The 92,200-nt window shown below is 68.8% G+C and carries 101 protein-coding genes and 1 tRNA gene; 61 read left to right on the top strand and 41 right to left on the bottom strand.

Annotated features, from left to right (window positions below; genetic code table 11):
* Positions 1-898: L,D-transpeptidase (locus AC3EO7_RS33215; RefSeq protein ID WP_435593354.1), on the top strand; the 898-nt coding region annotated here is incomplete at its 5' end.
* A gap of 24 nt (positions 899-922) precedes the next feature.
* Here the strand turns inward: AC3EO7_RS33215 and mscL are convergent.
* Together mscL and AC3EO7_RS33205 are read right to left on the bottom strand one after the other, a co-directional pair.
* On the bottom strand, positions 923-1,384 hold the full coding sequence (gene mscL, locus AC3EO7_RS33210; protein WP_431966965.1) for a large conductance mechanosensitive channel protein MscL: 462 nt from the start codon (positions 1,382-1,384) through the stop codon (positions 923-925).
* 207 nt (positions 1,385-1,591) lie between these two features.
* On the bottom strand, positions 1,592-2,326 hold the full coding sequence (locus AC3EO7_RS33205; RefSeq protein WP_431966963.1) for an SDR family NAD(P)-dependent oxidoreductase: 735 nt from the start codon (positions 2,324-2,326) through the stop codon (positions 1,592-1,594).
* Between the two features lie 97 nt (positions 2,327-2,423).
* Between AC3EO7_RS33205 and AC3EO7_RS33200 the strand changes: the two genes are divergently transcribed.
* The 6 genes from AC3EO7_RS33200 (at position 2,424) to AC3EO7_RS33175 (ending at position 10,131) form a co-directional block, all read left to right on the top strand.
* Positions 2,424-3,245: an alpha/beta fold hydrolase gene (locus AC3EO7_RS33200; protein ID WP_431966961.1), complete on the top strand. Its 822-nt coding sequence runs from the start codon at positions 2,424-2,426 to the stop codon at positions 3,243-3,245.
* Between the two features lie 125 nt (positions 3,246-3,370).
* Entirely contained in the window at positions 3,371-4,783 is a 1,413-nt protein-coding gene (gene mshA, locus AC3EO7_RS33195) for a D-inositol-3-phosphate glycosyltransferase (RefSeq protein ID WP_431966959.1), read from the top strand.
* A complete protein-coding gene (locus AC3EO7_RS33190; RefSeq protein WP_431966957.1) occupies positions 4,780-5,283 on the top strand; it encodes a type III secretion system chaperone family protein in 504 nt (167 codons plus the stop codon). Before mshA ends, AC3EO7_RS33190 begins: the two co-directional genes overlap by 4 nt.
* 779 nt (positions 5,284-6,062) lie before the next feature.
* On the top strand, positions 6,063-6,956 hold the full coding sequence (locus AC3EO7_RS33185) for an ROK family protein (protein WP_431966955.1): 894 nt from the start codon (positions 6,063-6,065) through the stop codon (positions 6,954-6,956).
* Between the two features lie 43 nt (positions 6,957-6,999).
* The gene (locus tag AC3EO7_RS33180) at positions 7,000-7,737 is read left to right on the top strand and encodes a phosphoglyceromutase (protein WP_431966953.1); all 738 of its coding nucleotides are present in this window, start codon (positions 7,000-7,002) and stop codon (positions 7,735-7,737) included.
* A gap of 342 nt (positions 7,738-8,079) precedes the next feature.
* Positions 8,080-10,131, top strand: a complete 2,052-nt coding sequence (locus AC3EO7_RS33175) for a CocE/NonD family hydrolase (protein ID WP_431966951.1) — start codon at positions 8,080-8,082, stop codon at positions 10,129-10,131.
* 61 nt (positions 10,132-10,192) lie between these two features.
* Here AC3EO7_RS33175 and AC3EO7_RS33170 read toward each other — a convergent pair whose 3' ends face one another.
* On the bottom strand, positions 10,193-10,852 hold the full coding sequence (locus AC3EO7_RS33170; RefSeq protein ID WP_435593353.1) for an NADPH-dependent F420 reductase: 660 nt from the start codon (positions 10,850-10,852) through the stop codon (positions 10,193-10,195).
* Positions 10,853-10,941: 89 nt separating this feature from the next.
* Between AC3EO7_RS33170 and AC3EO7_RS33165 the strand changes: the two genes are divergently transcribed.
* The 3 genes from AC3EO7_RS33165 to AC3EO7_RS33155 all read left to right on the top strand — a co-directional run bounded on the left by AC3EO7_RS33165 (position 10,942) and on the right by AC3EO7_RS33155 (position 13,586).
* A complete protein-coding gene (locus AC3EO7_RS33165) occupies positions 10,942-11,484 on the top strand; it encodes a winged helix-turn-helix transcriptional regulator (protein ID WP_431966947.1) in 543 nt (180 codons plus the stop codon).
* 180 nt (positions 11,485-11,664) lie between these two features.
* A complete protein-coding gene (locus AC3EO7_RS33160; protein WP_431966945.1) occupies positions 11,665-12,900 on the top strand; it encodes a sensor histidine kinase in 1,236 nt (411 codons plus the stop codon).
* Positions 12,897-13,586: a winged helix-turn-helix domain-containing protein gene (locus AC3EO7_RS33155; RefSeq protein WP_431958626.1), complete on the top strand. Its 690-nt coding sequence runs from the start codon at positions 12,897-12,899 to the stop codon at positions 13,584-13,586. The genes AC3EO7_RS33160 and AC3EO7_RS33155 overlap by 4 nt, the downstream gene beginning before the upstream one ends.
* 264 nt (positions 13,587-13,850) lie before the next feature.
* On the opposite strand, the gene AC3EO7_RS33150 is transcribed toward AC3EO7_RS33155, so the two are convergent.
* The 4 genes from AC3EO7_RS33150 to AC3EO7_RS33135 form a co-directional block, all read right to left on the bottom strand.
* Positions 13,851-14,183, bottom strand: coding sequence for a hypothetical protein (locus AC3EO7_RS33150; protein WP_431966943.1), 333 nt, complete (start codon positions 14,181-14,183; stop codon positions 13,851-13,853).
* A 130-nt stretch (positions 14,184-14,313) separates the two neighbouring features.
* Positions 14,314-14,763: a hypothetical protein gene (locus AC3EO7_RS33145; protein WP_435593352.1), complete on the bottom strand. Its 450-nt coding sequence runs from the start codon at positions 14,761-14,763 to the stop codon at positions 14,314-14,316.
* Positions 14,764-14,879: 116 nt separating this feature from the next.
* Complete coding sequence (locus AC3EO7_RS33140; RefSeq protein WP_435593351.1) at positions 14,880-15,359, bottom strand: hypothetical protein; 480 nt, start codon at positions 15,357-15,359, stop codon at positions 14,880-14,882.
* 119 nt (positions 15,360-15,478) lie between these two features.
* Positions 15,479-16,354 carry a DUF3109 family protein gene (locus tag AC3EO7_RS33135; protein WP_435593350.1) on the bottom strand — a complete coding sequence of 292 codons (876 nt, stop codon included), beginning with the start codon at positions 16,352-16,354 and terminating at the stop codon, positions 15,479-15,481.
* A gap of 65 nt (positions 16,355-16,419) precedes the next feature.
* Here AC3EO7_RS33135 and AC3EO7_RS33130 point away from each other — a divergent pair, with 65 nt between their 5' ends.
* From AC3EO7_RS33130 to AC3EO7_RS33090, 9 genes are all read left to right on the top strand, one after another.
* Positions 16,420-17,451, top strand: a complete 1,032-nt coding sequence (locus tag AC3EO7_RS33130) for a Ppx/GppA family phosphatase (RefSeq protein WP_431966935.1) — start codon at positions 16,420-16,422, stop codon at positions 17,449-17,451.
* Between the two features lie 114 nt (positions 17,452-17,565).
* Positions 17,566-19,200, top strand: a complete 1,635-nt coding sequence (locus AC3EO7_RS33125; RefSeq protein ID WP_435593349.1) for a hypothetical protein — start codon at positions 17,566-17,568, stop codon at positions 19,198-19,200.
* Positions 19,201-19,341: 141 nt separating this feature from the next.
* Entirely contained in the window at positions 19,342-20,217 is an 876-nt protein-coding gene (locus tag AC3EO7_RS33120) for a sugar phosphate isomerase/epimerase family protein (protein WP_431967420.1), read from the top strand.
* A gap of 115 nt (positions 20,218-20,332) precedes the next feature.
* Entirely contained in the window at positions 20,333-21,220 is an 888-nt protein-coding gene (locus AC3EO7_RS33115) for a thioesterase family protein (RefSeq protein ID WP_431966931.1), read from the top strand.
* Positions 21,221-21,243: 23 nt separating this feature from the next.
* Positions 21,244-22,065: a pyrroline-5-carboxylate reductase gene (gene proC / locus AC3EO7_RS33110; RefSeq protein WP_431966929.1), complete on the top strand. Its 822-nt coding sequence runs from the start codon at positions 21,244-21,246 to the stop codon at positions 22,063-22,065.
* A 190-nt stretch (positions 22,066-22,255) separates the two neighbouring features.
* Positions 22,256-22,546, top strand: coding sequence for a helix-turn-helix domain-containing protein (locus tag AC3EO7_RS33105; RefSeq protein ID WP_431967418.1), 291 nt, complete (start codon positions 22,256-22,258; stop codon positions 22,544-22,546).
* Between the two features lie 244 nt (positions 22,547-22,790).
* On the top strand, positions 22,791-22,892 hold the full coding sequence (locus AC3EO7_RS33100) for a 30S ribosomal protein bS22 (RefSeq protein ID WP_003402602.1): 102 nt from the start codon (positions 22,791-22,793) through the stop codon (positions 22,890-22,892).
* A gap of 283 nt (positions 22,893-23,175) precedes the next feature.
* The gene (locus AC3EO7_RS33095) at positions 23,176-24,207 is read left to right on the top strand and encodes an NAD-dependent epimerase/dehydratase family protein (RefSeq protein WP_431967416.1); all 1,032 of its coding nucleotides are present in this window, start codon (positions 23,176-23,178) and stop codon (positions 24,205-24,207) included.
* The gene (locus AC3EO7_RS33090) at positions 24,204-25,232 is read left to right on the top strand and encodes a lysophospholipid acyltransferase family protein (RefSeq protein ID WP_431966927.1); all 1,029 of its coding nucleotides are present in this window, start codon (positions 24,204-24,206) and stop codon (positions 25,230-25,232) included. The genes AC3EO7_RS33095 and AC3EO7_RS33090 overlap by 4 nt, the downstream gene beginning before the upstream one ends.
* A 34-nt stretch (positions 25,233-25,266) precedes the next feature.
* Here the strand turns inward: AC3EO7_RS33090 and AC3EO7_RS33085 are convergent, their stop codons facing one another.
* Positions 25,267-26,271: an HAD family hydrolase gene (locus tag AC3EO7_RS33085; RefSeq protein WP_431966925.1), complete on the bottom strand. Its 1,005-nt coding sequence runs from the start codon at positions 26,269-26,271 to the stop codon at positions 25,267-25,269.
* 129 nt (positions 26,272-26,400) lie between these two features.
* Between AC3EO7_RS33085 and AC3EO7_RS33080 the strand changes: the two genes are divergently transcribed.
* From AC3EO7_RS33080 to AC3EO7_RS33060, 5 genes are all read left to right on the top strand, one after another.
* Complete coding sequence (locus AC3EO7_RS33080) at positions 26,401-26,685, top strand: glutaredoxin family protein (protein ID WP_431966923.1); 285 nt, start codon at positions 26,401-26,403, stop codon at positions 26,683-26,685.
* Between the two features lie 237 nt (positions 26,686-26,922).
* Positions 26,923-27,753 (top strand): redox-sensing transcriptional repressor Rex, encoded by an 831-nt coding sequence (locus AC3EO7_RS33075; protein ID WP_431966921.1) that lies wholly within the window; start codon positions 26,923-26,925, stop codon positions 27,751-27,753.
* Between the two features lie 135 nt (positions 27,754-27,888).
* The gene (locus AC3EO7_RS33070) at positions 27,889-29,301 is read left to right on the top strand and encodes a glutamyl-tRNA reductase (RefSeq protein ID WP_431966919.1); all 1,413 of its coding nucleotides are present in this window, start codon (positions 27,889-27,891) and stop codon (positions 29,299-29,301) included.
* Complete coding sequence (gene hemC / locus AC3EO7_RS33065; RefSeq protein WP_435593348.1) at positions 29,298-30,395, top strand: hydroxymethylbilane synthase; 1,098 nt, start codon at positions 29,298-29,300, stop codon at positions 30,393-30,395. The genes AC3EO7_RS33070 and hemC overlap by 4 nt, the downstream gene beginning before the upstream one ends.
* Positions 30,392-31,954, top strand: a complete 1,563-nt coding sequence (locus tag AC3EO7_RS33060) for a bifunctional uroporphyrinogen-III C-methyltransferase/uroporphyrinogen-III synthase (RefSeq protein WP_431966915.1) — start codon at positions 30,392-30,394, stop codon at positions 31,952-31,954. Before hemC ends, AC3EO7_RS33060 begins: the two co-directional genes overlap by 4 nt.
* Before the next feature lie 200 nt (positions 31,955-32,154).
* Here AC3EO7_RS33060 and AC3EO7_RS33055 read toward each other — a convergent pair whose 3' ends face one another.
* From AC3EO7_RS33055 to AC3EO7_RS33045, 3 genes are all read right to left on the bottom strand, one after another.
* Positions 32,155-32,466, bottom strand: a complete 312-nt coding sequence (locus tag AC3EO7_RS33055; RefSeq protein ID WP_431966913.1) for a hypothetical protein — start codon at positions 32,464-32,466, stop codon at positions 32,155-32,157.
* Positions 32,467-32,574: 108 nt separating this feature from the next.
* Positions 32,575-32,856, bottom strand: a complete 282-nt coding sequence (locus AC3EO7_RS33050) for a hypothetical protein (RefSeq protein WP_431966911.1) — start codon at positions 32,854-32,856, stop codon at positions 32,575-32,577.
* Between the two features lie 193 nt (positions 32,857-33,049).
* Positions 33,050-33,844: a tetratricopeptide repeat protein gene (locus tag AC3EO7_RS33045; RefSeq protein WP_431966909.1), complete on the bottom strand. Its 795-nt coding sequence runs from the start codon at positions 33,842-33,844 to the stop codon at positions 33,050-33,052.
* Between the two features lie 217 nt (positions 33,845-34,061).
* Here AC3EO7_RS33045 and hemB point away from each other — a divergent pair, with 217 nt between their 5' ends.
* The 6 genes from hemB (at position 34,062) to AC3EO7_RS33015 (ending at position 37,465) form a co-directional block, all read left to right on the top strand.
* On the top strand, positions 34,062-35,039 hold the full coding sequence (gene hemB / locus AC3EO7_RS33040; protein WP_431966907.1) for a porphobilinogen synthase: 978 nt from the start codon (positions 34,062-34,064) through the stop codon (positions 35,037-35,039).
* Positions 35,036-35,566, top strand: coding sequence for a hypothetical protein (locus AC3EO7_RS33035; protein ID WP_431966905.1), 531 nt, complete (start codon positions 35,036-35,038; stop codon positions 35,564-35,566). The genes hemB and AC3EO7_RS33035 overlap by 4 nt, the downstream gene beginning before the upstream one ends.
* Positions 35,567-35,907: 341 nt before the next feature.
* On the top strand, positions 35,908-36,591 hold the full coding sequence (locus AC3EO7_RS33030) for a hypothetical protein (protein ID WP_435593347.1): 684 nt from the start codon (positions 35,908-35,910) through the stop codon (positions 36,589-36,591).
* A complete protein-coding gene (locus AC3EO7_RS33025) occupies positions 36,588-36,836 on the top strand; it encodes a hypothetical protein (RefSeq protein ID WP_431966901.1) in 249 nt (82 codons plus the stop codon). Before AC3EO7_RS33030 ends, AC3EO7_RS33025 begins: the two co-directional genes overlap by 4 nt.
* Before the next feature lie 62 nt (positions 36,837-36,898).
* Complete coding sequence (locus AC3EO7_RS33020) at positions 36,899-37,150, top strand: hypothetical protein (RefSeq protein ID WP_435593346.1); 252 nt, start codon at positions 36,899-36,901, stop codon at positions 37,148-37,150.
* Positions 37,151-37,246: 96 nt separating this feature from the next.
* The gene (locus AC3EO7_RS33015; RefSeq protein ID WP_431966897.1) at positions 37,247-37,465 is read left to right on the top strand and encodes a hypothetical protein; all 219 of its coding nucleotides are present in this window, start codon (positions 37,247-37,249) and stop codon (positions 37,463-37,465) included.
* An 86-nt stretch (positions 37,466-37,551) separates the two neighbouring features.
* Here AC3EO7_RS33015 and AC3EO7_RS33010 read toward each other — a convergent pair whose 3' ends face one another.
* Entirely contained in the window at positions 37,552-37,944 is a 393-nt protein-coding gene (locus tag AC3EO7_RS33010; RefSeq protein ID WP_431966895.1) for a hypothetical protein, read from the bottom strand.
* A 167-nt stretch (positions 37,945-38,111) separates the two neighbouring features.
* Here AC3EO7_RS33010 and hemL point away from each other — a divergent pair, with 167 nt between their 5' ends.
* The 6 genes from hemL to ccsB all read left to right on the top strand — a co-directional run bounded on the left by hemL (position 38,112) and on the right by ccsB (position 45,098).
* Entirely contained in the window at positions 38,112-39,449 is a 1,338-nt protein-coding gene (hemL, locus tag AC3EO7_RS33005) for a glutamate-1-semialdehyde 2,1-aminomutase (RefSeq protein WP_431966893.1), read from the top strand.
* 824 nt (positions 39,450-40,273) lie between these two features.
* On the top strand, positions 40,274-40,954 hold the full coding sequence (locus AC3EO7_RS33000) for a histidine phosphatase family protein (RefSeq protein WP_435593357.1): 681 nt from the start codon (positions 40,274-40,276) through the stop codon (positions 40,952-40,954).
* Positions 40,951-41,610 carry a TlpA disulfide reductase family protein gene (locus AC3EO7_RS32995; protein ID WP_431966891.1) on the top strand — a complete coding sequence of 220 codons (660 nt, stop codon included), beginning with the start codon at positions 40,951-40,953 and terminating at the stop codon, positions 41,608-41,610. The genes AC3EO7_RS33000 and AC3EO7_RS32995 overlap by 4 nt, the downstream gene beginning before the upstream one ends.
* A 31-nt stretch (positions 41,611-41,641) precedes the next feature.
* Positions 41,642-42,463, top strand: coding sequence for a cytochrome c biogenesis CcdA family protein (locus AC3EO7_RS32990; protein ID WP_431966889.1), 822 nt, complete (start codon positions 41,642-41,644; stop codon positions 42,461-42,463).
* Positions 42,460-44,130, top strand: coding sequence for a cytochrome c biogenesis protein ResB (resB, locus tag AC3EO7_RS32985; RefSeq protein ID WP_431966886.1), 1,671 nt, complete (start codon positions 42,460-42,462; stop codon positions 44,128-44,130). The genes AC3EO7_RS32990 and resB overlap by 4 nt, the downstream gene beginning before the upstream one ends.
* Before the next feature lie 2 nt (positions 44,131-44,132).
* The gene (ccsB, locus tag AC3EO7_RS32980; protein ID WP_431966884.1) at positions 44,133-45,098 is read left to right on the top strand and encodes a c-type cytochrome biogenesis protein CcsB; all 966 of its coding nucleotides are present in this window, start codon (positions 44,133-44,135) and stop codon (positions 45,096-45,098) included.
* An 18-nt stretch (positions 45,099-45,116) separates the two neighbouring features.
* Here the strand turns inward: ccsB and AC3EO7_RS32975 are convergent, their stop codons facing one another.
* The 7 genes from AC3EO7_RS32975 to AC3EO7_RS32945 all read right to left on the bottom strand — a co-directional run bounded on the left by AC3EO7_RS32975 (position 45,117) and on the right by AC3EO7_RS32945 (position 50,374).
* Complete coding sequence (locus AC3EO7_RS32975) at positions 45,117-46,313, bottom strand: tyrosine-type recombinase/integrase (RefSeq protein ID WP_435593345.1); 1,197 nt, start codon at positions 46,311-46,313, stop codon at positions 45,117-45,119.
* A gap of 2 nt (positions 46,314-46,315) precedes the next feature.
* Entirely contained in the window at positions 46,316-46,525 is a 210-nt protein-coding gene (locus AC3EO7_RS32970; RefSeq protein ID WP_435593344.1) for a helix-turn-helix transcriptional regulator, read from the bottom strand.
* Positions 46,522-47,361, bottom strand: a complete 840-nt coding sequence (locus AC3EO7_RS32965) for a helix-turn-helix domain-containing protein (RefSeq protein WP_435593343.1) — start codon at positions 47,359-47,361, stop codon at positions 46,522-46,524. Before AC3EO7_RS32965 ends, AC3EO7_RS32970 begins: the two co-directional genes overlap by 4 nt.
* Position 47,362: 1 nt before the next feature.
* On the bottom strand, positions 47,363-48,106 hold the full coding sequence (locus AC3EO7_RS32960; protein ID WP_435593342.1) for a hypothetical protein: 744 nt from the start codon (positions 48,104-48,106) through the stop codon (positions 47,363-47,365).
* On the bottom strand, positions 48,103-49,200 hold the full coding sequence (locus AC3EO7_RS32955) for a hypothetical protein (protein ID WP_435593341.1): 1,098 nt from the start codon (positions 49,198-49,200) through the stop codon (positions 48,103-48,105). The genes AC3EO7_RS32960 and AC3EO7_RS32955 overlap by 4 nt, the downstream gene beginning before the upstream one ends.
* A gap of 164 nt (positions 49,201-49,364) precedes the next feature.
* Positions 49,365-50,093, bottom strand: a complete 729-nt coding sequence (locus AC3EO7_RS32950) for a helix-turn-helix domain-containing protein (protein WP_435593340.1) — start codon at positions 50,091-50,093, stop codon at positions 49,365-49,367.
* Complete coding sequence (locus tag AC3EO7_RS32945) at positions 50,090-50,374, bottom strand: hypothetical protein (protein WP_435593339.1); 285 nt, start codon at positions 50,372-50,374, stop codon at positions 50,090-50,092. The genes AC3EO7_RS32950 and AC3EO7_RS32945 overlap by 4 nt, the downstream gene beginning before the upstream one ends.
* 215 nt (positions 50,375-50,589) lie before the next feature.
* Here AC3EO7_RS32945 and AC3EO7_RS32940 point away from each other — a divergent pair, with 215 nt between their 5' ends.
* From AC3EO7_RS32940 to AC3EO7_RS32905, 8 genes are all read left to right on the top strand, one after another.
* On the top strand, positions 50,590-51,423 hold the full coding sequence (locus tag AC3EO7_RS32940) for a sigma-70 family RNA polymerase sigma factor (RefSeq protein WP_488186303.1): 834 nt from the start codon (positions 50,590-50,592) through the stop codon (positions 51,421-51,423).
* Positions 51,417-52,238 carry a hypothetical protein gene (locus tag AC3EO7_RS32935; RefSeq protein WP_435593337.1) on the top strand — a complete coding sequence of 274 codons (822 nt, stop codon included), beginning with the start codon at positions 51,417-51,419 and terminating at the stop codon, positions 52,236-52,238. The genes AC3EO7_RS32940 and AC3EO7_RS32935 overlap by 7 nt, the downstream gene beginning before the upstream one ends.
* A gap of 651 nt (positions 52,239-52,889) precedes the next feature.
* Entirely contained in the window at positions 52,890-53,231 is a 342-nt protein-coding gene (locus AC3EO7_RS32930) for a hypothetical protein (protein ID WP_435593336.1), read from the top strand.
* Positions 53,232-53,234: 3 nt separating this feature from the next.
* Positions 53,235-53,615: a hypothetical protein gene (locus AC3EO7_RS32925; protein ID WP_435593335.1), complete on the top strand. Its 381-nt coding sequence runs from the start codon at positions 53,235-53,237 to the stop codon at positions 53,613-53,615.
* A 771-nt stretch (positions 53,616-54,386) separates the two neighbouring features.
* A complete protein-coding gene (locus tag AC3EO7_RS32920) occupies positions 54,387-55,283 on the top strand; it encodes an MspA family porin (RefSeq protein ID WP_431966882.1) in 897 nt (298 codons plus the stop codon).
* Positions 55,284-55,475: 192 nt separating this feature from the next.
* The gene (gene purN, locus AC3EO7_RS32915; protein WP_431966880.1) at positions 55,476-56,084 is read left to right on the top strand and encodes a phosphoribosylglycinamide formyltransferase; all 609 of its coding nucleotides are present in this window, start codon (positions 55,476-55,478) and stop codon (positions 56,082-56,084) included.
* 87 nt (positions 56,085-56,171) lie between these two features.
* Positions 56,172-56,426 carry a hypothetical protein gene (locus AC3EO7_RS32910; RefSeq protein WP_435593334.1) on the top strand — a complete coding sequence of 85 codons (255 nt, stop codon included), beginning with the start codon at positions 56,172-56,174 and terminating at the stop codon, positions 56,424-56,426.
* A gap of 464 nt (positions 56,427-56,890) precedes the next feature.
* A complete protein-coding gene (locus AC3EO7_RS32905) occupies positions 56,891-57,604 on the top strand; it encodes a hypothetical protein (RefSeq protein WP_431966876.1) in 714 nt (237 codons plus the stop codon).
* A gap of 75 nt (positions 57,605-57,679) precedes the next feature.
* On the opposite strand, the gene AC3EO7_RS32900 is transcribed toward AC3EO7_RS32905, so the two are convergent.
* Both AC3EO7_RS32900 and AC3EO7_RS32895 read right to left on the bottom strand, forming a co-directional pair.
* A complete protein-coding gene (locus AC3EO7_RS32900) occupies positions 57,680-57,880 on the bottom strand; it encodes a hypothetical protein (protein ID WP_431966874.1) in 201 nt (66 codons plus the stop codon).
* A 118-nt stretch (positions 57,881-57,998) separates the two neighbouring features.
* Entirely contained in the window at positions 57,999-58,211 is a 213-nt protein-coding gene (locus tag AC3EO7_RS32895) for a BldC family transcriptional regulator (RefSeq protein WP_067792165.1), read from the bottom strand.
* A 183-nt stretch (positions 58,212-58,394) separates the two neighbouring features.
* Here AC3EO7_RS32895 and AC3EO7_RS32890 point away from each other — a divergent pair, with 183 nt between their 5' ends.
* From AC3EO7_RS32890 to AC3EO7_RS32870, 5 genes are all read left to right on the top strand, one after another.
* Positions 58,395-58,742 carry a DUF4229 domain-containing protein gene (locus AC3EO7_RS32890; RefSeq protein WP_431966871.1) on the top strand — a complete coding sequence of 116 codons (348 nt, stop codon included), beginning with the start codon at positions 58,395-58,397 and terminating at the stop codon, positions 58,740-58,742.
* Positions 58,739-59,824: an L-cysteine desulfhydrase Cds1 gene (gene cds1, locus AC3EO7_RS32885; RefSeq protein ID WP_431966869.1), complete on the top strand. Its 1,086-nt coding sequence runs from the start codon at positions 58,739-58,741 to the stop codon at positions 59,822-59,824. Before AC3EO7_RS32890 ends, cds1 begins: the two co-directional genes overlap by 4 nt.
* A 109-nt stretch (positions 59,825-59,933) precedes the next feature.
* Positions 59,934-60,152 (top strand): helix-turn-helix domain-containing protein, encoded by a 219-nt coding sequence (locus tag AC3EO7_RS32880; protein WP_431966867.1) that lies wholly within the window; start codon positions 59,934-59,936, stop codon positions 60,150-60,152.
* Positions 60,152-60,730 carry a Clp protease N-terminal domain-containing protein gene (locus AC3EO7_RS32875; RefSeq protein WP_431966865.1) on the top strand — a complete coding sequence of 193 codons (579 nt, stop codon included), beginning with the start codon at positions 60,152-60,154 and terminating at the stop codon, positions 60,728-60,730. Before AC3EO7_RS32880 ends, AC3EO7_RS32875 begins: the two co-directional genes overlap by 1 nt.
* 59 nt (positions 60,731-60,789) lie before the next feature.
* Positions 60,790-61,182, top strand: coding sequence for a phage holin family protein (locus AC3EO7_RS32870; protein WP_431966863.1), 393 nt, complete (start codon positions 60,790-60,792; stop codon positions 61,180-61,182).
* An 8-nt stretch (positions 61,183-61,190) separates the two neighbouring features.
* On the opposite strand, the gene AC3EO7_RS32865 is transcribed toward AC3EO7_RS32870, so the two are convergent.
* Both AC3EO7_RS32865 and AC3EO7_RS32860 read right to left on the bottom strand, forming a co-directional pair.
* Positions 61,191-62,060, bottom strand: coding sequence for a 1,4-dihydroxy-2-naphthoate polyprenyltransferase (locus AC3EO7_RS32865; RefSeq protein WP_431966861.1), 870 nt, complete (start codon positions 62,058-62,060; stop codon positions 61,191-61,193).
* Between the two features lie 50 nt (positions 62,061-62,110).
* Positions 62,111-62,569, bottom strand: a complete 459-nt coding sequence (locus AC3EO7_RS32860; protein ID WP_431966859.1) for an SRPBCC family protein — start codon at positions 62,567-62,569, stop codon at positions 62,111-62,113.
* An 88-nt stretch (positions 62,570-62,657) separates the two neighbouring features.
* On the opposite strand from AC3EO7_RS32860, the gene AC3EO7_RS32855 reads away from it, so the two are divergent.
* The gene (locus tag AC3EO7_RS32855) at positions 62,658-66,152 is read left to right on the top strand and encodes an AfsR/SARP family transcriptional regulator (RefSeq protein ID WP_431966857.1); all 3,495 of its coding nucleotides are present in this window, start codon (positions 62,658-62,660) and stop codon (positions 66,150-66,152) included.
* Positions 66,153-66,272: 120 nt separating this feature from the next.
* Here AC3EO7_RS32855 and AC3EO7_RS32850 read toward each other — a convergent pair whose 3' ends face one another.
* From AC3EO7_RS32850 to AC3EO7_RS32830, 5 genes are all read right to left on the bottom strand, one after another.
* A complete protein-coding gene (locus tag AC3EO7_RS32850; RefSeq protein WP_431966855.1) occupies positions 66,273-67,106 on the bottom strand; it encodes an ABC transporter permease in 834 nt (277 codons plus the stop codon).
* On the bottom strand, positions 67,103-68,083 hold the full coding sequence (locus AC3EO7_RS32845) for an ATP-binding cassette domain-containing protein (protein ID WP_435593333.1): 981 nt from the start codon (positions 68,081-68,083) through the stop codon (positions 67,103-67,105). Before AC3EO7_RS32845 ends, AC3EO7_RS32850 begins: the two co-directional genes overlap by 4 nt.
* A gap of 99 nt (positions 68,084-68,182) precedes the next feature.
* A complete protein-coding gene (gene menE / locus AC3EO7_RS32840) occupies positions 68,183-69,316 on the bottom strand; it encodes an o-succinylbenzoate--CoA ligase (RefSeq protein WP_435593356.1) in 1,134 nt (377 codons plus the stop codon).
* A 354-nt stretch (positions 69,317-69,670) separates the two neighbouring features.
* Entirely contained in the window at positions 69,671-70,063 is a 393-nt protein-coding gene (locus tag AC3EO7_RS32835; RefSeq protein WP_435593332.1) for a VOC family protein, read from the bottom strand.
* Positions 70,064-70,079: 16 nt separating this feature from the next.
* On the bottom strand, positions 70,080-70,973 hold the full coding sequence (locus AC3EO7_RS32830) for a 1,4-dihydroxy-2-naphthoyl-CoA synthase (protein ID WP_431966849.1): 894 nt from the start codon (positions 70,971-70,973) through the stop codon (positions 70,080-70,082).
* A 186-nt stretch (positions 70,974-71,159) separates the two neighbouring features.
* Between AC3EO7_RS32830 and AC3EO7_RS32825 the strand changes: the two genes are divergently transcribed.
* The 3 genes from AC3EO7_RS32825 (at position 71,160) to menD (ending at position 74,160) form a co-directional block, all read left to right on the top strand.
* Entirely contained in the window at positions 71,160-71,804 is a 645-nt protein-coding gene (locus AC3EO7_RS32825) for a PaaI family thioesterase (RefSeq protein ID WP_431967410.1), read from the top strand.
* 86 nt (positions 71,805-71,890) lie between these two features.
* Positions 71,891-72,337: a DUF6918 family protein gene (locus tag AC3EO7_RS32820; RefSeq protein WP_431966847.1), complete on the top strand. Its 447-nt coding sequence runs from the start codon at positions 71,891-71,893 to the stop codon at positions 72,335-72,337.
* 182 nt (positions 72,338-72,519) lie between these two features.
* A complete protein-coding gene (gene menD, locus AC3EO7_RS32815) occupies positions 72,520-74,160 on the top strand; it encodes a 2-succinyl-5-enolpyruvyl-6-hydroxy-3-cyclohexene-1-carboxylic-acid synthase (RefSeq protein WP_431966845.1) in 1,641 nt (546 codons plus the stop codon).
* Between the two features lies 1 nt (position 74,161).
* Here the strand turns inward: menD and AC3EO7_RS32810 are convergent, their stop codons facing one another.
* The gene (locus AC3EO7_RS32810) at positions 74,162-74,404 is read right to left on the bottom strand and encodes a hypothetical protein (protein WP_435593331.1); all 243 of its coding nucleotides are present in this window, start codon (positions 74,402-74,404) and stop codon (positions 74,162-74,164) included.
* A 126-nt stretch (positions 74,405-74,530) separates the two neighbouring features.
* Positions 74,531-74,767, bottom strand: a complete 237-nt coding sequence (locus AC3EO7_RS32805; protein ID WP_067791385.1) for a hypothetical protein — start codon at positions 74,765-74,767, stop codon at positions 74,531-74,533.
* Between the two features lie 163 nt (positions 74,768-74,930).
* Between AC3EO7_RS32805 and AC3EO7_RS32800 the strand changes: the two genes are divergently transcribed.
* Positions 74,931-75,509, top strand: coding sequence for a TIGR03086 family metal-binding protein (locus tag AC3EO7_RS32800; protein ID WP_435593330.1), 579 nt, complete (start codon positions 74,931-74,933; stop codon positions 75,507-75,509).
* Positions 75,510-75,547: 38 nt separating this feature from the next.
* On the opposite strand, the gene AC3EO7_RS32795 is transcribed toward AC3EO7_RS32800, so the two are convergent.
* The gene (locus AC3EO7_RS32795) at positions 75,548-76,180 is read right to left on the bottom strand and encodes a TetR/AcrR family transcriptional regulator (protein ID WP_431966839.1); all 633 of its coding nucleotides are present in this window, start codon (positions 76,178-76,180) and stop codon (positions 75,548-75,550) included.
* 114 nt (positions 76,181-76,294) lie between these two features.
* Here AC3EO7_RS32795 and AC3EO7_RS32790 point away from each other — a divergent pair, with 114 nt between their 5' ends.
* Positions 76,295-77,329, top strand: a complete 1,035-nt coding sequence (locus AC3EO7_RS32790; protein ID WP_435593355.1) for an aldo/keto reductase — start codon at positions 76,295-76,297, stop codon at positions 77,327-77,329.
* 41 nt (positions 77,330-77,370) lie between these two features.
* Here the strand turns inward: AC3EO7_RS32790 and AC3EO7_RS32785 are convergent, their stop codons facing one another.
* Together AC3EO7_RS32785 and AC3EO7_RS32780 are read right to left on the bottom strand one after the other, a co-directional pair.
* On the bottom strand, positions 77,371-81,597 hold the full coding sequence (locus AC3EO7_RS32785) for a bifunctional nitrate reductase/sulfite reductase flavoprotein subunit alpha (protein ID WP_435593329.1): 4,227 nt from the start codon (positions 81,595-81,597) through the stop codon (positions 77,371-77,373).
* Between the two features lie 121 nt (positions 81,598-81,718).
* Positions 81,719-82,192, bottom strand: coding sequence for a MarR family winged helix-turn-helix transcriptional regulator (locus tag AC3EO7_RS32780; protein ID WP_431966835.1), 474 nt, complete (start codon positions 82,190-82,192; stop codon positions 81,719-81,721).
* 60 nt (positions 82,193-82,252) lie between these two features.
* Between AC3EO7_RS32780 and AC3EO7_RS32775 the strand changes: the two genes are divergently transcribed.
* Positions 82,253-82,762, top strand: a complete 510-nt coding sequence (locus AC3EO7_RS32775; protein WP_435593328.1) for an SgcJ/EcaC family oxidoreductase — start codon at positions 82,253-82,255, stop codon at positions 82,760-82,762.
* A 73-nt stretch (positions 82,763-82,835) separates the two neighbouring features.
* On the opposite strand, the gene AC3EO7_RS32770 is transcribed toward AC3EO7_RS32775, so the two are convergent.
* The 3 genes from AC3EO7_RS32770 to AC3EO7_RS32760 all read right to left on the bottom strand — a co-directional run bounded on the left by AC3EO7_RS32770 (position 82,836) and on the right by AC3EO7_RS32760 (position 85,337).
* On the bottom strand, positions 82,836-83,540 hold the full coding sequence (locus AC3EO7_RS32770; protein ID WP_435593327.1) for a demethylmenaquinone methyltransferase: 705 nt from the start codon (positions 83,538-83,540) through the stop codon (positions 82,836-82,838).
* An 82-nt stretch (positions 83,541-83,622) separates the two neighbouring features.
* Positions 83,623-84,765 carry a glycosyltransferase family 4 protein gene (locus AC3EO7_RS32765; RefSeq protein ID WP_435593326.1) on the bottom strand — a complete coding sequence of 381 codons (1,143 nt, stop codon included), beginning with the start codon at positions 84,763-84,765 and terminating at the stop codon, positions 83,623-83,625.
* A 104-nt stretch (positions 84,766-84,869) separates the two neighbouring features.
* Complete coding sequence (locus tag AC3EO7_RS32760; protein ID WP_431966827.1) at positions 84,870-85,337, bottom strand: MarR family winged helix-turn-helix transcriptional regulator; 468 nt, start codon at positions 85,335-85,337, stop codon at positions 84,870-84,872.
* Positions 85,338-85,400: 63 nt separating this feature from the next.
* Here AC3EO7_RS32760 and AC3EO7_RS32755 point away from each other — a divergent pair, with 63 nt between their 5' ends.
* Positions 85,401-85,766, top strand: coding sequence for a cupin domain-containing protein (locus AC3EO7_RS32755; protein WP_431966825.1), 366 nt, complete (start codon positions 85,401-85,403; stop codon positions 85,764-85,766).
* Here AC3EO7_RS32755 and AC3EO7_RS32750 read toward each other — a convergent pair.
* Positions 85,744-86,217: a DUF3592 domain-containing protein gene (locus tag AC3EO7_RS32750; protein ID WP_431966823.1), complete on the bottom strand. Its 474-nt coding sequence runs from the start codon at positions 86,215-86,217 to the stop codon at positions 85,744-85,746. The two genes, AC3EO7_RS32755 and AC3EO7_RS32750, sit on opposite strands and share 23 nt — an antisense overlap.
* Positions 86,218-86,257: 40 nt before the next feature.
* Here AC3EO7_RS32750 and AC3EO7_RS32745 point away from each other — a divergent pair, with 40 nt between their 5' ends.
* Positions 86,258-86,764, top strand: a complete 507-nt coding sequence (locus tag AC3EO7_RS32745) for a DUF2505 domain-containing protein (RefSeq protein WP_431966821.1) — start codon at positions 86,258-86,260, stop codon at positions 86,762-86,764.
* Between the two features lie 54 nt (positions 86,765-86,818).
* Here the strand turns inward: AC3EO7_RS32745 and AC3EO7_RS32740 are convergent, their stop codons facing one another.
* The 3 genes from AC3EO7_RS32740 to AC3EO7_RS32730 are packed head-to-tail and all read right to left on the bottom strand — an operon-like array spanning position 86,819 to position 89,019.
* On the bottom strand, positions 86,819-87,262 hold the full coding sequence (locus AC3EO7_RS32740) for a VOC family protein (RefSeq protein WP_431966819.1): 444 nt from the start codon (positions 87,260-87,262) through the stop codon (positions 86,819-86,821).
* 55 nt (positions 87,263-87,317) lie between these two features.
* A complete protein-coding gene (locus AC3EO7_RS32735; RefSeq protein WP_431966817.1) occupies positions 87,318-87,737 on the bottom strand; it encodes a helix-turn-helix transcriptional regulator in 420 nt (139 codons plus the stop codon).
* 10 nt (positions 87,738-87,747) lie between these two features.
* On the bottom strand, positions 87,748-89,019 hold the full coding sequence (locus tag AC3EO7_RS32730) for a geranylgeranyl reductase family protein (RefSeq protein ID WP_435593325.1): 1,272 nt from the start codon (positions 89,017-89,019) through the stop codon (positions 87,748-87,750).
* Between the two features lie 186 nt (positions 89,020-89,205).
* On the opposite strand from AC3EO7_RS32730, the gene AC3EO7_RS32725 reads away from it, so the two are divergent.
* Both AC3EO7_RS32725 and htpX read left to right on the top strand, forming a co-directional pair.
* Entirely contained in the window at positions 89,206-90,228 is a 1,023-nt protein-coding gene (locus AC3EO7_RS32725; RefSeq protein WP_431966813.1) for a polyprenyl synthetase family protein, read from the top strand.
* A gap of 110 nt (positions 90,229-90,338) precedes the next feature.
* Positions 90,339-91,217 carry a zinc metalloprotease HtpX gene (gene htpX, locus AC3EO7_RS32720; protein ID WP_431966811.1) on the top strand — a complete coding sequence of 293 codons (879 nt, stop codon included), beginning with the start codon at positions 90,339-90,341 and terminating at the stop codon, positions 91,215-91,217.
* Between the two features lie 99 nt (positions 91,218-91,316).
* Here the strand turns inward: htpX and AC3EO7_RS32715 are convergent, their stop codons facing one another.
* Positions 91,317-91,808 carry a YajQ family cyclic di-GMP-binding protein gene (locus tag AC3EO7_RS32715; protein ID WP_431966809.1) on the bottom strand — a complete coding sequence of 164 codons (492 nt, stop codon included), beginning with the start codon at positions 91,806-91,808 and terminating at the stop codon, positions 91,317-91,319.
* 175 nt (positions 91,809-91,983) lie between these two features.
* On the opposite strand from AC3EO7_RS32715, the gene AC3EO7_RS32710 reads away from it, so the two are divergent.
* Positions 91,984-92,066, top strand: a tRNA-Tyr gene (locus AC3EO7_RS32710).
* Positions 92,067-92,200: the final 134 nt, after the last annotated feature.

The following is a 92,200-nucleotide window of genomic DNA, read 5'->3' as shown; positions in this document are numbered from 1 at the left end:
CACCGCGGTCGACACCGACCCCAAGTCCGTCCCGATCGACGGCTCGTTCCACACGCTCACCCCGAAGAGCACCGTCCCCGCGACGGTCAATATCGGCGACGGCCAGGAGGTCGGCATCGCCGCGCCGATCATCCTCCAGTTCAAGTCCCCGGTGACGAACAAGGCGGAGGTGGAGAAGGCGCTGACCGTCACCACCGATCCGGCCACCGAGGGCGCATGGGCCTGGTTCCCCGACGACAACGGCGGCTCGCGATTGCATTGGCGGCCGAAGCAGTACTGGACGCCCGGCACCACCGTGCACGTCGCGGCCAAGTTCTACGGACTGGACCTGGGCGGCGGCCACTACGGCTACTCCGACCTCACCTCGGATTTCCGCATCGGCCGCAGCCAGATCGTCGAGGCCAACGCGCCGAGCCATCGCATGCGCGTGGTGCGCGACGGGCAGACCGTCTTCGATTTCGCGGTGAGCTACGGCGAGGGCAACGAGGCGCGCAATGTGACGCGCTCGGGCGTCCACGTGGTCACCGAGAAGTACGAGGATTTCCTGATGTCGAATCCGCCGTATTACACCAACGTCAGGGAACGGTGGGCGGTGCGCATCTCCAACAACGGCGAATTCATCCACGCCAACCCGGAATCCCTGTCGGCGCAGGGCTCGGCGAACGTCACCAACGGCTGCATCAACCTCTCGCCCGCCGACGCCCAGGCGTATTTCCCGACCGCGCTCTACGGCGACCCGGTCGAGGTCACCGGCACCTCGATCGCTCTCTCCGCCGCCGACGGCGACCTCTACGACTGGACCATCGACTGGGCCACCTGGAAGACGATGTCCGCGCTGGACGGTTCCGCGGCCCCGGTCGTCTCCGCGACGCCGGTCACGCCGGGTCCGCCGCGGTAGGCGCACCTCCGGCCGGGATCGTCCCTACCGCTGCGAGCTGCCGACGGTGGGGTCGACCCGGTCGAGCTTCGCCAGCGTTTCGGCGTTCTGCGTGGCGCGGGCGTCGGCGCTCTGCTTGGCGAGCAGGTCGCGGATCTCGATGAGCAGTTCGATTTCGGTGGGCTCGGCGGCCTTGGTGGTGCCGAACCGGTTCTTCAGGGTCTTCATCGGCAGGATGAGCACGAAGTAGAGGACCGCGGCGATCATCACGAAGTCGATGATCGCGGTGACGATCGGGCCGACGGCGATGAACGTCGCGGGCTTGCTCGGCACCAGGTGGAAGCCGAGGCCGAGTTCGTTGGCGTTGCCGAGAACGGCGAGCAACGGGTTGACGACGCCCTTGGTCACCGCGGTCACCACCGCCGTGAACGCGGTGCCCATCACGACCGCCACGGCGAGATCGATGACATTGCCGCGCATCAGGAACTCTCTGAAGCCCTTGAGCATGAGTCGAACAACTCCAATCTGGTGTAGTCGAATTTCAGAAAAACCATCCGATGCTAACCGCGACTCCGCAACTCGGCGAATTCACAGCAAACGATCTTGTGGATGATTTCCGGCAATAAGGACACCATCGAGCCGTCGGTCGTGCGCCCTGGACTCGTCCGCCCGCAGCATCGGCGGGCCCGCCGCCGCGCGCGGCGAGCGAGCGGCTCAGGAACGCCGCGCGAATCGTCCCGGATCGGCCTGATCCCGCGGCTTCACGATGATCTGGTCCAGATTCACGTGCGGCGGCCGTGAGGCGACGAACCCCACGATCTCGGCGATATCCGCGGCGACCAGCGGATCGATCCCCTCGTACACCTTCGCCGCCCGCTCGGCGTCGCCATCGAAACGCACCAGCGAGAACTCGGTCTCCACCGCGCCGGGCGCGATCTCGGTGAGCCGCACCGGCTGGCCGAGCAGCTCGCCGCGCAGGGTGCGGTGCAGCACGGCCTGGGCGTGCTTGGCCGAGGTGTAACCGGAACCGTTGTCGTAGGTGTGGAACGCGGCGACCGAGGTGATGGTGACGATCAGGCCGTCGCCGGACGCGATCAGCTTGGGCAGCAACGCCTTCGTGACGCGCAGCGTGCCCAGCACGTTGGTCTCCCACATCCAGCGCCAGTCGTCGAGATCGGCCTCGCTCACCGGCGCAAGGCCTTTCGCGCCGCCCGCGTTGTTGACCAGCACGTCGACCGTCGGCACCGCGTCGGTGAACGCCGCGACGGACTCCTCCGAGGTGACGTCGAGTTCCATTGCCGTGCCGCCGATTTCGTCGGCGAGAGCCTTCAGTCTGTCGAGCCTGCGCGCGCCGACGTACACGTGGTAGCCCTGTGCCGCGAGTTCCCGCGCGGTGGCTTCCCCGATGCCCGAACTGGCTCCCGTGACGACGGCGGTGCGATTGCTCATGGGGGCGATCTTATGTGCGGAGTGTTTGCGGGTGCCGCGCGCTGTCGCGCGGATCACCCCGCGCGGATCGTCGGCGCGCGCCCTTACGCTGGGTGCCATGGCACTTCGGGAAGCGGTCAGCGCGGACGGCACCACCATCGTTTATCGGGTCGACGGCCCCTCCGACGGGCGGCCCCTCGTCCTGGTCCACGGCTGGTCGGCGAGCCTGCGCTGCTGGGGCGGCGCGGCCGACGATCTGGCCGGCCGCTTCCGGGTGATCGCGGTCGATCTGCGCGGTCACGGCTATTCCGGCGTCCCGGAGATCGGCTACGACGACCCCAAGAACTGGGCCGCCGACCTCGCCGCGGTGCTCGCGGCCGAGGGGATCGCGTCCGGCGCGGTGCTGCTCGGCTGGTCCTACGGCGGCATCGTGATCAGCGACTACCTCACCGCCTACGGCACGGGCGCGGTGGCGGGCGTGGTGTTCACCGGCTCGATGGCCAACATCGGCCGCGACGTGCCCGGCGCGGCCACCGGAACGGCCATGCAGCAGGCCATCCCCGGCGTCTTCGAGACCAGCGCGGGCCGCGCCACCAGGGCCTTCGCCGTGTTCGGCAACGCCAATACCGGTCCGGGTCCGGACAAGGGCGTGGACGCCCAGCGGCTCTTCGGCATCAGCCTGTCCACCCCGCCCTCGGTGCGCAAGGCGCTGTTCTACCGTTCCGTCGACAACACCGAAACCCTTCGCGCCCTGGACATTCCGGTGCTCGTGCTGCACGGCGAAGCGGACCCGGTGGTGCCCGTCGAGAACGGCCGCTACATCGCGGAGAACACCCCGCACGCGCGCACCTCGTTCTGGCCGGATGCGCAACACGGTCTGTTCATCGAGGACCGCCCGCGCTTCGTCGCCGAAGTCACCGAGTTCGCCGACAGCCTGTAGCCCTTCGGTACGCACATACATTCGAATCGCAGGTCAACGCGTTCGGCGAGCCCACCGGCTCGCGGTGTGTGATGACTCTCACTTGGCCGGTAGGCGGCGTCGGGAGCGGTTAGCCACCGTGCACTATGGATGGTGTGAGTCAACGTGCAGACCTACGGCCGAATCGGATAGCCGTGCTGTCGGTGCACACCTCACCGCTCGCGCAACCGGGCACCGGCGACGCGGGCGGCATGAACGTCTATGTGCTGCAAACGGCTCTTCAGCTGGCACGACGCGGGACCGAGGTCGAGATCTTCACCCGCGCCACCTCCTCGAACGTGCCTCCGGTACAGGAGGCGGGACCGGGCGTGCTGGTACGCAATGTGGTGGCGGGCCCGTTCGAGGGGCTCGACAAGCACGACCTGCCCACTCAGCTGTGCCCGTTCACCGCGGAGGTGCTGCGTCAGGAGGCGCGCCACCAGCCCGGCCACTACGACCTGGTGCACTCGCACTACTGGCTGTCCGGTCAGGTCGGCTGGCTGGCCAGGGATCGCTGGCGGGTGCCGCTGGTGTTCACCGCGCACACCTTGGCCGCGGTGAAGAACGCCGCGCTCGCCGAGGGCGACTGCCCCGAGCCCGCCACCCGCGAGATCGGCGAGAAACAGGTCATCGCCGAGGCCGACCGTATGGTCGCCAACACCGCCGAAGAGGCGCGTCAGCTCGTCGAGCTCTACAGCGCCGACGCCGAACGCATCGACGTGGTGCCGCCAGGCGCCGACCTGGCCCGCTACCGTCCCGGCGACAAGGCCGCGGCCCGCGCCGAGCTCGGCTTGGCCGCCGACGAGAAGATCGTCGCGTTCGTCGGCCGCATCCAACCGCTCAAGGCGCCCGACGTGCTCGTGCGCGCCGCCGCCGAGTTACTGCGCACCGATCCCGCCCGCAACCTGCGTGTGCTGATCGTCGGCGGGCCGTCCGGCTCCGGCCTCGAGCGTCCCGACGCGCTGATCGAGCTCGCCGCCGAACTCGGCATCACCGACCGCGTGACCTTCCTGCCGCCGCAGCCGCCGGACCGGCTCGTCCAGGTGTACCGCGCCGCCGACCTGGTCGCTGTGCCCAGCTACAACGAGTCCTTCGGCCTGGTCGCCATCGAGGCGCAGGCCACTGGCACACCGGTGCTCGCCGCCGACGTGGGCGGTCTCGGCACCGCCGTCCGGCATGGCGAGACCGGACTGCTGGTGGCCGGTCACCGCATCCCGGACTGGGCCGCCGCGCTCGGCACGCTGCTGGACGAGCCGCGCCGGCTGCGTGCGATGCGCGACCGTGCGGTCGAGCACGCCGCGAACTTCTCCTGGGAGCACACCGCCGACGGTCTGCTCGCCAGCTACGCCGCCGCACTGTCCGATTTCGGCGCGGGCGAGTCCGGCGGCGCCCGGCCGACGGTGCTCGACGGCCCGCTCGCGACGGAACGCACTAGCCTGTCCGGTGCCACGCTCCTCGGCGAGGGCGGACAGGTCAGATCGCGGGCGCTGTGGCGGCGCAGGATGGGAGTGCACCGATGACCGATACCCAGGCCACCGCGCGGCTGATCGACGAGACACTGCGGGACCGGGAGATCGAGTACACCCGCCCGAGCGAGGACGTCTTCGTCGTCGTCCTGCCCGGTGAGCGCAAACTGAAGACGACGCTGATGCTCACCGTCGGCAAACACGGCGTGCGCGTCGAATCCTTCGTCTGCCGCAAGCCCGACGAGAACTTCGAGGGCGTCTACAAATTCCTGCTCCGCCGCAACCGCCGCCTCTACGGCGTGGCCTACACGCTGGACCGGGTCGGCGACATCTACCTGGTCGGCCGCATCGCCACGCACGCCGTCACCGAGGACGAGCTCGATCGCATCTTCGGCCAGGTGCTCGAGGCGGCCGACGCCGACTTCAACGTGCTACTGGAACTCGGCTTCGCGGAATCCATTCGGAAGGAATGGAAGTGGCGGGTCTCCCGCGGCGAGTCACTGAAGAACCTGCGCGCGTTCGAGCACCTGGTGGAATCCTCCGAGAACTCCTGACCGCCCGCACCCGATTGGGGTCCGGCAGCCACTCGGCGGTGAGCCCGATGGTGCGCGGCAACCTTCTGACGCGAGCTGGCGATGCCCGCCGATCCAAGCCTGACGGTGCCTCGCGCTGCCAGATGCTGACTGCCTGATGATGCGCCGACCGTTGGGCGCGAAGCCTGGCGGTGCGCACTGGGCGCTGGACAACTAGGCCGCCGGACGCGGAATCCGACGGTGCCCGTTGAGCGCTGAGCGTGCCCCCGCCAAGCCTGATCGTGCCCATCGCCCGCCCAGTGTTGGGGCTGGAGATGCTGGCCGGCCGCGCTGGGAGGTGAGAATGATGGTGCTCGCCGAAGGGTTGGCTGTGCTCGCCGAGCGCGCGAAGGCTGCGGTTGATGATTGCCTGCCGCGTACTCAGTCCCGATGGTGTCTGGGAACCGCTGGGCGCCAGGCCTGGTGGTGTTCGACTGCCGACTGCCGACTGCCGACTGCCGACTGCCGACTGCCGACTGCCGACTGCCGTGGCTGATGATTGCGTGTCGCGTGCTGAGTTCGATGACGTCCGGCTACCGCTGGGCGCGAGGTCCGATGGTGTGCCGGATGTGGAGGCTGATGATGCTCGACTACCGCCGGATGGGGAGGCCGATGGTGTTCGTCAACCGCCGGGCGTGGAGACCGATGGTGCCGGTCGGCCGTCGGGCAACTACCGTTGGCGACCGCACAGCAAGATCATTCGGCACCGGACCGTCGCGCCATCGCGGCGGTCCGGTGGCGTTGGGAAGTGGGGGTTTCAGATGACCGTTCTCGCATTGGACATCGGCGCGACCAAGATCGCGGTCGGATTGGTGGGGGCCGACGGGATGACGCACGAGGTCGGCCGCATCCAGGTGCCGCCGACCGGCGTGTGGGACGCGGTGCGCGGGCTGCTGCTCGCGGCGGCCAACGGGTCCGATATCGACCTCGTCGGCATCGGCGCGTGCGGTCCGGTGGACGCGCCCGCGGGCATCACCACCCCGCTCAACATTCCGGAGTGGCGCGACGGATTCGCGCTGGTGCCCGCGGTGCAGGAAGTGTTCCCGGACGCCTCGGTGCGCTTCGCCATCGACGGCGTGTGCCTCGCGCTGGCCGAGCGGCATTTCGGCGCGGCGCGGGAGACGCCGGACGCGCTGGCCATGACGGTGTCCTCCGGCATCGGCGGCGGCGTCGTCGTGGGTGGCATGGTCGCGGTCGGGCACACCGGCAATGCCGGTCACATCGGCCACATGATCGTCCCGGGGTCGACCGATCCCTGCGCCTGCGGCGGCGTCGGCTGCGTGGAGGCGGTGGCCAGCGGCCCGTCCTCGGTGCGGTGGGCGCGCGAGCGCGGCTGGGAGGGCAACACCGGCGTGGAGCTGGCCGTCGACGCCCAGGCGGGGGACCGGATCGCCAAGGCGGCGCTGCGGCGCGCGGGAATCGCGCTGGGACAGGTGATCTCGTCGGCGGCCGCGCTGCTCGACGTGGACCTGGTCGTCGTCGGCGGCGGTTTCGCCCAGTCCGGCGAGCCACTGTGGCGACCGTTACAGGAGGCGCTCGGCGCGCACGCCCGCATCGACTTTCTCCGCGACCTGCGCGTGGTCCCTTCGGAATTGGGCGATCAGGCCACCTTGGTCGGCGCCGGACTGCTCACCGCCCTCGCTCCGGCACCCTGACCAGGGCTCGGGCGCGAAGGCCGCGCGTGGCAGGATGACCGTCATGACGTACACCCTCGTGCTGCTGCGCCACGGCGAGAGCGAATGGAATGCCCTGAATCTGTTCACCGGCTGGGTGGACGTGCACCTGACCGACAAGGGCATCGCCGAGGGCAAGCGCGCGGGCGAGCTGCTCGCCGAGCACGGCATCCTGCCCGACATCGTCTACACCTCGGTGCTGCGTCGTGCCATCTCCACCGCGAATATCGCGCTGGACGCGGCCGACCGGCACTGGATTCCGGTGGTGCGCGACTGGCGGCTCAACGAGCGTCACTACGGCGAGCTGCAGGGCAAGAACAAGGCGCAGATCCGCGAGAAGTACGGCGACGAGCAGTTCATGCTGTGGCGTCGCAGCTACGACACCCCGCCGCCGCCGATCGACCCGGCCAACGAGTACAGCCAGGAAGGCGACCCGCGCTACGCGGGCATCGAGGTGCCCAAGACCGAGTGCCTGCTCGACGTGGTGAACCGGATGGTCCCGTACTGGGAGTCGACCATCTCCAAGGAGCTGCTCACCGGTAAGACCGTGCTGGTCGCCGCGCACGGCAACTCGCTGCGCGCGCTGGTCAAGCACCTGGACCAGATCTCCGACGACGACATCGCAGGCCTGAACATCCCGACCGGCATCCCGCTGCGCTACGAGCTGGACGAGAACCTGCGTCCGGTGCGTCCGCGCGAGTACCTGGACCCGGAGGCCGCCGCGGCGGGCGCGGCCGCCGTCGCGAGCCAGGGCGGTAAGTAGTACGAAACCGAGAATGCGCCGCGGTCGGTAATCGACCGCGGCGCATTTGTCGTTCGGCGGGCGGTCGATCCGGGCGCCGCCATGCCTGTGTTCTCGGCGAGAATCGCCACGCTTCGGCCCGCTCTCCGGCGTGTACATGCGCGCGGCCGCGGCCGATGCGGTAAACCTTCATTCCGGCGCAGGGATCTCGCGAAGACCCACATACCCAGTGGCTATCGCGTGCTGTCAGGCATATGTGAATTGCGATTCCATCAGCTCGCCGTGAATCCGGGAGTTCTTACCGACTGGTAAGTTGTGTATGCTTCCGGACGTTCGACCAGTCCGAGAGGTGGATCACGTCCGATGAAGTACGCGTTACGGGCCACAGTCGCGGCGCTCGCCGCCGCCGTGCTCGTTCCTTTCCTCGCCACTGGCGCGACCGCCGCGCCCGCCGCGACCGGTCCCGACGGCGGCGCCGCCGGAGCGGCGTGGACCGCGACGGAGGACGGCGCCCAGCAGTACCCGAACGTGCACATCGAATGGGATGTGCCGGTCACGATGAGCGATGGGACGGTGCTGAAGGGCAACGTCTACCGGCCCGCCGACGCCTCCGGACGACCGATCGACGCGCCGACGCCGACCATCGTCAACTTGACGCCCTACACCAAGCTGGTGTCGAACCTCGCCGACCACGCGCAGTCCGTTCCGGTGCTGTCCGACGCGCTGCTCGAGCTGTTCCGGCAGATCGATTTCAGCGGCACCCCGCTGTCCGGCGTCACCGACCTCACCAAGGCTTTCGGCGGCGGCGAACTGCGCAACTTCACGGTGGACCGCCAGCTGATCAAGAGCGGGTACTCGCAGGTCGTCGTCGACGTGCGCGGCACCGGCTTCTCGCAGGGCGAGTGGGACATGCTCCGCGCCCGGGAGCAGCAGGACACCCTCGAGGTCATCGACTGGGCCTCGCGCCAGCCGTGGTCGGACGGCAAGGTCGGCATGAACGGCATCTCCTACTCGGGCATCAACCAGGTGCAGGCCGCGGCGCAGCAGCCGCCCGCGCTGAAGGCGATCTTCCCGGTGGTGCCGGGCAGCGACCTGGTCAACGACGTGCTCGCGCCCGGCGGCGGCTTCGGCTTCAACTTCATCCCGCTGTGGCTCACCGCGATCAACACCCTCAAGTGGGCGCCGGATCTCCAGTCCATCGTGAACGGCCAGTTCGACTGGGAATGGCTCGCCGATCGAGCCGCCTCCCCGCTCACCTTCATGGACGTGTTCCTGAACGCCTACACCGCAACGCGTTTCGAGGACGCCGACCCGCGCCTGCTCGGCCTGCTCAGCCACAACAGCCCCGAACGCGGCGACTACGTCAGCGATCCCAGGCAGATCCAGGTGCCGACCTTCGTCGTCGGCGGCTGGCACGACCTGTTCACCTACTCGGAATCCCAGATCTACAACGAGATTCCGCTGCCCGCTGGTCAGAAGCAGCTGCTGATGGGCAACACCTATCACGTGAACTCCGGCAACGAGTACGGCAAGCCGGGCCTGCCGCCGCGGCTGGACGTGTTGCAGCGCGCGTGGTTCGACAAGTGGCTCAAGGGCATCGACAACGGCATCGACAGCTACGGCCCGGTCACCCTGCGTCAGCAGGGCGGCGGCTGGGTCACCCAGAACGGTTTCGGCGCGTCGGCCGTCGGCGAGGCCGCCGCGCAGCACCGCCGCATGTACCTGTCCGCGGAGCCCAGCGGCACCGCGCGCAGCGTCTACGATGGCTCGCTCACCGGCGACGCGAACGCCGACACCGCGCGGCTGACGGTCGGGCCCGGCCTGACCACCGTGTGCTCCAACGATGCCGCGCAGGGCAGCGCGGGCATCCTGTCGATCATCGACGGCTGTGCCAAGGATTCCCGTATCGCGGAGTTGAACGCGCTCACCTTCACCAGCGCGCCGGTGGCCGACACGACCACCATCTCCGGCCCGATCGCGGTGCGGCTCAACACCGTTCAGGACGCGGCCGACGGCTACTGGACGGTGACCGTCAACGACGTCGCGCCCGACGGCCAGTCGACCGTGCTCACCTCGGGTCAGCTGATGGCCTCGCTGCGGCAGGTGGACGAGGCCAACAGCACCCGCTCGGCCAACGGCGACTACACCGACCCGCGGCCGTTCACCTCGCTGGAGACCAGGCAGCCGACCGTGCCGGGTGAGGCCGCCACGCTGGACATCACGCTCAGCGCCACCGAGGCGGTTCTACAGCCGGGCCACCGCCTGCGGGTGGACGTGTTCGCGGGGAACTTCCCCAAGGGCCTGCCGGTCCTGCCGATGCTGCTCGACACGGAGTTGAAGCCGCAGCACGTGCAGCTGGACCCGGAGCGCCCGAGCTTCGTGAACATTCCGGTACGCGGCAATCACGGTTGGTGAATCCCGTCTCCCGAGGGGCGTCTTCGAAACAGAAGGTGCCTCACCAGGCGTCTGCCTCCCATCAATCGCGCGCGGCAAACGCGGCGGCGAGCGGTGGGAGCATCGCCCGGCTGTCGTGCCCGGCGAACCAGAGCCCGACCGTCAGAACCGAAGCGGCCTCCAAGTACCGAGCCCGATGCAACCCACCCGCCGGAAACGGCCGCAGCTTCAGGTCCTCGGCCAAACCGGCGACGAGGCGCACGGCATCCGGGTCGTCGCCGCAGACGGGAACGGAGAGCGGGCTGCCCTCGAAAGCGCGCTCCTGCGCCGCCCACACTTCGGCCGCGCAGATGTTGAAGGCTTTCACCACGTGTGCCGTGGGGACGGTGGCGGCGATGCGTTCGGCCACCGCGTCCTCGCCGAGGACGAAATTCATCGTGCCGTCGGGTGCGGCGGCGTCGGGCTCGAAGGCGTTGGTGCAGTCGATGAGGACGCGGCCGTCGAGGCCGGTGGATCGGAGGACGGCGTCCAGCGCGTCGACCGGAACCGCGAGCAGCACCGCCTCCCCGAACCCGGCCGCCTCGTCGATGCTCCCGCCTTGTGCGCCGTGACCAACTGCGTCGGCCAGTTCGACAGCCCCTTCGCTGCGCCGCGCGCCGAAGCGGACCTCGTGCCCGGCCGCGGCCCAGCCGCCGCCGAGCGCCCGCGCCATCGCGCCCGTCCCGATGATTCCGATTCGCATTGTGAACTCCTCGTTGTCGAATGTGGTTCTGACGGTAGAGAGTTCGATAGGCACCTCCGGGTGCCCAACGGCGGTGCCATGCTGAACACATGACCGCGTCACCCGCCGACACCGGCAGCGCGAACGCCGGACCGATGTCCCGCGCAGCAATGGCACCGCAGCCGGAAGGCGCTGCCCAGTCCCCGCTGACCCGGTTCCACGACCCGGACCCCACAACAGCGCATGAACCCGTGGCGAGCGTTCCGATGCCGAACGAGGCGGAACCGGTCCGGATCGACTACCCGCCCTACGGCGACTACGAATCGGACTGCCCCGCGCGGATGGGCGTCGACCTGTTCGGCAACTCCTGGCTGCCGGTGATCGTCTACATGCTGAGGGACGGGCCGATGCGTCCCAGCGAGCTGCGCACCGCGATCGGCGGGATCAGTCAGAAGATGCTCACGCAGACCCTGCGCCGGATGGAGCAACTCACGCTGGTGCGCCGCCGCCGCTACGCCGAAGCGCCGCCGCGCGTCGAGTACGAACTCACGGTGGCGGGCCACGATCTGCTCGGGCCGATCTACGCGCTCGGCGAGTGGGTCGACAAGCACGGCAGGGCGGTGAACGCGGCCCTCGCGGGGGAGGGGGATTGACCGCCGCCATCGATCTCGTCCACCGGCCGGGGCTGATCTTGCTCGCGGCGACGCGCGACGCCACCCCTAGTCGGAACAATGCGTAAACACACGGCTAACGGCCCTGGAATGCCCTATGACCTGCATGAAACTTCGTGAACCCGGCGTTGGTCGGTCGGTTGGCGACCGTACGATTCAAGTGTGAGTGTTCCGCAGGTCGTGTTGTTGGCAGTTCTTGCGGCTGTCGTCGGCCTGGCAGTCGGTGGGCTGCTGATTCCGTACGTGAACGCCCGTCAGGCCGCCCGTCGGCAGGCCGATTCCGGGCTGACCATGTCGCAGGTGCTCGACCTGATCGTGCTCGCCTCCGAGAGCGGCATCGCGGTGGTCGACCAGTACCGCGACGTGGTGCTCGTGAACCCGCGCGCCGAGGAACTCGGCCTGGTCCGCAACCGCCTGCTCGACGAACGCGCGTGGGCCGCGGTGGAGAAGGTGCTCGGCAGCGGGGAGTCCGCCGAATTCGACCTGACCGCGAAGAACCCGATGCCGGGCCGCAGCAGGATCGCGGTGCGCGGGGTGGCACGGCCGCTCTCGCTGGAGGAGACCGGTTTCACCGTGCTGTTCGCCGACGACGATTCCGAGCAGGCCCGCATGGAGGCCACCCGGCGCGATTTCGTCGCGAACGTCAGTCACGAGCTCAAGACCCCCGTCGGTGCGATGAGCCTGCTCGCCGAGGCGCTGCTGGAATCCGCCGACGATCCCGAGGCGGTGCGCCACTTCGGCGAACGCGTGCTCGGCGAATCCCGCCGCCTCGGCAAGATGGTGACCGAGCTGATCGCGCTCTCGCGACTACAGGGCGCGGAGAAGCTGCCTGAACTCGAGGTCGTCGACGTCGACACCGTCGTCATGCAGGCGGTGGACCGCTCGCGCACCGCGGCCGAGGCGGCGGGCATCACCGTCAGCACCGATCGGCCGAGCGGGCTCGAGGTCCTCGGCGACGAGACGCTGCTCGTCACCGCATTGTCCAACCTGGTGGAGAACGCGATCGCCTACTCGCCGACCGGTTCGCACGTCTCGGTGAGCCGGTCGCTGCGCGGCGACCATGTCGCCATGGCGGTCACCGACCGCGGCATCGGCATACCGAAGGAAGACCAGGAGCGGGTGTTCGAACGGTTCTTCCGTTCCGACAAGGCGCGTTCGCGCGCCACCGGTGGTACCGGCCTGGGGCTCGCTATCGTCAAGCACGTGGCGGCCAACCACAACGGTGAGATCACCCTGTGGAGCAAGCTGGGCACCGGGTCGACGTTCACCCTGCGAATACCCGCCCACCTCGAGACCGACAGCGACGAGGAAGCCGAAGGCCCCGTGGTGAGCACGAAGGAAACCGGCCCGCGCCCCCAGGGGACGGGCAGACCGAATGGTGTGGAGGCACGCAGATGACGAGTGTTCTGATCGTCGAGGATGAGGAGTCGCTGGCCGATCCGCTCGCGTTCCTGCTGCGCAAGGAGGGCTTCGAGGTCACCGTGGTGGGCGACGGCCCGTCCGCGCTCGCCGAATTCGACCGCTCCGGTGCCGACATCGTCCTGCTGGACCTGATGCTGCCGGGTATGAGCGGCACCGACGTGTGCAAGCAGCTGCGCACCCGCAGCGGCGTGCCGGTCATCATGGTGACCGCGCGGGACAGCGAGATCGACAAGGTGGTCGGCCTGGAACTGGGCGCCGACGACTACGTCACCAAGCCGTACTCGGCGCGTGAACTCATCGCGCGCATCCGCGCGGTGCTGCGCCGCGGTTCTGGCGAAGAGCTCGAAGGCGGTAGCGAGAACGGCGTGCTGGAGGCCGGTCCGGTCCGGATGGACGTGGACCGCCACACCGTGCTGGTCAACGGCAAGCCGGTGACGTTGCCGCTCAAGGAATTCGATCTGCTCGAGTACCTGCTGCGCAACTCCGGCCGGGTGCTGACCCGCGGCCAGCTGATCGACCGGGTCTGGGGCGCCGACTACGTGGGCGACACCAAGACCCTCGACGTGCACGTCAAGCGGCTGCGCTCGAAGATCGAGGCCGATCCGGCCAAGCCCGAGCACCTGGTGACCGTGCGCGGTCTCGGGTACAAGCTCGAGGCCTGAGCGCCGAGACAGCGAACGGACCCCGGTTCCACGTCCTCACCCCGAGCGCGGAACCGGGGCCCGTTCATGCTGTGTGCGTAGCGAGCCCCCTGAAGGCGTACCTCCGCCTTCGCTCCGGCCGTGCGCGGTCTGGTGGCGGACGTTGTCCGGCAACGTCTGCGGACGTTGTCCGGCAACGTCTTCGATGCGTACCGCCGCCGCACTGGCAGTCGGCGGATCTTGCCCGGACGGCGTCCGATCGGCGGACGCCGTCTGCGGCGTTTCCTACGGGAGGTAGACCCAGGTCGGGCCGATGCCGGGAACGTCGGTCTTGCGCAGCGTGATCCAGCCGAGATCGTCTTCCTGCATGCAGTCGTAGAGCGGGACGCTGGTGCCGTTGCCGCGGCAGGCGATGGTGCGGCCGGTGCCGTAGGGGCTCATGATGACGTTCTTGCCCTCTTTCGCGGCATTCACCGCGGACGGATCGGTCGCGGGCACGAAAGTGGCGGTGAAGTCCGAGAATTTGGTCGGATCCGCGTCGGGCTCGGCGTGGGCGCCGCCGGCCATGGCCATGGTCGCGCCGATGACGAGGGTTGCGAGGGTGAGCGCTTTCTTCATGAACCGAGATCAAACCCGAAATGGGTGACGCGCGCATGGCGAACAGATGACCTGCCGGGTGTGCTCGGCTCACCCGCGCTGGTCAGGGGAGTGTGCAGACCGCGAAGTCACGGTCTGCACACCGAGTCTTTCAGCTGCTGCCGAGCAGTCCGCCGAGCAACTTGCCCGCGCTGCCGGTGCCGCTGAGGGAGGAGCTGCCCGAACTTCCGGTGCCGCCGCTGCTCGCCTTGGACACCTCGACCACGATGGACTTGGTGGTGCCGCCCTGCTCGACGGTGATGATGTGCTGGCCGGGCGTGCTCGGCTTCCATTCGATGGTCGCGCTGCCCGGCGGCCACGGAACCTTTGGCCCGCCGATGAATTCGCCGTTGTCGCTGAAGTAGACCAGCAGGCCGCCGGACGCGCCGCCGACCTCGGCTGTGATGGTGTATGTGGTGCCGACCTTGTGGTCGCTGCCCTCGACCGAGACCGACTGCACGGCCGCATACGCCGACGGCGCCGCGAGCACGGTGACGGCGGCGGCGGCCAACGCGGTGAGTCCGGCGCCCGCCCCGCGCCGGATGATGCTGAGTGATGTCATGGTGCTCCTCCTGTGCCGACCATGTCGATCGACTGGACCCTACTCTTTGAAGCGGAGATATTTCAGATTTCGGCGTGAGTTCGGCCGCGCCGAAATGCGTTCGGAAGAACCGGGACTCAGCGTCCGAACAGGCTGCCGAGCAGCTTGCCCGCGCTGCCCGTTCCCGCACTGCCGGTGCCCCCGCCCGGATTTCCGGGATCTCCGGGGTCGCCCGGGTCGCCCGGGTCGCTCGGGTCGGTCACCTGCACGACGATGGTCTTGGTGCTGCCGCCCTGCGAGGCCGTGATCAGGTGCTGCCCCGGCGTTTTCGGCGTCCAGCTGACGGAGGATTCGCCGACCGGCCACGGCACCTTCGGGCCGGTGATCTGATCGCCGTTGTCCGACCAATAGACAAGCAGGCCGATGCCCGCGCCGCTGAGCTCGGCGCGCAGCGTGTAGGTGGTGTCGATGGTGTGGTCGGTGCCCGACACGGTGATCGAGTCGACGGTGGCGTGCGCCTGCGGCGCCGCGAAGACGGCGACGGCCGTCGCCGCGGCGAAGCCCGCGAGTCCGGTGCCGATCCGGCGCCCGACCAGGCCTGGCGTGGTGATACTCATGGTGTTCTCCTGTGCTGCCCACTGGATGTGGGCCTCCGCACAGTAAGCGACCGAATGTGTGAAATGTTGGCGTTTCGCAAAACTGGACAAGCGTCCGCTAGGGCGTGCGGCGTGGAGGGCTAGGCCGTGCCGTGTGCTCGCTGCTCGGCGTTGCGCTGCGCGTGCACCGTCGCGGGATGGACCGCGATCAGGCCGAGTCCCTCCCTGCGCTTGCAGTGCCTGGCCAGCTCGTCGTAGGCGGGTTCGCCGAGCAGTTCTTTCAGCTCGGGCGCGTAGGACTGCCAGACCGGCCGCGCGCCCACGTGCGCGTCGGGCGAACCGGAGCAGTACCAGTCCAGGTCGAGGCCGCCGGGACCCCAACCGCGCCGGTCGTATTCGGTGATCACCGTGCGCAGGATCTGCACGCCGTCGGGACGGTCGACCCATTCCTGAGTGCGCCGGATCGGCAGCTGCCAGCAGACGTCCGGCTTCACGGTGTGCGGCTCGATGCCGCGGCGCAGCGCCATGGTGTGCAGCGCGCAGCCGACGCCGCCTTCGAAGCCGGGGCGGTTCAGGAAGATGCACGCGCCGTCGAAGCGCCGGGTGCGTAGCGCGGGTTCGTCCTCGAGCTCGTCGAGCTCCAGGTAGCCCTTCTTGGTCACCTTGCCCTTGGCGTTCTCGGCCTCGCGCATCAGCTGCCAGTCGTCCGGTGTGAGCAGTTTCACAGCGTTACGCAAACGCTCCTGGTCGTCCTCGTCGGAGAGGAACGCGCCGTGTGAACAGCAGCCGTCGTCCGGGCGACCGGCGATGATGCCTTGGCAGGCGGGCGTCCCGAAGACGCAGGTCCACCGGGACAGCAGCCAGGTCATATCGGCGACGATCAGGTGCTCGTCATTTGCTGGATCGACGAACTCGATCCATTCGCGCGGGAAATCGAGATCGACCTCCGGCGCGGGGTCGATCTTCGCCGCTGGTCGGGGCGGGGTCTGGCTGCTTGCGGTTGCGCCTACCGTCACACCTGCAGACGCTAACAGTTCGATCGCCTGGCCTGAAGTGCTGGTCGACCCAGTACCGTGTTCATGTGCGGCTTGGGGTACTCGATGTCGGAAGCAATACCGTTCACCTGCTCGTGGTGGACGCGCACCGTGGCGGCCATCCGATGCCGATGAGCTCGACGAAGGCCACGCTCCGGCTGTCGGAGAACCTGGACGACGCGGGCCGGATCACCGTCCAGGGCGCCGAGCGGCTCATCAAGACCGTGGCCGAATTCGCCAGCATCGCCGAGACATCCCGCTGCGTGGAGCTGATGCCGTTCGCCACCTCCGCGCTGCGCGAGGCCGCCAACTCCGAAGAGGTGCTGGCCAGGGTGCGCGCCGAGACGGGCGTCGAGCTGCGGGTGCTCACCGGCGTCGACGAGGCCCGGCTGACCTTCCTCGCGGTGCGCCGCTGGTACGGCTGGAGCGCGGGCCGCATCCTCAACCTCGATATCGGCGGCGGCTCACTGGAGATGAGCAACGGCGGCGACGAGGAGCCCGACGTCGCGCTCTCGCTGCAACTCGGGGCGGGCAGGCTCACCAGGGAGTGGCTGCGCGAGGATCCGCCGGGCAAACGCCGGGTCGCGGTACTGCGCGACTGGCTCGACGCCGAACTCGTCACCCCCGCCAAACAGCTGATCGAGGCGGGCAGGCCCGATCTCGCCGTCGGCACGTCGAAGACATTCCGATCGCTGGCCAGACTGACCGGAGCGGCGCCCTCCGCGGCGGGCACCCGGGTGCGTCGTACACTCACCAGCTCAGGTCTGCGCCAACTGATTGCCTTCATCTCGCGGATGACGGCGTCGGACCGTGCAGAATTGGAAGGCGTAAGTTCCGATCGGTCACAGCAATTGGTGGCTGGCGCATTGGTCGCGGAGGCGAGTATGCGGGCGCTGTCGCTGGATACCCTCGAGATTTGTCCGTGGGCACTGCGAGAAGGGCTGATCCTGCGCAAACTGGATACCGATATGAACGGTGGACCCGAAGCATCGCGTTCGACGGGCCCGGCGGCCGAACCAGGCAAGCCGGCGCCCGGCGGTGACGCGCTCGCCGGTCCGATCGGAACGGTGTCGTCATGAACGAACGCAGTGAGCCGAGCGCCAGCGAGGCGCAGGCATGAGCGAACGCAGTGAGCGAATCATGTGCCAGCGCGCATCGCGCATGCCGGAACCGAGCGTCAGCGAGGTGCAGGTATGAGTGATGAATCCAAGCAGCTATCGGTCGCCGAACTGCTGGCTCGCAACGGGCAGCAGGGCGCGTCGTCCGGCGGTGGCCGGCGCAGGCGCGGTGGCCGCGGCATCTCCGTCGCCGAGCTGACGGGCGACCTTCCGGTCATCCGTGACGGCGGCAGCCACTCCGCGCACGCCGCACCCGACGACGAGGTGGCCGAAGCGCCCGCGCACGAACCGTCGTCGTTCGAGCCCGCCTCCGACGCGCCTGCATCTTACGAGCCGACCGCTTTCGAGCCCCCGGCTTTCGAACCCGCTGCGCCGGAGCCGATGTCGTTCGCCGCTCCGGATCCCGTCGCGGAGCTGCCGAACCATTCCCCGATGTCCGGCCCGATCACCAGGTACGACCCGCTGGCTCCCTACCGGGAAGCGACGTCCTATCCCGAGCCGGCCCCCTACCCGGCGGCACCGTCCTACCCCGAGCCGACGCCCTACCCGGCGACGCCGTCCTACTCGGATCCGCCGCCCGGACGCTCCAACCTGGTCATGCCCGGACGCGACATGTCCCCGGGCTCCCGGCACAGCGCGCCGGACCCGCTGGCGGCCGGGTCGCCGTACGGCGCCGACGCACTGGCCGAGGCGCCGGCTCCGAAGCGCAGCGGACGCAGACGCAAACCGGACCCGGACGAAGACTCCACCATCGTGGTCGGCCCGCCGCTGCGCGATCCGGTCGACTTCGACATTCCGCGCAACGGACGCCCCGCGCTCGACGAGCCAGGGACCCGCGGCGGCGACAGGCAGGATCGCGGTGGCCGCGGCGGCCGGGCCGCGCGGCGCAGGGCCGCCGAGGCCGAGGAGACCGGTCCGTCGACCGCGGCGTGGGCGCCCCCGTCGAACGGGTTCGCCCCCGACTCCGCGCCCCTGCCGCTCTCGCCGCTGCCCGACCGCGGCAAGCCGTCGGGGCGCGCGCCGAGCCAGGAGCCGCGCGAGGAGCAGCGAAGATCTCCTCGCTCCGAGGGCGGGGTGCCCTCGTGGTCGGCGCGGCGGCACAAGCCGGAGCCGCAGAAGACCGATTCCGAACCCGGGTCCGGCGGTATCCCGACGGCCGCGTGGTCGCTGGCCAGCCAGGATCAGCAGCTGGTCTCCGGCTCGACGGTGGCGGGCGATCTGCTGCGCGACGGCGTGGAGCGCGCCGGACGCGCGGGCGCCGGTCGCGGTCGGTCGCGCGGCGGTCGCGCCGCGGTCGCGCTCGACGAGGGCCTGACCGATGTGCACGACCCGTTCCTGCTCGACGACGAGGAGGACGACGAGGACGAGCCGCAGGCGCGTGCCGCGGCGCCGGCCAAGCGGCCGTCGACGCGCCGCTCCCGCACCGCGCGCAAGGCCGAGTACGACGCCAACCGCAAGCAGTGGATGGTTCTCGGCGGGCAGAGTACCGGCGCCGCGGTCGCCGGAATGTTGCTGTTCAAAGGTTTCGAGCGGATGTGGGAGATGCTCCCCTGGGTGGCGCTGGCCCTGGCGATGATCGTGATCCTCGGTCTGGTGGCCCTGGTTCGGATCCTGCGCCGGACCGACGACATCCTCAGCACGGTGATCGCCGTCGTTGTGGGCATCTTCGTCACGCTGGGACCGCTAGCCTTTCTTCTCAGTACGAACTGAGTAGGGAGCGCGGCTGTGGGGACCATCGGGCAGGCGGAGAACACTCGGATCGGAAGCGCGGTCGGGGGACCGGCGCCCGATCAGACCGGCGATCCGGCGGCCGGCGCGCCGGGCGGATCGTCCGGGGCGCCGGGCCGCGACATCCTGGTCGGCCTCTCCAGCGCCTCGGTCTACCCGCAGAACACCGAGGCGGCCTTCCGGTACGCGGCCGAGCTGGGCTACGACGGCGTGGAGCTGATGGTGTGGGCCGAGCCCGCCAGCCAGAGCATCGCCACCGTGCAGAGCTACGTCCGCAAGTACGACGTTCCGGTACTCGCGGTGCACGCGCCGTGCCTGCTGATCTCCCAGCGCGTGTGGGGCGCGGACCCGGTGGCCAAGCTGGAGCGCAGCGTGCGGACCGCCGAGGCGCTCGGCGCGGCGACCGTGGTGGTGCATCCGCCGTTCCGCTGGCAGCGGCGCTACGCGGAGGGCTTCGCCGAGCAGGTCGCCGAGCTGGAGGAGCACAGCCCGGTCGTCGTCGCGGTGGAGAACATGTTCCCGATGCGCGCGGATTCGCTGTTCGGCCGTGGCGCGAGTTCGGCGAAGCGGCTGGAGCGGCGCGGCGGCCCTGGCTGGGGCCTGACCGCCTTCAGCCCGTCCTACGACCCGACCGATACCGGCTTCCGGCACTACACCCTCGACCTCTCGCACACCGCGACCGCGGGCGCCGATCCGCTCGCGCTGGCCGCCAGGATGGGACAGGGCCTCGCCCACCTGCACCTGGCCGACGGCCGCGGCGCGGCCCATGACGAACATCTGGTGCCCGGCGACGGCACCCAGCCCTGCGCCGAACTGTGCGCGCAGCTGGTGAGCACCGGCTTCTCCGGGCACGCCGTCGCCGAGATCAACACCCAGAACGCCCGCACCACCGCCCATCGCGCCGCGATGCTGCACCGCACGCTGGCCTTCGCCCGGCTGCATCTGAACGGCGTGGCCCCCACGCCCGCGTCGGCCTCCGCGCACGCGAATCAGCTCTGACGCGCTTCCGCGTCCGCCCGGTGTGAGATCGATCCAGCCCGCTCCCGGGAATGCCGTCCCAGCGATCAAGGGTTGTACGCTGTACGAACGTCTGAGTAGCACGACAGGAGTGACGATGACGCTGGAGTTCACAGCCGACACGGTCGAATCGACCGCGACGGACGGCCCGTTCGGCGCCGTGTGCGCGCTGACCGAGCTGCTCTCGGCCGAGGCAGGCGTCGGACGCTACGCGGGCGTCATCGACGACATCTGGACCATCGGCGAGAAGGTGCACGGCGGCACCATGGTCGCCGCGAGCGCTGCGGCCGCCACCCGATGGCTGCGCGCCTCCGATCCGACGCTCACCGAGATGGCGCCGATCGCCGCCAGCTCGGACTTCCTCGGCGCCCCCGTGCCCGGCGAGGTCGAGTACGAGGTGCGCATCCGCAAGGTCGGACGTCAGATCTGCCTCGCCGACGCCACCCTCAGCCAGAACGGCCGCGCCATGGTGCGCACCGCCTTCACCTTCGGTCACCTCGACGACATCGAACCGCTGTACGCCGCCGAGCACAGCGACATGTCCGCCGAACCCGCCGCTGACGCCATGGGTTACGAGGGTTCCCCGATGGGCAAGATCGTGCACGTCGCCAAGGGCGCCGACCTCTACCTGGACCGGAAGTGGGCGAAGTTCCTGGACGGCGCGAAGGGCGAGCCGCGGCTGCGGCTGTGGATGCGTCCGTTCGAGGCCGATCAGCGCGATCCCGACGTGTCCATGTACTTCGCGATGATGGCGGCCGACATGAGCCCGCCGGTGCCTGCGAACCTCGGCCAGTTCGGCTGGGCGCCCACCGTGCAGATGACCACCTACCTCCGGCGCAGGCCCGCACCCGGCTGGCTGCGCATCATCGCCACCTCGCACGAGGTGGGCGGACGCATGTTCGACGAGGATCAACTCATCCTGGACAGCACGGGTGCGGTGGTCGCGCAGAGCCGTCAGCTCGCACTGATTCCGCAACGTCGCTGACGCGCACACTAATCTTTACGTCCATGACGAGAATTGCGGTGATCGGTGGAGGCCGAATCGGGGAGGCGTTGATCGCCGGCCTGCTGGAGTCGGGCAGGGCGAGCAAGGATCTGGTCGTCGTCGAGAAGCACGCCGATCGGGCGGAGCTGATCGCGAACCGGTTCGGCGTGCGGGTCACCGGCGAGGCGGCCGACGCGGCCGTCGGCGCCGACCTTCTGGTGATCGCCGTCAAGCCGGGCGACGTGGACGTCGTGCTGACCGAACTGGGCAAGGCCGAGCTGAACGCGGGCGACCGCGACCAGGTGCTCGTCTCGCTGGCGGCGGGCGTGCCGACGGCGCGGCTGGAGGCCAAGCTGCCCGCGGGCTTCCCGGTGGTGCGGGTGATGTCGAATACCCCGATGCTGGTCGGTCAGGGCATGAGCGTGCTGGCGCCGGGTCGCTACGCCAAGGCCGAGCAGCTCGAGCTGGTCACCGAGGTGCTCTCCGCGGTCGGCAAGGTCGTCACCGTGGCCGAGTCGCACATGGACGCGGTCACCGCGGTATCCGGCTCCGGCCCCGCCTACTTCCTGCTGGTCGTCGAGGCCATGGTGGACGCGGGCGTCGGGCTCGGCCTGACCAGGGACGTGGCCACCCAGCTGGTGGTGCAGACGATGGTCGGCTCGGCCGCGCTGCTCGACGAGTCCGGCCAGAGCGCGGTGGAGCTGCGCGCGGCCGTCACCTCACCCGCGGGCACCACCGCGGCGGCCCTGCGCGAGCTCGAACGCGGCGGCGTCCGCTCGGCGTTTCTCGAGGCGCTGCACGCGGCCAAGCGGAGGTCGGCGGAACAGGGCGCGTCGGCGGAATAACGCCCGGCCGTACATCTACCGTTCCCCTCGGGGCAAACCGGGCGTCAGAAGCTGATTTCTCACACACGTCGCAGCAATCCCACTGGCCCCGCTAAGCTTCAAGGAGCACGTGCGTGTCTGTTCCGCCGGTGGGGAAGCCGGCGGCGCGGACGTGCCGGAGGTCAATGGTGCAATGATGTCTTCCAACAAGATGTCTGCAAATAGCTCGGGGACGTCACCAGGTTCGTCCGGCCCATCCGGTGGCCGGGGCGGAGGTAGAGCGCAAAGTGGTTCGGGATCGTCCGGCCAGTCGATACTCGGCGGTGGCACTCAATTCCTGACGGTCGCCGAAGTGGCGAGTCTGATGCGGGTTTCCAAGATGACGGTCTATCGGTTGGTGCATTCGGGCGAACTGCCCGCGGTGCGCGTCGGCCGGTCGTTCCGCGTGCACGCCAAAGCCGTGCACGATTACCTGGAGACGTCTTACTTCGACGCAGGCTGAGGCGGTTTCGCCCCCGAAAGGGCCCCGTGGCGGTGCGCGGCGGCCCGCGGATGACGGCGCCCTCGACCGTGAGGGCCCTTGCTCGGGCCCCCATCGGATACCGGTAGGATGAACCCTCGGTTCGTGTTCGCCTGCCTGCGGCGCCAGTTCGTGGTGTCCGGTGGCCGCTGGCGGCGCGGATGCCGAAATCAGCTAGGCGTACGCCATGCGTGCGCGCCGAGTAGAGAGAACGCGAGGACACCCTATGGGTTCTGTGATCAAGAAGCGCCGCAAGCGCATGTCGAAGAAGAAGCACCGCAAGCTGCTTCGCCGCACGCGTGTTCAGCGGCGCAAACTCGGCAAGTGAGCATGCGCGCCGGTAGGGCGGACGTCGTCCGGCCGGCGCCTGTGCGACACGAGGCCCGTCACCTCCCGGTGGCGGGCCTCAGTCTTTGAAATAGTTCAGTTTGAAACCTATTCGATGTATCCGGTGACTGAAGTCATCGTTAGATCCTGGTTAATAACCTCGGCGACCCAGACGGTAGCGGTTACTCTGGAACCGCCAATAAATGTAAATGGGGGCCTGGTAGGTGGGAACCGGTGCTGCGGTGGGATCTGACATAAGAGACGGGCACACGCCCAAGGTTGTGATGGTGACCGGCGCAAGCCGCTTCTTCGGCAGCGCCGTGGTGGCCAAGCTCGCCCAGGATCCCGCTGTCGAGCGTATCCTCGCCGTCGACAGCATGACCCCGAGCCGGGAACTGCGGCGCCGAATGGGACGCGCCGAGTTCGTGCGTGGCGATATCCGAAATCCATTGATCCGCAAGGTGATCGGCGGCAACGAGGTCGACACCGTCGTGCACACCGCGATGCTGGCCAAGCCGCCGTCCGGCGGCGGTCGCGCGGTGATGAAAGACCTCAACGTGCTCGGCGCGATGCAGCTGTTCGCGGTCTGCCAGAAGTCGCCGTCGGTGCGGCGGGTCGTGGTGCGCTCCACCTCGGCGGTCTACGGGTGCAGCGCCAAGGATCCGGCGAAATTCACCGAGGAAATGAGCGCCCGCACGCCGCCGCGCGGATGGTTTGCGCGCGACATGATCGAAATCGAGGGTTTCGTCCGAGGGCTCGCGCGGCGTCGTCCCGATATCGCGGCATCGATTCTGCGTTTTGCGCCGATTGTGGGCCCGCGACTGGCCGGGCGCGGCGTACAGTATCTCCGTTCACCCGTAACGCCGACCGTCTTCGGACGGGACCCTCGAATGCAGCTGTTGCACGAAGAAGATGCGGTGGCCGCGCTGGCACATTCGGCGCAGACGGCCCCCGGCGGTACCTACAACATCGCGGGCGATGGTGCGTTGACGCTGTCGCAGGCGGTGCGCAGGGCGGGGCGCATCGAGCTGCCTGTGCCGTTCACGGTGTTCCGCACCGCAGGCCGCGCGTTGATGGGGCCGGTGATGCGGGAATTCACCGGCGAACAACTCGATTACTTCCATTTCGGCTGTGGCCTGGACACCACGCGAATGCGAGCCGAACTCGGCTTCGAACCGCGGTGGACAACGGTTCAGGCGTTCGACGACTTCATCGGGGGCGCAGCGTTGCGGCCCGTCTTCGATCCAGCGTGGATCGATGCCGCAGAAAAGAAACTGCTCGGCCTCATAGGGGCCGGTACGGGAGCACACCAATGAACGACGTGGCGAAAGTCATCCAACTTCATGATCTGAATATCGAAACCAGGCAGCGCACCAGCACTCGTCGCTGGCCGGACCGTACGCCGGGGGAGACGAAGCCGACCCGGGTCACGTCCCTGACGGATCGGCTCGCGTCGGCCGTGCCGCAGGCGCCGCAATCGTTGTCCGACCTGATTCGCAAAGAGGTCGGCAAGCAGATCGGCCGCACCGCCGATTTCGCGCGCCGCCGCCTGACCGGCGACTATCAGGTGGACGAGTTCGGCTTCGACGAACACCTGCTCGAATCGGTCATCCTGCCCGCGCTGCGCCCGCTGTCGGACCTGTGGTTCCGCGTCGAGGTCCACGGCATGGAGAACATCCCCGAAGTGGGCGGCGCGCTGGTGGTGGCCAACCACGCGGGCACCGTGCCGGTCGACGGCCTGATGCTCCAGCTGGCCATCCACGACCACCACGCCAAGCAGCGCGCGCTGCGTCTGCTCGCCGCCGACCTCATCTTCGAGATGCCGTTCCTCGGCGTGCTGGCACGCAAGGCCGGGCACACGCTGGCCTGCCGCGAGGACGCCGAGCGCCTGCTGCGCTCCGGCGAACTGACGGGTGTGTTCCCCGAGGGATTCAAGGGCGTCGGCAAGCAGTACTCCGACCGCTACAAGCTTCAGCGCTTCGGCCGCGGCGGTTTCGTCGCCGCCGCCGTGCGCACCGGCGTGCCGATCATCCCGTGCTCGATCGTCGGCTCCGAGGAGATCTACCCGAAGCTCGCCGACATCAAGCCGCTGGCGCGACTGCTCGGTCTGCCGTACTTCCCTGTGACGCCGACCTTCCCGCACCTCGGCCCGCTCGGCGCGGTGCCGCTGCCCTCGAAGTGGTACATCGAATTCGGCAAGCCCATCGCCACCACGGCCTACGAGCCGGAGGCCGCCGACGACCCGATGACCATGTTCGAGGTCACCGACCAGGTCCGCGAGACCATCCAGCAGACGCTCTACAAACTGCTCACCAAGCGCCGCAACGCATTCACCGGTTAGCGCTGTGTTCTTGGCGCGCTGGCGCGCCGAAAACTCAGTGGTCGCGCCTGCGGGTGACCGCCGCGGCTACGGCGCCGCCCGCAGCGCCGAGTGCCAGTGCGGTCGGTACGCCGATCTTGGCCGCCTTGCGGCCGGTGCGGAAGTCGCGGATTTCCCAGCCGCGGTTCTTGGCCAGCTCGCGTAGGTCCGAGTCGGGATTGATCGCGACCGCCGTGCCGACCAGCGAGAGCATCGGCACGTCGTTGTGGCTGTCGGAGTACGCGGTGCAGCGCTTGAGGTTCAGGCCCTCGCGGATGGCCAGCGTGCGCACGGCGTGCGCCTTGCCGAGCCCGTGCAGGATGTCGCCGACCAGCCGCCCGGTGAACTTGCCGTCGACGCTCTCGGCCACGGTGCCGAGCGCGCCGGTCAGGCCGAGGCGCTTGGCGATCACCTGGGCCAGCTCCACCGGCGTCGCGGTGACCAGCCAGACCTGCTGGCCCGCGTCCAGGTGCATCTGCGCCAGCGCGCGGGTACCCGGCCAGATCTTGTCGGCGATGATCTCGTCGTAGATCTCCTCACCGAGCGCGGCCAGCTCGGAGGTCGGGCGGCCCGCGATGAACGAGAGCGCCTTCTCCTTGCCCGAGGCCATGTCGGTGCTGCTCTCCTTGCCGGTGACGCGGAACTTCACCTGCTTCCACGCCACGTCGACCAGGTCGGAGGTCTTGAAGTATTTGCGCGCCGCGAGACCGCGCGCGAAATGCACGATCGAGGCGCCTTGCACCATCGTGTTGTCCACGTCGAAGAACGCCGCCGCGGTGAGATCGCGCGGCACCTCCAGCCCCGTGGGCTCGGCCGTCGCCAGCTCCGATTCGTGCAGCGACAGCGCCGCGTCGGCGCTGGCCTCGCCCGCCAGATTCGCGCGGACCTCCTCCTCGCTCGGTCCGAACGGACTGCGGGAGATGCGCGCGAGCTGGTCCTGCAGCCCCTGGCCGAGCGGGCCCAGATGCCACCGCACCGGGAACTCGCCGAACCGGCCCGCGATGAACCCGGCCCTCTCCACCCTCGATCGTTCCGGCACCAGTACCTCCGCCCGTTCGCGCGAACCACGTCCACACTAACCGGATTCACCGACAGTCACCCGAAAGACCACGCGCACCGAAGGGAGTGGCGAGGGGATTTAATATCGGCCATGACCAATCCCACAGAGAGCGCCGCCGCGCCGCCCGCGCACGAAGTGATTTTGCTGACCCGAGCCGGCTGCGGGCTGTGTGCCACGGCACTGGAGCAGTTGCGGGCGATCTGCGCGGATTTCGGCATCGAGCCCGGCGCCCTCGACGTCGACGTCGCCGCGGAAACCGACCCTGGCCTGCGCGCGGAGTACGGCGACCGGCTGCCCGTCGTGCTTGTGGACGGTCGCGAGCACAGCTACTTCGACGTCGACGAGGCGCGTTTGCGGGCTGATCTGGGTCGCTGATCGGTGTGATCCGTGTCCGATTCGGCCGCTGCGCTGGTCGCGGCGGAAAATGAGGCCAATTTCACCGACTTTGTGCAGGGCTTCACAAGCGGTTACGGTGGTGGCACGCGACCCGCATGCCGAGGCTGCGGAGCGCCCTGAAATCCGATACTTCGACCATGGCACCGGACCGCCGCCGGGCTCGAGGTCGAACGACGAACCGGACCTGTGCGCAGGCCGGAACGAGGAGCCGACGACGTGACAGAGCAGCATGAGGCGCCGGGCGGCGTCTCCGGCAGGGCTCTGCAGAAAGACATCCCGCAGGCCACCGTGGCGCGGCTGGCTACCTATCTTCGGGTCCTCGCCATGTTGGCCGACGACGGTGTGCTCATCGTATCCAGTGAGGAACTGGCTGTCGCGGCGGGTGTCAATTCGGCGAAGTTGCGCAAGGATTTGTCGTTCCTGGGCCCCAACGGCGTCCGGGGTGTCGGCTATGACGTAGCAAAGTTGCGGACCAGGATCGAGGACGTGCTCGGTCTGTCCGGTGGACATCGCGTGGTGCTGGTCGGCGTCGGAAATCTGGGCCGGGCCCTGGTCGGCTACGGCGGTTTCCGGCGGCGCGGATTCAGCGTGGTCGGCCTCTTCGACGCCGATCCCGGGGTGGTCGGGCTGTCGGTTGCCGGACTGACCGTGCGCGACGCCGCGGGTCTTGCCGCGGGCATCGCCGAACTGAAACCGACCATCGCGGTGATCGCGGTGCCCGACGACGCGGCCCAGAACGTCTGCGACCAGCTGGTCGCCGCCGGGTTGCAGTCGATTCTGAGCTTCTCCGCGTGCGGGCTGATCGCGCCGCAGACGGTGGAAGTCCGCCGGGTGGACCTGGCGGTCGAAATGCAGATGTTGTCGTTCGAACGGACCCGCAATGCCGAGCCGGAGCAGCTGCCCGAGGTGGCGCACGCGGGCTCGGGGCGGATCGCGCGCCGCGTGCCGACTCCGCACTCTCCGGCCGGCCATCCGGCCCTCACGCACTCGACGACCTCGCATTCGGCAACGGAGCCAAGCAGCAAGGGATCGGTGGTTGCACCATGAGCGAGCGAATTCTGTGCGAGCGTGCCTCACGCATGCCGAGCATCAGTGAGGCGCTGGCATGAGTGAACGTAGTGAGCGAATCATGTGCCAGCGCGCTTCGCGCATGCCGGAGCCGAGCGTCAGCGAGGCGAAGGCATGAGCGTTCTACTCGTCGGGATCTCGCACCGCAGCGCTCCCGTCGCAGTGTTGGAGAAGGTCGCCATCACCGATGCCGACCGGCCCAAGCTGATCGATCGCATGCTCGCCTCCAGCCACATCTCCGAGGCCATGATCGTCTCGACCTGCAACCGCGTCGAGGTCTACGCGGTGGTCGACGCCTTCCACGGCGGTCTCGCCGAGGTCGGTGACCTGCTCACCAAGCATTCCGGGCTGCCGCTGACCGATCTCACCAAGCACGCCTACGTGCGCTACAGCGAGGCCGCCGCCGAGCACCTGTTCGCGGTGGCCAGCGGGCTGGACTCGATGGTCGTCGGCGAGCAGCAGGTGCTCAGCCAGATCCGCGGCGCCTATGCCACCGCCGACGCCCAGCAGGCCGTCGGGCGCACCCTGCACGAGCTGGCCCAGCACGCGCTGCGGGTCGGCAAGCGGGTGCACGCCGAGACCGGTATCGACCGGGCGGGCGCGTCCGTGGTGTCGGTCGCGCTGGATCGGGCCAAGCAGGTCCTCGGCGAACTCGCGGGTCGCACCGCCGTCGTCGTCGGCGCGGGCGCGATGGGCGGGCTCGCCGTCGCGCATCTGTCGCGCGCGGGCATCGGCCGCATCATCGTGGTGAACCGGACCATCGACCGGGCGCGCAGGCTCTCCGAGACCGCGGGCTCCTACGGCGTCGAGTCCTCGGCGCTCGAGCTCTCCCGGCTCACCGAGGCGATGGCCGCCGCCGATGTGGTGGTGACCTGTACCGGTGCGGTCGGCGCCGTGGTGACGCTGGCCGACACCCACCGCGCCCTCGCCGACCGCGATCGCGCCGAATTCCCGGCGACGGAACGTCCGCTGGTGTTCTGCGACCTCGGCTTGCCGCGCGACGTGGAGCACGCCGTGGCCGGTCTGCCCGGCGTCGCGGTCATCGACATCGAGACCTTGCAGCGCGATCCGGCCGCGGGCGCCGCGGCCGACGACACCGCAGCCGCCAGGTCGATCGTCGCCGACGAACTCGCCAAGTACCTGGCGGGCCAGCGCATGGCCGAGGTGACCCCGACGGTCGCCGCCCTGCGCCAGCGCGCCGCCGAAGTGGTGGAAGCCGAACTGCTGCGGCTGGATTCGCGCCTGCCCAGCCTGGCCGATCCGGAACGCGACGAGGTGGCGCGCACCGTGCGCCGGGTCGTCGACAAGCTGCTGCACGCGCCGACGGTGCGGGTGAAGCAACTCGCGTCGACGCCGGGCGGCGACAGCTACGCCGAGGCGCTACGCGAACTGTTCGAACTCAAGCCCGGTGCGGCACAAGCTGTTGCCGCGCCGATGGAAATCAGCACGATCACCGGTGAACTCGGCGCCGGACTCGCCGACGACTTCACCGCGGGACATCTCGGCGAGGAGGGCAAGTCGGCATGACAGTCGTTCAGGAAGAGGACAACATGACAGCCGGCGGCACCCGGGCGCCGTGGCGCATCGGCACCCGAGGCAGTCTGCTCGCGATGACCCAGGCGGGCACCGTGCGCGACGCGCTGATCGCCGCGGGACATCCGGCCGAGCTGGTCGTGGTGAAGACGCCGGGCGATCTATCCTCCGATCCGGTGCAGACGATCGGCGTCGGCGTGTTCACCTCGGCGCTGCGCGACGAGCTGGCCGCGGGAACCATCGACATCGCGGTGCACTCCTACAAGGACCTGCCGACCGCGCCGGACGCGCGTTTCACCATCGCCGCCATCCCGCCCCGCGAGGATCCGCGCGACGCCCTGGTGGCGCGCGACGGGCTGGTGCTCGGCGAGCTGCCCGCCGGTTCCAAGATCGGCACCTCCGCGCCGCGCCGCGCGGCTCAGCTGGCGGCGCTCGGCCTGGGTCTGGACATCGTGCCGCTGCGCGGCAACCTGGACACCCGGCTGCGCAAGGTCACCGAAGGTGAGCTGGACGCGGTGGTGGTGGCCAGAGCCGGACTGTCCAGGATCGGCAGACTCGACGCCGTGACCGAGGCGCTGGAGCCGGTGCAGATGCTGCCCGCCCCGGCGCAGGGCGCGCTCGCGGTCGAATGCCGCAGCGACGACGCCGCGACCATCGACGCGCTGACCCGGCTCGACGACGCGGCCACCCGGGCCGCCGTCATCGCGGAACGGTCGCTGCTCGCCGAGCTGGAGGCCGGATGTACCGCGCCGATCGGCGCGCTGGCCGAGGTCGTCGAGTCGCTGGACGACGACGGTCGCATCGTCGACGAGCTCTCGCTGCGCGCCTGCGCCGCGGCCGCCGACGGGTCCGAGGTGCTGCGTGCCTCGGTGGTCGGAGCGCGCGCCGAGGCCGATCGGCTCGGCCGCGCACTCGCGAAAGAGCTCTTGGAGCTGGGGGCCCGCGAGTTGCTCGGCGCACCCGGAACAGACGACACCGCCGAGGCGAGAGCCGAGCGCTCAGGTGACGTCCCGAACTTGCAGCGGTCGCGACCGGGCGCGACCGAAGGTCGTATCAGTAATCCCAGCCCAATGGAGAACAGCCAATGAGCCGAGCCACCAAGAAGCACCCCGGTCGGATCTTGTTCGTCGGGTCGGGTCCCGGTGACCCGGCGCTGCTGACAGTGCGTGCGCGCGAGGTGCTCGGGCGGGCGACACTGGCCTTCACCGACCCCGACGTCGACAAGGGTGTGCTCGCGCTGATCGGCACCGCGGTCGAGGAGAACGAGGACGGCACGCGGCCGGTCGACGTGCGCCCCGCCCTCGGTGAGCCCGCCGAGGTCGCCAAGACGCTCATCGCCGAGGCCCGCAGCGGCCACGACGTGGTCCGCGTGGTCGCGGGCGATCCGCTGACGGCCGATTCGGTGATCACCGAGGTCACCACGGTCACCCGCTCGCACATGGTGTTCGAGGTGCTGCCCGGCCTGCCCAACGGCTCCGCGGTGCCCAGCTACGCGGGCATCGCGCTCGGCTCCGGCCACACCGAGGCGGACGTGCGCGGCGAAGTCGACTGGGCCGCGCTGGCCGCCGCGCCCGGCCCGCTGGTGCTGCACGCCACCTCCGGTCACCTGGCCGAGACCGCGAGCGCCCTGGTGGAGCACGGCATGGCGCCGCAGACCCCGGTCGCGGTGACGGTGCGCGGCACCACCCGTCAGCAGCGCACCATCGAGGCCACCCTGGCCACGTTGAACAGCGCCGCCTCCGAGCTGGTCGGCCCGCTGGTGGTGACCATCGGCAAGGCGGTCGCCTCCCGGTCGAAGATGTCGTGGTGGGAGTCGCGCGCGCTGTACGGCTGGACTGTGCTCGTGCCGCGCACCAAGGATCAGGCCGCCGACATGAGCGAGCGACTGGTCACCCACGGCGCCATCCCGATGGAAGTGCCGACCATCGCGGTCGAGCCGCCGCGCAGCCCCGCGCAGATGGAGCGCGCGGTGAAGGGTCTGGTCGACGGCCGCTACCAGTGGGTGGTGTTCACCTCCACCAACGCGGTGCGCGCGGTGTGGGAGAAGTTCGCCGAATTCGGTTTGGACGCGCGGGCGTTCAGCGGCGTGAAGATCGCCTGCGTCGGCGAGGCCACCGCCGACAAGGTGCGCTCGTTCGGCATCAACCCGGAGCTGGTGCCCTCGGGTGAGCAGTCCTCCGAGGGCCTGCTCGCCGACTTCCCGCCGTACGACGACGTCTTCGATCCGGTGAACCGAGTGCTGCTGCCCCGCGCCGACATCGCCACCGAGACTCTGGCCGAGGGTCTGCGCGACCGCGGCTGGGAGATCGACGACGTGACCGCCTACCGCACGGTGCGCGCCTCGCCGCCGCCCGCGGAGACCCGCGAGATGATCAAGACCGGCGGTTTCGACGCGGTCCTGTTCACCTCGTCCTCCACGGTGCGCAACCTGGTGGGCATCGCGGGCAAGCCGCACGCACGCACCATCGTGGCCTGCATCGGCCCGAAGACCGCCGAGACGGCCATCGAGTTCGGCCTGCGCGTGGACGTGCAGCCCGAGACCGCGCAGGTCGGCCCGCTGGTCGAGGCGCTCGCCGAGCACGCCGCCCGGCTGCGCGCCGAGGGTCTGCTGCCCCCGCCGCGCAAGAAGAGCCGGCGTAGCCGATAGGTGCCGTCCGCTCCGCGCCCGGGTAGGTGCCGTCCGCTCCGCGCCCGGGAACGTGATCGGCGCGGCGAAACGCCCGCCCCACGGTGGGCGTTTCGCGTTGTGGGCCGCGGCGCCCCGAGGAGCCTCCCGTTGGTAGGGGACAGCTTCGCCGGTCGCCCATAGAAATGTGGGCGTTTCACTTTTGCTGGACAGCGCTACCGTCACCGATTACACGATTGACAGTGTTCTTGGAAAGGCGGTAGCGCCATGCCCCAGTTGATGACGAAAACTCTTGCGATTGGCCTGCTTTCGTTGACCATCGGTGCCGCTTCGGCCGCACCCGCCGGCGCGGCGCCCGCCGTGGCGCCGCCCGTGGCGGGGACCGGTTCGGCCGCGGATTTGGAATCGGGTTCTGCGACCGGCTCCAGTGCCGTATCCAGCACCTTGGTCAGGCTGTTGGCCTGCTTCGTCGAGTTGCCGGGCAGCAGTACATCAATGCCGTACCCACCGCGGTGTTTGTTCACGCCGCCCATCGGCTGAAACCGTTTCGGTCCGTCCGCGCTGACGGAGCTCGCACGCGGCGAAACGCCCACCTCGTTGTGGGCGTTCCGCTTTCGCGCCCGGCCGTGGGCCGGACGCAGTCATCGGCTGTAACGCAGGAGGGTGCGCACCAGGCGGCATGTGGTGTCCGAGGGCGGGCGGATACCGACGAGTTCGGCGGTGTTGCGGATCTTCTCGTTGCTCGCCTGGGTGGGCAGGTAGATCCCCGAGTCGAGCAGGGCGATGCTCAGCCGCATCGCCTTGAGCCTGCGGTTGTGCGTGACGTACCACTTGCGCGGGCGTCCCGGCGGCAGCGGCCGCTTCTCGAGCGGCCGGTACGGGGCGATGATCGTGGACTTTCGGGCGGTTTCGGTCGCGGGCATGTGCGTCCTCCCCTCGCGATCGGGAACCCGGCGGATCCCCTCGAACACAGCTTCGATTCTACCCGTGCCCACCGACAAAAACCGCTGGCTGCAACACTTTTCGGGCTCGTCGGTCGGTGCGCACGGAATGCTGATCCTGCCTGCCGTCTCCGAACGATCGCTCGATGCTCTGGCAGGCAGGGCGACGGCGATGTCACGAGTCGAGAAGCAGCCGAAGGGCTTCGGGGTGGCCGAGATCGGCTGCCTTCCGGAGCCAGTAAATGGCTTCGTCAGACGCGGCGCCGTTCGGCGTGCTGGTGGTTCGGCGGTCCCGCAACGTCATCGCCAGGAGGAACATCGACTCGGGATCGCCCGCCGCCGCGCCTCGGCGCAGCCAGCGCTCGCCTTCGTCGAATTCGTCGCGATCCAAATACGCCGCGCCGAGCACCGCCATGGCGTCGCGGCGACCACGACGCGCGGCCTCGGCGAGCAGCTCGACGGCGCGCTCGAACGCACCGGCGCGGGCCAGGTGCACACCGAGACTTCGCATTGCTGTGGGATTTCCGGCCTCGGCGGCGCGCTCATACCAGCGCACGGCGGACTCGTCGTCCTCGCGCCGGTGCGCGATCACGCCCATATTGGTCATCGCCTCCGGGGCGCCCGCCTCCGCCGCCGGTCGCAACCAGCGCTCGGCCGCGTCCAGTTCCCCTCGCTCCAGATACAGCGCCCCGAGCTGGAGATCCGCGCCCGCGCAACCGGCGGCGACGGCCTGCTCCCACCATTCGATGGCCTCCGCCACGCGCCCGTCCGCCACCGCGAGCTCGCCGAGCGGGACGAGCGCGGAACCGCTGCCGAGCTCCGCCGCCCGTCGCAGCCAGTGTTCCGCGCCGCCCGGGTCGTTCGCCTCCCGTAGCGCCTCGGCCAGCCGCTCCATCGCCCACACGTCCCCGCCGTCGGCGAACCGCCGCAACGCCGCCACCCGCGATCCGTACCGGTCGTAACCCGTCATCGCCTTGCCTCCGAGGTCCGTGCGTGCCCCGACTTCAGGATGACGCACAATTTCGCGACCGTGGGAGCGAGCCGCCGCCGTCGCGTCCCATGCGCGACCCGATTCGCCGCGGCTCACGACGATGGGGGCGGTCCCGGCCCGAAGCCGGAGGTGGGCCGGATCACCCCCGTCCGGTGTGCTCGCGACACCTTCCCCGAGCAGGCGTATCGTGCGATTCATGACCGGAATGGACCGCCCGCGGCGGTTGCGCCGTACTCCCGCTCTGCGCCGTCTCGTGGCCGAAACAACGTTGGAACCACGGCAATTGGTGCTGCCGATGTTCGTGGCCGACGGGCTGGACGAACCGCGGGAGATCGGTTCGATGCCGGGGGTCTACCAGCATTCGATGGACTCGCTGCGCAAGGCGGCGGTCGAGGCCGTCACGGCGGGCGTCGGCGGGCTCATGCTCTTCGGCGTGCCCAAGCCGGAGGACAAGGACGCCACCGGCAGCCAGGCCAGCGATCCGAAGGGCATTCTGAACCGCGGCCTGCGCGCGCTGGCCGACGAGGTCGGCGACGCGACGGTGGTCATGGCCGACACCTGCCTCGACGAGTTCACCGACCACGGCCACTGCGGCGTGCTCGCGCCGGGCGGCGCGGTGGACAACGACGCGACCCTGCACCGCTACGTCGACATGGCGATCTCGCAGGCCGAGGCGGGCGCCGACCTGCTCGGCACCAGCGGCATGATGGACGGCCAAGTCGGCGCGATCCGGCGCGGCCTCGACGCGGTCGGCCGCACCGACACCGCCATCCTGGCCTACGCCGCGAAGTACGCCTCGGCCTTCTACGGTCCGTTCCGCGAGGCCGTCGGCTCGTCGCTGGAGGGCGACCGCCGCACCTATCAGCAGGACCCGGCCAACCGCAGGGAGTCGCTGCGCGAGCTCGAGCTCGACCTGTCCGAGGGCGCCGACATCGTGATGGTCAAGCCCGCCATGTCCTACCTGGACATCCTGCGCGATGTCGCCGACCGGTCCACGGTGCCGGTGGCGGCCTACCAGATCTCCGGCGAGTACTCGATGATCACCGCGGCGGCGCAGCGCGGCTGGATCGACCGCCGCGCCGCCGTGCTGGAATCGCTGACCAGCATCCGCCGGGCGGGCGCGGACATCGTGCTCACCTACTGGGCGACCGAGGCCGCACACTGGTTGTCGTGACGAACTCCCCGAGACCGATGGGCGTGCTGCCGGTCCCGCACCGGCCGCCGATGCCCGAAGACATCCGTACGGCTCGCCAATTGTGGTGGGGGATCATCGGATTCGGCGTCGTGCAGCTGGTCGGCACGGTGCTGACCTCGTTGCAGCAGCGCGAGGACCTCGATCAGCGGATGTTCGATCAGGGCAAGGTGGGCGACCCGAATTTCGCCATGGCCACCGCCGAGCTGCTGGTGTCGCTGATGCTGGTCGTCATGGTGCTCGCCGGTCTGGCGCTGGCGGCGGGCGCTTTCGCGGTCGTACACCAGTTCGGCCGCGGCAAGCTCTGGGCGCGCACCGTGCTGACGGTGCTGGCCGTGTGGCTGGTGCTCGGCGCCGTCGCGGCGCTGTTCGCTCTGGACGCGGTGACCGGCGCGGCCTCGCTGGTCGCGGGCGGCGCGGCGATCGTGCAGGGCGTGCTCGCGGGCGGCGCGCTGTTCCTCAGCTTCCGTCCCGACTCGACGAAGTACTTCCAGAACAACCTCCGGTGAACGAATAACGGTGGCCGCATCGAGTTTGTCGCGGTAGCGCGGACATGTATGGTGAGGGTTGTCACAGTAATCATGGGAACCGGTAGTTATTGGTCATGCGTTGTCTTGCGTTGCGTGAGGGCGTCATCCAGTTGGCTCCGGGAGATCGGAGGCATAGATGCGAGTGGTGATCCAGCAGCCGCAGAGCATGCGACGAGACTTGCTCGTCCTGAGCCTGCTGATCCTGTTCGGCTTGGTCACCGTCGCGGTCCTGCTGCTGCCCGGTCTGGTCGGCTGATTTCACCGGCGGGACGACCCGGCGCCGGGCTGCGTCGGAGGCGCGATCTGATGGGTAGCGCGGCGTGAGCGATGGCGACGCCGTGCTGTTCGTGGAGCCGGGTGCGCGCTGGCGCGTGGTCGCTTACGGCCCGCTGCTCTGTCTTCTCGTTCTGGTACTGGAAATGGTCACGTCCAGTCCGGTGCACTGGTTCGCCCTGATCTTCTGTGGGGCGCTCATCGCGGCTTTCGTTGCGCTGCAAGTGGTCGCGGGCCGCCGTCATGTGAGCGTCGAACTCACCGAGTCCACCCTGCGTCAGGGCACCGAGACCCTGCCGCTCACCGGCGTCACCGCCGTGTTGCCCGAGCGCGACGAGCATTCCTGGAACGATGAGGAGTGGGAGTCGGCGCGGGCGCTCGGCGAATTGAGCGGTGTGCCGCGCAGGCGGAAAGGGATCGGACTGCGGTTGGGCGACGGCGGACTGGTGCAGGCGTGGGCGCGCGATCACCGCGGTCTGCGGACCGCGCTCGCCACGGCGCTGCGGCCGGAGGACGTCGAGGCGCAGGACAAGGCCGATGATGCGGAGCTGCAGCGGGCGGAGGGCGTCGAGGAAAAGCGCAGCGCCCATGACGAGGAAAAGCGCAGCGCCGATGGCATGGAGGCATCGCCGGTCGATGGCATCGAGGAGCAGCGCACCGCCGATGGCGCGGAGGCGTTGCCGGCCGAGGGCATCGAGGAGCAGCGCAGCGAGAACGGAGCGGACCGGTGAGACGTGACATGGTGGTGGCGCTCGGCGAGGTCGTGGCGGCCGTCGTCGTGCTGGCGCTCGCGGCGCTGAGCTGGGGTCGTGGCACCGTCACCACGTCGTTCGCGGCGCTCGGCGAGATGCCCGCCTTCGACGCGACCCGCTATGTCGCGCCGTGGCTGGTTCTCGCGGCTTTCCTGGTCGTGGTGGCGGGTCTGCTCGCCATCGACGCCGTCACTCGCGCCGTCCGTTCCGCCGCCGAGAAGTAAGGCGGGGCCGGACAACTCGGCCGCTCCCGTTTTGCCGCCGTGCGGGCGGGAGCCTCCCAACCATGAAGCCGACGATCCACGCCGAGAAGCTCGCCGTCGGGGTTGTGGCGGGTTGCCTGATCGGTGCGGCCGCCGCGATACCGGCCGCTGCCGCTCCCATCGAATCCACCCCGCCGCCACCTGTGCCTGTGGCGCCCGCGTTCGCCGCGACTCCGCCGCCCGGGCTGCTGGAGTTGCTGCCCACGCCACTGGACTGCCTGGTCACCACCGGGTTCGCGTTGTTCTGCGTCGGCATCACCAACCCGAGTATTTGAAACGATAACGCTTCACAAAACTTCCGATGCGCATACGATTCGTGCTGTGGCGCACCGGTATTCGCCGGTGGGCTTGTCGAATGGAAGGTGTGACTCGTGAAAGTTCTCGTCACGAGATCGGTTGCGGCCCTGGTCGCGACCGCTGCGGTCGGTCTGGCCGCTTCGCCCGCGCTGGCGGACCCGGCCGGTCTGCCGCTGGAGCCGACGGCGCCGGTCGCCGGTCTGGTGCCGGAGACCGGGTCGGCGGGAGCCATGAACGGGATCCTGTGCTCGTTGCAGACCCTGTCCGCCGCGCTGCCGTGCGTTTACACATAGGCGTACCGGCGCTCACTGGAACCGAAATCTCTGTCGCCGAATGAACTACTCGCCCGCGGACTTCGGTCCGCGGGCGAGTTCGTCATTCAGCGGGACCAGTTCTGATAGATGTCGAGCACGCGGCCGTTGCGAGTCCCCGGCGCGTTCAGATAGATGGTTACGGAACCATCGGGGTGGCTCGCGGATTCGGAGATCACCTGGCGCAGGGTGGCGCGCACGCCGCCACTCTGATCGCGGAAGAGCTCGGTGTCCTGGTGCAAGCCTGCGCCGATCCGGTCCAGCGGCACGAACATCGTGATCAGCGCGGGGCCGGGGCCGCCCGCCAGCGCGGCCGTCTCCTCGTGGCTCAACCGGACGCCGATGCGGCCCTGGTCCAGATCGGCGACCGGGTCGGCCGCCGTGGCGGTCCCAGCGCCGAATAGCGCTGCCGCGGAGGTGAATACGGCCAATGCTGCCGTGCTGACGAGGGCAAACCGCATGAGGAGCCTCCCGAGGGGTAGTCGCAGTCGACCAGCAGAGATTACGGACGCGTCGCCCGATATCGCGGCAAACGCGGCCCGGCGTGTTGCCGGGCGGACTGCGGCGCGCGTCACTCTCCTACACCCTGTCGTCGACCGGGTTCACCGGGGCTGCGACACTGGAGGCCGTGAGTTCTTCTCCGCGCGTGACCAGGGCATCGGTGCCGGTTTCCGCTCAGCTCTTCGATCGGGCGAGTGCGGTGATCCCCGGCGGGGTCAACTCGCCGGTGCGGGCGTTCAAATCGGTCGGCGGCACGCCGCGGTTCATCGACTCCGCGAAGGGTTACACGCTCACCGATGCCGACGGCAACGACTACGTCGACCTGGTGTGCTCCTGGGGTCCGATGATCCTCGGGCACGCGCACCCCGCGGTCGTCGAGGCGGTGCAGCGTGCCGCGGTCGGCGGCCTGTCCTTCGGCGCGCCCACCGCGGCGGAGATCGAGCTCGCCGAGTTGATCATCGAGCGCGTCGCGCCGGTGGAGCGGGTGCGGCTGGTGAACTCCGGCACCGAGGCCACCATGAGCGCGGTGCGGCTGGCCCGCGGTTATACGGGCCGTACCAAGATCATCAAGTTCAGCGGCTGCTACCACGGCCACGTCGACGCGCTGCTGGCCGACGCGGGCTCGGGCGTCGCGACGCTCGGCCTGCCCAACTCGCCCGGCGTCACCGGTGCGCAGGCGAGCGACACCATCGTGCTTCCGTACAACGACCTCGACGCGGTGGCCGCGGCCTTCGCGGCGCACCCCGGCCAGATCGCGTGCGTGATCACCGAGGCCGCCGCGGGCAACATGGGCGCGGTCGCGCCGGTGCCCGGTTTCAACGAAGGGCTGCGCGCGCTGACCACCGAGCACGGTGCGCTGTTGATCATGGACGAAGTGATGACCGGATTCCGCGTCAGCCGTTCCGGCTGGTTCGGTCGCGACGGCGTCGCCGGTGATCTCTACACCTTCGGCAAGGTGATGAGCGGCGGCCTGCCCGCCGCCGCGTTCGGCGGACGCGCCGAGGTGATGAAGCAGCTCGCCCCGCTCGGCCCGGTGTACCAGGCGGGCACGCTCTCGGGTAACCCCGTCGCCGTCGCCGCGGGCCTTGCCACGCTGCGTGCCGCCGACGACGCGGTCTACGCCGCACTGGATCGCAACGCCGAACGGCTCGGCGGCCTGCTCACCGAGGCGCTCGGCGCGGCGGGGGTCGAGCATCACGTGCAGTTCGCGGGCAATATGGTGAGCGTGTTCTTCTCCGACCGTCCGGTCACCGACTACGCCACCGCCAAGGCCAGCCAGACCTGGCGTTTCCCGGCCTTCTTCCACGCGCTGCTCGACGGCGGCGTGTACGCGCCGCCGAGCGCGTTCGAGGCGTGGTTCGTCTCCGCGGCGCTCGACGAGGACGCGTTCGACCGAATCGCCGCAGCCCTGCCCGCCGCCGCGCACGCGGCCGCGGCCGCCACCCCCGAAGGATCCCGCGCGTGAGTTCCGACCACGACAAGCCCGGCGTCGCCCGCCGCGAACTACCGACCGACCCCGACCCAACGACCACCACCCCGCCGAGCGCGGACTCCCCGTTCAGCGAGGCCGAGGCACTCGGCGCGATCACCGAAGCCGAGATCACCGAGGAGTCCGCCGCCCGCGCGTCGGCGTCGGCCGCTGCCGCCGCCGACCTGGATCTCGCCGACGCACCGGCGGAAGGTGACGACGCGGGTGCGGCGGATGCCGATGCTGAGAGCGTCGCGGCCGACGAGATCGCTGGTGCCGACGCCGCTGCCGAGCTTGCCGACGCCGCCGCGGGTGTGAATGCTGCCGGTGCCGCAACCGATGCTGCTGCCGAGATCGCCGTCGATGCTGCTGCCGAGTCCGAGACCGCCGCGAAAGCGAACGCTGCCGACACTGAGATGGTTGCTGCTGCCGAGCTGGCCGGTGCTGCTGTCGAGTCTGATGCCGTCGATGCAGAGGTCGAGGCCGCTGCTACCGATGTGAATGCAGCCGAGAACACCGCGGACGTGAGCGCTGCCGATGCCGAGGCGGTTGCGGCCGACAAGATCGCCGACGCCGCTGCCGAACCCGGGGCCGCCGAGTCCGCTGAGTCCGAGGTTGCCGAAGTTGCTGCCGAGGCGGCCGCCGATCTGAACGCTGCCGAGGCTGTGATCGACGCCGATGTGAACACCGCCGAGGCCAACGCCGCCGACCAGTCCGCGGCCGACCTCGCCGCAGCCGACGCGACACTCTCCGACGCGGTCGCCGACGAGCCGCCCGCGGTCGGCGCCAAGGACACCGAAACCCCCGCGCGCTCCTCGCCCATCACCGCCACTCCGCGCTCCGGCGAGCCCGACCTCGCCAACGCGAGCCCGGCCGTCGAGACCATCGTGCACGTGCTGCGGCACGGCGAGGTGCACAACCCGAAGGGCATTCTCTACGGTCGGCTGCCCGGCTTCAGCCTGTCGGTCACCGGCCGGGCGCAGGCGGGTGCGGTCGCTCGGGCGCTGTCCGATCACGACATCGCCGTGGTGATCGCCTCGCCGCTGCAGCGCGCGCAGGAGACCGCCGCGCCGATCGCCGAGCAGCACGGCGTGATCGTGCGCACCGACGAGAACCTCATCGAGGCGGGCAACACCTTCGAGGGCCTGCGGGTGTCCGTCGGCGACGGCGCGCTGCGCAAGCCGCGGCACTGGTGGAAGCTGCGCGACCCGTTCACCCCGTCCTGGGGCGAGCCGTACCTGCAGATCGCGCACCGTATGCTGGCCGCGGTCAACAAGGCTCGGGTCGAGGCCGCGGGTCGCGAGGCGGTGCTCGTCTCGCACCAGCTGCCCGTCTGGACGCTGCGGCGGTTCCTCCAGGGGCAGCGGCTCTGGCACGACCCGCGCGCCAGGCAGTGCTCGCTCGCCTCGCTGACCTCGCTGGTCTACCAGGGTGACACGCTCGTCGACATCGTCTACTCCGAGCCCGCGGGCGGTTCGGATCCCACGGTGCACGGCGCATGATCCGCGCCACCGCGTCGTTCCCCGCGACAGTCAGGTCCGCGTCCGCACGGACGCCGGCCAGGCGGATCGCGCCGGTGCTCGTAGCGTGCGTGGCCCTGGTGGCCGCGCTCGCGGGCTGCTCGACCGGATCGGACGCGGTGGCCACCGGCGGCACCTTCGAATTCGTCTCGCCGGGCGGCAAGACCGAGATCTACTACGATCCGCCCGCCGCGCGCGGCACCATCGGCGCGCTCTCCGGCCCCGATCTGATGACCGAAGGCAAGACCGTCTCGGTCGCCGACTTCCCCGACAAGGTGGTCGTCGTCAACCTGTGGGGCCAGTGGTGCGGGCCGTGCCGCGCGGAGGCGCCCGCGCTGGAGAAGGTCTACGAAGCCACCAAGGACAAGGGCGTCGCCTTCCTCGGCATCAACGTCCGTGATCCCCAGCGGGACAAGGCGCAGGACTTCGTCACCGACAACAAGGTCGGCTACCCGTCCATCTACGACCCGTCCATGCGCACCCTGCTCGCCCTCGGCGGCAATTTTCCGACCAGCGTCATCCCGACCACCCTCGTGCTGGACCGGCAGCATCGCGTCGCGGCCGTCTTCCTGCGGTCGCTGATCGCGGAGGATCTGCAGCCGATCGTGACGAAACTCGCCGAGGAGGGCGAGCAGTGATGGGCCGTCCGACCTTGTGGGGCGTGCGGTGATGGTGCTCGCGAGTGTGGGGGAATCGTTCCAGCAGACGGCGGCGACCGGCCCGCTGCTGCTCGCGCTCGGCGCGTGCCTGCTGGCGGGGCTGGTGTCGTTCGCCTCGCCGTGCGTGGTTCCGCTGGTGCCCGGGTACCTGTCGTATCTGGCCGGGCTGGTCGGCGCCGAGGCCCCGCCCGCGACCGCCGAGTCGGCGAAAGGCCGTTCCTCGGTCGCGGTTTCCGCGCGCGCGGGCAAGTTGCGCGTCGCCGGTGCGGCCGGGCTGTTCGTCGCCGGTTTCACCGTGGTCTTCGTGCTCGCGACGGCCACCGTGTTCGGCGTCATCCAGACCCTCAACGTGAATCGTGAACTGCTGCAACGCATCGGCGGCGTGGTCACGATCCTGATGGGTCTGGTGTTCGTCGGTCTGGTGCCCGCCTTGCAGCGCGACACCAGGATGGAGCCGCGCCGCCTCACCAGCCTCGTCGGCGCGCCGCTGCTCGGCGGCGTCTTCGCGCTCGGCTGGACGCCGTGCCTCGGCCCCACCCTGTCCGGCGTGATGGCGGTGGCCGCGGGCACCGAAGGCACCACAGCCGTTCGCGGCGTCGCGCTGATCGTCGCGTACTGCCTCGGGCTCGGGCTGCCGTTCGTGATCCTGGCCTTCGGTTCGGCGGGCGCACTGCGCGGCGTCGGCTGGCTGCGCCGCAATTCGCGAACCATTCAGATCGTCGGGGGCATCCTGCTCATGGCCGTCGGCGTCGCGCTGGTCACGGGGGCGTGGGATCAGTTCGTGGCGTGGGTGCGCGACGCGTTCGTCTCCGAGGTGACCCTGCCGATATGACCGTGACCGACCATCCCGTGGCCGAACCGGCCTCGCATCGTCCGCCCCGGCAGTCGCTACCCGGCCGCGCCATCGCGCTCGTCCGCAACACCTGGCGCGGGCTCACCAGCATGCGCACCGCGCTGGTCCTGCTGTTCCTGCTCGCGCTCGCCGCGATTCCCGGCGCCCTGCTGCCGCAGCGGAACCTGAACGAGCAGAAGGTCGAGCAGTACATCGCCGACCGCCCGACGCTCGGACCGTGGATGGACCGCTTCGAACTGTTCGACGTGTTCTCCAGCTTCTGGTTCACCGCGGTCTACGTGCTGCTGTTCGTCTCGCTGGTCGGCTGCATCCTGCCGCGCACCTTCGATCACTACAAGGCGCTGCGCACCCCGCCGGTGCGCGCCCCGCGCAACCTGTCCCGTTTGCCGCACCACTACTCGGGCGAGTCGGCGAGCACCCCCGAGCAGTTGATCGAGCACGCGCGCGGGCAGCTGCGCGGCTGGCGCACCGAGGTGCGGCCGGGCAACCGCCCCGGCGAGCTCACCCTCTCCGGGGAGAAGGGCTACACCCGCGAATTCGGCAATCTGGTCTTCCATCTGGCGCTGGTCTGCCTGCTGGTGGCCATCGCGGTGGGCAAGCTGTTCGGCTACGAGGGCACCGTCATCGTGATCGCCAACAACGGCCCCGGCTTCTGCACCACCTCGCCCGCGGTGTTCGACTCCTTCCGGGCGGGCAACGTCAACGACGGCACCGGCATGACGCCGGTCTGCGTGCGGGTCAAGGACTTCCAGGCCGACTACCTGCGCACCGGACAGGCCGAGATGTTCACCTCGGACGTCGACTACCAGGCCGGACCGGATCTGGCCACCGACACATGGCGCTCCGCCACATTGCAGGTCAACCATCCGCTGCGGGTCGAGGGCGATCGCCTCTACCTCCAAGGCCACGGGTACGCGCCGACGTTCACCGTCACCTTCCCGAACGGCCAGACCAGGACCGAGACCATCCAGTGGCGGCCCGACGACGCGCGGACCTTCCTGTCCAGCGGCGTGCTGCGCATCGACCCGCCCGGCGGCATGTACGCCACCGACGAGGAGCGCCGCAAGAACCAGATCGCCATCGAGGGTCTGTTCGCGCCGACCGCGCTGTTCCATGGCAACCTGCTCACCTCGGCCTTCCCGAGCATGGACGACCCCGCCGTCGCGGTGGACATCTACCGCGGCGACACCGGTCTCGACACCGGGCGATCGCAGGATCTGTTCTCGCTGGACCAGGAGATGGTGCGGCAGGGCAGGCTCACCAAGGAGGCCAGGGTCAACCTGCGCCCCGGCGAATCGACCACGCTGCCCAACGGCGCGAAGGTGACCTTCGACGGCGCGCAGGAATTCGTGAACCTGCAGGTCTCGCACGACCCGGCCCAGCAGTGGGTGCTGGTGAGCGCGCTGGCCATGATGGCAGGCCTGCTGGTCTCGCTGCTGGTGAAACGGCGGCGGATCTGGGTGCGGGTCTACCCGGCCGACGACCCTGCCGGTACCGTTGACCAACGACGCATCGTAGTAGAAATGGGCGGGCTCGCCAGAACCGATCAGGCGGGTTGGGGCGGCGAATTCGACCGGCTCCGCGGGCGCCTGCTGGAGGCTGCGGGCGACGACGTGAAGACCGACGCCACACGCACGGGAGAGTGAACATGCCGATCGACGAGACCCTCGCCGGGTACAGCAACCTCGCCTTCAAATCGGCGTTCGTCATCTACGTGCTCGCGCTCGGTCTGCTGATCGCGCAGTACGCGTCGGTGCAGACCCGCAAGGCCGAGGCGCGCGAACTCGTCACCGTCGGTGGCGGCGCGGGGCCGGGCGTGCCGGGGAAGGTGGCGCCGCCACCGCGCCGTTCGCGTGCCGAACAGTTCGGCAACATGGCGTTCTCCGTGCTGATCGTCGGCATCGTCCTGCACGTCGCCTCGATCGTGCTGCGCGGCTTCGCGACCCACCGCTTCCCGCTCGGCAACATGTACGAGTTCGTCACCATGGCCTGCGCGGCGGCGCTGGTCGTCGGTCTCGGATTCCTGTACGAGCAGAAGTTCCGCGCCATCTGGGTGTTCCTGATCGCGCCCGTGCTCGTCCTGATGTTCCTCGCCGGGCAGGTGTTGTACGCGGAGGCCGCGCCCGTGGTGCCCGCGCTGAAATCGTTCTGGCTGCCCATCCACGTCACCGTGGTGAGCATCGGCAGCGGCATCTTCCTGCTGTCCGGCGTCGCGAGCCTGCTGTTCCTGTACCGCCTGCGTCAGCCCGAGGGCCAGGAGTCCGACAGCCCGCTCGGCAAGATCGCCCGCCGCCTGCCCGACGCCCGCGCCCTCGACCGCCTCGCCTACAAGACCACCATCATCGGCTTCCCCCTCTTCGGCGCAGGCGTCATCCTCGGCGCCATCTGGGCCGAGGCCGCCTGGGGCCGCTTCTGGGGTTGGGACCCCAAGGAGACCTGCTCCTTCATCGCCTGGGTCCTCTACGCCGCCTACCTGCACGCCCGCGCCACCTCCGGCTGGCGCGACACCAAGGCCGCCTGGATCAACATCGCAGGTTTCGTCGCCATGCTCTTCAACCTGTTCATCATCAACATCGTGATCTCGGGGTTGCACAGCTACGCGGGACTGAACTAAACGGCTTCGACCTGCGCGTTAGCGCTTGTCTTCCGAATCTCCCGGCGCGGTCGAATCCGGCTCGGTACGCAGCGGGTACGCAGTGGATTCGAGATGCTCCCGGAGTACGCCGCCCACGGCGTTCCGCGTGGACTCGTCGGCGTCCGGCCACAGGTGCGCGTAGTACCGCAACGTGGTGATCGCGCTGCCGTGCCGGACCCGCGCTTGCACGGTCTTGATGTCGGCGCCGTGGCGGATCAGCAGCGACGCGTAATAGTGCCGGAGGTCCTGGAAGCTGAATTCGGAGGGAAGCCCCGGGACCTGCTCCTTGATCTGCCGGAGGTTCCAGCCGATCACCCACGGCGATGCCGCCTTGCCGAGTTCATCGCAAACGACGTTCCGGCCGGCGCGCGCCTTCACGGAGTCTCGGAGCATCTCGACGAGCTCCGGGGGAATGGGTACCGGCGTATCGCTTGCGTCAGTCTTCAACGGCCGCTCAGGCCATTGGCGTTGCGGGTACACGACACCTTCGGCGAAGTCGATGTCTTCGACCCATAGGCCCGCGGCTTCGGAGATGCGCAGACCAACGAACGCGCCGAGCAGGATCGAGACGCGCACGTTCTCTGGCATCGCGCGGTAGAGCGCCCAAACCTGGTCGGTGGTTGCCACGTACACCTTTTGCCGCCCTGCCTGCGGCGAGGTCCGACGTGAGCACGGGTTGCGGGCGAGCAAGCCGTCGTGCACGGCGTCGCCGAGGATCTGGGACAAGCGACTGTGCAGGGAGTAGATGTAGCTGTCGGCGTGCCCCTGCCTTTTGAGCGCCACCATCCACTTCTTCACTGCGGACGGCCGGACGGCGGCTAACGGCAGGTCTCCGAACTCGGCCTTGATCTTGCGAATATGCCACTTGGCCAGCGCCACTGTGTTTTCGCGCTTGCCGTAGCCCTTGACCCATTCGTCGCACCACTCTGCGACGGTGCGTTGGGCATCCCGTGGTGAGACGTGGATGCCTTGGACGAGAGCGGCAATCTGGCCGTCGAGCCAGGCTTGCGCGTCGGTCTTGCGGGCGAATCGCTTGGTGTGTTCGTTGCCCGCGTCGTCGACGTATCGGGCGCGCCAGCGTTTGCCCTTGCCGTAGAGCTTGGACGGAACGCGCCGGACCGTGCCGTCGTCATCTCTCTGTTCCTTGGTCCAGAGATCTTCGACTCCGGCCCGGCGGTTCCGTCGCGCGGTCATGGTTACGCCGCGCCTCCGGTGCGGGTGGCCTTCTCCTGTTCGACGATCCAGGCCAGGATGACGCTCTGGCGCCAGACACGGCGGCGACCGAGTTTGAAGCTGGCGGGCCCGGCGCCGATGTGCGCCCAGTAGCGCCAGGTGCCTTCAGGGATGCCGGTGAGGGCTTCGCAGTCCTTGGCCTGGAGGTAGCGGTCGGTGGTCGGGGTGCTCATTTGGTGGTCTCCATCTCGCTCAGGTGGGGGGCGGCGGCAGTGAGGGTTCGGGTGACGGTGGAGGGGCTGACGCCGATGTGGTCGGCGATTTGGGCGCGGGTCCACTGCTGTTCGTGGTGCAGGCGCAGGATCGCGGCGACTCGGTGCGGATCACGGCGGCCGTTCGGGTCGGTGGAGCACACCCGATGCGCCAACACCTCCCATCGGTCCGGCAGGGCGGCCACTTCGTCGATCTCGGTGGGGTCCGGCTCGGGGTCGGGCTGGTCTTCACGGACCGAGACCGCGTGCACCGGTTCGGCTACTTCGGCCGGTTCCGGGTCATGTGCATCGAGGGTGCGCACGGCCTGATCGGTGTGGCGTTCGCTCGTGATCATGTGCGCCAGTGCGGCACCCATTCCAAGGACCACAACGGGGAGGCAGGCCACCAGTACGGTCACTGGCCACGGTGCGGCGGTGAACCCGCTGGCCTCCATGAGGTGGTACGCCACCTGTCCGCCCGCGCCCAGCGCGAGACTTCCGCATGCAGACCACTTGGCGTACCGGCGGGTCCGCTCGGCCCGTATACGGCCCGAGAGCCACACGTACAGGGCGTACGAGGCGTAGGTCTCCATGCCGATCGGCAGCGTGATCGCGGTGTTGACGCTGAAGTCGTCGGCGATGCCGGGCAGCGGGTGAACCGGACCGAACCCGGTCAGCTCGCCGAGACCGACCCAGCCGGACCAGATCGCGACGAACGCCGGAGCGGCCAGCAGGCCCACGGGCCAGGCGCGCACCGGTCGCGCATCACCGTGCGCATGCGGGTGGTCGTCGGCGGCGGTGTGGTCGATGGTGGTCACGTCACGCTCCTTTCGCGGTGCGGTTGACGATGCGCAGCCGTGCGGAATGGCCCGTAAGTTCGGCAGGCGTGACGGCGACGAACGAGAGATTGGCGCGGACGCGGTTCGCGGCGGTGTGCACGGTGTCGGGGTGGTGCGCACCCGCGCACATCCAGAGCAGCGTGTTGCAGCCGTCCGATTCGGCCTGTGCCGCAGCGCGTTCCAGTGCGGTCATGAGCTGCTCCGGGTTCGGGCTGCGAGTGATATCGACCTTCACCGCCCACACCGGCACGAGCCAGTCGGCTGCGGCGTGCAGGGCAAACCGGTTGGCGGTGCGCACCATCCGGCCGTCGTAGGGGTAGGCGCCGCGCCAGTTGTGTTCGAGGAGGAGTTCGCGTTCGCTGCTCCAGTCCTCGACGGCGACCGCGCCGAGCATCACGCGAGCTTTGGCGGCGGCGCGGCCGCGGATGGACCACAACGGGGAAGGCGTCCAGTCCGGCAGCGAGCGGCCGAAGTAGCGGGTGACGCCGCGGCGAGTCGGCACAACCCAGTTCGCACCGCTGCCGAGGGAGAAGGACTCACCGACGAGGCATGCCTCGCGCAGATCGGCAACGATTTCGTAGGTCCGGGAGCGGCCGAGGTTCAGGAACTCGCCCAGAATGTCGAACTGCATTGCGCGTTGCTGGACGAGCCCGGAGAGGGCCTGGAACTGGCGGCCGCGCAGGGCGGCGGTGCGTCCAGTTTTCTGGACAGGGTTGGCGGTCATCTCGATTCGTCCTTTGGACTCGTGGTGCCGCGTCGGCGGCGGTGGTTTGGGTTGGGGGAGCGGTTGGCCGCGCGGATGGTGCGGCGGGTGGTGCGGAACTCGCGCCATTCCGCGTCCAGGTCGCCGATGGCCAGCAGCCCGGCGCCCAGCGTCTTCGGCAGCCGGTTCTGTGCGTCGTCGACGACGCGGAGGACATCGCCGCCGCGGCACAGATACAGCACGCCGCGCAGCGGTTCGGGCTGCGCGTCGCGGGCCGCGGTGATTGCACCGCGAAGTGCCCTGTCCATGTTCTTGGCCGATTTGGCGGTCAGCTCGACTTCCAACGCCCACCAGCCATAGGTGCCGTCCACCACGCCCAGGAACCGGCCGTCGTGGATGTGGCCGACCAGACGTGAAGTGTGAGAACGAGTTCCACGCGCTGCGAGTTCGGCCTCCCGACGCAAACGACGTTCGGACACCCACGCATCGAGGTCCATCCCGACGAGCATCGCGCGGGCCACCGCAACGGCCCGGTAGTGCTCGGCGTCCTTACGTGGCGGCCGCCAGGTCGAGCGGACTTCCCAGCCGAGATAACTGCTCGCGGTGTCTCTGGTTGGTATGAGCCACTTCTCACCAGGCTGTACCGCGATCAGCTGGGGCATCATCAAACCGTCTTTGCGCAGCTGCCGGGCCAGGGTGCGGACGTGGCTCAGGTCCATGCCGAGGAATTCCGCGAGAACGTCGAGCTGGATGCCGTACATGTCGCAGATCAGCTCGGCTGCCGCGTTCGTGCGGGCCGTTGGGCGTGACTCGCGTCCAGCACGAATCAGCCGCTGGACGGTGGTGCGAGGCAGGCCGACGAACTCGCCGATGTCGGCGTGTGTGCGGCCCTTCTCGTGCAGGACTTTGACTTCGCCGAGTGCGTCCTCGACCACGCGTGCCGAAACGCTCAGTTGGTCGCGGATCTGCTGGTAGGTGCAGCCGTCGGCGCGCATGCCGCGGATCAGCTTGGCCAGCCCAGCGGCGCGGACTTTCCTTTTGTGGTCCCTGGCCTGGTTCGGGCCGGACGTGGCGCGGGCGCCGGTGGCGGTTCCGCTGTGGTGTGTGGTGGGCATAGGTGTATCCCTCCTTGATTGAATGGTCGAATTGCGTTGTCCACCAATGGGACTTGGACGTAGTGGTAAGTCATCGCCGCATAGCAGGACGGCCGCGGACGTCCCAGAGGGTGTACGGCCGGAGAAGTCTCCGGCCGTCCTGATGCGGACACCGCGACTGGGAGTCAGCGGCTGCGCTCCACTCCGTAGCTGCGGCCGTAGCTCGCGCGTACGGGCCGAGCGGGCCGTTCGGCCTGGTGCTCGACGGGAGGAACGCTGTACAGGTGCGGGTGGATGTCGCGTTCCTTGATCACAGCGGTGGAATCGACCCAGCTCATCAACGCCCGCATCTGGTCACCGGCCGCGCCGGGCGCTCCAGCCGTCGCACTCTCGACGTGCCCTCGTTCCATCCCCGATACGGGTTGCCGCACGCTCGGTCGTTCCAGAGGTGAATTGTGAAGCCGAAACTCCGATTCGGCGCGACGGTGGTAGGCCAAACGGTCCGGCCACAGCTGATCCTCGGGTACCTGCACCGCCTCCGCGACCGCGGACTGATGACGCGGGTAAGGAACCGTTCCCCGTTGAATCCACCGATGAACCTGGGTCGGAGTGACGTGGAGCTTCCGGGCGAGTTGTTCCGGAGTCATTCCCGCTTCGAACACGGCCAGCTGCAACCGCTCGTTCACCGGCTTGTCCGGCCGATCGGGCCAGAGGTCATCCGCCGAAACCCCCACTGCGACCGATACCGAATGCTGATGCTTCGGGTACGGGATTCGACCGCGACTGATCCACCGTTCGACGGTCTTCTGGTCGACTTCCAGCCTTTCGGCCAACGACTGCGGCGTCAGCCCCGCCTCGCGCATCGCCTCCCGCAATCGCTCATTCCGCGTTGGCTCGCTGTTGCGGGCGCTCATCGGGATCGCTCCACACCGCGCTGGCGCGGCTGGTCGGCAGCGGCCTGCCCGCGCTGCTGGCGGAGGTTCGCGCGGGCTTCGGAGATGACCTGGCTCAGGTCGCGGTCGTCGGTCTTGTCCTTCATCCACCCGTTCGCGGCATGACGCTCGGCGAAGCCGGGCTCACCACGGTGAACGTACTGCGGACGGCCGTTTTCGTAGATCTGGCGGCAGTGCTCGTTGAGGACGGGGTACGCGTCGCCACCAAGGCCGGTACCGGCCCACGGATTTACACTGGACATGCTTCTGGGCTCCAATCCGAGAAGTGCAAAAGGCTGAAGCAGCCGGACGCTGCTTCGGTGATCGGCTCCCCAGCGGTTGCACCCGCTGGGGAGCTTCAGTCAGTGCGTTTATACCTATAAACCAGCTGCACCAACGCTGCCGTCGCTGGTTTATGGGTATAAACCAAGGCTAGGTTCGTGGAGGGCGAGAGTCAACACCCTCTAAACTTGTCAAGGTGTCCGATACCGATGAGTTCGAAGCGGTGCGCCGCGATCCCGACCCGGTGCGGCGCGGTCAGCGTGCGACCGAGCTCATCACGGTGTATCAGCAACGTGCGACGGAACTGGCCCGACTGCGTCGCGCGGCCATTGAGGAGGCGCGTGACTCGCTGGGTCTGAACTACAGCGATATCGCAGGTCGGCTGGGTTTGACGAAGGGGCGGATTGCGCAAATCCGTTCAACCGCGCCGGACCCTGAGCGGGCCTTCTTCGGTGTTGGGCCGGTATCTGTAGGCATTCCAAGGCGGTTCGGCATCGAGGACGGACGAGAGCGGCCGTACTTCGACGCCGACGACATGTCGACCCGCGGCGACCTGGAAAGCCTGCTCATGGAACTGGCCTTCGTCAGCACGCGATTCGAGGTCGACCCCGATCGTGCCGTCCTTCCGGCTGGCGATGTCGTTCTCGTGTGTGGGCCGAAGTCGGCGCCCGTCGCGCGCGAGCTGCTGGCGAGTGATCCAACGCTCCAGTTCACGAACGAAGGCGGGAGGTGGTGGATTGTGGACGCGGCGGTAGGCATGCGATTCGACTCTCCGTACCGGCGTGACCCGTCCACGAACCAGGATGTCGGATACTTCGCCCGGCATCTCTTGGACGGACGCGTTGTCGTGCACATCGCGGGCATCACCAGCATCGGCTCGCGAGGAGTCGCGACGTGGGTACGCGATCACCTTGCATCGCTGTTTCGCGACGCTCCCGATCAATCGGTCAGCGGCGCCGTACTCTGCGACTTCGACGATGACCACAACATCACCGGTGCGCAGCTGGTGGCAGGACCTCATCGGTGGTGAGGTTTGCCGCGCAGCTCGCAGCCAGCGGTTTGAGCGACGACCGGTTGTTCTGCACACGTTCGAGTGTCATTGTCTTGGACGGAGCTAGCTCGCACACCGGTGAACAGGTCATTACCGGCGGCGACTACGCCGAGGCGTTGGGCCGGGCACTGGTTAGTCGGATCGATGGTGCCGAACCGTTGACCAGCATTCTCCGTTGCGCGATAGCTGAGGTCGCAGATCAGCTGGCGCTTCAATCTCTTGATGTTCCGCCATCGAGCACGGTGGCGTTGGTCCGTACACCGGCCAGCGCGTCTGGCGACTCGGACGTACTTGAGCTTCTGGTACTAGGTGACAGCGTGGTCATAGTCGGCTCTGACGACGGCCGACAACAGATGTACACCGACGAGCGTCTTTCGGATCTTCGGTTGCCCGCGGCCGAGGTCTACCGAGATCGAATGCGGCAGGGCTACGGATTCGACGAGAAGCACCGCGAGATCCTCGCGGAGCTTCAGCGCGATGAGCACAAGCACCGCAACGTGCCAGGCGGATTCTGGATAGCGTCGGAGAACCCCGATGCGGCAGATGAAGCGCTCGCGGTATCGGTAGATCTCGCCCAAGTCGTCTGGGTTGTTGTCGCGACGGATGGCGTTTCCGACGTGCTGTATGCCGCGAACGAATCTTGGGAATCTCTGTCTGCGACCGATGCGGATGGTCTCGATGCTGTCCTTGCCCAGCTGCACCAGTGGGAAGCGGAGACGGATCCGACTGGAGTCGCACGACCGCGGTCAAAACGCCACGACGACAAGACGGTCGCAGTCATCAGATTTCGTTGACCGACGTGTCGCTCGGTTGATACACGCTCGATCCGAGCGCGCTAGTTTCGACTGCTGTGGGCTCCACTGAACCAGCGAATCGGCTTGGAATGCCCGAACAGTGCCCGAACTGTGCCCGAACAAGGATGTCCGATCTTCGTCCGAACGAAAACCTCACCTGATCTGCGCCTTCGGCGCAGGACTCACCCCCGCCCCGTTCCTGATTCTCTGTGGCTTCGCTGTTCACAGAGAATCAGGAACGGGGCGGGGGTGAGTCAGTTGGTGGATGGCTGGGTTTCTGAAAAATAGCTGTTGGGAGTGGGAACCATAAGAAGAGGCCGGGTTGGCGGGCTGGTTGCGTTGAGGGGCGCCCGTTGCGTTCTTGATGCACTTCGGTGGCGGTGGCGGTGGCGGTGGTGTTGGTGTTGAGTGATGGGCGGCTGCGGTCGGCTCGCGTGAGCACGGCGGCGGGGCTGGGCTACCGCTAGAGGGGACCACAACGAAGGGTCGATAGAACTCGACAGTACGACTGAGAGGGGGTTCCGCCTTGTCCATCGGTGCGGGAGAATGAACTGACCTGATCTGGTCTGGTTACCAATGACTGCCACGTGGACCATCTCGCAGTCACAAAATCTCTGGTTGCGGGAACAATTACGAACGCCGGGAGGTGCCATGCCGCTGATTGGTGAAATGGCCGGATCATTGTGGGCGTCCGACACAAATGACCGATTTATCAGGACCGTAGACCTGGAGATGCCGCCAACGCCAACATTCGCGAAGGTCTATCTGCAAGGTAGCTGGCAATCTGAAGAATATGGCAGCATCAGGGCTCAAATACTCAATTATCGACGTCGCTTGCCGGATAATTCGGATGAGGTAATCTCATTTCGGGCACCTGACCGAGGTGAATGGGCATCCATCGTCTTCGACGTCACCATGACTCACGTGACATTCGCGATTCAAGTGTCATTTTCTGGGGGACAAATTCTGTGGACTATGGGATTTTGGAGTTGATTCATGGCTGCAGGCAAGAAGCGTGAAAAGTCTCCGATCCAATCGGTAGGTGATGTGCCCGAAGTAGTATCCGTCGATGCCGTTGCTGTATACGATCCAGACAACGGAAGGATCCTTCTTCTTCATCAGAGTCTAACTTTCGCCGGAGCCGATCGGACATCGGCAGAAGTTCAAAAGAATAACGCCCTTGAGTATGCACGTAATCTACACGCTCGAACGGATGGCATGGCGGTCCTTCACGTACCGGACTTCGACGCGAGTGGCGCTCTCTATCGAGTTGATTTGGAGCATAACAATTTGGTCGAGATATCGCCACCGGTAGAATTTCCAAAAAAGTTTGGCTGTCTCGAGCGAGTCATTAGAATAATCGACTTGCGCCGATGAATTCCTGACCCAGAGGCACGGAGCTGCGCCACCGGCGGTGGAGTACTCGCGCGACAGGGCCCACTGAGGTCAATCGGAGGCGGGTTGCAGAAGGCCGTGCGATGCCCGCCGGTACGCAGTGGGTACGCAGCAGAGCTATGGGTGTCCAATGTCACCAACGCCCACATCAGCTGAACATGCAGGTAGATCGCGCGATTCGCTGCGTGCCATCGCTCGCAAACGACGAGAACGCTCTTCATCATCAACATCGTGATCTCGGGGTTGCACAGCTACGCGGGGCTGAACTAACTGGCTTCGACCTGCGCGTTAGCGCTTGTCTTCGAATCTCCCGGTGCGGTTGAATCCGGCTCGGTACGCACTGGATTCGCGATGTTCCCGGAGGACGCCGCCCACGGCGTTCCGCGTGGACTCGTCGGTGTCCGGCCAAGGTGCGCGTAGTACCGCGACGTGGTGATCGCGCTGACGTGCCGGACCCGCGCTTGCACGGTCTTGATGTCGGCGCCGTGGCTGATGAACAGGGAAGCGCAATAGTGCCCCGCGGCGACGCCGCCTCAGGCAACCTGAGCATCATCCGCGCTTGGCAAATCTATGGCTGAGCCCTGGAAGGTGCGCAACACGCCCCGCAGCCTGAACGAGCCGGGCCGGTATCTCATTATGCTTGCCAAATATTAGCTATATCGGTCTGTTCATGCGATTCTGCCGCCGCTGATGTACATCCGATTCGGAACGGAATCAGATATGCGACCTCGATTCGTCGTTATCGTGACCGGTGTGGTCGCGGCCGTCCTGGCTGTGGGTCTGTGGCCCGGCGCCGAGCCGAGCCGAGCCCAACCGCCCGGCGCGGACGTATCCGGTGCCGGGATTCATGTGACGACATCGGTGGAGAACATCAAAGTGGACCCACCGGGCGACCGGATGCCGAACTTCCTCATGACGTTCGCGCATGCCGCGCAGCTATCCGGCGACTACTCGCTGAACGTGGAGGGTGATGGAATAACGTCCGGCGAGGCCGTCGCGGGGTTCCTCGTCGGCTGCGCGCTCAGTCTGGACAACGGCTTCACCGTCGGAATCGATCCAGAACAAGGGCTGTTGGCGAGTATTTCCCCCGAATTCAGCCAGTCGAACGTTGCCGCCCGAGTACCGAATACACAGGTGACTCCGGTGTCCACACCGCCGAGTGCGACGCTGACGCCGCTGCCCACACCGCAGCGTGCCAGCACCACCTCCCGGAGTCTCGCTACTACCTCGGCGGGCGCCGCTACTACCTCGGCGGGCGCCGCTACTACCTCGGCGGGCGCCGCCACCACCTCCCCGAGCGCCGACACCACCTCCCCGAGCGCCGACACCACGTCCCCGAGCGTCGACACCACGTCCCCGAGTGCCTCGGCCCCCAGCGCGAGCCTCGGACCGACCGTCGGCGGGACCCTGGGCCTGGCAGAGGTCCTCGAAGCCACCTTGGCGCCGGGCCAGATCACCACCGTCACGACAGTGACGACCAACCTGGACAACAAGACCGTGTTCCCGTATCACTTCATTTTCAACAACGCCGCGTTGAACGTCGGCCAGTGTGCCTCACCGGTTTCGGCCGTCCCCTTCATCACCGCCACGGTGAGTACCGCGGTGGGGACGGTGCAGACCTCCGCCTACGGCAGCCAGTTCATCTTCTGATCCGACTGGGTACCTGACTCGGAATCGCCGCCCAGACGGCCGTCATCGCCGTCACCACGCTGGAACGCAAGCACTTCTCCATCGTTCGGTCCAGGACCGGCCAACTGCTGCTCATGCCGTAACCCACGATTTCTGATCGGCCGGGTCTCGACCGTCGTCGAGCCGCGGCTCGGGCTGTGGGAGACTGCGGGTATGTCGAGGCTTCGGGTCGCGGTGCTTGCGTCGGGCTATGGGTCGAATTTGCGTGCGCTGCACGGGGCCTCGCTGGAGGAGGAGGCGCGGTTCGCGATCGCGTTGGTGATCGGGAACAACAGTGGGTCCGGGGCGTTGGCGTATGCGCGGGAGGCCGGGATTCCGGCGGTGCACATGTCGGGGCGGACGCATCCGGATCCGGAGGAACTGGACGAGACGATGCGGGCGACGCTCGTCGCGCACGATACGGCTCTGGTCGTCACCGCGGGCTATATGAAGAAGCTGGGGCCGCGGGTGCGCGAGGAGTTCGGCGGGCGCATCATCAACATCCATCCCGCGCTGCTCCCGCGCCACGGCGGACTGGGCATGTACGGCAAGGCCGTCCACGAGGCCGTTCTCGCGGCGGGCGATACGGTGTCCGGTCCGACGGTCCACTTCGTGACCGAGGAGTACGACACGGGCGCGGTCATCGCGCAGAGCGAAGTGCCGGTGCTGCCCGACGACACGGTCGATTCGCTGGCCGAGCGAGTCCTGGCCGCCGAGCACCTGTTGCTTCCCGCAGTCGTCCAGATCATCGCGACCCGGGACTCCGCCGCCGCCGACCGCTGACTCGATCCGGGTGTGCCGACACCCACCGCTGTCGTCCTCGGCCACGGTCGTCTTCGACTGGTTCGACGATGTTGTTCGCTCGAACGAGTGCAGCGCGCCGGTGCCGCCCAGCGCGGGCAGCTCCGGCGCACGCGAGACGACCAGTTCGCCGGCCCCGTCCAGCGCGAGACCGGAATCATGGCGTCATCGAAACAGGCGCGCCACCTCCGCGGTCGACGGGCCTCGACTCAACTGGACGAACTCGACGAACTCGATGAACTGCTCGAGCTCGATGACGAACTGCTCGAGCTCGACGACGAGGAACTCGATGAGCCGGCCGACGATGTAGCCGACTGGAAGTAATAGGTGGTGTCCGTGTTGTGCGCGATGTCGATGCCGCTGATGCCTGTTATTCCGAGCTCCTCGCCGTGATCGATGACGAGATAAGCGGGTCCGGATCCGTTCATGGTGCCGAGCAGGGCGTGGAAATCGTCCGTCCCCGCCTCGCGCATACCCGCCTCGACAGAGCCGGAATCGCGATGCATCAGATACTGATAGACCTCTTGGGTGTCGGCCGCCATGGCGGAGTTGCGCATCAGAAAGTGCAGCGGTGGAAGGGTCGCGGGCGAGCGGCCGACACCCGGCACGGACGCCGTCGTCGATCATGACCGGGTTCGGCCAGTGTTCGAGCAGTGTGCGCCGACCGAGCAGGACGCGCGCCCGATTCTCCGAATTGCGGCGCGACACACGTGTTCTCGGGCCGCGCGCGTGTCACGAGGTCCGAAAAGAATCGTGTCGTCCGGATCCGCTGTGGCAGGATCGGCCGGATGAGTGGGGAGAACATCTCGGGGGCCGAGTACGCGTGGCCCGAACGATGGCGATGGGAAGAAAAGCGCGCGCGGGACTACGAGCGGCGCGGCTGGGCGGGCGTGCGGGTGGAGGACATCGAACACGACGGGGTGCGGGAATCCGGGCTGTTGCTGGCGCTCCGCGCGCCGCGCAAAATCTACGGAGTGCTGGCGGCGGCGCTCGGTGTGCTGCTGGTCGCGGTCGCCGGAGCGAACGCGGTGATCGCGGTCGTCGAACGGACCTGGCTCGGCCTGCTGGCCTTGGTGTTCGTCGGGCCGCTCGGTGTGCTGGCGCTGCTGTCGGCGTATCTGATTCTGCGCGGACGGCGAGGCGTGGTGCCGGGATTGACGCTCACGCCGACGCGAATCCTGTATCGCGACAACGCAGGCAGCGTCTTCGCGATCCCGTGGCAGCAGGTCTCCGGTATCGACGCCCGCATCCGACGCCAGGGCGGAAGTCGCTATGACAACCTCATCGCCATCGAGGCGCATCCGTCCGCCGAAGTCTGGCAATCCGTCAACGCGACCGTGCGGCGGATGACGATCAACAGGGGCGATTTCGGCATCATGACCGTGTCGGACAGGCACCTGCTCATGAACCCGCTGATCGCCCACAGCCTCCTGCGGCACTACCTGGCGAATCCCGACCAGCGACCGAACGTCTGCCGCAACGCACCGCTGAGCCAACCCTGACCGCCGATGCAGGCGACCCGCGCGCAGTCATCCGGCCGGGCGCACGACCCGCGTCAGGACGCGGTCCGACCCGATTCAGCGGTCGGTGGTGCCATCACCGTCGGGATGCTGTTGCCGCGAGATGCGCCACAGGAACTCCGGGTCGTCGTCGGGCCCGAGGATCTGCTTGCGCTGGGGTGAACGGGGGATTCGATCACCAGCACGCACGGGGCCGAACGCCTTCCAGCACAACACCGCGACAGCCACTACGGCGATGAGTGCCAACAGGTACGTCACGTTCGCTCACCTCCTGCTATCGAGGGTAGCCGCGTGCGACGTCCACGCACACCGCAGGAGTCGAATCGGTCCGACATGACCGGGCGCGGGCATGGATGCCCGCGCCGGTCGTGGTCGTTCAGCGGGTGGGGGTTGCTTCCGTGGTCAGCGACTTCAGCAGCTGGAGAACCTCGGACTCCCGGAAACGGCGATGCCCGCCCGGCGTGCGCAGCGAGCCGAGGCGCCCGGCATGGGCCCAGCGGGTGACGGTCTTCGGATCGACGTGGAACAGGGCAGCCACTTGGCCGGGTGTCAGCAGAGTGTCCTGGCCGCCGACGGTGATCGCAGTCATAGCAAACCTCTCCGTTCTCGACAGTTCCCTCATCAGATGGCGCCATCGTTGCACTCCGACCCCTAGGTACGCGAACCACCTACAGTTGGTAAAGGCGAAGTAATGGACAAAACGGATCGTCGTCCGGCCTCGGGAACGGGTGTGGGCCGAGGGCGGGCAACAGCTTCGCATACCCTGGTCCACGTGAGCGACTCCACCCGTCCGGACGGCGCATCGTCCCAGCCCACCGCGCATCCCGGCCGCAGGCTGGCCCTGAATCTGGCGCTGTACACGCTCGCCAGGCTGGCGCTGGTCGCGGTGATCACCGCACTGATCGTGGGGGCCGCGCGACTGGTCTCGGTGGACATCCCGCTGGTCGTGGCCGCGCTGTTCGCGCTGATCATCGCGATGCCGCTGTCGCTGGCGCTGTTCAAGAAGCTGCGCGCCAAGGTCAACGAGGACATCGCGGTGGTCGACGAGAAGCGCCGCAAGGACAAGGCGCAGCTGCGTGCGCGCCTGCGAGGTGAGGACGGGTCCGGAGCGGACAAGTGAAGTACTGCGACCACAGCGCCCCGCGCGACTGGGTCGACAACGCGGTGCGGTTGATCGACGCCGACGCCCAGCGCTCCGCCGACACGCATCTGCTCCGCTATCCGCTGCCGGTCGAGTGGAACATCCAGCTGTACCTGAAGGACGAGTCCACCCACATCACCGGCAGCCTCAAACACCGCCTCGCTCGCTCACTGTTCCTGTACGCCATCTGCAACGGCTGGGTTACCGAGGGCACCACGGTGGTGGAGGCGTCCTCGGGTTCGACCGCGGTGAGCGAGGCGTACTTCGCCAAGCTGCTCGGTCTGGATTTCGTCGCGGTGATGCCGGCGAGCACCTCGCCGCAGAAGGTCGCGCTGATCGAGGCGCAGGGCGGCCGTTGCCATTTCGTGGAGCGTCCGCCGGACATGTACACCGAGGCGGCGCGGCTGGCGGCCGAGTGCGGCGGCCACTACATGGACCAGTTCACCCACGCCGAGCGGGCCACCGACTGGCGCGGCAACAACAACATCGCCGAATCCATCTTCGAGCAGATGGTGCTCGAGACGCACCCGGTCCCGGAATGGATCGTGGCGGGCGCGGGCACCGGCGGCACCAGCGCCACCATCGGCCGCTACATCCGCTACCGCAGGCATGCCACCAAGCTCGCCGTGGTCGATCCGGAGAACTCCGCCTTCTACGGCGGCTACGAGACCGGGGACGCCGGATATCAGACCGGCATGCCGTCGCGGATCGAAGGCATCGGCCGCCCCCGGGTGGAGCCCTCGTTCATGGGGCAGGTGGTGGACCGGATGATCGAGGTCCCCGACGTCGCCTCGATCGCCGCCATGCGACACGCCAGCCACGTGCTCGGCCGCCGCGTCGGCGGGTCGACCGGCACCAATCTGTGGGGCGTGTTCCACCTGATCGCGGAGATGCTCGCCGAAAAGCGCAGCGGCAGCGTGGTCACCCTGCTCTGTGACGGCGGAGATCGATACGCCGGAACCTATTTCGACGACGAGTGGGTCGCCGCCCAGGGCATGAGCCTGGCCGAGCCGACCGCCGTCCTCGACGAATTCCACGCCACCGGCATCTGGAACGGCTGAGCGCAACTCCGGCTTTGGCATTCCTCCCGTAGCGAAACGCCGCTCCCGCACGACATTGCGCGTCAATTTTTATTGACACGCGCCGCGCGCGTCAATCAAAATTGACACCATGACTGAGGCAACCACCCTGGCGGCCGCCGCGGGCAGTCCCGATCCCAAGGTCGGGTTGCGCGCCGTGCTCGCACTGCGTCGGCTGCTCGAACGGCTGGAGGCGATCCAGGTGACCAATGCCCGCGCGCAGGGCTGGTCATGGCAGGCGATCGCCGACGCGCTCGAGGTCAGCAAGCAGGCGGTCCACCAGAAGTACAACCGGAAAGGCAGAAACTGATGTTCGAACGGTTCAGCAGGTCGGCGCGGACGGCCGTGGTGATCGCGCAGGAAGACGCCCGTGAGCTGGGGTCGCCGAGCATCGAGGTCGAGCACGTGCTGCTCGGTCTGCTCGCGCAGGGCGAGCCCGAGCTGAAGGCGCTGCTGGCGGACGCCGGGCTCACCCACGAGGGTGTGCTGAGCGCGTTGAACGTCGAAGCGCCCAGCGAGCCGCTCGGCGCCGAGGACGCCGAGGCGCTGCGCTCGATCGGCATCGACCTGGACGCGGTGCGCGAATCGCTGGAGGCAGGCTTCGGCCAGGACGTGCTGGACCGTCCGCTCCCCGAGCCGCGGCGCGGATTCCTCGGGCGGCCGCGGTGGACCAGCGGGCACATCCCGTTCACCAGGGACGCGAAGAAAGTGCTCGAGCTCTCACTGCGGGAAGCCCTCGCGCGCAAGGACAAAAGCATCGAATCCGGGCACGTGCTGCTCGGCATCCTGCGCGCGCCGAATCAGACCACGGTCGGCTTGTTCGGTGGCTCCGGGCCGATCCACGATCTGCGGCCGAAGGTGCACGCACTGCTCGACCGTGCGGCCTGACAAGCACGGAAACTTGTTTCCCGCCAGCGGCGGCGGGCCACCGGACTTAGCATGTGCGCATGCAGCTTGTGCTTCGGTTGATCATCAACGCGTTCGCCATATGGTTGGCCGCCGAATGGGTGGGCGGTATCGACATCCTGAGCCCGAAAGAGAACGGCACCGGCGGCGAGATTCTCGTCGCCCTTGCCATCGCGGTGGTGTTCACCGTGGTCAACGCGCTGGTGAAGCCGCTCGTGAAGCTTTTGTCGCTGCCGTTGATCGTGCTGACCCTCGGCCTGTTCCTGCTGTTGATCAACGCGCTGATGCTCTGGCTCACCGCGGAGATCACCGAACTCGCCGACGCCCCCGAGTACGGCCTCGTGGTGAACGGGTTCTGGGCCGCCGTCCTCGGCGGCATCATCATCTCGCTGGTGAACTGGGTTCTCGGCGTGCTCGTTCCCGACAACGACTGACGGACCGGTCAGGCGAAACCGAGCGCCAGCGCGGTCAGCGCCGACCAGACGAGCAGTGCGAGACCGGAATCACGCAGCGCCGGAATCAGTTCGAGGCCGTTGCCGCCCGACCGCACGGGTGCGTTGGCGCGCACCGCGAGCGGGAGGGCGAGCACGCCCACCAGGGCGAAGGGGGTGCGGACCACCAGCAGCAGGGTGACGACGAACGGCGCGGCCAGCAGCGCGATGTGCAGGGTGCGGGTGCGGGGATCGCCGAGCTTGACCGCGAGCGTGGTCTTTCCGGATTCGGTGTCGGTGGGGATGTCGCGCAGGTTGTTGGCGACCAGCACCGCGCTGGAGAACGAACCGACCGCCACCGCGAGCGCCGCACCCACCCAGTCGACGCGCTCGGCCTGCACGAACTGCGTGCCGAGCACGGCGACCAACCCGAAGAACACGAAGACCGCCAGCTCGCCGAAACCGCTGTAGCCGTACGGCTTGCTGCCGCCGGTGTAGAACCAGGCGCCCGCCAGGCAGGCCACGCCGACCAGCAGCAGCCACCACGCGGTCGTCGCGACGAGGATCAGGCCGAGTACGCCGCCGATCGCCAGGCTCAGGATCGCGGCGTTCTTGACCGCCGTCGGCGAGGCGAGCTTGGACCCGACCAGCCGCAGCGGGCCGACGCGCTCGTCGTCGGTGCCCCTGATGCCGTCGGAATAGTCGTTGGCGTAGTTGACGCCGATGATCAGGGCCAGCGAGACCAGCAGCGCCAGAACGGCTTTCCACCACACCGCGGCGTCGAGCGAGGCTGCGGCGCCGGTACCGGCGATGACCGGGGCGATCGCGTTCGGCAGGGTGCGGGGCCGTGCGCCCTCGATCCATTGCGCTGCTGTAGCCATGAACGCAGCCTAATAGGCGCAGCCGGGCGAAGCCCGCCGACAGCCCGCGCTCAGGCTTCGGCCGTCGCCTTCAGCCGGGTGAGTCCCTTCTCGAAGTCCTTGCCGACCAGCCGGTCCATCGAGATCACCTTGCCGAGCAGCGCCATCAGGCCCTGCTGCGTGCCGGTCATCCGCCAGACCACCTCGGTGGCGCGCGACTCGGTGGGGGTCAGCTCGAAGTCGACGTGGTTGGTCGCTTTGAAGGGCTTGAGGAACTCGAGACGGATGCCGATCTCGCCTTCCTCGTCGGAGACGATCTCCATGCTGCCCGCGCCCGCCTTGCGGTTGCCGCTCCAGGCGTAGTGCGCGCCGACGCCGGATGCCGCGCCGGAGTAGGTGCGCTGGAGCTGCGGGTCGAGATCCTCCCAGGGCGACCACTTCGTCCACTCCCGGAAATTGTCGATGAGCGCGTGGATGTGCGCGGGCTCGGCCGAAACGACGACCCGCCGGACCACTTCGAACTCAGCCATCCGCAAAGCGTAGGCGCAAGCCCGCCGTAATCCACGGAAGAAAACGATGTCAGTCTCAACCCGCTCCCTCGCATACGATGACCACGGCATGTTTCCAGATCGGCGCGGCCCCGAGGGCCCGAATCCCACCGCTACGCCGTCGGCGGGCGCATCGGTCGCGGTGGCCCTGCTCGGCGAGGTCGCGCTGCGCCGCGACGGCGCGCTCACACCCGTACCCGGCACGCGATCCCGGCTGCTGCTCACCGCGCTGGCCTTGCGACCCGGCCGCAGCCGCACCGCAGCGGGTCTGATCGACGACGTGTGGGCCGATCAGCCGCCCCGCGCGCCGATGAACGCGCTGCACACCCAGGTGTCGCGGCTGCGCTCGACGCTGCCCGACGGAGCGCTGGAGGTCGGCCCCTCGGGCTACCGGCTCACCTTCGCGCCCGACCAGGTCGACCTGACGCTCGGTGGTGCGTTGCTTTCCCGCGCCCGCGGCGAGCTCGCGGCCGGGGACGTCGCCGCCTGCCTGGAGTCGGTGCGCGAGGCGCGAGCGCTCTGGCGCGGCGAACCCGCCGCCGATCTGCCTCCCGGTGAGATCGCGGAGGAACTCGGCCGCGTCGCGGCCTCGCTGGCCGCCGAGCTGGACGCGGTGGAGCTGACGGCGCGTGAATCCGGTGGCGACATTCGGGGCGCACTCGAAATCGCGCGGCGCCGCGCGGCAGCCGAACCACTCGACGAACCCGCTCACCTGGACCTCATGCGCCTGCTCGCGCGGGCCGACCGGGCCAACGAGGCGCTGGAATCCTTCGCGGCGTTCCGGAATCGCCTCGCCGATCAACTGGGCGCGGACCCGGGCCGGGCGCTGGTGGAGTTGAACACCGCCATCCTGCGGGGTGAGGCGGTGGGCGCCCCGGAAGCTACGACGAACGGTGGAAGCGTCCCCTCCGACGGGCGGAGGCCCGTGACGCTCAGCGTCGTCGAGAACCCCGAATGGACAACCCCTTCCGGCCAGGACGAGTCGGCGCATGTCACAGCCGTCGGCCTCCCGGCACCGGACACGAGCACGTCGCCGCTGCACACGCAGCCCCGTTCCCGCTCCGACACCCCGCGCGAGGCCATCGGCTTGCGCGCCGCGCCGAACGCGCTGCTGGGCAGGGAAGCCGACCTCGACCAGCTCGTCGGGCTGCTGCGCGCCGCGCGGGTGGTCACCGTGCTCGGGCCGGGCGGCACCGGAAAGACCAGGGTGGCCAACGAAGTCGGCGCCAGGGTGGCGCGGCAGGAATCCGTGGTGCTGGTGGAGCTCGCGTCGGTGCGCTCGACCTCCGTCGACGACGCGCGGGCCGATATCGAGTCGGCGATCAGTACGACGCTCGGGATCGGCGAGGTGGTCCGCGAGCCGGGTCTGCTGCGGCCGGGGCGAATCGACACGGGCAGGCGGCTGCGCGACGCGTTGTCGGCCCGTCCGATGCTGGTGATCCTGGACAACTGTGAGCATCTCGTCGATGCCGTCGCCGAGGTCGTCGCCGACCTGATCGGCAGCTGCGACCAGCTCACCGTGCTGACCACCAGCCGCGCCCCGCTGGCCATCACCGCGGAGAGCGTCTATCCCTTGGCGCCCTTGGCCATCGACGCCGCGGGCTCGCCCGCCACCGACCTGTTCAGCGCGCGAGCCCGCGCGGTGCGGCCGACGGTGCGCCTCGACCAAGACGCCGTCGCCAGGCTGTGCGCGATGCTCGATGGTCTGCCGCTGGCCATCGAACTCGCCGCCGCCCGCGCCCGCACCATGAGCGTCGAGGAGATCGAGTCCCGGCTCGAGCACCGATTCGCGCTGCTGCGTGGCGGCGACCGTTCGTCACCGGAACGGCACCGCACGCTGCACGCGGTGATCGCGTGGAGCTGGAACCTGCTCGATCCGCCGCAACAGGCGACATTGCGCCGAATGTGCCGTTTTCCAGCGGGTTTCACGTCGATCGCCGCCGAGGCGGTGGCGGGCGGCCCGGACATCGACGACGTGGCCGCCGCGGTGGACGGCCTGGTGAGCCAGTCGCTGCTCACCGTGCTCGAGGACGAGGACGGCACGCGGTACCGAATGCTGGAGACGGTCCGTGAATTCGGCGAGGAACAGCTGACCAGCGTCGGCGAGGCCGAGCTCGTCATGCGGCGGATGTCGCGGTGGGCGGCCGAATACTCGGCCGATGCCGCCCTGCGCTACCGCACCGACGACCAGGTGACGACGGTGCTCTCGGTCGCCGCCGAACAGGACAATCTGGCGGGGGTGCTGCGCTACGCGCTGGACCGTGACGACGCCGCGACGGTGTATCGCGTGTTCCCGGTCCTCGCGATGCTGTGGATGATGCGCGGCGCGCACATGGAGCTGACGTCGTGGGCGCCGCGAGTGCTGCGCTGCGCGCCGGAGCCGGAACCCGCGCGCGGCGTCCTCGCGGATCTGCGGATGCTGGCCGGACTGACGATCGGAATACACCTGGTCTTCCTGAGCGCCGATCCGCGCCCGCTGGCCACCGTGCGGGCGCGCACCCGGGTGCTGCTGCGCACCGCTGTCGGCATGAACCCCGGGCTGCGCCTCCTCGGCGGACTGCTGATGGTGGACGCGTCCGGAAAAGGCGTGGCGCGCATGCTCGCCGACGGCGCGCGTTCCCCCGACCCGGACGTGCGGGTGGCCGCGCTCATCGCCCGCGCGAACATCAGGGAGAACGCGGGCGACGTGCACGGCTCGGCCCGTGACGGACTCGGCGCCCTGCGGGTGCTCGAGTCCTACGACCTGTGGGGCGTCGCCATGGTCTGTCAGCATCTCGGCCAGCTCGGCGGCCAGACCGCCCGCTACGCCGAGTCGGTGGACTACTACCGCAGGGCCGCCGCGGTGCTGCGCACCTTGCGGGCCCACGACGAGGCCGTGGAGATCCGCAGCTACCTCGCGGTCGCGTTGATCGGCGTCGGTCAGGTGGAGCGGGCGCGCGAGGAATTGGACTTCGCGCTCGGCGCGTCCGACGACCCGGCCTATGTCGCCCCGATCGACGATCCGAACGTCCGGCGCAACCATCGGCTGGCCACCGTGTCGGGCGGCGTCGCGGAACTCGCACTGGCCGAGGGCGACACGGACACCGGATTGCGGTACTACCGCAGGTCGCTGGAGCTGCTGGGCTGGCCGGACGAGGATCTGACGCCGGGGCCGGGCGGGCTCATGCTGGCCAGCGCGATGGTCGGCGCGCACGTGCTGTGCGGACGTGCCGAGGCGGCAACGGAACTCGCCGCCGAACTCACCGAGGGAGCGGCGGGCAGGCTGGCCCAGTTCTACGACCTGCCGCAGATCGGCGCGGTGGCATGCGCGGTCGGCTCGCATCGGCTCGCGATCGAGCCGGACGCCCCGGCCGGTCTGGAGCTGCTCGCGCTGTCGGCGAAGGTCGTCGCCCGGCAGGACTATCCGTCGATGATGGTGCGGCGGCACAGGGACTTCCACCGATCACGAGTCGGTGCCGAGCGGATGGACGCGGCCCTGCGGGCGGCCACCGGGCTGCGCCGCAGGACCGGAGCGGCACGGATCATCGCGCTGCTGCGCGAGTTGAGCGGAATGCTGGACGCTTAGCGACAGTCGGGCGAAGTCAGCCCACAAACCGCGGCACGGCCGGAGTGAACGCGGAGATACGCCCAGCGGAGACGACAAAGGGCCGGAACCCCTTTCGAGGTTCCGGCCGTGCGATGTCGATCAGGCTCTGCGCATGTACGCCTTGACCGTCAGCGGAGCGAAGATGGCGATCACGACCGCCGAGCCGACCAGCGACCACGCCAGGTTGCTGCCGTAGACGTTGCTGTTCATCAGCTCTCGGCACGCGTTCACCATGTAGTACACCGGGTTGACGTGGTTGATCCCCTGCATCCAGCCGGGCATGGTCTGCGCCGGAGCGAACGCGCCGGACATGAAGGTGAGCGGGAACATCACCATCATCGAGATGCCCTGCACACCAGCCGCGCTCTTGCCGGTCACGCCGACCAGCGCCCAGATCCAGCTGATCGCGAACGAGCACAGCACGATGACCACCGCGGCGACCAGAACGCCGAGCACGCCGCCGCCGGGACGGTAGCCGAGGCACAGGCCGACGATCACGGTGAGCGTGGTGGCGATGCCATAGCGCACCATGTCGGCGATCAGCGCACCGCTCAGCGCCGAGATGCGAGCGATCGGAAGCGATTTGAAGCGATCGAAGACGCCCTTGTCCATGTCCTCGCGCAGCTGGGTGCCGGTGACCACCGAGGTGAGCACCACGGTCTGCACCAGGATGCCGGGAATGATGAGTGGCAGGTAGTCGTGCGGGTTGCCCGCGATGGCGCCGCCGAAGATGTAGGTGAACAGCGCCGTGAACAGGATCGGCTGGATCGTCACGTCGAACAGCTGCTCGGGCTTGTGCTTGATCTTGAGAATGCCCCGGTAGGCCATGGTGAACGAGCTGGACACCGTCTGGCGGAGGCCGATTCGGTTGCTGGCTTCGGGGATTCGGATCGGTGCCGCCGTGGCGGCGGTCGGTGCGGTGAGGGTGGTCATGCCGCGCTCCGTTCGTTGTCGTCGGCCGGGTGGCCGGTGATGGTCAGGAAGACTTCGTCCAGGCTCGGCTTGCTCACCGTGATCTCGTCGATCGCGATGTCCCACTCGCGCAGCCGGACCAGCAGGTCGGTGGTGACGCTCGCGTCCGGCAGCGGCGCGGTGAGCCGACCGGCCTCGGGGGTGATCTGCGCGTCGGCGCCGAGGAAATCGCCGACGATACGGCGGGCGTCGGCGAGCTGGTCTCGGTCGACCAGGGTCAGATGCAGGGAGGAACCGCCGACCGAGGCCTTGAGTTCGTCGGCGGTGCCGTCGGCGATCACCTTGCCGCGGTCGATCACGGCGATCCGGTCGGCCAGCTGATCCGCCTCGTCCAGGTACTGCGTGGTGAGCAGCACCGTCGCGCCGTCGCGGACGAGGCGGCGGATGGTGTCCCACATCTGCGCGCGGGTGCGCGGATCGAGACCGGTGGTCGGCTCGTCGAGGAACAGCAGCGGCGGCGTGGCGATCAGGCTCGCCGCGAGGTCGAGGCGGCGGCGCATACCGCCGGAGAAGTTCTTCAGCGGCTTGTTCGCCGCTTCCGTGAGATCGAACTCCTCGAGCAGTTCGCTCGCCTTACGCCGGGAGTCGGCCCGGCTCAGGCCGAGCAGGCGGGAGAAGACGATCAGGTTCTCGGTGGCGGTCAGATCCTCGTCGACCGAGGCGTACTGCCCGGTGAGCCCGAGCAGCGACCGGACCGCGGTCGGCTCGGCGACCACGTCGTGGCCGAAGATCCTGGCGCGACCGCCGTCGGGACGCAGCAGCGTCGAGAGCATCCGGATGGTGGTGGTCTTGCCCGCCCCGTTCGGCCCGAGCACTCCGTACACCGAGCCCTGCGGCACCGCCAGGCTCACGCCATCCACGGCCCGCTGCTCCCCGAACACCTTGACCAGTGCGTCGGCTTCGACGGCCAGTGCCGCATGTGGTGCGAAAGATTTCATGCCACGAACTCTGTCGCCCCCCGCTTGCACCGCCCTTACACCGCTATTGCACGCCCGCTTGCATCACACCGACAGGCGAACGAAGAGTCTGCGAGGAGGTCAGTTGGGGGACTGGGCGAGGAGCAGTTCGCGGAGTTTGGCTCGGTTGGGTTTGCCGGGGCCGTGCAGCGGCAGTTCGTCCAGGAGCGCCAGTTCGCGGGGGGCGGCAATGGCGTCGAGCTCGCGGACGACGTGATCGCGCAGTTCCTCGAGCGTGGGGGTGGCTCCCGCGGTGGGGACGACCGCGACCGCGACGCGTTGGCCGAGGCGTTCGTCGGGCAGGCCGAGCACCACGCACTCGCTGATGGACGGGTGCGTCACCAGCACGGCCTCGACGACCTGCGGGATCACCAGCAATCCGCCCGTCAGGATGGCCTCGTCCAGCCGTCCGGTGATCTGGAGCATGCCGTTGGCGAAAGTGCCCGCGTCCTCGGTGCGGAACCAGCCGGGCTCGGCGAAGGCGGGGTGGTCGGGCTGGCCGCGGTAACCGCTGGCGATCATAGCGCCGCCGAGCAGGACGCGGCCGTCTTCGATGCGCACCTTCGCGCCGTCGAGCGGCACGCCCTCGTAGACGCAGCCGCCGCAGGTCTCGCTCATGCCGTAGGTGCGAACGACGTTGATACCGGCGGCTTTCGCGCGCTCGTACACCGGCAGCGGGGTGGCCGCGCCGCCGACCAGCACGGCATCGAGATCGGCGAGCGCCTCGGCGGCGCCGGGTGCGTCGAGGGCCTTGATCAACTGGGTCGGCACCAGGGCGGTGTAGCGGCGCCGGCCGCGCATGCCTGCCACCGCGCCCGCCAGCGCCTCGGGGAGGAATCCGCCGGAGACGTCGAGCACGGTGGGTTCGGCGCCCGCCAGAATGCTGCGCAAGAGCACCTGGAGGCCCGCTATGTGGTGGGTGGGCAGCGCGAGCAGCCAGGCGCCCGGGCCGCCGAGGCGGTCATGGGTCGCGGTGCCGCTGGCGCGCAGCGCGGAGGCGCTGAGCATGGCGCCCTTGGGCACGCCGGTGGTGCCGGAGGTGGTGACCACCAGCGCCACGTCGTCGTCGATCGATTCGCCGGGGGAGAGCGCGTCGCTGAGCCGACGAGCCTCCCTGCGGTCGCTGGTCGGGATGGGCAGCCACGCGGGGCCGTTGCCCTCCAACGCTTCTCGCAGATGCGGTAGTACGTCGCCCAGTCCGGACCCGGTAGGCATCGGGAGCGTCCGCAAAGTGTTGCTCACGACTCCGCCTCGCTGAAGCTCTGGCGCTCACTCACGACCGCACCTCGCCGTCGCTCGGTTCCATCACGATAGGGATCGTGTCATGCCCGCGCCGTCGCGCGGGGAACGGGTCGGTTTGCTGGGGCGGCGCGCGCAGCGTGCGGCCGCCCCGAAGGAATGGGGCTCGGCTAAGCCAGACATCGAGACTGCGATTCACTCGTCGGACGGGTCGCGGAAGGCGGTCGCCCGGACATCGGCGGCCGGGCGGCCGCTAGAGCGCTATCGTCCTCGCCGAGGCAGCCCTTGGCAACTCGGCATTCGGACCTCGGTCCGATCCCCGCCCGTCGATCATTCGTCCGACCAGCGGGAATCCCTCCGGATCGGATGTTCGGGCGGAATTTCCACCAGCACCACCGGCACACCGTCCGGGTCGCGAATCCACATTTCGATCAAGCCCCATGGCTCCTGTTTCGGCGCCCTGTCGATCGGGATTCCCTTCAGTGCCAGCTCGACGGCGGCGGAGTCGACATCGCGCACCTGCAACCAGATACCGCCGTCGAAGGCCGTCGACGCGCCCGTTCCGCCGTGCGCCGCGACCTCCACCAGCGACTGTCCAGCGAAGAAAACGGTTCCGCCCGGGTATTCCCTGGCGATCGCGAGACCGAGTCCGTCGCGATAGAACTCGAGCGTTTTCGCGTAGTCCGCCGGCCGCAGAATCACTCGGCTGCTGAGGATCTCCATGGGGCCAGTCCCTTCGTCAGAAGTACCAAGGGTAGGGCGACCAGTCCGGCTTGCGCTTCTCCAGGAACGCGTCGCGGCCTTCCACCGCTTCGTCGGTCATGTACGCCATCCGGGTGGCTTCGCCCGCGAACAGCTGCTGGCCGACCAAGCCGTCGTCGAGCAGATTGAACGCGTACTTCAGCATGCGCTGGGCCTGTGGGGATTTGCCGTTGATGTCGGCGGTCCACTCCAGCGCGACGTCTTCCAGCTCGGCGTGGTCGACGACCTTGTTGACCGCGCCCATCTGATGCATTTCCTCGGCGGTGTACGGGCGGCCGAGGAAGAAGATCTCGCGGGCGAACTTCTGGCCGACCATCTTTGCCAGGTAAGCGCTGCCGTAGCCGCCGTCGAAACTGCCGACATCGGCGTCGGTCTGCTTGAACCTGGCGTGCTCGCGACTGGCCAGCGTCAGGTCGCAGACCACGTGCAAGCTGTGCCCTCCGCCCGCGGCCCAGCCGTTGACCAGCGCGATGACGACCTTGGGCATGAAGCGGATGAGGCGCTGGACCTCGAGGATGTGCAGCCTGCCCGCCCGCGCTTGGTCGACGGTGTCGGCGGTCTCGCCGTCGGCGTACTGGTAACCGCTACGGCCGCGAATGCGCTGGTCACCGCCGGAGCAGAAGGCCCAGCCGCCGTCCTTGGGGCTCGGTCCGTTGCCGGTGATCAGGACCGCGCCGACATCGGAAGTCATTCGCGCGTGGTCGAGCGCCCGGTAGAGCTCGTCGACCGTATGCGGCCGAAACGCGTTGCGCACCTCGGGCCGATCGAACGCCACCCGCACCGTGCCCTGCTCGATATGCCGGTGATAGGTGATGTCGGTCAGATTCTCGAATCCGGGGACCGGTCGCCACAGCTTGGGATTGAACGTCACGCTTGTGATTATTGCCCGCGGCGAAAGATCCGGTGCCAGCGACTTCCGTGCATTTCGCCACCGTGGACTTGACGGTGTAAAACTACGCGTTACCGTGCAGGTATGAGCGAGCGAGTGAAACCTGTTCCAGATTCCGCCGCGGAGGCGCCCGCCGAATCGGATGCGCCGCGTTCCCCGGGGACGGCGATCCGCCCGCGCATCGATCGCAGCGCGGTGGACGAAAGCCGGTACGAAACGCACGGCGGATTCCCGAAGGTTTCCCGCGCCCGGATCGGTTCGAATTTCGGGCCTTTCGTGGAAGCCATGCGCACGCTGCAGGATCTGGCGGTCTCGGTCGACGCGCCCGACGAGGTGTTCGGCGCGGCGTTGGCGCAGGCACGCGAGCTCATCGAGTTGCTGGAGCCGCATCGCGCGCCGGAATTGCAGGGCCCGGCCGGGCGTGCGGTGGAACTGCCAGGGCGCGGCAGCCTGTTGCTGTTGCCATGGCGGGTGCTCTCGGCCGGACCGGACGGCATCACCATGACGGGCGAGTTTCGCCGTTTTCATCTCGGCGGCAACGGCGCGGCGCACGGTGGCGTGCTTCCGCTGCTGTTCGACGACCTGCTCGGCATGATCGTGCACTACGCGGGAAGACCGATCAGCCGGACCGCCTATCTGCACGTGAATTACCGCAAGATCACTCCGCTGGAACGGACGCTGACAGTATCGGGACGCGTCGACCGCGTCGAAGGCCGCAAAACCTTCATCACCGCCGAATTGCGCGATGAGCAGGGCGATTTGCTTGCGGATTGCGAAGGGTTGATGGTGCAGTTGCTGCCGTGGCAGCCGTGAGCGGAACTAGCCCGTGTGACCGCGCGCACCAGTGCGTATAGTGGCGTGCGCTCGTTCATCGACATCTATTTCGGAGGAACCTGAAAGTGGTTGCAGCACTGTCTGAATCCCTGCTCGACGACACGAAGCGCTCGGCCTTCCTTGCCGATGCCAAGGAGGTTCTGGACGCCGAGGTGTCGGATAAGGGCGGGGCGTCCGGCCTTGCGGTCAAGGGCGGCTACGCTGCGGTGAAGAAGATCAGCCCGTCCATCGTGCCGGACGCGCTGGAGTCCTTGGCGCCCAAGCTGGTCGAGCAGCTGGAGCCGTTCTGGCAGGAGTACCAGGCCGCGGGTTCGGGCCAGTTCGCCGACCTGCTCGTGTCCAAGTCCGACGAGGTCGCCGAAGCGCTCCTCTCGGTGACCGACGCCCGCGCCGACGCCTCCAGCCGCCCCGCGCTGCAGAAGGTGTACTCCTCGATGCGCTCCTCGGCCAAGAAGAACGTCATCGAGGCCCTCCCGCGCCTCGGCGACCTGGTGCAGCGCCACGCGAACTGATCGCACGCAGCAGACGCACGCCGAGCCCCGGCCGCCCGAGCTCGGCGTGCGACTGTGCTCATCGCGCGGTCACCGCGCATCCAGGTTCGATCCCCTCTGCGAACCCGCGCGCGCCAGCGCGCCAAAGACACTGTGACCAGGGTGACGGAGACGGCGCGGACACTGTCTGAGAGGCTGGAGCCGTGAACCCGTCTACCGCTCAGGCTCGAGTAGTCGTCGACGAACTTGTGCGCGGGGGTGTCCGCGATGTGGTGTTGTGTCCCGGTTCGCGGAACGCTCCGCTGGCCTTCGCGCTCCAGGCCGCCGACGCGGCCGGTCGGTTGCGGCTGCACATGCGCATCGACGAGAGGGCCGCGGGTTTTCTCGCCATCGGTCTGGCGATCGCAGGCAACAATCCGGTTCCTGTGGTGATGACCTCGGGTACCGCGGTGGCGAATCTCGGCCCTGCGGTGCTGGAGGCGAACTACGCGCGGATTCCGTTGATCGTGCTGAGCGCCAATCGGCCCTACGAGATGCTCGGAACCGGCGCCAATCAGACCGTCGAGCAGCTGGGTCTGTTCGGTAGCCAGGTGCGCGCCACCATCAGTCTCGGGCTGGCCGAGGTCGATCACAGTGGCAACGGAAGCGGCCCGTACGGACAGCAGAACAGCGTGTGGCGCTCGGCGGTGTGCCGGGTGCTCGCCGCGGCCCGCGGCACGCGATCGGGCAACGCGGGCCCGGTGCATTTCGACATTCCGCTGCGCGAGCCGCTGGTGCCGGACCCCGTGGCGGCCGCCGGTCCCGAAGGACGCGCAGGCGGGCAGCCGTGGACGGCGACGCAGTACGCGACGCTGGATGTGCCGCTCGACATCGATCTGACCCCGGACACCGTGGTGATCTCCGGGCACGGCGCGGGTCTGCGCCCCGAGTTGGCCGAGCTGCCGACCGTCGCGGAGCCGACCGCGCCCATGCACGGCCCGGCGCTGCACCCGCTCGCCCTGCCGTTGCTGAAGCCGAAGCAGGCCATCATCACCGGTCGCCCGACCTTGCACCGGCAGGTGTCGAAGGTGCTGGCCGATCCGTCCGTCACCGTCTTCGCGTTGACCACCGGCCCGCGCTGGCCCGATGTGTCGGGCAACGTCGTCGGCACCGGCACCCGCGCGATCACCGCGGGAGCGCCGCGCGCGGAGTGGCTCGCGCACTGCCGCGAAGTGAGCGACAACGCCGAGCAGGTGGTGCGCGCCACGCTCGCCGGGCACCCGAAGCCGACCGGCCTGCACGTGGCGGCGGTCGTCATGGACGCACTGCGCGAGGGCGATCAGCTACTGCTCGGCGCATCCAATCCGGTGCGCGACGCGGCCCTGGTCTCGCATCCGCGGCCCGGCATCAAGGTGCTGTCGAACCGCGGTGTGGCGGGCATCGACGGAACTGTGTCGACGGCCGTCGGCGCGGCGTTGGCGCACGGCGGACGCACCGTCGCGCTGATCGGCGATCTGACCTTCCTGCACGACGCCTCGGGCCTGCTGATCGGGCCTGGCGAGCCGCGGCCGGTCGACCTGACGATCGTGGTCGCCAACGACGACGGCGGCGGCATCTTCGAGCTGCTCGAACAGGGCGACCCGCAGTACGCGGGCGTCTTCGAGCGCGTCTTCGGCACGCCGCACGGCATGGATCTGGCCGCGCTGTGCGCCGCGTACCGCATCCCGCACCGGCAGGTGGATTCCCAGCAGCTGGCGGCCGAACTGGCCGGGCACGCGCACGGTCTGCGGGTGCTCGAGGTGGCCACGGAGCGGTCGAGCCTGCGCGAGCTGCACGCCGCGGTGCGGGCCAGGATCGCGACCTAGGCTATTCGGCGTCGCGGTCCTCGTCGTCGATCGGCACGGGAATGGACTGCTCGATGATGTCGGCTTCGTTCGCCTGCCAGACGTCGCGATCGACGGCGTCGCGCGTCGCGCGTTCGACGCCGGTTTCCGCGGCGGCCCGGTCGTCGGTGTCGGCGTCGTCCGTCTGATAGGCGGGCGTGGACTGTTCCACGCGATCGGCCTCCGGGGCGTCGTCCAATGTGCGCGGCGTGCTGCGATCGATCATCGTGTGCTCCTCTCCGCTGGTGCTCTCCCGCAGCGGGTATACCCATTCGAGGAAGCGGACAAAAGTCCAACAGTGTCGAGAATGCTCCGACAGCGAGTTTCCGGCAACCGTCCGCGCCAGATGTCTTCATTCCCCCTCGACGGCCGCGCCGCCGTTCACCGGATGTTCGACCAGCGCCAGCGTGCGCCCGGCCATGAACCGCGCCGTGCGGACGGCGACCCCGGTCCGCGTCACCTCGCTTACTTCGACCACTCCGCGCGCGATGCGCACCTCGACCCGCCGCCCCGCACGGGTCGCGGCGATTTCGTAACTGCGAGAGCCGTCGCCGACGTCGACGACGATCTCCACTCGATCACCCTTCATCCACCAATTCTCCTCTTTTCCAGCACTTTTCGCGGTTACGAGTTGATCGCGGAGGCGTTCGCGGGCCCGTTTCGGCGGCGCAGGATCGCGGCGGGACCGATGAATTCCGCGGCCCCGCACGGTCTCAACTCACGCAGACAACTCGCATCCGGCAGGAGACCCGATGACATCCACGTTCGATTTCGAGCCCGCCGCCACCGCATTGGAGACCGTGGTCGCGGGCATCTCCGACGACCAGCTCGACGCCGCGACGCCGTGCGTGGGCAGCACCGTCGCCGCGCTGCTCGACCACGTGCTCGCGCTGACCGAGGCGTTCCGGCAGGCGGCGACCAAGGAATCCGTCGGCCGCAGCGTCCCGCCCGCCGTCGCGCGGGACTCGAAACTGCCCGAGGACTGGCGTACCCGAATCGCGGCCCAGCTGAAGGAGTTGGTCGCCGCGTGGCGGGAACCGGGCGCGTGGGAAGGCGAGACCGAGGCGGGCGGCGTCCGGGAAGCCGCGATCGTGATGGCCGTGATCGCGCTGGACGAGATCGTCGTGCACGGCTGGGACCTGGCTCGCGCCACCGGCCAGCCGTTCACCTGCGCCGACTCCGACGCCGCGATCTTGTTCGAATTCCTCCGCGAAACGCCGTCGACCGGCACGCCCGGACTCTTCGGTCCGGTTGTCGAGGTCCCCGCCGACGCGTCCGCCCTCGATCGCGTGATCGGCCTGACCGGTCGCGCCCCTAGATGGTCCGCCTAGGCCGCGTTCCGGAAGTCCGGTCGCACCCAGCGGCGCTGTCAGTCGGTGTCGGCGGACGGCCTCGTGACGAACGTGCCCGCGGCGACGGCGTCCATGGCGGCTCGAACGGCGGTGTCGGCGACGGCCTCGTCGATGGGGTCGCCGCTGGCCAGCAGGCGGTAGTAGAGCGGAGCGGAGACCGCGGAGAGGACCGCGCGCGGATCGGTGCTCTCGGGCGCCTCGCCGCGCGCGATCGCGTCCTCGACGCACGGCGCCCATTCGGTGAGGCGGACGTCGTAGAAGCGCCGCAGCGCCGCCGAGGTGACCGGGTCGCCGGTGGCCGCGGCGATCACGGCCTGGAAGAGGCGGCTCTGGCGCGGGTCGGTCAGCGTCTCGGCGACCAGGCGCGCGTTGGCGGTGAGATCGCCGCGCAGCGAACCGGTGTCGGCGCGCGGCAGCGACTGCTCGGCCATGTCGTCGAGCAGATCGGCGACGAGCCCGGCCGGGGTGCCCCAGCGGCGGTAGACGGTGGTCTTGCCGACGCCCGACGCCGCGGCGATCTCCGCCAGATCCAGTGTCGCGAAACCGCGTTCGGCGAGCAGGTCGCCCGCGGTGCGCAGGACGGCCTCGCGTATGCGCGCGGTGCGCCCACCTGGGCGAACCGAGCCGGGAGCGGGGTCTTCGGAGGTCATAACGGGACTCCAGTTCCATTTGTGCCGAACGGCGTGTACCGTTCGAAGACGTTAACGGAACTATAGACCCTTTAGGAGGGCGGTCCTGTGAATCTTCGGACTGTGGACACGCAGATGGAGTACCGGCGGCTGGGCGCATCGGGTCTGCTCGTCCCGGCGCTGAGCTTCGGCGCGGGCACCTTCGGCGGTCGCGGCGAACTGTTCGGCGCGTGGGGCGACACCGATGCGGAGCAGGCGCGGCGGCTGATCGATATCAGCCTGGACGCGGGCGTCACGATGTTCGACACGGCCGACGTCTACTCCGACGGCGCCTCGGAGGAAGTCCTGGGCGCGGCCATCAAGGGCAGGCGGGAGCGGCTGCTGCTGTCCACCAAGGCGGGTCTGCCGACCGGGCCGGGACCCAGCGACGCGGGTTCGGGCCGCGCCCGGCTGATCGGCGCGGTCGAAGGCTCGCTGCGCCGCCTCGGCGTCGACCACATCGACCTGTTCCAGCTGCACGCCTTCGACGCGCACACCCCGGTCGAGGAGACGCTCGCCGCACTCGACGACCTGGTGCGCGCGGGCAAGATCCGCTACCTCGGGGCCTCCAACTTCGCGGGCTGGCAGCTGATGAAATCCCTTGCCGCCGCAGATCGCAACGGACTGACCCGCTACGTCGCGCACCAGGTGTACTACTCGCTGGTCGGCCGCGACTACGAGTGGGAGCTGATGCCGCTCGGCCGGGACCAAGGCGTCGGCGCGGTGGTCTGGAGCCCGCTCGGCTGGGGCAGGCTCACCGGCAAGATCCGGCGCGGCCAACCACTTCCGGCGGGCAGCAGGCTGCACCGGACCGCCGAGGCCGGTCCGCCCGTCGACGACGAGCTGCTCTACGACGTGGTCGACGTGCTGGACGAGATCGCCGCCGAGACCGGCAGGACCGTCCCGCAGATCGCGCTCAACTGGCTGCTCACGCGCCCCACCGTGGCGACGGTCATCGTCGGCGCGCGCAACGAGGAACAGTTGCGTCAGAACCTCGGCGCCGTCGGCTGGCGCCTGGACCCGGAGCAGATCGCCCGCCTGGACAAGGCAGGCGCCGTCACCCCGCCGTACCCCTACTACCCGTACTACCGCCTGCCGGACTTCACCCGGCTCAATCCGCCTGTGGTGTAGCGGGATTCGGCCCGCCTCTGGGCGGGCCGCTCCGCGGTGGCTCAGTACACGTCGCGCACGTAACGCTTTTCGGCGACGAGCTGCTTGCGGAACGCCAGCGCGCCGTCCTCGTCCAGCTTGCCGTGGATACGGGCGATGGCGAGCAGCGTGTCGTCGACGTCCTTGGCCATGCGCGCCGCATCGCCGCACACGTAGAAGTGGGCGCCGTCGCGCAGCCACGACCACAACTCGGCGCCGTGCTCGATCATCCGGTGCTGCACGTAGATCCGCTCCCGCTGGTCGCGGGAGAACGCCAGGTCGAGACGGGTCAGGAAACCGGTGCGGAACATGTCCTCCAGCTCCGCGCGGTAGTAGAAGTTCTGCGCCGCGTGCTGTTCGCCGAAGAACAGCCAGTTGCGGCCCGTCGCGCCCAGCGCCCTGCGCTCGTGCAGGAAGCCGCGGAACGGGGCGATGCCGGTGCCGGGTCCCACCATGATCATCGGCGCCGTCGGGTCGAGCGGCGGCCGGAAATGCGGTGCGCGCTGCAGGAAGATCGGCACGGTGGCGTCGGCGGACTCGTCCGACACCCGGTCGGCGAGGAAGGTGGAGCACACTCCGCCGCGCCGGGCGGTCGGGCCGGAGGGCTCGCCGTAGCGCACCACGCCGACCGTCAGCTGCACCTCGTCCGGGCTGACCAGCGGACTCGACGAGATCGAATACTGGCGCGGCTGGAGCTTTTTCAGCGCGCCGAGCCATTCCACCAGATCGGCGCGCACCGGGAAGTCGCGCAGCACGTCGACGCCCTGGCGATCCCACAGATAGCTGTCCAGCTCGTTGCGGTTGTCCCTGCGCAGCAGCTTGGCGAGCTGGTTGCTCGGGTTGCGTTCGCCGATGAAGCCGAGCAGGTCGTGGCTGACCTTGGTGATGTCGTACCGGGTGCGCAGCGCTTCGGTCAGCGGCATCTCCAGGTCGTCCACCTCGATGACGCGCCTGCCGTCCAGGCCCGTGGCGGTGAGCCACTCCTCGACCAGCGACGGACAGTTCGACGGCCACACGCCGAGCGAATCGCCCACCTCGTAGCCCGCGTCCAGGCCGCGCAGATCGAAACCGAACTGGCGCACCTCTTTCGGCGATCCGGCGCGCGAGAGCTGTTCGTTGCGCACGAGCGGTGCGGCCACCGGCGCGTTGCGGGTGAACCGGGCGGGCGCGGCGCGCAGGGAACGTGCCGGAGCCGGGGCATCGGGCCTGGTGAGCACCATGGTGCCGCCGGAACTCGCGGCGCGCACCGGTGGGCGCAGGCCTGAACCACCCGAGGGAGCCGGACCGTCACGGTCGTCGGGGCCGCCGTCGTTCCCGCCGCCGCCGTTGTCGTTCCCGCCGCCGAACGCGCCGAGCACCGCGTCGAGCCAGCGCGCCGCGGGCTCGTCGTAGTCGGGTTCGCAATCCACCCGGGGCAGCAGCCGGGTCGCGCCGCGTTCGGCCAGCTTCTCGTCCAGCTTGCGGCCGTGCCCGCAGAAGTCGTCGTAGGAGGAGTCGCCGAGCGCGAGAACGGCGTAGCGCAGGCCGGTCAGCCGGGTCGCGCTGTCGGTGAGCCTGGCCCAGAAGTCCACGCCGTTGTCCGGCGGACCGCCGTCGCCGAAGGTGCTGCTGATGAACAGGGCGTCGCCGGTGAGCGCGCCGAGATCGTAGGAATCCATCTCGAAAAGCCGCGGCGTGAAGCCGGATTCGGCCAGGCGCTCGGCCGCCGCCGCGGCGAACTCCTCGGCGTTGCCGGTCTGCGAGGCCCACAGCACCGTGACCGGCCGCTGCTCCGCCGGGGGAGCCGGGACCTCGGACGACAGCGCGCCGCGCGAGTACATGCCCGCGAGCAGTCCGTCGATCCAGAGCCTGCTGCGGGTGGACAGCGGCGCGGTCTCCGGCAGCACCGGCTGACCGACCACCGGCAGCGAGTGCAGCGCGGCCAGATACCCGCTGAGGTAGATCTGTTCGGTGTCGGTGAGCGTCGGCGCGACCCCGCTGTCCAGCCCGAGCATCACCGCGAGCGGATGCGCGCCCGCCTGCGACGCGGAAACCCCTTCGGCGACCGGAGTCTCGGCCTGCTTCATCGGCGCGACGCGGCGCAGCGAGACGGCGCACTGCTTGAACTCGGGTTGCAGCGAGGCCGGGTCGACGGCGTCGTTGGTGACGGCGTTGATGGTCAGGTACTCACCCTGTTCGTCGTTCCAATGGAATGGCGCGAAGCAGTCGCCTGGGCGCACCCGGTCGCTGATCTGCACCGGCAGCACGGCTCGGCCACGGCGGGAAGCGATTTCGAGCTGGTCACCAGCGCCGACGCCGAGCCGCTCGGCGTCCTCCGGATGCACCTCGAGGAACGGCTGCCCGGTCAGCTTGGTGAGCTTGGCGATCTTGCCGGTCTTGGTCATGGTGTGCCACTGGTGTTGCAGGCGACCGGTGTTCAGCACGAACGGGTAGTCGTCGTCGGGCATTTCCTCCGGCGGCAGGTGCGGGCGCGGCCAGAACATCGCGCGGCGGCTCGCGGTGGCGAAGGCCAGACGCGGGCGGTGGCCCTCGTCGTCGACGAAAAGATCCTGGCTGACGCCGTCGTTCAAGTAGCGGATCGGGTTGCGGTGCTTGCCGGGTTCGGCGCACGGCCACTGCATCGGGCCATCGCGCAGCGCGTCGAAGCTCATGCCGCGCAGGTCGTAGCCGGTCGCCGGATTGGCGAAGCCCTGGATCTCGGCGAAAACCTCAGCGCTGGAAGCGTATTCGAAGCCGGGGAAGCCCATGGCCGTGGCCACCTGCGCGATCAGCAGCCAGTCCGGCCGCGCGTCGCCGACCGGGTCGACCGAGCGCTGCAACAGGGTGACATTGCGTTCGGAGTTCACCATCACCGCGTCGGCCTCGGCCCAGAGCGTGGCGGGCAGCAACAGGTCGGCGTAGGAGTTGGTGGCGGTGTCGGTGTAGGCGTCTTGTGCGATCACCAGCTCGGCGGCTTCGAGGCCCGCGATCACCGTCTTTCGGTTGGCCACGGAGGCAACCGGATTGGTGCAGATGATCCACGCCGCCTTGATCTCGCCCTCGGCCATGCCGCGGAACATCTCGATGGTGCCCGGCCCCGCCTCGGTGCGAATGGTGCCGGGGTGCACGCCCCATGCCGTCTCCACGAAGGTGCGGTCGGCGGGCGAGAGCAGTGAGCGCTGACCGGGCAGGCCGGGGCCCATGTAGCCCATCTCGCGTCCGCCCATGGCGTTGGGCTGGCCGGTCAGCGAGAAGGGCCCGCTGCCGGGACGGCAGATGGCGCCGGTGGCCAGGTGCAGGTTGCAGATCGCGTTGGTGTTCCAGGTGCCGTGGGTGGACTGGTTGAGTCCCATCGTCCACAGCGTCATCCACTCGCCTGCCTCGGCGATCCAGCGCGCCGCGGTGCGGATGTCCTGTTCGGCGAGGCCGGTGATCTCGGCGACTTCGGCGGGCGGATAGTCGGTGAGGAAGTCGGGCATGGCGTCCCAGCCCTCGGTGTGCTCGGCGATGAATTCCTTGTCGATGTCGCCGTTGGCGACGAGCAGGTGCAGCAGGCCGTTGAGCAGCGCGAGGTCGGTGCCGGGGCGCAGCTGGAGGTACAGGTCGGCGCGCGCGGCGGTGTCGGTGCGGCGCGGGTCGGCGACGATCAGCTTGGCGCCCGTCTTCAGCCGGTCGGCCATGCGCAGGTAGAGGATCGGATGGCAGTCGGCCATGTTCGCGCCGATGACGAAGAACAGGTCGGCGTGCTCGAAATCGTCGTAGGAGCCGGGCGGCCCGTCGGCGCCGAGCGACTGTTTGTAGCCGGTGCCCGCGCTGGCCATGCACAGTCGCGAGTTGGCCTCGATGTGCACGGTCCGCAGGTAGCCCTTGGCCAGTTTGGTGGCCAAGTACTGCGCTTCCAGCGACATCTGCCCGGAGACGTACAGCGCGATGGCGTCGGGCCCGTGCTCGTCCAGGATCGCGCGCAGCCGATCGGCCGCCTCGCGCACCGCGGCGTCCACGGCGATCGGCGTCGGCTCCTGCCCGCGCTCGGGACGCCGATAGGCGGTGGCCATTCGGCCGGGCGTCCGCATCAGCTCCGCGTGGGTGGCGCCCTTGGTGCAGAGCCTGCCCGCGTTCGCGGGATGCAGCTTGTCGCCGCTGACCTTGGCGATCACCGGCGCCCCTTCGGCGCCCGGCTTGGTCTCGACCGTGATGCCGCAACCCACGCCGCAGTACGAGCACGCCGTTCTGGCGGTGCCCGGCGCGGGGCTGCTGGCTGCGTCCGACATGCCACCGATCATGCGGAACGCCGATTGCGCCGGATTTACCGGACGTTATCGCCAGGTGACAATTCTCCTCACAGCCAACAATCGCGGCTGTGAGCTGTGTCGTCGGTCACGTCGCCGCAGCTCAGCGCGGTTGCTCCGATGTTTCGGCCGTGAGCCGTTCGGTCTCGGCGCGGTGGACGGCGAGTGCGGTGCCGAGGAAGTCGAGGATGAGGTCGAGCTGGTCGGCGTCGTAGCGGCGCAGCGCCTGGGCTCCCGCGATGCCGACGGGTACGAAGATGTCGGCCGCGGCGGCGCGTGCGGCGTCGGTGGCCTCGACGAGCACCCGGCGGCGGCTGGCCGGGTCTTGATTGCGGGTGACGAATCCCGCGCGTTGCAGCCGATCGATGACCGTTGTGGTGGCGCCGGGGCTGAGTTTCAGCTCGGCGCTCAGTTCGCCCGCGGGCAGCGGTCCGCGTCCGAGCACGATGTCCAGGCAGCGCAGATCCGTGCGGTTGAGGCCGAGCCGGGCGGCGGCGGCCTCGTCGAAGGTGTCGAAGCTGCGCTGGAGCAGTCGCAGCTGTTCGCCGACCGCGTCGATCCTCTCATCTTTCGACATTCGAACCTTTCTGTTATCTTATTGTTCGACAGTCAAAATATTAGCACGGAGCAACGCACCATGAACCACACTCTCGATCGCACCGGCGACGACACCCTGATCCGCGACCTGTTCCAGCGCTTCATGCGGGCGTGGACCGACAACGACGCGGCCGCCTTCGGCGCGCTGTTCACCGAGGACTCCGACTACGTCTCCTACGACGGCACCCGCGCCATCGGACGCGCGGAGCATCAGCGCAACCACGACCAGTTGTTCCGCGGCGTGCTCGCGGACTCGGCACTGGTGGGTGACCTCGAATCGATCCGCTACATCACGCCCGACGTCGCCGTCCTGTACGGCACCGCGTCGGTGCTGATGCCGTGGCGTTCCCGGCTGCCGAAGCGCAGGCTCTCCCGGCAGACCGTCGTCGTGGCGCGCACCCCCGACGGCTGGCGCATCGCCGCCATCCACAACGGACGCGTCCGCCCGGTCACGGTTCCCGCCCCGGAATCCTTCCCCTCGCGGATGTCGCATCTGATGACTCGCGTCGCCCGCCGCCTCGGCCTCGGTCGCCGCCCGGCGGTGGCCTGAAAGCCCCCAGGCCGTGGCCTGAAAGCCCCAGCGCGGCCGGTTCGACGCGGCCGCCCTGGGGAAGATCCGGCGCTCAGCCCAGTTTGTAACCCCGGTGCAGTGCGACGACACCGCCGGTGAGGTTGCGCCACTTGACCGACGACCATCCCGCCTTGGCGATCCGCATGGCCAGCTGCCGCTGGTTCGGCCAGGCCCGAATCGATTCCGCCAGATACACGTACGCGTCGGGGTTGCTGCTGACCGCCCGCGCCACCTGCGGCAGCGCCTTCATCAGGTACTCCATGTACACGGTGCGGAACACCGGCACGATCGGCGTCGAGAACTCGGCGACCACCAGCCGCCCGCCCGGCTTGGTGACGCGCAGCATCTCGCGCAGCGCCAGATCGGGATCGGCGATATTGCGCAGACCGTAGGAGATGGTCACCGCGTCGAAGGAATCGTCGGCGAAGGGCAGCGCCATGGCATCGCCCGCGACCATCGGCACACCGCGGAACCGTCCCGCCGCGAGCATGCCCTTGGAGAAGTCGGCCGCCACGCACCAGGCGCCGGACTTGCCGAATTCCAAGGTGGAGACGCCGGTGCCCGCCGCCAAGTCCAGCACCCGCTCGCCCGGCCGGAGCCCGAGCGCCTTGCGGGTCGCCCAGCGCCAGTAGCGGTCCTGGCCGGCGGAAATGACGGTGTTGGTGAGGTCGTACCGCTTCGCGACCCCGTCGAACATCGACGCGACCTCGCTCGGCCGCTTGTCCAGTGAGGCTCGACCTGCATGCGTATTCGCCACGTCAACGACCTTAAGGGACTGCCCTTTACGGACCCGCGTGTGACCGCTCACAGAGCCGATATTCGCCCGTCGGGCGCCGGGCTCACGCCGTATTCGACAGGCGGAAGTCCTGGCCGGTGACGTCGGTGTAGTGCGCCATCAACTCGTCACAAATGGCAGGCCAGGTTCGGTGCAGTACGGACTTGCGGGCGGCGCTGGCGAAACGGGCGCGCAGTGCCGGGTCGCGCAACGCGGCCACGGCGCTGGGTAGCAGTTCGGTGAAGCGGTCGACCGGAAGCAGATAGCCGTTGCGGCAGTGCGCGATGAGGTCGCGCGGACCGCCCGCGTCGGGCCCGATGACCGGGACGCCGGAGGCGAGCGCCTCCTGCACGCCCTGGCAGAAGGTCTCGTGCTCGCCCGCGTGCACCATCACATCCAGGCTCGCGTACGCCTGCGCGAGTTCGTCGCCGCCCAGTTCGCCGGTGAAGACCGCGCCGGGCATGAGCCGGGCCAGCCGGTCGCGTTCCGGGCCGTCGCCGACGATCACCAGCTGAATGCCGGGGTCGTCGGCCAGTACGGCCAGTCGCTCGACGTGCTTCTCCGGGGCCAGCCGACCCACGAATCCGACCAGCAGCCGCTCGTGTCCGCCCAGCCAGCGTTCGCGCAGGTCCGCGCGGTGGGCCGAGGGGGTGAACCGGCCGATGTCCACGCCGCGGCCCCACCGGTGCACGCGCGGGATGCCGTGCCTGACCAGGTCTTCCGCGGCCGCGCGCGACGGCGCCAGCGTGCGGGTGGCGCCCTCGTGGATGCGCTTGGTCCAGACCCATGCCGCGCGGCTGGCCAGTCCGAGTCCGTAGCTCTTGGCGAAGCCGGCCACATCGGTCTGATACACCGCGACCGTCGGCAGATCCAGTCGCAGGGCCGCACCGAGCCCGCCCGCGCCGAGCAGGAAGGGGGAGGCCAGATGCACCACGTCGGCGTCGAATTCGGCGATCGCGGCGGTGATACCCGGCTGCGGCAACCCGACCGGCAGCGAGCTGACCTTGGGCACCATCACCGCGGGCACCCGGTGTACCGGGAAACGACCGTGCGTCCATGCGGCGGCGGGCAGGCCGCGCGGTGTGTCGGGTGCGATCACCAGCGCCTCGTGTCCGTGCTTGTCCAGATGATCGAGCACCCGGAGCACCGAGTTGACGACGCCGTTCATGTTCGGCAGGAAGGACTCCGAAACGATGGCTACGCGCACCACCTCAGCGTGACCCGCGCAGCGCGCGCCGCAGCCACGCGGACATGAAGGGCGCGGAAAGTTCCGGCGAACTCCTCGCGCTGTCGCAGACAGTCCCCAGCGCGTCAGATGTGCAGCGCCCGCAGCTGCGGGTCGGCCAGCCGCTCCTCGGTCGCGATCGCACCCAGCGCCGTACGCAGCGTATTCACCGCATCCGCGCCGAGTTCGCGCACGAGGCGCTGCTCCCGGTTCCGGTGGAAGCGCCGCGCGGCGGCGAGTGCGGCGTTGCCGCGTTCGGTGAGGTAGAGGAGTTTGGCGCGGCCGTCGGCCGGATCGGGGCGGCGTTCCACGTACCCGCGCTGCTGCATGTCGTCGACGATCTGTGCGGCGCCCTGCTTGCTGATCGCGAGCCGTTCGGCCAGCTCGCTGACGTTCATCGGCCGTTTCGTCAGGCAGCGGAACACATAGCCGTCGGAACGGCCCGTGTCGTCGAAACCCTGCTCCGCCAAGGACGCTCGCAGTTCGACGACGAACTGCTCCCAGGCGAGGCCGAGCAGGATGCCGAGATCCGGGTCTTGCGGTGTGGATGCCATCCCGTCATGATAGACAAGCCAACTTGATCAAGTTGGCTTGTCTATCTTTTCGTGGGAGTTTCCATGCATGTCATCAAGGCCGCCGAAGCGCAGCGCTTCGAGCTTCCCGGCATCGAGTTCAGCGCCATGGCGGCGCCGAGCCGCGGCTCGGCGGACATCTGTACTTGGCGTCTCACCGTCGCGCCGCACCGCGACAGCGACGACGCGCACGTCCTGGACCGCGACGAGATCTTCCTGGTGCTCTCCGGAGTACTGGAGGTCAGCGGTCAGCGGCTCGCCGTGGGCGATGTCGCCATCGTGCCCGCGGGCGAGCCGATCTCGGTCGCCAACCCGTCCGGCGAACCGGCCGTGGCGCACGTCGCGATCGCCGCCGGATTCCAGGCCACCATGGCCGACGGCAGCAAGCTCAGCCCGCCGTGGGCGCAGTGACCCGCTGCTCGGGCTCGCGCCTGCCCGCGCGGACGATCAACCACAGCGCGGGCAGGGCCAGCGCCCACACCACCACGATCACCGAGAGGGCGGGCTGGATCGCGACCCGGACGTCACGACCCGCCACCCGGACCAGATCGGGATCGCTGCGGCTGTACTCGACGTTGATGCGCTCGCCCGCGGTCAGGTTGGTCGGATACAGCACGCCGACCTTCGGATTGTGCGTCTCGCCGTCGGGCGTGACGTAGATGACCGCCGAGCGCAGCCTGCCCGCCGAGAGCACCTCGCCGGTGGTCACCCCGCGGTCGGAACTGATCAGATAGTCGTTGCGCCAGGCCGCGAGCACCAGCAGCACCATGAGCACACTGACAACAGCCGCGGCGGTGAGTACGCCGATTCTCGCCCGCCGCAGGCGGACGGTCCGCCTTACGGACTGGGTGGTTTCCGACACCGCAACAGGCTACCGATGGACTCGGCTAGCGTGTGCGCCCATGTCCCGAAAATTCAGCTTCACCGTGCCTTACACCGTTCCGGTCGAAGATCTTCACCGGGCACTCACCACCGACGACGTCTGGCGCTCCCGCTTCGCGGGGGCCGAGACCGCGACACTCGAGCTGTCGCATCCGGGCGGCGCGGGCACCATCCGCATTCACATGACCGAAAAGGCTCGTCAGGACAAGATTCCCGGGATCGTACGCAAAGTACTCAAGAACGAACTGGTGCTCTCGCGCACCGACGACTGGCAGGCGTTGGACGGCGAGATCGCCAAGGGCGTCTTCCAGGCCGACACCGCGGGTATCACCACCCGGATGTCGGGCTCCTACGAACTGCGCCCGACCGCCGAAGGCAGCGAGATCGAGGTCGTCGGCTCCGTCGAGGTGAAGGTGACGCTGGTCGGCGGGGCCATCGAGCCGCTGGCCGAGCAGCTGTTCCACCGCGTGCTCAACAGCGAGCGCAAGTTCTTCGAGGAGTGGTTCGGCGCGCAGGCGACCGCCTGACCTATTCCGTCGAGTCGGGCGCCCCGGCGCGGGGCGCCCGACGTCGTCCGCCCGTCACTGCTCGGTGAAGTTCCGCGGATCGAACTCCTTGTTCTCCACCAGCACCAGCCAGTTGCCCGAGTTGTCCCGGATGATCGCCTCGGTGCCGTACGGACGCTCGGCAGGCGGTTGGATGAACTCGACACCCTTGGCGGTGAGCTCCTCGAAGGTCTTCTGACAGTTCTCCGTCCGCAGACCCAACGCGCCGTGCGTGCCGTTGGCCAGTGCGCGCCGGACCGCCTCGGCCATGTTCTCGTCGAGCGGCGGGCCGGGGATCATCAGCGTGACCTCCAGTTCCCGGTGATCCGGGTGCGCGACGGTCACCCAGCGGAAGCCGTTCTCGCCCATGGTGACGTCGCCGGTCTCCACGAACCCGAGCTTGTCGATGTACCACCGCTTGGCCTCGTCCTGATCGGTGACATAGACGGTGACCAGGGAAATGTTCGTAATCGTCGTCATGCTCCCAGGCTATGAGCGTTGTCGACGCTTCGGCTTCTCCGAAATTGCGGTGTCGTCAGGGACGCTTGCGGTCGGACAGGCCGTGCATGAAGACGTAGCAGCCGGGAATGCGCGGTGCGCCGTCCGCGAATTTCGCCTGATACTCCGACGGCGTGACGCCGACCAGCTGACGGAACTTGGAGCTGAACGAGCCGAGACTGGTGTAGCCGACCATCATGCAGACCTCGGTGACCGTCAGGTTGGTGGCGCGCAGCAGATCCTGGGCGCGCTCGATGCGGCGCTCGGCCAGGTACGCGGCCGGCGTCACGCCGTACACCGCGGCGAAGGCGCGCAAGAAGTGATATTTGGAAACGCCCGCGGCGGCGGCCAATTCGTCGAGATTCAGCGGGTCGGCGTAGTGCCGATCCGCGAGGTCACGCGCCTTGCGCAGGTGCGGGAGCAGGTAGAGCGCGGGCAATCCGCGGGGTTCGCCCATGTGCCCGCGCTCAGGTGAAGGGCGGCAGGTCGTCGTAGCGCATGGATGCCCGGCCCGCCAGACGCCAGGCGCGCGCGGTCATGTCCAGATCCTCGTCGGTGACGAGATTGCCCATCACGCGGACCGCGGTGCGCTGCAAATACTTCGAACGCATCACCGGCGGGCCGCCCGTTGGCACCATGCGCGGATGGGTGGCCAGGCCCGCGATCCGGCGCGCCACCGAGAAGGTGCGGCCGTAGCGGGCGCGCAGCAGATCCGGCCAGAGCCCGGTGAAATCGGGCGCGTCCAGCAGATCGGCGAGCATGTGCCCGCCCTCCAAGCCGTAGTCGATGCCCTCGCCGTTGAGCGGGTTCACGCAGCCTGCGGCGTCGCCGACCAGCACCCAGTTGCGGCCTGCCACGTTCGACACCGCGCCGCCCATCGGCAGCAGCGCCGAAGCCACCGCGCGCAGCTCGCCCTCGAACTGCCACTCCTGATAACGCTGCGAGGTGTAGTGGCGCAGCAGCGGTTTCAGCGCGATGTGGGAGGGCCGCTTCTCGGTGGCCAGCGAGCCGACGCCGATGTTGACCTCGCCGTTGCCCAGCGGGAACACCCAGCCGTAACCGGGCACCAACTGGCCGTCGGCATCGCGCAATTCGAGGTGCGAGGTGATCCACTGGTCGTCGCTGCGGCCGGACTTGATGTAGGCGCGCGCCGCGGTGCCGTAGGCGAAACGGCGATGCCAGGTGCGGCCCAGCAGTTTCCCGATGGGGGAGCGCACGCCGTCGGCGACGATCAGGATGTCGCAGGCGATCTCGCGCGCGCCCTCCGCCGTCTGCACCGTCACACCGGCGACCCGGTCGCCCGCCCTGGTGACATCCACCACTTTCGTGCCGTCCAGCATCCTTACACCGGACTTCACCGCCGTCTCGCGCAGCTTGTCGTCGAGTTCGGTTCGCGCGACAGCGCTTCCGTAGCTCGGAAACGAGCCGCCGGGCCAGGTGAGCAGGGCTTCCCTACCGAAGCCGGTCATGCGAAGGCCGTGGTGGACGGTGTGCGCGCGCAGCCACTCGCCGAGCCCGAGGTGTTCCAGCTCTTTGGTTGCCCGCGGTGTCAAGCCGTCGCCGCAGGTCTTGTCCCTGGGGAAGACCGCGGCGTCGGTGAGCAGTACGTCGCGGCCCGCGCGCGCGGCCCAGGCGGCCGCGGCGGAACCGGCCGGACCAGCGCCGACGACCAGGACCTCGGCGCGATCGGGCAGCGGGTTCTCCGCGCGGTCGTCGGCTGTGACATCCGGTGCACCCATGCGCTCAATACTTGCAGGACAGCCGGATCGGTGTCGACGCCGGACCACTCGCCGGGCGGCGTATCCGGCCGAGCCGCCGTGTGGAAAAGTGTCTGATACACCGCATAGTGACGGTGTTCATGGGCCACGCGGGTCGGACACGCTAGGTTCTCTACCGTGGGGTCGGACGCGGCGCTGGGAGATGAGATGAGCACATCGGCTGTTAGTGATGAGAGCACGGTGGTCGCCGGGGTCGAACTCGGTGACCCCGAGCTCGCGGCGAGCGTGCGCAACGGCCTGGAAGAGGTCGAGAAACTCCTGATCGCCGAGCTCTCCGACGGCGAGGACTTCCTCCAGGACGCCGCACTACATCTGGCACGGGCGGGCGGCAAGCGGTTCCGGCCGCTGTTCACCATCCTCACGGGTCAGCTCGGTCCGCGCCCGACCGATCCCGATCTGATCACCGCGGGCACCGTGGTCGAACTCGTGCACCTGGCGACGCTGTACCACGACGACGTGATGGACGAGGCTCCGATGCGCCGCGGCGCGCCGAGCGTGAACTCGCGCTGGGGCAACAACGTCGCGATCCTGGCGGGCGACTACCTGTTCGCGCACGCGTCCAGGCTCACCTCGACGCTCGGCCCCGACGCGGTCCGCATCATCGCCGAGACCTTCGCCGAACTGGTCACCGGCCAGATGCGCGAGACCGTCGGCGCGCGCGAATCGCAGGACCCGGTCGAGCACTACCTGCGGGTCGTGTGGGAGAAGACCGGCTCGCTGATCGCCGCGGCCGGACGCTTCGGCGGCACCTTCTCCGGCGCGGGCCCCGAGCACATCGAGCGGCTGGCCCGGCTCGGCGACGCGGTCGGCACCGCCTTCCAGATCTCCGACGACATCATCGACATCTCCTCGGCTTCCGAGCAATCCGGCAAGACCCCTGGCACCGACCTGCGCGAAGGCGTGCACACCCTGCCGGTGCTGTACGCGCTGCGCGACGAAGGCGCCGAGGGCGACCGGCTGCGCACGCTGCTGGCGCGTCCGCTGGAGACCGACGACGAGGTCGACGAGGCGCTGGCGCTGCTCGCCCGCTCGCGCGGCATGGTGCTCGCCAAGGAGAAGTTGCAGGGCTACGCCGACCTGGCGCACGCCGAGCTGTCCGCGCTGCCCGCCGGCCCGGCCAACGACGCGCTCGAACAGCTCGTCCGCTACACCATCGAACGCGTCGGGTGAATGGACGCGCCGTCGCGGCGCCTCCGACTCGTTCAGGAACTTTGGCCCCGGCGCCGATCGTTGATCAGGCGTAACGCACTCGACGGACGGGGGAGTGGGCAAGGAGACGTATGCACGGGCACGGGTATGCGAACGGGTTCAAGACTTTCGGTCTGATGGTCGGGCTCTCGGCCATCATCGTGTTCGCCGGGGCTATGTTCCGCAGCCCGACGATCCTGGTCATTTCCATCCTGCTGGCCGTAGGCATGAACGCCTGGGCCTACTTCAACAGCGACAAGCTCGCGCTGAAGGCGATGCACGCGCAGCCGGTCAGTGAGCTGGAAGCGCCGGTCATCTACCGGATCGTGCGGGAACTGGCGACGGCGGCGCGGCAGCCGATGCCGCGGCTCTACATCAGTCCGACCAACGCGCCGAACGCCTTCGCCACCGGCCGCAACCCGCGGCACGCCGCGGTCTGCTGTACCAGCGGCATCCTGCAGATCCTCGACGAGCGCGAACTGCGCGCGGTGCTCGGTCACGAGCTCTCGCACGTCTACAACCGCGACATCCTCATCTCGTCCATCGCGGGCGCGCTGGCCGCGGTCATCTCCGGCCTGGCCAACCTGGCCTTCTTCGCGTCGGCCTTCGGCGGCCGCGGCAACGGCGGCCCCAACATCCTCGGTGTGTTGTTGGTCTCGCTGCTCGGCCCGATCGCGGCCACCCTGATCAAGCTCGCCGTCTCCCGTTCCCGTGAGTACCAGGCCGATCAGTCCGGCGCCGAACTCACCGGCGACCCGCTGGCGCTCGCCTCGGCCCTGCGGAAACTGGAACGCGGCGTACAGGCCGCTCCGCTGCCCCCTGAGCCGCAGTTGACGGCCCAGTCGCACCTGATGATCGCCAACCCGTTCCGTGCCGGTGAGCGGGCCGCGCGGTGGTTCTCCACGCACCCGCCGATGGCCGATCGGATAGCCCGGCTCGAGGAGATGGCGGGCGGTCCGCGCAACTACTGAGCGAGCGAGCCCGCCGGCCGGATGACTGGCGGGCTCGGTTCGTATCGCGCCGAGTCGGCGTTGGGCTGTGTGGCAACGAAAGGCGTTGCGGCGCAACCGCTATCGGTAGTTGACGAACTGAAGCGCGATCTCGAAATCCTCGCCCTTCAGCAGTGCGATCACGGCCTGCAGATCGTCGCGCTTCTTGCTGCTCACCCGTAGCTCGTCGCCCTGAATCTGCGCCTTCACGCCCTTCGGGCCCTCGTCGCGGATCTTCTTCGAGATCTTCTTCGCCTTCTCGGCATCGATGCCCTGCACCAGACTGCCGGTGATCTTGTAGGTCTTGCCGGACGCCACCGGCTCGCCCGCGTCGAACGCCTTCAGCGAGATGTCCCGCCGGATCAGCTTCTCCTTGAACACCTCGAGCGCGGCCTTCACGCGCTCCTCGGCCTCCGCCGTCAGCACGATCTTGTCCTCGCCGGACCACTCGATCTTCGCGCCGGTGCCACGGAAGTCGTAGCGGGTGTTCAGCTCCTTCTCCGCCTGATGCAGAGCGTTGTCGACCTCCTGCCGGTCGACCTTGCTGACGACATCGAAAGACGAATCGGCCACACTGCGCTCCTGTTCCTGACGGTCCGACGGGCTCACGTACACCGGGTGCAACCGGCATCGTAGTTCTACCCGGAAGACCGACCGTAGTCTCGCCGCAGGGCCGTTGGCCAGCCGGTTTGCATTACACACCGGGGTTCGTTGTATTCTGCTCTGCGCGCCGAGAAAGCGCACGTAAGGCAGGTTGCCCGAGCGGCCAATGGGAGCAGACTGTAAATCTGTCGGTGAAAGCCTACGTAGGTTCGAATCCTACACCTGCCACTCCGCTCACAAGCGAGCCTCACATGCAGAAAGCGCATGTGGGGCTCGCTTCGTATTTCCTTGTGGGGGTGCAACCCCCACGCCCCGCCCGGCGGGGGTTCGCCCCCCCGAACCCCCTTTCAGTGGTTTTGGTT

It is taken from the genome of Nocardia sp. bgisy118 (assembly GCF_057708605.1).
This window is presented reverse-complemented; position numbering and strand designations above follow the sequence as displayed.

Coding starts and splice junctions, on each gene's coding strand:
- AC3EO7_RS32735 (WP_431966817.1), bottom strand. CDS start 87,737: ATGGGCGAACCCCGCGGATTGCCCGCGCTCTACCTGCTCCCGCACCTG.
- AC3EO7_RS33105 (WP_431967418.1), top strand. CDS start 22,256: ATGTCTGCAAATAGCTCGGGGACGTCACCAGGTTCGTCCGGCCCATCC.
- AC3EO7_RS33055 (WP_431966913.1), bottom strand. CDS start 32,466: ATGGGCGGCGTGAACAAACACCGCGGTGGGTACGGCATTGATGTACTG.
- AC3EO7_RS32860 (WP_431966859.1), bottom strand. CDS start 62,569: ATGGCTGAGTTCGAAGTGGTCCGGCGGGTCGTCGTTTCGGCCGAGCCC.
- AC3EO7_RS32800 (WP_435593330.1), top strand. CDS start 74,931: ATGACATCCACGTTCGATTTCGAGCCCGCCGCCACCGCATTGGAGACC.
- menE (WP_435593356.1), bottom strand. CDS start 69,316: ATGCCTACCGGGTCCGGACTGGGCGACGTACTACCGCATCTGCGAGAA.
- AC3EO7_RS33095 (WP_431967416.1), top strand. CDS start 23,176: ATGGTGACCGGCGCAAGCCGCTTCTTCGGCAGCGCCGTGGTGGCCAAG.
- AC3EO7_RS33170 (WP_435593353.1), bottom strand. CDS start 10,852: ATGCGAATCGGAATCATCGGGACGGGCGCGATGGCGCGGGCGCTCGGC.
- AC3EO7_RS33010 (WP_431966895.1), bottom strand. CDS start 37,944: ATGCGGTTTGCCCTCGTCAGCACGGCAGCATTGGCCGTATTCACCTCC.
- resB (WP_431966886.1), top strand. CDS start 42,460: ATGACCGTGACCGACCATCCCGTGGCCGAACCGGCCTCGCATCGTCCG.
- AC3EO7_RS33080 (WP_431966923.1), top strand. CDS start 26,401: ATGACCAATCCCACAGAGAGCGCCGCCGCGCCGCCCGCGCACGAAGTG.
- htpX (WP_431966811.1), top strand. CDS start 90,339: ATGCACGGGCACGGGTATGCGAACGGGTTCAAGACTTTCGGTCTGATG.
- AC3EO7_RS33185 (WP_431966955.1), top strand. CDS start 6,063: ATGACCGTTCTCGCATTGGACATCGGCGCGACCAAGATCGCGGTCGGA.
- AC3EO7_RS32905 (WP_431966876.1), top strand. CDS start 56,891: ATGAGTGGGGAGAACATCTCGGGGGCCGAGTACGCGTGGCCCGAACGA.
- AC3EO7_RS32855 (WP_431966857.1), top strand. CDS start 62,658: ATGTTTCCAGATCGGCGCGGCCCCGAGGGCCCGAATCCCACCGCTACG.
- AC3EO7_RS32995 (WP_431966891.1), top strand. CDS start 40,951: ATGATCCGCGCCACCGCGTCGTTCCCCGCGACAGTCAGGTCCGCGTCC.
- AC3EO7_RS32850 (WP_431966855.1), bottom strand. CDS start 67,106: ATGACCACCCTCACCGCACCGACCGCCGCCACGGCGGCACCGATCCGA.
- AC3EO7_RS32780 (WP_431966835.1), bottom strand. CDS start 82,192: ATGTCGAAAGATGAGAGGATCGACGCGGTCGGCGAACAGCTGCGACTG.
- AC3EO7_RS33155 (WP_431958626.1), top strand. CDS start 12,897: ATGACGAGTGTTCTGATCGTCGAGGATGAGGAGTCGCTGGCCGATCCG.
- AC3EO7_RS32810 (WP_435593331.1), bottom strand. CDS start 74,404: ATGATCGATCGCAGCACGCCGCGCACATTGGACGACGCCCCGGAGGCC.
- AC3EO7_RS32845 (WP_435593333.1), bottom strand. CDS start 68,083: ATGAAATCTTTCGCACCACATGCGGCACTGGCCGTCGAAGCCGACGCA.
- AC3EO7_RS33190 (WP_431966957.1), top strand. CDS start 4,780: ATGACCGATACCCAGGCCACCGCGCGGCTGATCGACGAGACACTGCGG.
- AC3EO7_RS32925 (WP_435593335.1), top strand. CDS start 53,235: ATGGCTGCAGGCAAGAAGCGTGAAAAGTCTCCGATCCAATCGGTAGGT.
- AC3EO7_RS33115 (WP_431966931.1), top strand. CDS start 20,333: ATGACGCTGGAGTTCACAGCCGACACGGTCGAATCGACCGCGACGGAC.
- hemC (WP_435593348.1), top strand. CDS start 29,298: ATGACAGTCGTTCAGGAAGAGGACAACATGACAGCCGGCGGCACCCGG.
- AC3EO7_RS32740 (WP_431966819.1), bottom strand. CDS start 87,262: ATGACGACGATTACGAACATTTCCCTGGTCACCGTCTATGTCACCGAT.
- AC3EO7_RS33145 (WP_435593352.1), bottom strand. CDS start 14,763: ATGACATCACTCAGCATCATCCGGCGCGGGGCGGGCGCCGGACTCACC.
- mshA (WP_431966959.1), top strand. CDS start 3,371: ATGGATGGTGTGAGTCAACGTGCAGACCTACGGCCGAATCGGATAGCC.
- AC3EO7_RS33180 (WP_431966953.1), top strand. CDS start 7,000: ATGACGTACACCCTCGTGCTGCTGCGCCACGGCGAGAGCGAATGGAAT.
- ccsB (WP_431966884.1), top strand. CDS start 44,133: ATGCCGATCGACGAGACCCTCGCCGGGTACAGCAACCTCGCCTTCAAA.
- AC3EO7_RS32775 (WP_435593328.1), top strand. CDS start 82,253: ATGAACCACACTCTCGATCGCACCGGCGACGACACCCTGATCCGCGAC.
- AC3EO7_RS32730 (WP_435593325.1), bottom strand. CDS start 89,019: ATGGGTGCACCGGATGTCACAGCCGACGACCGCGCGGAGAACCCGCTG.
- AC3EO7_RS32725 (WP_431966813.1), top strand. CDS start 89,206: ATGAGCACATCGGCTGTTAGTGATGAGAGCACGGTGGTCGCCGGGGTC.
- AC3EO7_RS32755 (WP_431966825.1), top strand. CDS start 85,401: ATGCATGTCATCAAGGCCGCCGAAGCGCAGCGCTTCGAGCTTCCCGGC.
- AC3EO7_RS33050 (WP_431966911.1), bottom strand. CDS start 32,856: ATGCCCGCGACCGAAACCGCCCGAAAGTCCACGATCATCGCCCCGTAC.
- AC3EO7_RS32865 (WP_431966861.1), bottom strand. CDS start 62,060: ATGGCTACAGCAGCGCAATGGATCGAGGGCGCACGGCCCCGCACCCTG.
- AC3EO7_RS33100 (WP_003402602.1), top strand. CDS start 22,791: ATGGGTTCTGTGATCAAGAAGCGCCGCAAGCGCATGTCGAAGAAGAAG.
- AC3EO7_RS33070 (WP_431966919.1), top strand. CDS start 27,889: ATGAGCGTTCTACTCGTCGGGATCTCGCACCGCAGCGCTCCCGTCGCA.
- AC3EO7_RS33150 (WP_431966943.1), bottom strand. CDS start 14,183: ATGAAGAAAGCGCTCACCCTCGCAACCCTCGTCATCGGCGCGACCATG.
- AC3EO7_RS32955 (WP_435593341.1), bottom strand. CDS start 49,200: ATGCCCACCACACACCACAGCGGAACCGCCACCGGCGCCCGCGCCACG.
- mscL (WP_431966965.1), bottom strand. CDS start 1,384: ATGCTCAAGGGCTTCAGAGAGTTCCTGATGCGCGGCAATGTCATCGAT.
- AC3EO7_RS33205 (WP_431966963.1), bottom strand. CDS start 2,326: ATGAGCAATCGCACCGCCGTCGTCACGGGAGCCAGTTCGGGCATCGGG.
- AC3EO7_RS33020 (WP_435593346.1), top strand. CDS start 36,899: ATGAAGCCGACGATCCACGCCGAGAAGCTCGCCGTCGGGGTTGTGGCG.
- hemB (WP_431966907.1), top strand. CDS start 34,062: ATGACCGGAATGGACCGCCCGCGGCGGTTGCGCCGTACTCCCGCTCTG.
- AC3EO7_RS33165 (WP_431966947.1), top strand. CDS start 10,942: ATGACCGCGTCACCCGCCGACACCGGCAGCGCGAACGCCGGACCGATG.
- AC3EO7_RS32745 (WP_431966821.1), top strand. CDS start 86,258: ATGTCCCGAAAATTCAGCTTCACCGTGCCTTACACCGTTCCGGTCGAA.
- AC3EO7_RS32880 (WP_431966867.1), top strand. CDS start 59,934: ATGACTGAGGCAACCACCCTGGCGGCCGCCGCGGGCAGTCCCGATCCC.
- AC3EO7_RS33060 (WP_431966915.1), top strand. CDS start 30,392: ATGAGCCGAGCCACCAAGAAGCACCCCGGTCGGATCTTGTTCGTCGGG.
- AC3EO7_RS32790 (WP_435593355.1), top strand. CDS start 76,295: ATGGAGTACCGGCGGCTGGGCGCATCGGGTCTGCTCGTCCCGGCGCTG.
- AC3EO7_RS32970 (WP_435593344.1), bottom strand. CDS start 46,525: ATGAGCACCCCGACCACCGACCGCTACCTCCAGGCCAAGGACTGCGAA.
- AC3EO7_RS33090 (WP_431966927.1), top strand. CDS start 24,204: ATGAACGACGTGGCGAAAGTCATCCAACTTCATGATCTGAATATCGAA.
- AC3EO7_RS32870 (WP_431966863.1), top strand. CDS start 60,790: ATGCAGCTTGTGCTTCGGTTGATCATCAACGCGTTCGCCATATGGTTG.
- purN (WP_431966880.1), top strand. CDS start 55,476: ATGTCGAGGCTTCGGGTCGCGGTGCTTGCGTCGGGCTATGGGTCGAAT.
- AC3EO7_RS33200 (WP_431966961.1), top strand. CDS start 2,424: ATGGCACTTCGGGAAGCGGTCAGCGCGGACGGCACCACCATCGTTTAT.
- AC3EO7_RS32895 (WP_067792165.1), bottom strand. CDS start 58,211: ATGACTGCGATCACCGTCGGCGGCCAGGACACTCTGCTGACACCCGGC.
- AC3EO7_RS32805 (WP_067791385.1), bottom strand. CDS start 74,767: ATGAAGGGTGATCGAGTGGAGATCGTCGTCGACGTCGGCGACGGCTCT.
- AC3EO7_RS32795 (WP_431966839.1), bottom strand. CDS start 76,180: ATGACCTCCGAAGACCCCGCTCCCGGCTCGGTTCGCCCAGGTGGGCGC.
- proC (WP_431966929.1), top strand. CDS start 21,244: ATGACGAGAATTGCGGTGATCGGTGGAGGCCGAATCGGGGAGGCGTTG.
- AC3EO7_RS33125 (WP_435593349.1), top strand. CDS start 17,566: ATGAGTGATGAATCCAAGCAGCTATCGGTCGCCGAACTGCTGGCTCGC.
- AC3EO7_RS33175 (WP_431966951.1), top strand. CDS start 8,080: ATGAAGTACGCGTTACGGGCCACAGTCGCGGCGCTCGCCGCCGCCGTG.
- AC3EO7_RS32950 (WP_435593340.1), bottom strand. CDS start 50,093: ATGAGCGCCCGCAACAGCGAGCCAACGCGGAATGAGCGATTGCGGGAG.
- AC3EO7_RS33140 (WP_435593351.1), bottom strand. CDS start 15,359: ATGAGTATCACCACGCCAGGCCTGGTCGGGCGCCGGATCGGCACCGGA.
- AC3EO7_RS32930 (WP_435593336.1), top strand. CDS start 52,890: ATGCCGCTGATTGGTGAAATGGCCGGATCATTGTGGGCGTCCGACACA.
- AC3EO7_RS32875 (WP_431966865.1), top strand. CDS start 60,152: ATGTTCGAACGGTTCAGCAGGTCGGCGCGGACGGCCGTGGTGATCGCG.
- AC3EO7_RS32990 (WP_431966889.1), top strand. CDS start 41,642: ATGGTGCTCGCGAGTGTGGGGGAATCGTTCCAGCAGACGGCGGCGACC.
- AC3EO7_RS32835 (WP_435593332.1), bottom strand. CDS start 70,063: ATGGAGATCCTCAGCAGCCGAGTGATTCTGCGGCCGGCGGACTACGCG.
- AC3EO7_RS33045 (WP_431966909.1), bottom strand. CDS start 33,844: ATGACGGGTTACGACCGGTACGGATCGCGGGTGGCGGCGTTGCGGCGG.
- AC3EO7_RS32960 (WP_435593342.1), bottom strand. CDS start 48,106: ATGACCGCCAACCCTGTCCAGAAAACTGGACGCACCGCCGCCCTGCGC.
- AC3EO7_RS32785 (WP_435593329.1), bottom strand. CDS start 81,597: ATGTCGGACGCAGCCAGCAGCCCCGCGCCGGGCACCGCCAGAACGGCG.
- AC3EO7_RS32945 (WP_435593339.1), bottom strand. CDS start 50,374: ATGTCCAGTGTAAATCCGTGGGCCGGTACCGGCCTTGGTGGCGACGCG.
- AC3EO7_RS32760 (WP_431966827.1), bottom strand. CDS start 85,337: ATGGCATCCACACCGCAAGACCCGGATCTCGGCATCCTGCTCGGCCTC.
- AC3EO7_RS32975 (WP_435593345.1), bottom strand. CDS start 46,313: ATGACCGCGCGACGGAACCGCCGGGCCGGAGTCGAAGATCTCTGGACC.